This is a genomic window from Bifidobacterium choloepi, from assembly GCF_010667615.1.
Classification (GTDB): Bacteria; Actinomycetota; Actinomycetes; order Actinomycetales; family Bifidobacteriaceae; genus Bifidobacterium; species Bifidobacterium choloepi.
The window spans coordinates 917320-1032662 of record NZ_VYSG01000001.1 but is presented as its reverse complement, the minus strand read 5'-3'; the positions used below and the strand labels follow the sequence as shown (position 1 = coordinate 1032662).

At 66.0% G+C, this 115343-nt stretch carries 87 protein-coding genes, 4 tRNA genes and 1 pseudogene (1 of these 92 running past the window's edge); 45 read left to right on the top strand and 47 right to left on the bottom strand.

The window, feature by feature from the left end; translation table 11 throughout:
• From topA to treR, 4 genes are all read left to right on the top strand, one after another.
• A protein-coding gene (topA, locus tag F6S87_RS04235; RefSeq protein ID WP_163227351.1) for a type I DNA topoisomerase crosses the window boundary here: on the top strand, window positions 1-1125 show its final stretch. It extends 1839 nt beyond the left edge of the window; only the last 1125 of its 2964 coding nucleotides appear in the window; its start codon lies off the left edge, out of view; the stop codon is at window positions 1123-1125.
• Between the two features lie 148 nt (window positions 1126-1273).
• Entirely contained in the window at window positions 1274-1951 is a 678-nt protein-coding gene (gene tmk / locus F6S87_RS04230; protein WP_163227350.1) for a dTMP kinase, read from the top strand.
• Between the two features lie 98 nt (window positions 1952-2049).
• Window positions 2050-3204: a DNA polymerase III subunit delta' gene (locus F6S87_RS04225; protein ID WP_163227349.1), complete on the top strand. Its 1155-nt coding sequence runs from the start codon at window positions 2050-2052 to the stop codon at window positions 3202-3204.
• Between the two features lie 133 nt (window positions 3205-3337).
• Window positions 3338-4069 (top strand): trehalose operon repressor, encoded by a 732-nt coding sequence (gene treR, locus F6S87_RS04220; protein WP_163227348.1) that lies wholly within the window; start codon window positions 3338-3340, stop codon window positions 4067-4069.
• Between the two features lie 17 nt (window positions 4070-4086).
• On the opposite strand, the gene F6S87_RS04215 is transcribed toward treR, so the two are convergent.
• The gene (locus F6S87_RS04215; RefSeq protein ID WP_163227347.1) at window positions 4087-5154 is read right to left on the bottom strand and encodes a LacI family DNA-binding transcriptional regulator; all 1068 of its coding nucleotides are present in this window, start codon (window positions 5152-5154) and stop codon (window positions 4087-4089) included.
• A 173-nt stretch (window positions 5155-5327) separates the two neighbouring features.
• Entirely contained in the window at window positions 5328-5594 is a 267-nt protein-coding gene (locus F6S87_RS04210; RefSeq protein WP_163227346.1) for an HPr family phosphocarrier protein, read from the bottom strand.
• Between the two features lie 262 nt (window positions 5595-5856).
• Here F6S87_RS04210 and ptsP point away from each other — a divergent pair, with 262 nt between their 5' ends.
• The 4 genes from ptsP (at window position 5857) to F6S87_RS04190 (ending at window position 11714) form a co-directional block, all read left to right on the top strand.
• Complete coding sequence (ptsP, locus tag F6S87_RS04205) at window positions 5857-7530, top strand: phosphoenolpyruvate--protein phosphotransferase (protein ID WP_163227345.1); 1674 nt, start codon at window positions 5857-5859, stop codon at window positions 7528-7530.
• A 189-nt stretch (window positions 7531-7719) separates the two neighbouring features.
• A complete protein-coding gene (locus tag F6S87_RS04200; RefSeq protein WP_163227344.1) occupies window positions 7720-8274 on the top strand; it encodes a YbhB/YbcL family Raf kinase inhibitor-like protein in 555 nt (184 codons plus the stop codon).
• Window positions 8275-8459: 185 nt separating this feature from the next.
• Window positions 8460-10073, top strand: a complete 1614-nt coding sequence (locus F6S87_RS04195; protein ID WP_163227343.1) for a C69 family dipeptidase — start codon at window positions 8460-8462, stop codon at window positions 10071-10073.
• Between the two features lie 123 nt (window positions 10074-10196).
• Window positions 10197-11714, top strand: a complete 1518-nt coding sequence (locus F6S87_RS04190; protein WP_163227342.1) for a formate--tetrahydrofolate ligase — start codon at window positions 10197-10199, stop codon at window positions 11712-11714.
• Window positions 11715-11920: 206 nt separating this feature from the next.
• On the opposite strand, the gene F6S87_RS04185 is transcribed toward F6S87_RS04190, so the two are convergent.
• Window positions 11921-12265 (bottom strand): tautomerase family protein, encoded by a 345-nt coding sequence (locus F6S87_RS04185; RefSeq protein WP_163227341.1) that lies wholly within the window; start codon window positions 12263-12265, stop codon window positions 11921-11923.
• A 260-nt stretch (window positions 12266-12525) separates the two neighbouring features.
• On the opposite strand from F6S87_RS04185, the gene F6S87_RS04180 reads away from it, so the two are divergent.
• Window positions 12526-13083, top strand: a complete 558-nt coding sequence (locus F6S87_RS04180) for a GtrA family protein (RefSeq protein ID WP_163227340.1) — start codon at window positions 12526-12528, stop codon at window positions 13081-13083.
• 196 nt (window positions 13084-13279) lie between these two features.
• On the opposite strand, the gene F6S87_RS04175 is transcribed toward F6S87_RS04180, so the two are convergent.
• Entirely contained in the window at window positions 13280-14701 is a 1422-nt protein-coding gene (locus F6S87_RS04175) for an MFS transporter (protein WP_163227582.1), read from the bottom strand.
• Between the two features lie 326 nt (window positions 14702-15027).
• Here F6S87_RS04175 and F6S87_RS04170 point away from each other — a divergent pair, with 326 nt between their 5' ends.
• From F6S87_RS04170 to F6S87_RS04145, 6 genes are all read left to right on the top strand, one after another.
• Window positions 15028-15687: a histidine phosphatase family protein gene (locus F6S87_RS04170; protein ID WP_163227339.1), complete on the top strand. Its 660-nt coding sequence runs from the start codon at window positions 15028-15030 to the stop codon at window positions 15685-15687.
• 122 nt (window positions 15688-15809) lie between these two features.
• Complete coding sequence (locus tag F6S87_RS04165) at window positions 15810-16769, top strand: hypothetical protein (RefSeq protein WP_163227338.1); 960 nt, start codon at window positions 15810-15812, stop codon at window positions 16767-16769.
• A gap of 169 nt (window positions 16770-16938) precedes the next feature.
• A complete protein-coding gene (gltX, locus tag F6S87_RS04160; RefSeq protein WP_331270762.1) occupies window positions 16939-18456 on the top strand; it encodes a glutamate--tRNA ligase in 1518 nt (505 codons plus the stop codon).
• Between the two features lie 301 nt (window positions 18457-18757).
• A tRNA-Glu gene (locus F6S87_RS04155) sits at window positions 18758-18830 on the top strand.
• Window positions 18831-18879: 49 nt separating this feature from the next.
• A tRNA-Gln gene (locus F6S87_RS04150) sits at window positions 18880-18954 on the top strand.
• 134 nt (window positions 18955-19088) lie between these two features.
• Entirely contained in the window at window positions 19089-20399 is a 1311-nt protein-coding gene (locus F6S87_RS04145) for a metallophosphoesterase (RefSeq protein ID WP_163227336.1), read from the top strand.
• Between the two features lie 297 nt (window positions 20400-20696).
• Here the strand turns inward: F6S87_RS04145 and F6S87_RS04140 are convergent, their stop codons facing one another.
• On the bottom strand, window positions 20697-21440 hold the full coding sequence (locus F6S87_RS04140; RefSeq protein WP_196779121.1) for an IclR family transcriptional regulator: 744 nt from the start codon (window positions 21438-21440) through the stop codon (window positions 20697-20699).
• Window positions 21441-21771: 331 nt separating this feature from the next.
• On the opposite strand from F6S87_RS04140, the gene leuC reads away from it, so the two are divergent.
• Window positions 21772-23175 carry a 3-isopropylmalate dehydratase large subunit gene (gene leuC, locus F6S87_RS04135; protein WP_163227335.1) on the top strand — a complete coding sequence of 468 codons (1404 nt, stop codon included), beginning with the start codon at window positions 21772-21774 and terminating at the stop codon, window positions 23173-23175.
• Between the two features lie 65 nt (window positions 23176-23240).
• Window positions 23241-23921 (top strand): 3-isopropylmalate dehydratase small subunit, encoded by a 681-nt coding sequence (gene leuD / locus F6S87_RS04130; protein WP_163227334.1) that lies wholly within the window; start codon window positions 23241-23243, stop codon window positions 23919-23921.
• Between the two features lie 80 nt (window positions 23922-24001).
• On the opposite strand, the gene F6S87_RS04125 is transcribed toward leuD, so the two are convergent.
• Window positions 24002-25345, bottom strand: coding sequence for an NAD(P)/FAD-dependent oxidoreductase (locus tag F6S87_RS04125; protein WP_163227333.1), 1344 nt, complete (start codon window positions 25343-25345; stop codon window positions 24002-24004).
• A gap of 269 nt (window positions 25346-25614) precedes the next feature.
• On the opposite strand from F6S87_RS04125, the gene murA reads away from it, so the two are divergent.
• From murA to F6S87_RS04090, 7 genes are all read left to right on the top strand, one after another.
• The gene (murA, locus tag F6S87_RS04120; protein ID WP_163227332.1) at window positions 25615-26940 is read left to right on the top strand and encodes a UDP-N-acetylglucosamine 1-carboxyvinyltransferase; all 1326 of its coding nucleotides are present in this window, start codon (window positions 25615-25617) and stop codon (window positions 26938-26940) included.
• A 99-nt stretch (window positions 26941-27039) separates the two neighbouring features.
• Entirely contained in the window at window positions 27040-27960 is a 921-nt protein-coding gene (locus F6S87_RS04115; RefSeq protein ID WP_163227331.1) for a lysophospholipid acyltransferase family protein, read from the top strand.
• A gap of 173 nt (window positions 27961-28133) precedes the next feature.
• The gene (locus tag F6S87_RS04110; protein ID WP_163227330.1) at window positions 28134-29132 is read left to right on the top strand and encodes an NAD(P)H-dependent glycerol-3-phosphate dehydrogenase; all 999 of its coding nucleotides are present in this window, start codon (window positions 28134-28136) and stop codon (window positions 29130-29132) included.
• 135 nt (window positions 29133-29267) lie between these two features.
• Window positions 29268-30407, top strand: a complete 1140-nt coding sequence (locus tag F6S87_RS04105) for a D-alanine--D-alanine ligase family protein (protein ID WP_163227329.1) — start codon at window positions 29268-29270, stop codon at window positions 30405-30407.
• 147 nt (window positions 30408-30554) lie between these two features.
• On the top strand, window positions 30555-31556 hold the full coding sequence (locus tag F6S87_RS04100; RefSeq protein WP_163227328.1) for a DUF4190 domain-containing protein: 1002 nt from the start codon (window positions 30555-30557) through the stop codon (window positions 31554-31556).
• Between the two features lie 45 nt (window positions 31557-31601).
• The gene (locus F6S87_RS04095; protein WP_163227327.1) at window positions 31602-32642 is read left to right on the top strand and encodes a CPBP family intramembrane glutamic endopeptidase; all 1041 of its coding nucleotides are present in this window, start codon (window positions 31602-31604) and stop codon (window positions 32640-32642) included.
• A 162-nt stretch (window positions 32643-32804) separates the two neighbouring features.
• A complete protein-coding gene (locus F6S87_RS04090; protein WP_231129321.1) occupies window positions 32805-33668 on the top strand; it encodes a mechanosensitive ion channel family protein in 864 nt (287 codons plus the stop codon).
• Between the two features lie 141 nt (window positions 33669-33809).
• Here F6S87_RS04090 and F6S87_RS04085 read toward each other — a convergent pair whose 3' ends face one another.
• Window positions 33810-34481, bottom strand: coding sequence for a TetR/AcrR family transcriptional regulator (locus F6S87_RS04085; RefSeq protein ID WP_163227326.1), 672 nt, complete (start codon window positions 34479-34481; stop codon window positions 33810-33812).
• Between the two features lie 360 nt (window positions 34482-34841).
• Window positions 34842-36086 carry a DUF2974 domain-containing protein gene (locus F6S87_RS04080; protein WP_163227325.1) on the bottom strand — a complete coding sequence of 415 codons (1245 nt, stop codon included), beginning with the start codon at window positions 36084-36086 and terminating at the stop codon, window positions 34842-34844.
• A gap of 383 nt (window positions 36087-36469) precedes the next feature.
• Here F6S87_RS04080 and F6S87_RS04075 point away from each other — a divergent pair, with 383 nt between their 5' ends.
• On the top strand, window positions 36470-37660 hold the full coding sequence (locus F6S87_RS04075; RefSeq protein WP_163227324.1) for a pyridoxal phosphate-dependent aminotransferase: 1191 nt from the start codon (window positions 36470-36472) through the stop codon (window positions 37658-37660).
• A 97-nt stretch (window positions 37661-37757) separates the two neighbouring features.
• The gene (locus F6S87_RS04070; RefSeq protein ID WP_163227323.1) at window positions 37758-40559 is read left to right on the top strand and encodes a hypothetical protein; all 2802 of its coding nucleotides are present in this window, start codon (window positions 37758-37760) and stop codon (window positions 40557-40559) included.
• 310 nt (window positions 40560-40869) lie between these two features.
• Here the strand turns inward: F6S87_RS04070 and F6S87_RS04065 are convergent.
• Window positions 40870-41886, bottom strand: a pseudogene (locus F6S87_RS04065) (PfkB family carbohydrate kinase); the annotation flags it as partial.
• A gap of 389 nt (window positions 41887-42275) precedes the next feature.
• Here F6S87_RS04065 and rpmB point away from each other — a divergent pair.
• From rpmB to rsmD, 4 genes are all read left to right on the top strand, one after another.
• Window positions 42276-42470 carry a 50S ribosomal protein L28 gene (rpmB, locus tag F6S87_RS04060; protein WP_163227321.1) on the top strand — a complete coding sequence of 65 codons (195 nt, stop codon included), beginning with the start codon at window positions 42276-42278 and terminating at the stop codon, window positions 42468-42470.
• A gap of 101 nt (window positions 42471-42571) precedes the next feature.
• Complete coding sequence (locus F6S87_RS04055; RefSeq protein ID WP_231129319.1) at window positions 42572-45046, top strand: ATP-dependent DNA helicase RecG; 2475 nt, start codon at window positions 42572-42574, stop codon at window positions 45044-45046.
• Between the two features lie 194 nt (window positions 45047-45240).
• On the top strand, window positions 45241-46494 hold the full coding sequence (tnpB, locus tag F6S87_RS04050) for an IS607 family element RNA-guided endonuclease TnpB (protein WP_331270747.1): 1254 nt from the start codon (window positions 45241-45243) through the stop codon (window positions 46492-46494).
• Window positions 46495-46599: 105 nt separating this feature from the next.
• Window positions 46600-47178, top strand: a complete 579-nt coding sequence (rsmD, locus tag F6S87_RS04045; protein ID WP_163227318.1) for a 16S rRNA (guanine(966)-N(2))-methyltransferase RsmD — start codon at window positions 46600-46602, stop codon at window positions 47176-47178.
• 130 nt (window positions 47179-47308) lie between these two features.
• Here rsmD and trmD read toward each other — a convergent pair whose 3' ends face one another.
• The 8 genes from trmD to ffh all read right to left on the bottom strand — a co-directional run bounded on the left by trmD (window position 47309) and on the right by ffh (window position 55576).
• Complete coding sequence (trmD, locus tag F6S87_RS04040) at window positions 47309-48253, bottom strand: tRNA (guanosine(37)-N1)-methyltransferase TrmD (protein ID WP_163227317.1); 945 nt, start codon at window positions 48251-48253, stop codon at window positions 47309-47311.
• A 112-nt stretch (window positions 48254-48365) separates the two neighbouring features.
• Window positions 48366-48986, bottom strand: a complete 621-nt coding sequence (gene rimM / locus F6S87_RS04035) for a ribosome maturation factor RimM (RefSeq protein ID WP_163227316.1) — start codon at window positions 48984-48986, stop codon at window positions 48366-48368.
• Window positions 48987-49008: 22 nt separating this feature from the next.
• On the bottom strand, window positions 49009-49242 hold the full coding sequence (locus F6S87_RS04030) for an RNA-binding protein (RefSeq protein ID WP_163227579.1): 234 nt from the start codon (window positions 49240-49242) through the stop codon (window positions 49009-49011).
• Between the two features lie 2 nt (window positions 49243-49244).
• Entirely contained in the window at window positions 49245-49712 is a 468-nt protein-coding gene (gene rpsP / locus F6S87_RS04025) for a 30S ribosomal protein S16 (protein ID WP_163227315.1), read from the bottom strand.
• A gap of 159 nt (window positions 49713-49871) precedes the next feature.
• Window positions 49872-51254, bottom strand: a complete 1383-nt coding sequence (locus F6S87_RS04020) for an MFS transporter (protein ID WP_163227314.1) — start codon at window positions 51252-51254, stop codon at window positions 49872-49874.
• A 6-nt stretch (window positions 51255-51260) separates the two neighbouring features.
• Complete coding sequence (locus F6S87_RS04015; protein ID WP_163227313.1) at window positions 51261-52031, bottom strand: ArsR/SmtB family transcription factor; 771 nt, start codon at window positions 52029-52031, stop codon at window positions 51261-51263.
• Window positions 52032-52180: 149 nt separating this feature from the next.
• Window positions 52181-53677: an endonuclease/exonuclease/phosphatase family protein gene (locus tag F6S87_RS04010; protein WP_163227312.1), complete on the bottom strand. Its 1497-nt coding sequence runs from the start codon at window positions 53675-53677 to the stop codon at window positions 52181-52183.
• A 264-nt stretch (window positions 53678-53941) separates the two neighbouring features.
• Window positions 53942-55576, bottom strand: a complete 1635-nt coding sequence (ffh, locus tag F6S87_RS04005; RefSeq protein WP_163227311.1) for a signal recognition particle protein — start codon at window positions 55574-55576, stop codon at window positions 53942-53944.
• Window positions 55577-55774: 198 nt separating this feature from the next.
• On the opposite strand from ffh, the gene F6S87_RS04000 reads away from it, so the two are divergent.
• Complete coding sequence (locus F6S87_RS04000) at window positions 55775-56686, top strand: cation transporter (protein WP_163227310.1); 912 nt, start codon at window positions 55775-55777, stop codon at window positions 56684-56686.
• Window positions 56687-56691: 5 nt separating this feature from the next.
• Here the strand turns inward: F6S87_RS04000 and F6S87_RS03995 are convergent, their stop codons facing one another.
• The 17 genes from F6S87_RS03995 to coaD form a co-directional block, all read right to left on the bottom strand.
• Entirely contained in the window at window positions 56692-59112 is a 2421-nt protein-coding gene (locus tag F6S87_RS03995; protein ID WP_163227309.1) for a bifunctional lysylphosphatidylglycerol flippase/synthetase MprF, read from the bottom strand.
• Window positions 59109-60602 carry an alpha/beta hydrolase gene (locus tag F6S87_RS03990; RefSeq protein ID WP_163227308.1) on the bottom strand — a complete coding sequence of 498 codons (1494 nt, stop codon included), beginning with the start codon at window positions 60600-60602 and terminating at the stop codon, window positions 59109-59111. Before F6S87_RS03990 ends, F6S87_RS03995 begins: the two co-directional genes overlap by 4 nt.
• Before the next feature lie 175 nt (window positions 60603-60777).
• Window positions 60778-61338 carry a cysteine hydrolase family protein gene (locus F6S87_RS03985; RefSeq protein ID WP_163227307.1) on the bottom strand — a complete coding sequence of 187 codons (561 nt, stop codon included), beginning with the start codon at window positions 61336-61338 and terminating at the stop codon, window positions 60778-60780.
• A 77-nt stretch (window positions 61339-61415) separates the two neighbouring features.
• Window positions 61416-62924 (bottom strand): purine-cytosine permease family protein, encoded by a 1509-nt coding sequence (locus F6S87_RS03980; protein WP_163227306.1) that lies wholly within the window; start codon window positions 62922-62924, stop codon window positions 61416-61418.
• An 18-nt stretch (window positions 62925-62942) separates the two neighbouring features.
• Window positions 62943-63866 carry a PfkB family carbohydrate kinase gene (locus F6S87_RS03975; RefSeq protein WP_163227305.1) on the bottom strand — a complete coding sequence of 308 codons (924 nt, stop codon included), beginning with the start codon at window positions 63864-63866 and terminating at the stop codon, window positions 62943-62945.
• 121 nt (window positions 63867-63987) lie between these two features.
• Complete coding sequence (locus tag F6S87_RS03970) at window positions 63988-65058, bottom strand: ADP-ribosylglycohydrolase family protein (protein ID WP_163227304.1); 1071 nt, start codon at window positions 65056-65058, stop codon at window positions 63988-63990.
• A complete protein-coding gene (locus F6S87_RS03965) occupies window positions 65055-65765 on the bottom strand; it encodes a GntR family transcriptional regulator (protein ID WP_163227303.1) in 711 nt (236 codons plus the stop codon). Before F6S87_RS03965 ends, F6S87_RS03970 begins: the two co-directional genes overlap by 4 nt.
• Before the next feature lie 252 nt (window positions 65766-66017).
• Window positions 66018-68291: an ABC-F family ATP-binding cassette domain-containing protein gene (locus tag F6S87_RS03960; protein ID WP_163227302.1), complete on the bottom strand. Its 2274-nt coding sequence runs from the start codon at window positions 68289-68291 to the stop codon at window positions 66018-66020.
• Between the two features lie 61 nt (window positions 68292-68352).
• Window positions 68353-69081 (bottom strand): type 1 glutamine amidotransferase, encoded by a 729-nt coding sequence (locus tag F6S87_RS03955; RefSeq protein WP_163227301.1) that lies wholly within the window; start codon window positions 69079-69081, stop codon window positions 68353-68355.
• Between the two features lie 236 nt (window positions 69082-69317).
• Window positions 69318-70925: a cysteine--tRNA ligase gene (gene cysS / locus F6S87_RS03950; RefSeq protein ID WP_163227300.1), complete on the bottom strand. Its 1608-nt coding sequence runs from the start codon at window positions 70923-70925 to the stop codon at window positions 69318-69320.
• 271 nt (window positions 70926-71196) lie between these two features.
• Window positions 71197-71754 (bottom strand): acetolactate synthase small subunit, encoded by a 558-nt coding sequence (gene ilvN / locus F6S87_RS03945; protein WP_163227299.1) that lies wholly within the window; start codon window positions 71752-71754, stop codon window positions 71197-71199.
• A gap of 33 nt (window positions 71755-71787) precedes the next feature.
• Window positions 71788-73743 carry an acetolactate synthase large subunit gene (locus tag F6S87_RS03940; protein ID WP_163227298.1) on the bottom strand — a complete coding sequence of 652 codons (1956 nt, stop codon included), beginning with the start codon at window positions 73741-73743 and terminating at the stop codon, window positions 71788-71790.
• A gap of 296 nt (window positions 73744-74039) precedes the next feature.
• On the bottom strand, window positions 74040-74849 hold the full coding sequence (rnc, locus tag F6S87_RS03935) for a ribonuclease III (RefSeq protein ID WP_163227297.1): 810 nt from the start codon (window positions 74847-74849) through the stop codon (window positions 74040-74042).
• Between the two features lie 271 nt (window positions 74850-75120).
• The gene (gene rpmF / locus F6S87_RS03930) at window positions 75121-75315 is read right to left on the bottom strand and encodes a 50S ribosomal protein L32 (protein ID WP_163227296.1); all 195 of its coding nucleotides are present in this window, start codon (window positions 75313-75315) and stop codon (window positions 75121-75123) included.
• A 124-nt stretch (window positions 75316-75439) separates the two neighbouring features.
• Complete coding sequence (locus F6S87_RS03925; protein ID WP_163227295.1) at window positions 75440-76042, bottom strand: YceD family protein; 603 nt, start codon at window positions 76040-76042, stop codon at window positions 75440-75442.
• Between the two features lie 194 nt (window positions 76043-76236).
• Entirely contained in the window at window positions 76237-76929 is a 693-nt protein-coding gene (locus F6S87_RS03920; protein WP_231129378.1) for a cell division protein, read from the bottom strand.
• Window positions 76930-77188: 259 nt separating this feature from the next.
• On the bottom strand, window positions 77189-77668 hold the full coding sequence (coaD, locus tag F6S87_RS03915) for a pantetheine-phosphate adenylyltransferase (protein WP_163227293.1): 480 nt from the start codon (window positions 77666-77668) through the stop codon (window positions 77189-77191).
• 378 nt (window positions 77669-78046) lie between these two features.
• On the opposite strand from coaD, the gene F6S87_RS03910 reads away from it, so the two are divergent.
• Entirely contained in the window at window positions 78047-78310 is a 264-nt protein-coding gene (locus tag F6S87_RS03910; RefSeq protein WP_231129377.1) for a DUF3039 domain-containing protein, read from the top strand.
• 274 nt (window positions 78311-78584) lie between these two features.
• Here the strand turns inward: F6S87_RS03910 and F6S87_RS03905 are convergent, their stop codons facing one another.
• Together F6S87_RS03905 and F6S87_RS03900 are read right to left on the bottom strand one after the other, a co-directional pair.
• Window positions 78585-79595 carry an aldo/keto reductase gene (locus tag F6S87_RS03905; RefSeq protein WP_163227292.1) on the bottom strand — a complete coding sequence of 337 codons (1011 nt, stop codon included), beginning with the start codon at window positions 79593-79595 and terminating at the stop codon, window positions 78585-78587.
• A gap of 203 nt (window positions 79596-79798) precedes the next feature.
• On the bottom strand, window positions 79799-79966 hold the full coding sequence (locus F6S87_RS03900; protein WP_163227291.1) for a hypothetical protein: 168 nt from the start codon (window positions 79964-79966) through the stop codon (window positions 79799-79801).
• On the opposite strand from F6S87_RS03900, the gene F6S87_RS03895 reads away from it, so the two are divergent.
• The gene (locus F6S87_RS03895; protein WP_163227290.1) at window positions 79955-80323 is read left to right on the top strand and encodes a hypothetical protein; all 369 of its coding nucleotides are present in this window, start codon (window positions 79955-79957) and stop codon (window positions 80321-80323) included. The two genes, F6S87_RS03900 and F6S87_RS03895, sit on opposite strands and share 12 nt — an antisense overlap.
• A gap of 58 nt (window positions 80324-80381) precedes the next feature.
• Here F6S87_RS03895 and F6S87_RS03890 read toward each other — a convergent pair whose 3' ends face one another.
• From F6S87_RS03890 to F6S87_RS03875, 4 genes are all read right to left on the bottom strand, one after another.
• Complete coding sequence (locus tag F6S87_RS03890) at window positions 80382-81494, bottom strand: ADP-ribosylglycohydrolase family protein (RefSeq protein WP_163227577.1); 1113 nt, start codon at window positions 81492-81494, stop codon at window positions 80382-80384.
• 369 nt (window positions 81495-81863) lie between these two features.
• Complete coding sequence (gene rph, locus F6S87_RS03885) at window positions 81864-82625, bottom strand: ribonuclease PH (protein ID WP_163227289.1); 762 nt, start codon at window positions 82623-82625, stop codon at window positions 81864-81866.
• 94 nt (window positions 82626-82719) lie between these two features.
• Window positions 82720-83388, bottom strand: coding sequence for an RdgB/HAM1 family non-canonical purine NTP pyrophosphatase (gene rdgB / locus F6S87_RS03880; RefSeq protein ID WP_163227288.1), 669 nt, complete (start codon window positions 83386-83388; stop codon window positions 82720-82722).
• Window positions 83389-83411: 23 nt separating this feature from the next.
• A complete protein-coding gene (locus tag F6S87_RS03875; protein ID WP_163227287.1) occupies window positions 83412-84755 on the bottom strand; it encodes a nicotinate phosphoribosyltransferase in 1344 nt (447 codons plus the stop codon).
• A 440-nt stretch (window positions 84756-85195) separates the two neighbouring features.
• Between F6S87_RS03875 and F6S87_RS03870 the strand changes: the two genes are divergently transcribed.
• The 3 genes from F6S87_RS03870 (at window position 85196) to F6S87_RS03855 (ending at window position 90649) form a co-directional block, all read left to right on the top strand.
• Entirely contained in the window at window positions 85196-86965 is a 1770-nt protein-coding gene (locus F6S87_RS03870; protein WP_163227286.1) for a peptidoglycan bridge formation glycyltransferase FemA/FemB family protein, read from the top strand.
• Between the two features lie 539 nt (window positions 86966-87504).
• Window positions 87505-89184, top strand: a complete 1680-nt coding sequence (locus tag F6S87_RS08990; protein ID WP_231129318.1) for an aminoacyltransferase — start codon at window positions 87505-87507, stop codon at window positions 89182-89184.
• Window positions 89185-89383: 199 nt separating this feature from the next.
• The gene (locus F6S87_RS03855; protein ID WP_163227285.1) at window positions 89384-90649 is read left to right on the top strand and encodes an aminoacyltransferase; all 1266 of its coding nucleotides are present in this window, start codon (window positions 89384-89386) and stop codon (window positions 90647-90649) included.
• A 289-nt stretch (window positions 90650-90938) separates the two neighbouring features.
• On the opposite strand, the gene F6S87_RS03850 is transcribed toward F6S87_RS03855, so the two are convergent.
• The 3 genes from F6S87_RS03850 to F6S87_RS03840 all read right to left on the bottom strand — a co-directional run bounded on the left by F6S87_RS03850 (window position 90939) and on the right by F6S87_RS03840 (window position 92280).
• On the bottom strand, window positions 90939-91952 hold the full coding sequence (locus F6S87_RS03850) for an AEC family transporter (protein WP_163227284.1): 1014 nt from the start codon (window positions 91950-91952) through the stop codon (window positions 90939-90941).
• Between the two features lie 94 nt (window positions 91953-92046).
• Window positions 92047-92127 (bottom strand) — tRNA-Leu (locus tag F6S87_RS03845).
• 77 nt (window positions 92128-92204) lie between these two features.
• Window positions 92205-92280: transfer RNA gene (locus F6S87_RS03840), tRNA-Thr, on the bottom strand.
• A gap of 112 nt (window positions 92281-92392) precedes the next feature.
• Here F6S87_RS03840 and F6S87_RS03835 point away from each other — a divergent pair.
• The 3 genes from F6S87_RS03835 to rplS all read left to right on the top strand — a co-directional run bounded on the left by F6S87_RS03835 (window position 92393) and on the right by rplS (window position 96512).
• On the top strand, window positions 92393-93619 hold the full coding sequence (locus F6S87_RS03835; protein WP_163227283.1) for a mannose-1-phosphate guanylyltransferase: 1227 nt from the start codon (window positions 92393-92395) through the stop codon (window positions 93617-93619).
• Window positions 93620-93843: 224 nt separating this feature from the next.
• Window positions 93844-95541, top strand: a complete 1698-nt coding sequence (gene pgi, locus F6S87_RS03830) for a glucose-6-phosphate isomerase (RefSeq protein ID WP_163227282.1) — start codon at window positions 93844-93846, stop codon at window positions 95539-95541.
• Between the two features lie 605 nt (window positions 95542-96146).
• On the top strand, window positions 96147-96512 hold the full coding sequence (gene rplS / locus F6S87_RS03825; protein ID WP_163227281.1) for a 50S ribosomal protein L19: 366 nt from the start codon (window positions 96147-96149) through the stop codon (window positions 96510-96512).
• Window positions 96513-96576: 64 nt separating this feature from the next.
• On the opposite strand, the gene F6S87_RS03820 is transcribed toward rplS, so the two are convergent.
• Window positions 96577-97119 (bottom strand): MarR family winged helix-turn-helix transcriptional regulator, encoded by a 543-nt coding sequence (locus tag F6S87_RS03820; protein WP_163227280.1) that lies wholly within the window; start codon window positions 97117-97119, stop codon window positions 96577-96579.
• Between the two features lie 552 nt (window positions 97120-97671).
• On the opposite strand from F6S87_RS03820, the gene F6S87_RS03815 reads away from it, so the two are divergent.
• The 3 genes from F6S87_RS03815 (at window position 97672) to F6S87_RS03805 (ending at window position 101166) form a co-directional block, all read left to right on the top strand.
• Window positions 97672-99150, top strand: coding sequence for an MDR family MFS transporter (locus tag F6S87_RS03815; protein WP_163227279.1), 1479 nt, complete (start codon window positions 97672-97674; stop codon window positions 99148-99150).
• Window positions 99151-99324: 174 nt separating this feature from the next.
• Window positions 99325-100065, top strand: a complete 741-nt coding sequence (gene lepB / locus F6S87_RS03810) for a signal peptidase I (protein ID WP_163227278.1) — start codon at window positions 99325-99327, stop codon at window positions 100063-100065.
• Between the two features lie 162 nt (window positions 100066-100227).
• The gene (locus F6S87_RS03805) at window positions 100228-101166 is read left to right on the top strand and encodes a ribonuclease HII (protein WP_163227277.1); all 939 of its coding nucleotides are present in this window, start codon (window positions 100228-100230) and stop codon (window positions 101164-101166) included.
• Here F6S87_RS03805 and F6S87_RS03800 read toward each other — a convergent pair.
• Window positions 101163-102107 carry an AEC family transporter gene (locus tag F6S87_RS03800; protein WP_163227276.1) on the bottom strand — a complete coding sequence of 315 codons (945 nt, stop codon included), beginning with the start codon at window positions 102105-102107 and terminating at the stop codon, window positions 101163-101165. The genes F6S87_RS03805 and F6S87_RS03800 overlap by 4 nt on opposite strands.
• A gap of 323 nt (window positions 102108-102430) precedes the next feature.
• Here F6S87_RS03800 and dapE point away from each other — a divergent pair, with 323 nt between their 5' ends.
• The 3 genes from dapE (at window position 102431) to F6S87_RS03780 (ending at window position 114411) form a co-directional block, all read left to right on the top strand.
• A complete protein-coding gene (gene dapE / locus F6S87_RS08705; RefSeq protein ID WP_231129376.1) occupies window positions 102431-103747 on the top strand; it encodes a succinyl-diaminopimelate desuccinylase in 1317 nt (438 codons plus the stop codon).
• A 717-nt stretch (window positions 103748-104464) separates the two neighbouring features.
• Entirely contained in the window at window positions 104465-107710 is a 3246-nt protein-coding gene (locus F6S87_RS03785; protein ID WP_163227275.1) for an Rne/Rng family ribonuclease, read from the top strand.
• Between the two features lie 329 nt (window positions 107711-108039).
• On the top strand, window positions 108040-114411 hold the full coding sequence (locus F6S87_RS03780; protein ID WP_163227274.1) for a SpaA isopeptide-forming pilin-related protein: 6372 nt from the start codon (window positions 108040-108042) through the stop codon (window positions 114409-114411).
• 264 nt (window positions 114412-114675) lie between these two features.
• Here F6S87_RS03780 and F6S87_RS03775 read toward each other — a convergent pair whose 3' ends face one another.
• Together F6S87_RS03775 and F6S87_RS03770 are read right to left on the bottom strand one after the other, a co-directional pair.
• Window positions 114676-114957: a helix-turn-helix domain-containing protein gene (locus F6S87_RS03775; RefSeq protein ID WP_163227273.1), complete on the bottom strand. Its 282-nt coding sequence runs from the start codon at window positions 114955-114957 to the stop codon at window positions 114676-114678.
• On the bottom strand, window positions 114957-115325 hold the full coding sequence (locus F6S87_RS03770) for a type II toxin-antitoxin system RelE/ParE family toxin (protein ID WP_163227575.1): 369 nt from the start codon (window positions 115323-115325) through the stop codon (window positions 114957-114959). The genes F6S87_RS03775 and F6S87_RS03770 overlap by 1 nt, the downstream gene beginning before the upstream one ends.
• Window positions 115326-115343 lie beyond the last annotated feature (18 nt).

The window sequence follows — 115343 nt, the reverse complement described above, 5'->3', positions numbered from 1 at the left end:
ATCGACGCGCGCGCCATCAACACGATCGAGATCGGCGACGGCATCAACGTGCGCGTGGGGCGCTACGGCCCCTACATCGAGGACACGAAGGACCTGGACGCCGAAGGCAACCCGAAGCACGCGTCCATTCCCGACACGCTCGCTCCGGACGAGCTGACCGTCGACGAGGCGCGCAAGCTTGTCGCGACGAATTCGGGCGGCCCGCGGATCCTCGGCACCGATCCGGTCACCGGGGGCACCGTCGAGGTGCGTAACGGCCGCTTCGGGCCATATGTCGCGCTCGTGGCGTCAGACACGGCCGATGCGGACGCCCACACCTCGCACAGGGACGAGCAGAAGCCCAAGATGGCGTCGTTGTTCAAGTCGATGTCTCCCGACACCCTCACGCTCGACGAGGCGCTGAAGCTGCTGAGCCTGCCACGTGAAGTCGGATCGTACGACGAGGTGGATGCCAAGACCGGCGAGACGCAGACCGTCACCGTCACGGCCAACAACGGCCGCTATGGTCCGTACTTGACGAAGACCGGTGCCGACGGCAAGCAGGAGACGAGGTCGCTCGCCAGCGAGAACGACATCTTCGCCATCGACCTGGCCGGTGCGCAGGAACTGTTCGCGCAGCCCAAGTATGGTCGTCGCCGAGGCAGTGCCAAGCCGCCGCTACGCGAACTCGGCAACGATCCGGAGACGAACAAGCCCGTTGTCATCAAGGACGGCTTCTATGGTGCCTACGTCACCGATGGCACCACGAACCGGTCGCTGCCCAAGCAGACCGACCTCAAGACGATTACCGCCGAGGAATGCTTCCGGCTGCTTGCCGAGAAGCGCGCCGCCGGACCGGCCAAGCGCCGTGGTCGCGGCAAGGCCAGGAGCTCGTCGGCCAAGTCGTCGTCCACCGGCGGTCGCAAGAAGGCGACGACGCGCAAGACGGCGTCCGGGAAAACGTCCGCCGCGGACACGGCCCGTCAGGAACGCCGCGCCAAGGTGAAGGACCTGGCTTCGCAGGGCTGGGCCAACACCCGCATCGCCAAGGAAATCGGATCCACGCCGGCCACCGTGAAAAGCGACATCGAGTGGCTGGCCGCCAACGAGGGATTCGATCGTCCGCCGGTCGTGCCGGCCCGCTAGCGTCCGGCGTGACGTCTCGCCGGACGCTCCGGGGCGGACACTCGCCCCGGTTTGCGCCACCCATCGTCGATGGGTACGGTTGAACCATAGTCGTTGTTGTGTTCTGGTCCTGTGTAATCTGCAGTGATGCTCTGGAAAGCGGTGCGTTATGTCTACGTGCGGAATGTTCATTACGTTCGAAGGGGTGGATGGAGCCGGCAAGACCACCCAGGTCAACCGACTGGCCGAGTACTGGCGTGCGCAGGGCAGGGAAGTGGTGACTACTCGCGAACCCGGCGGCACGGAACTCGGCATCACGATCCGCAAGCTGCTGCTCGGTCATGACGATGCGGACGAGCCGATCGCCCCGCGTACCGAGGCCTTGCTGTTCGCCGCCGACCGTGCCCAGCACGTGGCGCAGATCGTGCGGCCGGCGTTGCGCAGGGGCGCCATTGTCATCTCCGACCGCTACTTCGACTCGTCGATCGCCTACCAGGCGGGAGGCCGCGAGCTCGGCTCCCAGGAAGTCCGCGAGCTGAGCATGTGGGCAACCGGAGGTCTCGTCCCGATGCGCACCTACCTGCTCGACATCGATCCGGCCGAATCGCACAAGCGCATGATTGCGCCCGAAGACCGCATGGAGTCGACCGGCGACGACTTCCAGCAGCGCACGCGCCGCGCATTCCTCGCCATGGCCGCCCAGGAGCCTGACAGGTTCCTCGTTGTCGACGCGACGGCATCCGAGGACGAGGTCGCCGAACAGATCCTGTCCGACAACCTCATGCTGTCCGCCTTCACCGGCGTCGCCGAAGTCCACGAATCGGTGGAAACCGAACCCGCTCGTTGACCTCCCGGCGCTTCTGTCCGCCCGATGGTTGCGAAACCGGCTGGTAGGCTGGATATTCGACAGTATTGACGACGCGGCCACACGGAGGGAACCGTCGAATGAGCGTATGGGACGAAATGGTGGGGCAGCGGCAGGTCGCGGAGCGGCTGAAGGCCGTTGCCGAAGGCGACCCGCGGGCCATTGCCCAGTCATGGCTGATCTGCGGTCCTCCGGGATCCGGCCGGTCCAACATGGCGCGGGCCTTCGCGGCCGCTCTCGAGAGTCCCGACCACGGCCTGGGCGACGAACCGACCAAGGTCACCAGGCAGGTGCTGGCTGGGGCGCACCCCGATGTCAACATTCTCGCCACCGACAAGGTGACGATCGGCATCGACGAAGTCCGCGCTTTGGTGGCGCAATCCGAGCAGATGCCGACGACGGCGCCGTGGCGCATCATCATCATCGAGGATGTCGACCGCATGCTCGAGCGCACGACGAACGTGCTGCTCAAGGAAATCGAGGAGCCCAGTCCTCGCACGATCTGGCTGCTGTGCGCGCCAAGCGCGCAGGATGTCCTGCCGACGATCCGCTCGCGCACCCGCATCGTCAATCTCGCCGTGCCGCAGGCGTCCGACGTGGCCTCCTACCTGCGTGCCACGCTCGGTGTCGACGACAATACGGCGGCGCGCGCCGCGCGCCTGTCGGAAGGCCACATCGGCATAGCCAAGCTCTATGCGTCCGACGAACAGGTCATGCGGGACCGCGACGATCTCGTTGTCGGCGTGCTCGACCTGCGCAAGACGTCGCAGGCCGTGCTGCTGGCGGCCACGCTCAACGACGCCGCCAAGCGCCAGGCCGAAGCCGACGTCGAGGCCCAGGCCGAACGCCGTTGCGCCGAATTCAGGCGCGTCAACGGCCTCGGCGCCGACGAGACGGTGCCGGCCAAGTTGCGCGGCGCGTACAACCAGCTGGCCAAGAAGGACGAACTCAAGCGACAGACCACGCGTCGCACGCGCGACGTCCTCGACCGGGCCCTGAACACCGTCGCCAGCATCTATCGGGACGTGGCGGTCCTGCAGAACGGTGCGGAAGACGAAGTGGGCCTCGTCAATGTCGAGAACCGCAGCGCCATTGCCGCCTTGTCCGTCAAGCTGACACGCCAGGACACGGTACGTCGCCTGGAGTCGGTTTCGACGGCCCGTCGCCGCCTGTCCGGCAATGGCAACATCCCGTTGCTGTTCGAGGCCCTGTTCAGCGAACTCATCGCCTACTGACCGACTGTCCGGCATCGTCGACGGAGACGGCCTGCCGACGGAAAATGTCGGTGCGATGAATCGGTGAATGCGTGACGATGCGGTGGCCACCGGCCAGGCGAAAAATGCGTAAGAGTGGAGGATACTCGGAATCATGCCGAAGGCGCGATTTGGCGAGATCTACAAGGATCTCAAGGACTTGATAGAGGCCGGTGAATATCCGGAAGGCGCGCTCTTGCCAAGCGAGAACGACCTGGCGACGCAGTACGACTGTTCGCGCAACACTGTCCGCCGCGCCCTGGCCCGTCTGGCGGCCGACGGATACGTGCAATCACAACAAGGCAAGGGCGTGCGCAGCATCTATGCGCCCGCTGACATGACCACGTGTGTCGCCGGTACCATCGAGTCGTTTCAGGAGCGTGCCGAGCGCAGCCACCGTGACACGCGCAGTGAAGTGCTCCTGTTCGAGGATATTGTCGCCGATGACGACCTGGCTTCGGAAACCGGGTTTCCACACGGTATCTCCCTTATCCACATCATCCGGGTGCGGTGCTTCGACGACGAGCCGCTTATCGTCGATCACAATTGGTTCCGTCGCGATGTCATGCCGTTGCTCACGCCGCAAATCGCCACCGGGTCCATCTATGACTATCTGGAAAACGATCTGGGGCTCGTCATCGCCACGAGCAAGCGAGTCATCACGGTCGAGCTCGCGGACGACATTGATCGACAATGCCTTGACTTGGGCGACTACAATTCCGTGGCGGTCGTTACCAGTCAGGTATTCAGTTCGGACGGCGTCCAGTTCGAGTACACTCGTTCGCGCCATCAACCGGATGTGTTCCGGTTCCAGGATGTCGCCACGCGCAGTCGGCTGATGCTGTGATATTCCAGGGCGACGTCCTACCGCGCCGTGATCTGGCGGGTGGTGGCGGTGCCAACGGTGGATTCGCGGACGATGAGCTGGGAGGTCAGCGAGACCTCGGACGGATAGTTCGGTCCCTGCGCGATGAGGCGCAGCGATTCCTCGGCGATCTGTTCGAACGGCGGACGCAGCGTCGTGATGGAGGGCGACGCCGTTTCGCACAGCGGCGCGTTGTTCTGGCCGACGAGCATGACGTCTTCCGGTGCCCGCAGGCCGAGGGAATGCAGGGCGACGATGACGCCGAGCGCCACCTTGTCGTCGCAGCAGATGACGGCGTCCGGCTTGTCCTGGGCGAAGATGCGCATCGCGCAGTCGTAGCCGCGCTGCACGGTCTGGTCGCCGAACTGGTTCCAGGCGGCCTTCGTTTCCAGGCCGAAGGAGCGTAACTGCGTATGCAGCATGGAAAATTGTTCGGCCGATTCGAAGGACACTTTCCGGCCGGCCATGTAGGCCACCGTCTTCGCGCCGAGTGATGCGAGATGGTCGACGATCTGCTCCATTGCGAGCAGCTCGTCCAGCGACACCTGCGAATAGTTGCGTGAACGCCGCCCGTTGCCGATCTGGACGATCGGGATGCGGCCCGCGTGGCGTTCGAGGATCGGCGTCAGGTCCGCGCCGGTAGCCGGCAGCACGATGAGTCCGTCGACGTTCCTGCTGATCAGCGATTCGACGCGGGCGGTCTGCAGGGCCTTGGTGCCACCGACGCCGAGCAGCACCTGGCTGTCGCGGTCGTCGGCGGCCGATTCCAGCGCGTCCAGTAGCTGGGCGGCGAATTCGTCAGTGGCGCTGGGGATGACCAGCCCGACGGTCCTGGTACCGGCGCCGCGCAGCGAGCTGGCGGCGACATTGACCGAATAGTTCAGCTGTTCGGCGGCCTGGCGGACGCGGCGGGCGATGTCGTCGTCCTTCTGTCGCTTGCCGGACAGCACGCGCGAGACGGTGGCGATCGACACGCTGGCCAGCGCGGCGACGTCGGTGATGGAATGGGCGGACGAGGATGAAGGCGACGTGGACGCCCGCGATGGGGCGTTGGCTTGGCGAACCATTTACTCCTCCAGTTCTTCCAGGTCGCATGGGGCCCGAACCTGTCTATCTGATCAGCCTATAGCGTAATGGGCTTCGAATCAAAAGGACCGCCCGCGTGGGCGGACGGTCCTTGTCGAGACGTTCGCCGTCGAGCCGTGCAGTGACGGCTCGACGGCCATTGCTCACCTGGTGCTCACTCGGCGGCGAGCAGGATGTTCAGCAGGTTGTCCGCGACGGCTTCGGCGTTGTCGCCCTCGACCGTCACCTCGACGGTGTCGCCCTGCTTCACGCCGAGACCCATGACGGCGAGAATCGAGTTGGCGGCCACCGGGGCGCCGCCTTCCTTGGCGATGGTCACGTTGGCGCCGGAGCCTGCGGCGGCCTGCGCGAACTGGGCGGCCGGACGGGCGTGGATGCCGACGGGATCGTTGATGACGGTGGTACGGGTTGCGGTTGCCATGTGGCACTCCTTTGCGCAAAAGAGATACAACTTGCGCCGTTCACGTGGATGTTGCCTTCCGCGTGTGCGGCATAGCAACACAGTATAACATGACACACGGTTTTTTAGAAAACGTTTACACGTTATAATTGGTAGGCTTTTGGAATAAATAATTCCGAGATTGAAAAACGGTTTACCGGTAAATCCTGAAAAACTGATACCCGCGGCAGCAACGTGGCGTTTGGTCCAGGGGGAAACGGTCCTGTGTGGATAAGGAGTTCACATGATTATCAAGGGTGTTGGCATTGGACGCGGTGTGGCCGTCGGGCCGGTGATGCGCATGGCGGATCCGCTTCCGGAGCCGAAGGACGAACCCCGTGACGCGAGCATCGACGCCGCAGTCGAGACCGAACGCGTCATGGCCGCGCTCAACACGGTGAACGCCGACCTCAACCGCCGCGCCGAGGAAGCCGCGAACAGCGATGACAAGAGTGTGCAGTCCGCCGCCCCGATCCTGCAGGCGATCGCGATGTTCGCGTCCGACCCGCAGCTGGCCGCCTCGATCAAGGACCTCATCGAGCAGGGCAAGACCGGCGAGCGCGCCGTGCTCGAGGGCTTTGGCGCCGTCGAGGACATGTTCCGCGCGATCGGTGGCTACCAGGGCGAGCGTGCGGCCGACCTGCACGATGTCGGCCAGCGCGTCATCGCCGACCTCATGGGTCTGCCGGCTCCGGGCGTGCCGGACAGCGACAAGCCGTTTGTCCTCGTTGCCAAGGACCTGTCCCCGGCGGACACCGCCGGCCTCGACCTCGACAAGACGCTGGCGATCGTGACCTCCGAAGGTGGCCCGACGTCGCACACCGCCATCCTGGCGCGTGCCCGCGGCATCGTCGCCGTCGTCTCCGCCGCCGGTGCCGTCGACCTCAAGGACGGCGAGGAAGTCATCGTCAATGCCGCGAAGGGCGAAGTGATCGCCGAGCCGACGAAGGAGCAGGTCGAGGAAGCGCACCAGGCCAAGTCCAAGGCCGACAAGGCCAAGGAGCTGCGAGGCCAGCCGGGTCAGCTGGCCGACGGCACCCGCATTCCGCTGCTCGCCAACGTCGGCAAGCCGTCCGATGCCAAGGCCGCCCACGAATACGGCGCCGAGGGCGTTGGCCTGTTCCGCACCGAATTCCTGTTCATCGGCAACAGCGAGCCGCCGACTGTCGAGGAGCAGACGAAGGCCTACGCCGAGCTGCTCGCCGAATTCCCGGGCAAGAAGGTCGTCATCCGCCTGCTGGATGCCGGTGCCGACAAGCCGCTGCCGTTCCTGACGCCGGAAGACGAGCCGAACCCGGCTCTCGGCCTGCGTGGCCTGCGCACGCTCGTCGCCCATCGCCAGGTGCTCGAGGACCAGCTCAAGGCCCTCGCCGCCGCCGACGCCCAGACCGATGCGAACCTGTGGGTGATGGCCCCGATGGTCGCCGACCAGTACGAGGCCGACTACTTCGTCAAGCTTGGCAAGAGCTACGGCCTGAAGTTCGTCGGCGCGATGGCCGAGGTGCCGTCTATCGCGCTGATGGCCGACAAGGTGGCCGACGTCGCCGACTTCGTCTCGATCGGCACGAACGACCTGACGCAGTACACGCTGGCCGCGGACCGCACGCTCGGTTCCGTCGCCAACTACCAGACCGCCTGGCATCCGGCGGTGCTGCGCAACATCAAGATGATCTGCGAGGCCGGCAACGCCAAGGGCATGCCGGTTGGCGTGTGCGGCGAAGCCGCCGCCGATCCGGATCTCGCCGTCGTGCTCGCGGGCCTCGGCGTCAACTCGCTGTCGATGTCGCCGGCCGCGCTCGACGATGTCCGCGCCGAGCTGGCCAACCACACGATGGCCGAGGCGCAGGAGCTGGCGAAGAAGGCGCTCAACGGCGACTTCTACAAGCCGATGGACTGGGATTCCGCCTACGCCGACTGAACGGTACGCTGACGGTCCGGACGCGGTCTTGCCGCGTCCGGACCTTTTCATGTTCGCAGCCGCGAGCGGAATCGGGCACGAAGTTGTGGAATGATGGCATGTGGATGGCGCCGCATAGTTGCCGGATCCCGCGGGATCATTGCGGACGCCGTCGGATTGTCGGAACCCGGAAAGGGGAACAATAGAGACATGATTATTTCAACCGACTTCACCGTCATTCCGGACGAGTACGCCAAGCAGGCGCCGCAACAGGACAGGGTCGATGGCGAACCTGCCATTTCGTTCCCGTTCTACCTCGACCGGCTGCGCCCGGACGTCCACTACCTGCACTGGCAGTTCCTCGACCCCGACTCGATTCCGGTCTGCGGCTTCGAGTGGATTCACTGGACCGTCGCCAACCTGCCCGTCGACGCGCTGATGTTCGACCCGAACGATTCGCACGCCCTGTCCATTCCGGCCGATTTCTCCCGCAAGCTGCCGGCCATGATCCCCGAGGCGGTGCAGGGCCGCAATTCCTCGGCCTCGCCGTTGCTCGGCCGCCCGCAGGAGCCTGCGCTGACGATGCGCTACAACGGGCCGGTGCCCCCGGACAAGGATCACCGGTACTTCCTCGAGGTCTGGGGCACGAGCAAGCCGCTGGCCGGACTCGAACAGGGATTCTGGATGAACGAGATGATCCGCGCGTTCGCGTCCTGCAACGACGTGCGCGACGAAGGCGCGATCTTCCTGACCGGTCGCGCCTGACGGCGCGCCCGTGGCAGCCGGCGCAACGACGCGCCGGCCCGGAAAGCACGCACGTCGGCGTATAGTCCCGGACGGTTCCACGAACGGCGCGGCACCGGAAAACCGGGTGCGGCGCCGGAGAACGATTTGTTGACGAAGCACTCCGGAACACCGTTCCGGAGCAACACAAAGGAGCATTGCAACCAATGGCATGTACGACCCTGCTGGTGGGCAAGGACGCGAGCTACGACGGCTCGACGATCATTGCCCGCAACGAGGACAGCGGCAACGGCGAATTCAGCCCGAAGAAACTGATTGTCGTCAGGCCCGACGACCAGCCCAAGACCTACACCAGCGTCATCGCCCACCTGACGATCGAACTGCCGGACAACCCGCTGCAGTATTCGTGCGTCCCGAACGCCGATCCGTCGGAGGGTGTCTGGGGCGAAGCCGGCGTCAACGAGGCGAACGTCGCGATGAGCGCCACCGAGACGATCACGACGAACGAGCGCGTCCTCGGCGCCGATCCGTTCGTCGAATACCAGCCGGCCGTCGGCCGCGAAGGCGAGGAAGGCTACCGCGCCGCGGTGCCCGGCGGCATCGGCGAGGAGGACCTGCTGACGATCGTGCTGCCGTACGTCAAGACGGCTCGCGAGGGCATCAAGCGCCTCGGCGCCCTGCTCGAGCAGTACGGCACCTACGAAATGAACGGCATTGCGTTCTCCGACGCCGACGAGATCTGGTGGCTCGAGACTGTCGGCGGTCACCACTGGATCGCCAAGCGCGTGCCGGACGAGGCCTACGTGACGATGCCGAACCAGCTGGGCATCGACGAATTCGACATCGCCGACGCCCTCGGCGACCAGGAAGACCACATGTGCTCCGCCGACCTGCGCGAATTCATCGAGCACAACCACCTCGACCTCGCCGTCGAGGGCTCCTCGATGTTCAACCCCCGCTATGCGTTCGGTTCCCACTCCGACTCCGACCACGTCTACAACACGCCGCGCGCCTGGTACATGCAGCGCACGCTCAACCCGTACGACGAGGTCTGGGACGGCCCGGACGCCGACTTCAAGCCGATGAGCGACGACATCCCGTGGTGCCGCCAGCCCGACAACAAGATCACGATCGAGGAAATCAAGTACGTCTTGAGCTCCCACTACCAGGGCACCGAATACGACCCGTACGGCCGTCTCGGCACCGACGTCACGCGCCACCTGTTCCGCCCGATCGGCATCAACCGCAACAACCAGCTGGCGATCATGCAGATCCGTCCGTACCGTCCGCAGGCCGACCGCACCATCCAGTGGATGTCGTTCGGCTCGAACCCGTTCAACGCGATCGTCCCGTTCTACCCGAACGTCGACACGATGCCCGACTACGTGGCCAACACCACGACGCACGTCACGACCGACAACCTGTACTGGGCCGACCGCATCATCGCGGCGCTCTCGGACGCGCAGTTCTCCGACACGGCGGCCGACGTCCAGTCCTATCAGGAGAAGGTCGGCGGCAAGGGCCACCGCATGATCAAGGACACCGACGCGCAGGTCGACGCGCTCGACGGCTCGCTGTCCCTCGACATCGCCGCCGCCGAGGAGGACTACTCCGAGGACGGCATCAACGAGGACGTCCAGCCGATGACGCCCGACGACGTCATCGCCGCCTGCCGCGACGAGAAGGTCCGCACCATCCTCGAGGCCGCCAACCAGCGCATGGCCGACGAAGTGCGCACCGAAACCGACGCGCTGCTCGGCAAGGTGCTCTATACCGCCTCGATGGGCATGAAGAACTCGTTCAGCATGTCCGACTTCTGATCGGCGCGGATCCCGCGTCCCGGACGCTGTCCGAAGATCAGACCCCATGACGGCCCGGCTCCCCATTTCGACTACGGTGGGGAACCGAGCCGTTTTTCCTGAACCAGAAAGGAACTCCCTCAAGTGACCGGTATTGAGGACTACACCCGCCAGTACGGCCTCGTCGACAAGATCGACGCCTTCGGCTATCTCGACTATCTCGCCGCCAACCCGGATGCGCCGCGCAAGCACGGCAAGGTGGTGCTCGTCACCGCCGACACCCCGCTCAAGGCATCCCGCGGCGAAGGCAAGACCACGACGACAATCGCGATGATCGACGCGCTGCGCGAACGCGGCATCGATGCGGCCGCCGTGCTGCGCCAGCCGAGCATGGGCATCACGGCCGCCGGCTCGAAGGGCGGTGCCTCCGGAGGCGGCAAGGCGTTGCTGACCCATCCGGAAATCGTCGACTGGGGGCTGTGTGGCGAAATGGGCGCCATCGAGGCCGCGCAGAACCTGCTCGTCTCGTTCGCGGAAAAGGCCATCGACGACGGGCTGCTGGATACCGTCCTCGTGCCCCGCGTCAGCGAGGTGCCGTCGCGCTCGCTGCGCCAGATCGCCGTCGACCGCGGCAAGGGCAACGTGCCCGAACGCGTGGTGCTGACGCCGACCTGCGAACTCATGCAGATCGTCGTGCTGTCGCGCTCGATGGACGAGATCGCCGAGCGCGTCTCGAAGATGGTCGCCGGCACGAAGGACGGCAAGGCCGTCACGTTCGGCGAGTTCATTGACCTGTGGCGCATCACCGGCATCCTGACCGACGCCGTCAAGCCGGCGAAGACCGAGACGGTCAACGGCTCGCCGGTCTACGTCCACGGCGGCCCGTTCGCCAACGTCTCGCTCGGCATCCCGACACTCGTCTCCGTCGACCTGGCCTGCGCGCTGCACGACGTCGTCATCGTCGAGGCCGGCTACGGAGCCGACGCCGGCGCCCAGAAGTGGCTCGACATCGCCTGCCGCGAATTCGGCGCCCAGTGGCCCGCGGCCGCGATCGTCGTCACGCGCGCCTCCACGTGGCGCGACGATCCGGCGCTGTCCTGGCGCTATCCGTTCCACGTCCAGCGCCTCGAGGGCCTCGGCATCCCGACGTTCCCGCTGATCAACCTCTGGGAAGGCGAGGACGACCAGGTGCCGGCGCTCGAGCAGACGGCCGCCGAGCTCGGCTTCCGCAAGCCTGTCATCGGCAACCTGTTCCGCGACGGCGGCGACGCGCTCGCCCCGCAGCTCGACGACTTCGTCGCGGCCGTCACCGGCGAGGAGGAGACCGACGTCCCGGCTTCCCACCGCGGAGAGCCGCTCGTCGACAACGTCAAGTGGGTCGCCTCGCACGCCTACGGCGTGCCGGCGGAGCGCGTGATCGAGAAGGCCGGCTTCGCCGAGTCGCTCGCCGACGCGCGGCGCCTGTGCGAATCGGCCGGCATTGCGCTCGACGACCTCGCGCTCGTCGCCGTTAAGTCGCCGGCGACGATGACCGACAACGATGCCGCCCCGGCCGACGACCGCACCGTCACGCTCAAGAAGGTCGAGGTCCATGCCGGCGCCGGCGTGGTCCATGTCAACCTGACGACCTCGCTGACGACGCCGATGCCGAAGATCGTCTGATCCGGGTCGGTACCGGATACCAGATGAGGGGCGGCTCCCGTTGTGGGAGCCGCCCCTCGATATGTTTTGTTGGACGCGGTGGTTCGGGTACGTCGCCTTCCAGCGCGCGCATGGCGCCCTAGGGGCGCCGTGCGGTCGACCCCTCGAGTCGACGTCGCGCTCGCGCGCCCGTCTCCTCGATCCCCTTCCAGGGGATTAGGACGCGTCTAGAAGTTGGAACCGTTCCAGCCCCAGTCCGGGGTGGCGGTGTAGCGGATGTAGGTGCGGTCCTTCGGGATGCCGGCTTCGGCCTCGAGGGCGTTCATGATGTCGGCGGTCAGCTTCTCCCACGAGTCACGCGGGACGTCGTTGCCGTAGACATTGACCTCGATGTAGGCGCTCGGCTTGCTGTCGTCGCCGCCGAAGTACATCGGGCTGTCATCGAAGATGCACATCAGCCAGCGCTCGGTCTTGCCCGGCACGTGGTGGATGGACTCGCCGTACGCCGTCTTCAGCGCCTCGCGGGTGCCCAGCTTGAGATGTTCGGACGTATGGGTGTGGATGACCGGCATGGAAGCCTCCTTGGAATGCTGGCGGCGCCGCGACCGGCGTCGCCGATGGTGTTGTGATGGTTTGGCGGTCGCTGCGCGGGCGGTTGCGCCGCCGTCCGGATATCGTCGGAACGGCGGAACGGGCCGCGCCTGCCTGTCGGTTTCCAGTGTAGGAAGCGGCGAATCGTCCGGTGGCAATTTGCGCCACAGGCTACAGAAAACGATGAAAGTCGGCGAGTGCCCATTGCCCGTGACTACGCCACGGTGTTAAATGGAACATCGTGAAAAAACTGATCGAGCAGATCCTGAAGTTCGGCGTCGTCGGCATCATCGCATTCTTCATCGACTGGGGCATCCTCAACCTCCTGGTCGGCCTCTTCCACATGCACAATGTCGTCGCCGCGACGATTTCGTTTACCATCTCGCTGATCTTCAACTATTGCGCGAGCATGAAGTATGTCTTCAAGCACCGGCCGGACATGGCTCGCTGGATGGAGGTCGTCATCTTCGTCATCTCGGCCGTCATCGGCCTGCTGATGAACGACTTCATCGTCTGGCTGTCGACGTACGGCATGAACCGCGACGCCTATGTCAGCCAGCACATCGAGTACCTGATCCGCACGAATGTCGGCAAGCTCATCGCGACGGCCATCGTCATGGTCTGGAACTTCATCATCCGCAAGTGGCTCCTCGACGACACGCACACGCCGCTGATGATGCAGTTCCGCCGCGCCGGCGCCGAGCTGACCGAGGAGGAAATCGAGCTCAAGTGGGAGGAAAGCTTCTCGCACAAGCTCGGCATGTGGTCGATCGAGCACACGCCGAAGGGCTGGCATTAAGCCTCCACTGCGAACTGTCTACCGTTCGCCCGTCTGTTTGAAGCGGCCTCTCCTTGATGTCATGAACCCGAGCTGACAGCTCGGATCGTGACATCAAGGAGAGGCCACTCGCGTAGGTGATCGTGCTTGAGCAGGTGAGGGCGCCCTGGTAACGGGACGGTCCGGCTGGAAGAGCCTGGCGGAAGAGCGGAACGATTCAGCCCAGTTCGGTCAGTACCGGCGTCTCGGTGCTGGTCTTGATCTGTTTCAGGCCGCAGAACGCAATCGCGAGCGAGACGAGCGCGAGGATCGTGACGACGGAAAAGCCGCCGTGCGAGCCGTAGCGGTCGATGAAGACGCCGGCGATCGCCGAGCCCGCCGAACCGCCGATCGAGTTCATCGCGCCCATCCACGCCATGCCCTCGGTGAAGCGCGTCTGCGGCACGAGGTGCAGCATGAGCTGGTTGCCGTTCACCCATGTCGGCGCCTGGCACACGCCGATGACCAGGTAGATGATCATGATGACCCACAGGTGCCTGGCGAACAGGAACGTGCCGATGCCGAGGTTGACGACGGCGAGGCAGAAATAGAAGCGCTTCCACAGCGGAATCGTCCAGTTCTTTGCGCCGTACAGCAGCGCGCCGGTCAGCGAGCTGATCGAGAAGCAGGCGAAGACGAAGCCGGTGTACGACTTCATGCCGGCCTCGGTGGCGAACGAGACGATCGAGATGCTGGCCGCCGACTGGAAGGCGCCGAGGCCGAACCAGGTCACGCACACGGCGACGAGGCCGGGACCCCAGATCGATTCCTTCTTGCCGGCCATCGCGCGATCGTAGGCCTCCTGCTCGGCCGCCTTCGTCGCCTCGGGGGAGGCGCCCTCGGCCGTCATGCGGCGGCGGGCGTCCAGCCTGGCCGTCTCGGCGCGCAGCTTCTTCGCCTTCTCGTCTTCCAGCCGGCGGAATTCGGCGCGCGAGACGCCGTCCATCTTCGCGAGCCGTGTCTGGCTCATCGGCTCGGTCGTCAGCTCGGTCAGGAACATCAGCGCGCCGATGATCACGCACATGCCGGTGAACGAGAACGCGAGGACGCCGGAAATGACGGCGAGGATGGACGCCAGCGGATTGCCGACCACCCACATCGCCTCGTCGAAGACGCCGCACAGGCTCATCGCGCGGTTGACATCGCCGCGGTTGTGCCTGAGCAGGTTTGTCCAGCGCTGGCGGCTCATCGCGCCCCACGGCGGCGTGGCCGCGAGGAACGGCACGATGCAGAACAGGATCCACGGCGCGACGTGCGCCTTGATGCACGTGATCATCGCCGTCGCCGCGACCATCCAGACGACGATCGTCGGAATCGAGACCTGACGCTGGCCGAACCGGTCGACGAGCGTGCCGAGCACCGGGCCGAGCGCCGCGCCGGCGATCGCCTGCACGGCCGTCAGGCCGCCCGCCAGCGAATAGTTGCCGTAGTAGAACTGGACGGCGATCGTGATCGTCATGCCCACCATCGGATACGGCATGCACGCGATGACCGCGCCGACGGTGAAACGGGCCGTATGGGGAATGCTCAACAATTCTGCGTAGCCGCCGAAAATACGGTGGCCAAGGTCCTTGATGCCGGAAACAACGCCATTGGTCATGGGCATGCCGCTCCTTTCTTCTCTCGGGGTCGGGGTTGGTGGCCGATCGGCCGTGATCGCATTGACGTGCGAGGGATACTTTACGAGCGGGTAGGGTGGCGACACGCGGTATTTTTCCAACGATTGGAAAAGTTGCCAACTTAAATTTTCACGATGTTGCTTAAGTTGTCGACGCAACATAGTTTATTCACAAAACTATTCGTCTGGGATGAACGATTCCCGCGTCCGGAGGAGGTCCGCAACCAGCCGGTTTTCCCGGGAAGAAATTCCGTCCGACTGGGTTGGGAGAATCGTTCCATTGAATTCCAGCGAAGGAGACTTGAACGATGACGGCGACGACGATCAACTTTGTGCGGCACGGCAAGGTCTACAACCCCGACCATCTGCTCTACGAGCGACTGCCCGACTTCCACCTGTCGGCGCGCGGCCGGCGCATGGCCGAGGCGACCGGCAAGTACATCGCCGAGAGCCCGCAGATGAACACGGCCGTCGCCGTCTACTCGTCGCCGCTCGACCGCACGCGCGAGACGGCCGACGCCATCCTGACGGCGCTCAACAGGGAACGCGCGTCGAAGGGCGAGGCGCCGCTCGACCTGATCACCGACGAGCGGATCATCGAGGCGGGCAACGAGTTCCGCGGCAAGAGGATCGGCCACGGCGAGGGCGCGCTGTGGCGCAACGGCAACTGGAAACTCGTCGCCAACCTCTGGAAGCCGAGCTGGGGCGAAACCTACCGGTCGATTGCCGAAAGGGTCGGCCAGTTCGTCGCCGAGAAGGTCGACGAGTACCCGGGCCAGCAGATCATCGTCGTCTCGCACGAGTCGCCGATCTGGTCGTTCCGCCACAAGCTCGAGACCGGCCATCCCGAACACAACATGCTGCTGCGCAAGACCGCGCTCGCCTCGATCACGTCGATCACGTTCGACAACGACACGAAGGAAGTGTTGTCAATCACCTACGTCGACCCGGCGAGGGACGTCAGGTAACCTGTGCGGACCCCGCCGGCGGGGATCGCTCGGAACGCTGTTCAACGATTGCCGACAGCGACGGTCGACAGCGGTACGATGGTGCGCAGAAACAACGCAACCGGCAAGCGGAAGGATGAACGATGACGTTTGAGGGCGAGCCGACGATCGAACGGGTGGCGGCACTGGCGAAGGTGCGCGAGGCCGGCGAGACGGCCTCGGAACTCGAGGCGCTCTGGCCACTGACCGACGCGGCGCAGATGGACAATGACGCGAAGTACGTCGAGAACCTGCAGGTACGGATCACGACGGCGCTCGCCGAGGCAATGACCGGCGAGGAAATCCGGCCGGCCGACGCCGAGTACGTCTACGAAGGCGCCGAGACGATCCCCGGCTGCGACCAGCGGATCGTCGACGCGCTGCTCGCCGCCAACGACGCCTACGACACGATCGACGAATTCAGCGAGACGAAGAACACCGACGTGCTATTCGAGGCCGCCAGCCTGCTCGGCGCCGGCTGGGACGACGCGACCGTCGACGCCGTCCGCGCGCACGTCGCCGACCTCGAGGCCTACATTGACGCCAGGATCGCCGCCGACGGCCACTTCCTGCTCGAAACCACGCCGGCCGCGCTCGCCGGCCGCTTCGCGATCGTCGTCGTCGCGATCGACGACTTGCTGCGCGTGCTGCTGCGCCAGCTGGGCTGCACGGCTCCCGCGCCGCAGATCGGCGGCGCGGGAGCCGCCCGCGTCTCCGAGGTCGGCAAGGCCGCCCTGCCGCTCGTGCCGTTCGCCAACGAGCTCGCCGAACAGCTGTCGGTGCCGCGCCTGTACGCGTCGGCCGGGCAGCTGCGCGGCCTCGTCGCGGCCTACGAGACACCGAACGGCGATTACTCGACGGCCGACGCGGCCGTCGTCCTCGGCGAGACGCTCGCGCCGATGGCCGCCGCCGAATGGCGCCGCCACCGCGAGGACGTGCTCTGGGACGCCGAGAAGGCCAAGGAGGAAGCCAAGGCCGAGGACGAACGCAAGAACAAGGAGGCGCTCGCCGCCAAGTTCGCCCACGTCAAGGACGATCCGAACAAGGAGACGGTCGAGCTGTAACTTCCACCGGCTCGAATTCGCCTCGCCGACTCCCTCTATGGAGGGAGTTTTGTCTATTTGCCGGTCCTTGTTTCGCGCCACAATGGAACCCATGAGTGAAGAACACACCGTTGATCCCATTGATTCCGCTTCCAATCCGGTCAAGGCGCAGGAGCAGGCGCTCGACCACGTGAAGCCCGAACTGCCCGAAAACGTCCGCGTGCGCTTCTGTCCGTCGCCGACCGGCACCCCGCACGTCGGCATGGTGCGCACCGCGCTGTTCAACTGGGCCGAAGCCCGCCACACCGGCGGCACGCTCGTGTTCCGCATCGAGGACACCGATGCCGTGCGCGACAGCGAGGAAAGCTATAACCAGATCATCGACGCCCTCAAGTGGCTCGGCATCGACTGGGACGAGGGCATCGAGGTCGGCGGTCCCGACGGTCCGTACCGCCAGTCCGAGCGCGGCGAGTTCTATAAGGAAGCCGCCCGCAAGCTGCTCGAGGCCGGCTACGCGTACGAATCGTTCTCCACTCCGGAAGAGACGGCGGCCCGCAACGTGGCGGCCGGCCGTCCCAAGGAGTTCGGCTACGACGGCTACGACCGCACGCTGACCGAGGAGCAGAAGGCCGCGTTCCGCGCCGAGGGCCGCAAGCCCGCCATCCGCATCAAGATGCCCGACGAGGACATTGTCTTCGACGACCTGATCCGCGGCCGCATCGAGTTCAAGGCCGGTTCGGTGCCGGACTACGTCATCGTCCGCCCGAACGGCGATCCGCTGTACACGCTGACCAACCCGGTCGATGACGCGATGATGAACATCAACGTCGTGCTGCGCGGCGAGGACCTGCTGCCGTCGACGCCGCGCCAGATCGTGCTGTACCAGTACCTGATCAAGCTCGGCATCGCCAGGCAGATGCCGCTGTTCGGCCACATGCCGTACGTCATGGGCGAGGGCAACAAGAAGCTCTCCAAGCGCGACCCCGAGTCCAACCTGTTCCTGCACCGCGAGAACGGCTTCATCAAGGAAGGCCTGCTCAACTACCTGGCGCTGCTCGGCTGGTCGATCAGCCCCGACAACGACATCTTCTCGATGGAGGAGATGGTCGAGGCGTTCGACGTGCGCGACGTCAAGGCCAATCCGGCCCACTTCGACCTCAAGAAGGCCATCTCGATCAACGCCGAACACATCCGCATGCTCGAGCCGCAGGACTTCCTGAACCGCTCGGTGCCGTACCTGTTCAAGGAAGGCCTCGTCTCCGCCGACAACTGGGACGCCCTGACCGAATGGGAGCAGGAAGTGCTGACGAAGGCCGCGCCGCTCGTCCAGTCCCGCGTGCGCCTGCTCGGCGAGGTTGGCGGCATGGTCGGCTCGCTGCTGTCCACCGAGGAATACATCGCCCCTGACAAGGACGCCGTCAAGCAGCTCAAGGATTCGTCCGCCGACGTGCTCGACGCCGCGATCGCCGCCTGCGAGAACATCTCCGATGACGGCTGGACGACCGACAACCTGCACGAGACGCTGACCGACGTCCTCGTCGAGAAGGGCGGCTACAAGCCGCGCCTGGCGTTCGGCCCGGTCCGCGTGGCCATGTCCGGCCGCCGCGTCTCGCCGCCGCTGTTCGAATCGATGGAGATCGTCGGCAAGGACATCTCCGTCGCCCGCCTCAAGGGCCTGCGCGAGCACCTCGCCGAGATCAGGGGCTGACAGGACTCGCTTTCCCCCGAGGAGCTGGCCGAGGCATGACCGAACCGGCGGAAGCTCTTGAACGGGCCGGAACGTTGTGTCGATCAATCGACGCGGCGCTCCGGCCCGTTTGCATGCTCCCGCCGGAAATCCTCCGGATTTTCGCCTCTCTCCGGGATTTCCGCCTCTCTTCGGAGAGGAGAGCGGACGTTGGGCGTGGGCGCAAAATCGTTGAAAAATGGCGCGACACGCCGAGACTTGCGCAGTCATGGGCATCCGTGTATATTTTCTTTTCGTTGCTTCACGGAGCAGCAAAGAACAGGCCCCCGTCGTCTAGCGGTCTAGGACTACGCCCTCTCACGGCGCCAACACCGGTTCAAATCCGGTCGGGGGTACGACGCAACAACTGAAGATGAATGTCGACAGTTGTCACGCCTGCCAAATTGGGATGTGGTGTAATTGGCAACACAGCTGATTCTGGTTCAGCCATTCTTGGTTCGAGTCCAGGCATCCCAGCCAATGACCCTCGCGAAACGCGAGGGTTTTTTGTTTTCCGGCACCGTTGCGCCAACGCCGTCCGGACAGTGCCGGCATCGCGGCGCCGGAAACGTTCCGGTGGTGAAACGCCATGCCGGTGGGCTATCGTAGAGCCTATGAGTGAACACGGCGCGCAGTTGCATCCCCGGACGGATGAGGGGGAGAATCGTCCGTTGTCCGTCTCGGCGCGGCTGGGACGGCTGCAGTTCCATCATTCCGGCAAGTTCCGCGTGCTGCAGTTCGCCGACATCCAGGACGGTCCGAACGTCTCGAAGGACACGATCCTGCTCATCAGGGCGGCGCTCGAGGCCGCCCGGCCCGACGTCGTCATCTTTACCGGCAACCAGATTGCCGGCTACGATGCCGCCTACGCCGCCACGTACCGCAAGCGTCGCTGGCAGACGCCGAATCCCCGCCCGAACAGTCCCGAAGCCAAGCGCCGGCAGGCCGATCTCGAGAAGACGAGAGAGACGGTCCGCGCGCAGATCGCGAAATTCGTCCAGCCGCTCATCGACGCCGGCGTGCCGTGGGCCGTCACGTACGGCAACCACGATTTCCAGTGCGGTCTTGACAACGCCGAGCTTGACGAGATCTACCGCGGCTTCGAGGGGTGCCTCAACGGCGACGCGTCGCTGTGCGGCGACGACCTGATGGAATTCGAGATGTCGAAGACGCTGCCCGACCAGTACGTCTACGCCTGCGAGCCCGGCACGTTCGCGCTGCCGGTGTCCGACGCCGAGCATCGGCACACCGTCATCGGCCTCGTCCTGCTCGATTCGGGCGACTATGCCCGCGCCGGCGGCTACGGCAGCCCGTCCGCCCGCGGCCTCGAGTTCCTGCGCAAGCTGCCGGCAAAGCTCGGCCACGACGTCGAATCGATTGTCTTCCAGCACACGGCGATGCCGCAGTACTACCAGCTGCTCAAGCCGGTCTCGCCGACGACGGCCCACGCCATCGAGGGCTACCGCATGTTCGCCGGCCAGTACTACGCGCTCGACGAGGATCGCGCCGACCCCGGCAGCTACGTCGGCGAGGGCGTCAGCTGCCCGGACAACGACGCCGGCGAATTCGCCGTCCTGCACGATACGCACGGCTACTTCGCCGTCGCCGCCGGCCACGATCACCGCAACGCGTTCTCGGGCCGCGTGGAAGGCGTCAAGCTGATCGAGACGCCGACGGCCGGCTTCGAGTCGTATGGTCCGGTGCCGGCGAAGCGCGCGGCCCGGCTCTTCGAGTTCGACATCCGCCATCCGTACGATCCTCGCACCCAGTTGCTCGAATACGGCGACATCGTCGGCAAGCCCAGCTCGAAGAAGGCCTATGTCTACGGCATGACGGCGGCCTCGAAGTCCGAAAGCGAAGGCGTCGACCTGCTGCACAGGCCCAGCTGGTTCGCCCGCGTCCTCGACCGCATCCTGCAGCGATAACGGCGGCGATGACATGCAAGGACCCCGGCACGGCTCGCAGGCTCCCGGAGGAGCGCGCGGGTGGATACCGTGCCGGGGTCGGTAGAAATTGACGTGATGACTGCCTGGGACCCTTCGGCCGGCCAAGGCGGATCAGTGTAGAGATCCACATTGGCCGCGAATGCGTCCGGTTCGCAGGCGGTCGTTTTCCAGCTTACCCGCCGGCGTCGTCGCGATGGGCGGCGTCGTTGGCGTCCGTAGTGGCCTGATCGATGGTTGGCGGACGTCGGCGGAAGCCGAATCGTACCGGGTTCGAGGTCAGCCGCGGCTGACGGACGCCTTGATCAGCGCGTCGGTCAGGTACTTGCCGGCGCCCATGACGAGCGGGGCGTAGCGGCGGCCCGGATTGGAGCCCATGCGGCCGGAGGGGCCGGAGATCGAGATCGCGGCGATGACCTGGCCGGACGCGTTGCGGATCGGCGCCGAGATCGAGCAGACGCCTTCGTCACGTTCGTTGATCGATTCGGCCCAACCGCGCTTGCGGACGGCGGCGAGCTTGGCGGCCGTGAACTTCGCGTGGCGCAGGCCCTGGTGCAGGCGCTCGGAATCTTCCCATGCCAGCAGGATCTGTGCAGCCGAACCGGCTTCCATCGACAGCATGGCGCCCACCGGGATCGAATCGCGCAGACCGGACGCGCGCTCGACGGACGCGATGCAGACGCGCTGCTCGCCCTGGCGACGATAGATCTGGGCCGATTCGCCGGTGCGGTCGAGCAGCGTCTGCAGGATCGGGCCGGCGGCGGCCAGCAGGCGGTCCTCGCCGGCGGCGGCCGCGAGCTCGGCGAATCGAGAACCGAGCACGAAGCGGCCATGCTGGTCGCGCAGCACGAAGCGGTGGCGTTCCAGCGCAATTGCCAGCCGATGAGCCGTCGGACGCGCCAGGCCCGTCGCGGAGACGAGCTGGCCAAGCGTGGCGGGACCGGACTCGAGCGCATCGAGGATCTTGACGGTCTTGTCCAGCACGCCGACGCCCGAGTGGATTTCGTTGTCGGTGGCGGGCAGGCGCGGGGCGCTGTCCTTCGATGGGCTGGTTGGATTGGCGGCGACGTCGTCTGGGACGCGCTTGGTGCTTTCGGCGTTGAGCGTAGAAGTTGTCATGGTCACGATTATTACATCTCAAATACTGAAACGCAAAACGACAATGAAGAGAAAATCGTTTATGGGCCCCTTGAAAACCGTTGGAAACTGGAACGATTGGCGTTTGTCAACATAATTTACTTACAAGAGGGATCACCATCAAATCTCCCCATCTCACCATTCGACACATTAATGTGAACACCCTTCTGGAAAATCTACGCTGGTCTGACGAAAAACGACGCAAGGAGGTTTCGTCATGGGCATGACGCTGGCCGAGAAAGTGTGGGCCGATCACTTGGTGCGCAAGGGCGACAACGGAGCGCCGGACCTGCTGTATATCGACCTGATGCTCATGCACGAGGTGACGAGCCCCCAGGCGTTCGACGGCCTGCGCCTTGCCGGCCGCACGCCGCGCCACGTCGACCAGCTCATCGCGACCGAGGACCACAACACCCCGACCGTCGACATCGACCGGCCGAACCCCGACGAGACGAGCGCGCTGCAGCTGACGACGCTCGAGAAGAACTGCAGGGAATTCGGCGTGCGCCTGCACCCGCTCGGCGACGCCGACCAGGGCATCGTCCACGCGTTCGCGCCGGTGCTCGGACTGACGCAGCCGGGCATGACGATTGTCTGCGGCGATTCGCACACCTCGACGCACGGCGCGTTCGGCGCGCTGGCGTTCGGCATCGGCACCTCCGAGGTCGAGCACGTCATGGCCACGCAGACGCTGAGCCTGAAGCCGTTCAAGACCATGGCGATCAACATCGACGGCGACCTGCCCGACGGCGTCACGGCCAAGGACATCATCCTCGCCATCATTGCCAGGATCGGCACCGGCGGCGGCCAGGGCTACGTGCTCGAATACCGCGGCAAGGCGATCGAACAGCTCAGCATGGACGCGCGCATGACCATCTGCAACATGTCGATCGAAGCCGGCGCCCGTGCCGGCATGATCGCGCCGGACGAGACGACATTCGCATACCTGAAGGGCCGTCCGCACGCGCCACAGGGCGAACTGTGGGACCAGGCCATCGAGTACTGGCGCACGCTGAAGACCGACGACGATGCCGTGTTCGACGCCGAAGTGACGCTCGACGCCGCCGACCTCGAGCCGTTCGTCACGTGGGGCACCAACCCCGGTCAGGGTGCGCCGATCTCGGCCAGCATTCCGGATCCGGCGACGATCGCCGACGCGACCGAGCGCACGGCCGCCGAACGCGCGATCGCCTACATGGGCCTGACGCCGGGCCAGAAGATCAAGGACATTCCGGTCGATACCGTGTTCATCGGCTCGTGCACGAACGGCCGCATCGAGGACCTGCGCACGGCAGCCGCAATCATGAAGGGCCACAGGAAGGCGGATTCGATCCACCGCGTCCTCGTCGTCCCGGCTTCCTCCCGCATCCGCCTGCAGGCGGAGGAGGAAGGCCTCGACCGGATCTTCAAGGACTTCGGCGCCGAATGGCGCAACGCCGGGTGCTCGATGTGCCTGGGCATGAATCCGGACAAGCTCGTCGAGCACGAACGCTCGATCTCGACGTCGAACCGCAACTTCGAGGGCCGCCAGGGCAAGGGCAGCCGCACGCACCTCGCGTCGCCGGCCGTCGCCGCCGCCACGGCCATCCGCGGCACGATCTCGTCGCCGGCCGACCTGTAGGCAGCCGGCCCGTGACGGACGAATCGTTCCCAATATTTCACTGAAGAACCGAAGGACTTCGCGACATGGAGAAACTCACCACGCTGACCGGCACCGGAGTGCCGCTTCGCCGATCCAACGTCGACACCGACCAGATCATCCCGGCCGTCTTCCTCAAGCGCGTCACGCGCAGCGGCTTCGACGACGCGCTGTTCTACGCGTGGCGCCGCGACCCCGACTTCGTGCTCAACCGCAAGGAGTACGCCGACGGACAGATCCTCGTCGCCGGACCCGAGTTCGGCATCGGCAGCTCCCGCGAGCACGCCGTCTGGGCGCTGCACGACTACGGTTTCCGCGTCGTCATCGCGCCGAGCTTCGCCGACATCTTCTACGGCAACACGGCGAAGAACGGCGTGCTGGCCGCGATCATGCCGCAGGAATCGGTCGAGTTGCTGTGGAAGCTGCTCGAGGAGGAGCCGGGCCTGCAGATGACCGTCGACCTCGGGGCCCGCACCGTCACGTGCGGCGACGTCACGTTGCCGTTCGAGGTCAACGACTACGTGCGCTGGCGCCTGATGAACGGTTACGACGACATCGACCTGACGCTGCAGCACGAGGACGACATCGTCGCCTACGAGAAGATGCGCGCCGAGCGCTTCCCGTTCAAGCCGAAGACCATTCCGGCCCTGAGCGAGCCGCCGGCGACGGTCGCCTCCGCCCGCGAACCCGAGCCGACCGAGTGGGCGGGGCCGCTCGGCGACCGCTGAATCAATGCCCGTCGATGTCGGAACCCCGAGCCGCAAGCTCGGGGTTCCGACATCGACGGGCATTCCTGGCAAAAGAAAGCCTACCGCTCTCCGGCAGCCTTCATCGCGACGGCGCCGACGTAGTAGACGGGCTGGTCGAAGTTCGGCTGGAACAGGAAGTCGACATTGGCGAGCTGGTCGATCGTGAAGCCGGCCTGGATGGCGACGGAGACGACGTTCGCGGCGCCGGAGATGTCGGCGGTGGAGCAGAACTGGCCACCGAGCACCTTGCGCGTCGCCGGATCCCACGTCAGGATGCAGGTCACCGGCGCCGTCGACAGCATGAACTGCGGACGGTACTCCTCGACGAGCTCGGTCGAGCGGGCGACGATGCCGCGGCGGCCGGCGCCGGCCTCGGTCAGGCCGGACGCGGCCAGCGACAGGTCGTACAGCTGCACGGCGCTCGTCGCCTGCGTGCCCATGTACTTGACGGTCGGCTTGTCAATATTGAGGCCGACGAGCAGGCCCTGGCGCACGGCGTTCGTGGCCAGCGGAATGTAGTCGTGCTTGCCGGTCGGGTTGTAGAACACCGTCGCGGCGTCGCCGGCGGCGTAGACGTCCGGCACCGACGCCTGCATGTAGTCGTCGACGACGATCGCGCCGTTGTCGAGCGTCTCGACCTGGTCGCGCACGAGGTCGGTGTTCGGCACGAAGCCCATCGCCAGCACGGCGAATTCGGCCGTGTACTCGCCCTGCCCGGTCGTGACGGTGACGGTGCCCGCCTCCTCGTCGGTCGAGAACGCGACGACCTTCTGGCCGAGCGCCAGATGCACGCCGTGCTCGGCGAACTTGTGCTCGACGAGGTCGGTGACCGGCCTGTCGAAGTTGTTCGCGAGCACGCGGTCGAGGCCGTCGATCAGCGTCGTGTCGATGCCGTTCAGGCTGAACTGCTCGGCGAGCTCGGCGCCGATGTATCCGGCGCCGATGACGATCGCCGACTTCGCGCCGTGCGAGCGCTCGCGGATCGAGACGGCGTCGTTCCAGTTCTTGCAGGTCGTGACCAGCGGCGAATCGATGCCGGGAATCGGCGGCACGACGGGCCGCGAGCCGGTCGTCACGACGAGCTTGTCGAACGGCAGCGCCGCCGTGTCACCGGTCTCGAGCGACTTGTAGACGAGGCTGTGACCGGCGACGTCGATGTCGGCGACGTCGGTCTCCATGTGCACGTGTGCGCCGGCTTCCTCGAGCGCGGCCGGCGACGAATAGAACATCTTCTTCGGGTCGGACACGTGGTTGCCGGCCCACAGCGCGATGCCGCAGGACAGGAACGAGACCGTCGCGTTGCGTTCGAACACGTGGACGTCCCAGTCGGGATGCTGCTGGAGGATGGAATTGGTGGCGAACACGCCGGCGTGCGTGCAGCCGACGACAGCGACAGTAGTCATGAATGCTCCTTTGCGGGGACGGTGCCGGAGCCTCCTGGTTCCGGACGATTCTTCCTTCCCAACCGTTACGCCAAAGTGTAGGGGGCCCGTCCCGGAAGACCCTCGATGTTCGCCGGCGGGGGAGGAATCTTCACCTCGATTTCCCGTCACGCCGGTCAATTGTGGATGAATCGTCATCATTGACGACGGTTTGGCAGCGTGTGAAATAGAATTGGATGTCGGATTGTTGCATCTGGGAGTTCCATTCCATCTGAAAGTAGGTTGTGACTGTGGTCGAGAACAAAGACGACGTTTTGCACGTTGAGGGCGGCAAGCCGCTCAACGGCACCATCAAGGTGCGCGGCGCCAAGAATTTCGTGAGCAAGGCAATGGTCGCCGCGCTGCTCGCGCCGGGCACGTCCGTCCTGAAGAATGTCCCCGAGATCCGCGACGTGCACGTCGTCTCCGATCTGCTGAGGCTGCATGGCGTCGACGTCGACGTCAACGGCGACGAGGGCATCGTGACGATCGACGCGACGAACGTGCAGCTGGCCGACGTCGCCGACGTCGACACGCTGTCCGGATCGTCCCGCATCCCGATCCTGTTCTCCGGACCGCTGCTGCACCGCCTTGGCGAGGCCTTCATTCCGGCGCTCGGCGGCTGCAACATCGGCGGACGGCCGATCGACTTCCATCTCGAGACGCTGCGCAAGCTCGGCGCGAACGTCGACAAGGAGCACGAGGACGGCATCCACATCACGGCCCCGAACGGCCTGCACGGCGCGAAGATCCACCTGCCGTACCCGTCCGTCGGCGCGACCGAGCAGACGCTGCTCGCCGCCGTCCTCGCCGAGGGCAAGACGGAACTGTCCGGCGCCGCGACCGAACCGGAAATCATGGACCTCGTCGCCGTCCTGCAGAAGATGGGCGCGATCATCTCCGTCGACGTCGACCGCACGTTCCGCATCGAGGGTGTCAAGGAGCTCAAGGGCTACACGCACACGTCGCTGACCGACCGCATCGAGGCCGCGAGCTGGGCGTCCGCCGCGCTCGCCACCCACGGCGACATCTTCGTCAAGGGTGCCACGCAGCCGGAAATGATGACGTTCCTCAACACGTTCCGCAAGATCGGCGGCGAGTTCGACATCACCGACAAGGGCATCCGCTTCTGGCATCCGGGCGGCGACCTCAAGCCGGTCGCGATCGAGACCGACGTGCACCCCGGCTTCATGACCGACTGGCAGCAGCCGCTCGTCGTCGCGCTGACGCAGGCCAACGGCCTGAGCATCGTCCACGAAACCGTCTACGAGAACCGCTTCGGCTTCACGAAGCCGCTCGTCCAGATGGGCGCGACGATCCAGCTGTACCGCGAGTGCCTCGGATCGCTGCCGTGCCGCTTCCAGCAGCGCAACTACAAGCATTCGGCCGTCATCTTCGGACCGACCCCGCTCGAGGGCCGCGACATCGACGTGCCGGACCTGCGCGGCGGCTTCTCGCACCTCATCGCGGCGCTCGCCGCGAAGGGCCCGTCGAACGTGCGCGGCATCAGCCTGATCGACCGCGGCTACGCCGACTTCCGCGGCAAGCTCGCCGCCCTCGGCGCCGACGTCGACTGATTGTCATTCTCATTCCCTCAGGCCTCCGCCCGTGGCGGGGGCCTTTCCATTGGCGAACGTGACGGAGGCTCGTACGGTTCTCGGGGCACAATAGGCAGCATGACTTCCAAAGGAAAACCATCGCCGCGCAAGGCCGTCAAACCGCTCAGTGACGAACAGGTCGCCCGTCTCGCGAAGGAACACGATCTCGTCGACCCGACCAGGCCGTTCCCGTGCGGCCCGCGACAGCCCAACGAACGCGAAATCAACGAACAGAATCCGAAGATCACCCGCCGCCTGCTCAACGGCTGCGCCCGCGTGCTGCGCGGATCGTGCAGGCTCAAGGCGTGGGGCCTCGAGCGCGTGCCCGAGGACGGTCCCTACATCGCGGCCTGCACGCACGTCACGCAGTTCGACGTGTTCGTGCCGATGTGCGCGCAGTTCCAGTGCGGTCGCCGCCCCCGCTACATGGCGAAGGCCGAGATGGGCAAGTGGCCGCTGATCGGCAAGTGGTTCCAGGCCGTCGGCATGCAGCCGGTGCCGCGCCGCAGCGGCAAGGCCCGCGCCATCGAGGAAACGTCGATCGACATCCTCACGTCCGGCCGTCCGCTCGACGTGTGGCCCGAGGGCACCGTCACGCGCGACCCGAAGAAGTGGCCGATGTCGATGAAGAACGGCCTCGGCTTCATCGCGCTGGAAGCCAGCCGCCGTCTCGGCCGCCAGATTCCGCTGTACTGCGTCGTCGTCTGGGGTGCCGCGTCGATTAACCACTTCTGGCCGTGGCCGCGCAAGAACGTCGTCATGTGCTTCGACGCGCGGCTCGACTACTCCGACCTGCTCGCCGACGCCGACACGTGGAACGGCGAGCCGCCGAAGGCCTACGCCGACGAACTCGTGCGCCGCGTGCGCCTGCGCATGAAGGAAGTCATGGCCGACATCCGTGGCGAACGGGAGCCGGACACGTTCTTCGACTTCAGGATCATGAAGGAAGTGCCGGAGACGCCCGACCCGTACGTCACGCCGGCCGAACGGGACGCGTGAAGATCCGGGGGCTCCCGCCGAAAACGCTTCGCGTTCTCGACTCCCTCTTCAGGGGGAGCCTGAAGGAAATGCGCGATTCTGGTTCTCGCGGGAGAGAGTTCGCGGGAGTCCAGCGAACTGCCAGCCCCTTTATTAGACTTACGAAACGAAACTAGACGACCAAGGAGTGAACAATGGCGAATGTGACGGTGCTGGGAGCCGGAGCGTGGGGAACGGCGTTCGGACAGGTGCTGGCCGATGCCGGCAACGACGTGACGATGTGGGCGATCGAGCCCGAGATCGTCGAGGCCATCGAGAAGACGCACACGAATCCGGTCCGGCTGCCGAGCGTCAAGCAGCTGCCCGCCAACATGACGGCGACCGGCGACCGCGCTGCGGCCGTCAGGGGCGCCGACGTCGTCGTCGTCGCGATCGCCGCGCAGCACGCCCGCGAGGCGCTCGTCGAGTTCAAGGACCTCATCCCGGAGACGGCGCTGATCGTCTCGCTGATGAAGGGCATCGAGCAGTCGACCGGCAAGCGCATGGACCAGGTCGTCTGCGAGGCACTCGGCCTCGAGGACGAGCGGTTCCTCGCCGTCTCCGGCCCGAACCTCTCCAAGCAGGTCGCCGCCCGCGAACCCGCCGCCACCGTCGTCGGCTGCACGAACATCGAGAACGCCTACGAAGTCGCGAAGCTGTGCACGACGAAGTACTTCCGGGCCTTCGTCACGTCCGACGTCATCGGCCTCGAGATGTGCGGGTCGCTGAAGAACGTCGTCGCGCTCGCCGTCGGCATGTCGCACGGCGCCGGCTACGGCGAGAACACCGCCGCGATGATCGAGACGCGCGGCCTGGCCGAGATCGCCGCCGTCGGCGAGGCGGCCGGCGCCATGCCGGAAACGTTCCGGGGCCTGGCCGGCGTGGGCGACCTGATCGCCACGTGCGGCTCGCCGCTGTCGCGCAACTACACGTTCGGCTACAACCTCGGCAAGGGCCTGAGCGTCGAGGAAGCGACGAAGGAAAGCAACGGCGTCGCCGAGGGCGTCGCCACCGCCTCCGCCGTTGTCGCGCTCGGCGAGCAGTACCACGTGCCCACGCCGCTCGCGCTCGCGATGACCCGCGTGCTCAACGACGGCATCTCCTGCGCCGAAATGCTCGGCGAAATGTTCCCGGAGGGCGTCACCGAGGAGTGAATCGCACGATTCTTCCATTTTTTGCGACGAAGGAAGCTCCCCTGTCGGGAGCTTCCTTCGTTGTTACGACTCTCTACTAGACTCGCTGGCTAGGAACCATCCGTATTTTCCGGGCAAGGAGCACTGAACAGGACTATGGCTAAGCAGCGCGTGGCGATCTTCTATGGCGGCAGGGCCGACGAGCACTCGATTTCCTGCATCTCGACGGCCGGCGTGCTGCGCGCGCTGGACATGGAACGATTCGAACCGGTCCTGATCGGCATCACGAAAGACGGCCAGTGGATCACCGATGGCGAGAACCCGCTCGACTGGGACCTGGCGAAGGGACTGCCGACCGTCGAGAAGACCGACGGCTCGCGCGACGTCGTCGTCGACTTCGCGCTCGGCGCCGAGGGCCTGCTCGCCCGCGACGACGACGGCACGCTCGCCAGCCTTGGCCACATCGACGCCGTGCTGCCGGTGCTGCACGGTCCGTACGGCGAGGACGGCACGATTCAGGGCGTCTTCGAGATGCTCGGCGTCCCGTACGTCGGCTGCGGCGTGCTCGCTTCGGCCGCCTGCATGGACAAGCACTACACGAAGGTGCTGCTGGCCGCCGCCGGCATCCCGGTCTCGCCGGGCATCACGCTCGACGCCCGCGAGTACGTAGCCGACCGCCACTTCGCCGAATACGGCGACGAATTCGTCGCGAAGGTCGAGGAAGCGGGCCTGCAGTATCCGCTGTTCGTCAAGCCGTCGCGTGCCGGCTCGAGCTTCGGCGTCACGAAGGTCGAGCACGTCGGCGACGCGGCCGAGCTGGCCGCCGCCGTCTGGGAAGCCTCGCGGCACGACTGGCGCATTCTCGTCGAGCAGGGCATCGACGCGCGCGAAATCGAATGCGCCGTGCTGTGCCCGAAGCCGACCGACAGCCCGCGGGCCAGCCTGCCCGGCGAGATCGTCCTCGACAAGCGCAACGAGGGCGACGACCAGTTCTACGACTTCGACAGCAAGTACATGGATTCGACCGCGTCCCACGTCGAGGTGCCGGCCAACATCGACGCCGCGCTGCTCGAGAAAGTCCGCGAGACGGCCGTCAAGGCCTTCCTCGCCGTCGACGGCGCCGGACTGAGCCGCGTGGACACGTTCGTCACGCCGGAGGGCGACGTGCTCGTCAACGAGATCAACACGATGCCTGGCTTCACGCCGATCTCGATGTACCCGAAGGCCTGGGAAGCGACCGGCCTGTCCTACGGCGACCTGATCACCACGCTGATCGACGGCGTCATCGCCGACTGAGTCGCCCGCATGCCCGCATGCCCGGAAAAAAGTCCCCTTTCAGGGGACTTTTTCGATGACATGACCGGAGCGGATATTGGAACGTGCCGCTAGACTTGCACTAACGAGGCGTGGGAGGGGCCATGCCGCCATTGGAGGTACAGAGTCATGACACAACCGAATTCGCAGCCCGACGGCACGAACGATTCGTCCGGCCAGCAGCAGTATCCGCAGTCGGACCCGTATGGCCAGCAGTATCGGGAGGACCAGCAGAGTAATCTGTATGCGCAGCAGACGTCCGGGCAGGGCTACGGACAGCAGGATTATCGGCAGGCCGGCTATCAGCAGCCCAATTACCAGCAGCCCAGCTATCAGGGTGGCTACCAGCAGGGTTACGGCCAGCCCGGCTACGGTCCGAACGGCTATGGCCAGCCCGGCTACCAGCCGCCGGTGCCGCAGTATCCGAACCGCTGGAACGGCATGGCCATCGCCGGCTTCATCTGCTCGTTCTTCTTCGCGATCGTCGGCCTCGTGCTGAGCATCGTTGGCCTCGTCCAGGTCAACAAGACCCGGGAGAGGGGTCGCGGCCTGGCGATCGCCGGCATCTGCATCTCGGCCGTCGAGATCGCGTTCGTCGTCATGTCGATGGGCAGCCTGTCCACCTACGTCGACGACGCCTTCGAGGAAACGTACGGCACGTCGACGAGCCAGACTGCCTCGCCGTCGGCCAGCGCGACGGACGATTCGTCCGCGGCATCGTCGGACGAATCGTCCGGCTCCGCCGACGGTTCCGTCATCCTGACGACGCTCGGCTTCGACGACACGAAACTTGCCGCCACCCACTCGACGAGCGTCGAGAACCTCGTCGACAGCGACGCGTTCCAGTCGCAGCTCGCGACGGTGCGCGACAGCCTGCCGAGCGGCCTCGACATCGACTTCGCGGCCAGCGGCGACGACCTGACCATCGACGTCACCGTGCCGGACAGCTACGCGACGACCGTCACGTCGTATCTCGACGGCGTCTCCGACAGCCAGCGGCAGGCGAACATGCAGGCGCTCGCCAACACGTTCGACGAGCTCGCCGGCAACAGTGGCCAAACATCCGTCACCCTCGACGTCACCACGGCCAGCGGCACGTCGCTGCTCGGCCAGACGGCCACGGCCGACTGACGGCGCCATGACCGCCCACCCGCCAGCAACGATTCCGGAGCGACGATGACCAGTCCGAATCCCCACATGTATGCTCCGCCGCAGCCGGTGCAGCCACCGACCTCCTGGCCCATGCACCTGCCGCGCGCCCGGCGTCCGCGCGCGCCGATTCCATACAACCGCCAGGCCGCCGCCACGGCGCGCCGCCGCTACGCGCGCGCCGGCGCCGCGCTGCTCGCGATGCTCGTCTGCTACGTCGGCTTCGCAATCGCGGCCCAGCAGATCATCGTCGACATCGCCGGTGGCCAGCACAACGCGTGGCTGGCCTACCTCGCCAACGACATCCCGCTGGTCTGCATCGGCGTGCCCGTCTTCTTCGGCATCATCTCGACGGTGCCGTCGCTCGCCAGCCGCCGCTTCGACCTGACCGGCGGCCAGTTCTTCCGCTACCTGCTCATGGCGTTCGCGATCACGTACGTCGGCAACCTCGTCGGCCTGACCGTCACGGCATTGCTGTCGGGCGGCACGTCGACGAACCCGATCGACGAGACGATCGGCGCCAATCCGTGGGCCGACCTCGTCTTCGCCGTGCTGATCGGGCCCGTCGTCGAGGAATGGGTCTTCCGCAAGCAGCTGCTCAGCCGCCTGCGGACGTACGGCGAGAAGGTCGCGATCCTGTTCTCGGCGCTCGCGTTCGCGCTGTTCCACGCGAACCTCTACCAGTTCTTCTACGCGTTCGGCCTCGGCCTGCTGCTCGGCTACCTGTTCGTGCGCACGAACCAGCTGAAATACACCATCGCCATTCACGTGCTCATCAACTTCAACGGCAGCGTGCTCTCGCTCACGGTACTGTCGCTCGGTTCGGACGATTCGTCCTCCGAGCTCACGTCCGGCGACCTCGTCATCATCGCCTACGCGCTGCTCGTCCTGGCCGCGGCGATTTCCGGCCTCGTGCTGCTGTGGAGGAATCGTTTCCGCTTCACGGCGTACCTGACGCCGCAACAGCTGCCGCAGGAATGGGGCGGCCACTTCGCCATCGCGAACGCGCCCATGATCGTCTTCATCGTGCTGACCGGTTTGCTGACGCTGCTCAGCCTGTACGGCTGATCGTCCTTCCGTCATGCCGTGTTCCAGGATGTTACAAACCCGGGCTGCAAGCCCGGGTTTGTAACATCCTGGGGGAGAGGAAGCCGCCCCGGACCGTCCGGTTCGGCCGCTTCGGTAGAATCGTCGGGAATACCCGTCCACTTCGAGAAGGAATGCACGCCGATGAACCTGCCGCTGCCATTCGCGACCGCCATGCTGGCCGACGACGCCGACGACGTGCCGACGCTGACCGAGGTCGCGCACACCGATGTCCTCGGCATCGTCGGCGATTTCTTCCGCGACAATCTCGGCAAGATCATCTGGCTCGTCGTCGTCGCCGTCTGCGCGGCGCTGCTGGCCAAGGTACTGACGAAGGTGCTGCGAAAGGCCCTCGCGAAGGCCGCCATTCCGAACGTCTCGCTGTTCGTCAACATCATGCGCGTGCTCGTCTGGACGCTGGCCGCCACGCTCGTGCTCAAGCCGGTGTTCGGCATCAGCCCGACGACGGTGTTCACGGCGCTCGGCATCGGCGGCCTGGCGCTGTCGCTGGGCCTCAAGGATTCGATCGCCAACGTCATCTCCGGCTTCGAGCTGATGTTCGGCAAGGTCGTCAAGCCCGGCGACGTCGTCACGATCTCCGGCGTCACCGGCGTCGTCGAGGACATCAGCTGGCGACAGACAATCGTCCGCGCGCGTGGCGGCAACGTCGTCATCGTGCCGAATTCGGTGCTGAGCACGACGGCCATCCAGAAGCTCAACCCGTCCAACGAGGCGCTCGTCAAGGTGCCGTTCACGGCCAAGTCCGGCGTGGACACGCACGAGCTGTCCCACGAGCTGACCGGCCTCGTCGAGTCGCACTGCAAGGACATCCTCAATGCCGAGCTGCCGCCGCTCGTCAAGTTCAGCGGCCTGACGCCGTACGGCATGAGCGGCGAGGTCTTCGCATACGCCAAGGACGGCGTGGCGCTGTCGTCGGTCGCCGACGCCGTCACCCGCGCGATCTCGAACTGCGACGAACTCGAGCAGCGCGCCGCCACCGGCGAATAGGGAAGGCCCCGCACCGTCCGGCGACGGCAACGAAAGGCAACGGAAAAACGAAACGAGAAGGGTGTCGCCATCCCGCGGACGAACTGCGGGATGGCGACACCCTTCTCGTTTTACTTATTTATTTTCAGGGTATTCGTGTCCTCACGAGACCGTCGAATGCTGCAGGGCGAACTTGTGGTGCATCGGACGGTCGGATTCGAAGATGCGGCGCCAGTAGGCCATCATGCTTTCCTTCGACATCGACAGGTAGATGCCCATCGCCAGCACGGCGATGTCCTCGCTCATCAGGTCCTCGACGGACAGCGACTCCTCGAGCGTCGGCCACTGCTGCAGCACCGACAGCAGGCCACCGATCGTGAAGTTGATCAGCAGGCTCGTCTTGACGTCGACATGCGCCGAATCGAGGTCGAGGATGCTCATCAGCGTCATGCGGACGAAATCGTGCAGCGATTCCTGCAGGTCGGGCGAGCTGTGCGGGCCGGCGAGCAGCGCCAGCCGGTCGAGTCGCTGCCGCTGGTCGGGATCGGCCAGCAGCGCCGAACAGTAGCGCATCCATTCCTCGTCGGGATCGAGGTCGGGCTGCGGCGGTGCTGGCGTCGGGATGTTCTGGACTTCGTGCAGGATCGCCGAGTCGGCAAGCTCCGGCAGTCCCGAGAAGTGGTAGTAGAAGGAGTTGCGGTTGACGTCGGCTTCGCGGACGACATCGGTCACGGTAATCCGATGGAATTCGCGGTCGGCCAGCAGCTCCCAAAAGGCGTTCTCCAGCCGGTCCTTGGCCGGAAGGATTTCCGAGTCACGGCGTGGTCTGGGCATTGGTGTTCTCCTCACAACGGTAGGTTCCGCCGGTACCGGCCTGACGGCCCTCGTCGGGTGGCCGGTGCCGGCGGAATGGGTGGCGCCGCCCGGTTCCCCTTCAGTTCCGCGCGGCTCCCGGAGACGTTCCCGCCGACCCGTGCATTCGGGAAGAAACGTTCCGATTCGATGGTTTTGTTCAGTTATGGTCGTCCCGGCCGGCGACGGTTGTCGACCGCCGGTCAGGACCGTCGTTTTTGTTGATTTTTCAAGCACTTGGATGCTCCGAATACCTTGTTGGTTTCAGTCTATCCATCCTCGTGCGCTATGCTGCCAGCGTGAAGGGTTGCGCCGGTGGCCTTCGATAGTGTCCTCGCCTCCTCACTGCGGTCCGGTCGGGCCATCGTCGGTATTCGATTCGTCCGTCTGGCTCGGCGAATGGTTGAAAGCCGCCGTGGCCAGCAGCCTCATCGCCTGGTTGATGTACTTGCGTTCCTCGCCGTTGAGGCCCACGTAGCTGCCGACCATGCCCGGCAGCACGCCGAGGCCGCCGCTCATCAGACCGGAGACGTTCGCTTGTCCAGACGATTCGAGGACGCGGAACAGCGCCTTGACGGCGTGCTCGCGCTGTCGCTGCGTCATGCCGGACAGCCACGCGTTGACGGCGGCGTTGAACGTCCTCGAGCTCTCGGCGACGTCCGGCACCGTGTTGAAACGGTCGCCGCGCATCTGCCACGTGAATCCCGAATGCTGCATGAGTCCGTCGACCGACGACGTGACGACAATGCGGTGCTCGTCCTTCGGCGCCTCGAGCAGCATGCCGATGATCGAGTATTCGGGCACGATCTTCGTGACGCGGTCGGCGACCGTCGAATACTCGTAGCTCGCGATGACGGGCTGCTGGAAGCCGGGACCGTCGAGCGAGTAGATTTGCTCGATCCTGTCCTTGACGTCGTCGCGCGCGTTCATCGCGGCGTAGATCGCGAGGTTACCGCCCTTCGAATGACCGGTCAGGACGATTCGTCCGGGCCAGAAGTCGGCCACGCGGTCGAGGTAGTCCGCCGCCTCGCGCTGGGCCGGCACCGGATACTGGAACGACATGTTGAAGTCCTCGCGCCAGCCGACGAGCGAGTCGTCGGTACCGCGAAACGCGATGACGAGCGTGTCCGTCGGCAGGCGAAACGTGACGGCGGCAAACTGTGTCTGCCTGTCCTCGTCGAACTGCTCGTCGGCCGCGTTCATCTCGCAGACGGCGAAGCGCGGGTTGCGCGACGTCGAGCGGTAGAAACTGTGCGCGATCCTCGGGTCGACGAGGCCCGGGTGCATGTCGTAGTCCGGATCGAGCGCCTCGTGCTCGGCCAGCTCCTCCTCGACATGGCGCAGCGTCACGCCGTCGTAGGGCACCGACCACAGCGAGCGGACGGACTTGAACGGGTGGCGCGGATTGAACGACTTGACGCGACGCCCCAGCGTGCCGTAGCGTTCCTCGAGACGCGCGAGGCGCGGAACCTGCCCGGGAATGCGGTCATAGGACAGCAGCGCAAACACGAGCGCGTCCGGCGCATGGAACGGGTACTCGGTGAAATCCCGGGTCTCGTCCTTCACATAGTCCATGACGGTATCCAACGTGCGTGTTCCCCTCCTGCATCCCGTTGCGGATACGCTCGTGCCAACGAAATAGTCATTTGTTTCGTCAATGTCTATACCATTATAGTGCGCGGCCAGTCAATGCAATCGCTTTTCGCTCCCGGAACCCGACGATCCCAACGATCCGACGACTCTCCGGAGGCGACCCCTTCGTGCCCATCGTAGGTGGCGGCGCCGAACCCGCGCAACTTCGCGACACATGATGGAATTTCCCGATGCCGCCATCCCGCGGCCGGACTCCCCGGATCGCGCCATGCCGGGAAGGGATACGGTCGGGGTCCGGTCTCGGCGACGGCGGCTAGAATCGTGAATCGTCATGGTCCTGACGACAGCCGACAGCAGCGAGACGAAGGGGAAACGCGATGATTAACGAAGTCTACCGCAACATGCTGGCCGAGAAATCGGTCATCCGCACGATCGCCGAGCAGGCGACGAAACGACGGGGCGAGATCGGCGCCGACAACGTCTTCGACTTCTCGATCGGCAACCCGAGCGTGCCGGCGCCGCGCACGTTCGACGACTCGATGATCGAGCTGTACCGCACCGCCGACCCGATGGCGCTGCACGGCTACTCGCCGTCGACCGGCAACGTCCGTTTCAAGGAGACGATCGCGGCCAGCCTCAACGAACGGTTCGGCTTCGACTACAAGCCGAACCACATCTATCCGACGTCCGGCGCGACGGCCGCGCTGTGCCACGCGCTGCGCGCCACCGTCTGTCCAGGCGACGAGGTCGTCACGTTCGCGCCGTACTTCCCCGAGTACCTGCCGTACGTCCAGGCCTGCGGCGCGAAGCTGACGGTGCTGCCGCCGGACACGACGGCGTTCCAGATCGACTTCGACGCGCTCGGGCAGGCGTTCAACCCGAACGTCGCCGCCGTGCTGATCAATACGCCGAACAACCCGTCCGGCGCCGTCTACAGCGAGGAGACGCTGACGAGACTCGGCGAGCTGATGCGCCGCAAGCAGCGCGAGTACGGTCACGACATCTTCCTGATTTCCGACGAGCCGTACCGCGAGATCGTCTTCGACGGCAAGACGCAGCCGTATCCGAGCAAGTTCTACGACAACACGCTGTCCTGCTACTCGTTCTCGAAGTCGCTGTCGCTGCCGGGCGAACGCATCGGCTACGTCGCGATCAACCCGCGCGCGACGGATGCCGACGAGCTCGGCCCGATCTTCACGCAGGTCAGCCGCTCGACCGGCCACAACTGCCCGACGTCGTCGATCCAGCTCGCCGTCGCCGACGTCGCCGGCGAGACCGCCGACCTCGCCGTCTACGAGACGAACATGAACATCATCTACGACACGCTTGTGCGGCTCGGCTTCGACGTCGTCCGCCCCGGCGGCACGTTCTACATCTTCCCGAAGGCGCTCGAGGAGGACGCCGTCGCCTTCTGCTCGAAGGCGATGAAGCACGACCTGTTCATGGTGCCGTCCGACAGCTTCGGCATGCCCGGCTACCTGCGCATGTCCTACTGCCTCGACACCGACAAGGTCCGCGCCGGCATGGGTCGCCTCGAGGAGTTCGTCCGCGAGGAGTACGGCAAGTAACAGGTGGAAACGCCCTTCCGGGGAGCTTGTTCGCGAGTCGTTTCGGGTGCCGGAATCGTGCTGGGCAACGGGGCCGGTTTGTGCCTAGGATGACGGCATGACCGGCGGTCGACGCCCGGGGTCGCAACGGCGCGGCACCGGCCGGCAGTGGCCAGGGGCGCCGGGCGCCGCCGACGGCGGACGGGAGGGACCGACGATGGACACGCAGGCAATGACGCTGCCGGGAACGGCGGTGACGGCGAAGCTCGCGCCGCTGCCCGGCCAGCGGGACGGCGAACGGTTCGCCGTCGTCACGAACGCCGAGCTGCCTGGCTTCCGCGGGCGCGACGTCGAGGGATACATCGTCGCGCTGCACGACCGGCGCGAAGTCGACGTGCTCGCCGTCGTCGGCGCCGACGGCCACGTGCGCCGCGCCGACGCCGACGGACTGCACGACGACCTGTGGCTCGTGCACTGGAACGGCGACGAGCACGCCGGCGCCATCCTCGTCGAGACCGAAACCGGCGACCGGCAGCGCACGATGGGGGAGTACCTGACGCGCGACGGGCTGTGCCGCGTGCTCGGCGTCGTCTCGCCCGAATCGTTCGGCCCCTACCGCGAGCGCTGGCTGTCGCCGCTGCCGTTCCTCGCCGTGCTGTGGCTGGCGCTGTGCCGCATTCCGCGCGAACAGGGGCGCAAGGTCGGCGCCGGCGGCGGAAGGATCGTCGAGCTGTTCGGCGACATGGCCGGCCAGTCGCTGCCGGACGCGCTGGACACGGTGATCTGGAAGGGCGCGACGGCGGCCGGCGACCGCACGGCGTTCGAGCGGTTCGCGGCGCGCCAGCTTGTCGAGGCCGGCGCCGCGCAGGTGCGCGGCATCGCCGCCGAGCACGACCTCGAGCTCGTGCGGCTGGCGACGACGGGCATGTTCTGGATCCGCTTCGACGACGACGCGCTCGAGGGCCTGCAGCGCGACGTCGTGCTCGCCGTCGAGGCCGCGCTCAACCGGCTCGCGTTCCTCGACGTCGTGGCCGGCGAGCATGACAACAAGCTCGGGCTGATGGCGACGATGGACGAATCGTCCTGCTATGCGGCCACCGAATCGTTCGCCCGCCGGTTCGCCGGCCACGCGAGGTTCGTCGACGAGCAGGCGCGCCTCGACAACCGGCTGCTGGGCGTCGAGGGCGCCAGCGGCGTGCGCGGCGGCAACTGGGACGCGATGACGCGCTTCGGCGCCGTCGCCGAGCGGATGGCGCTGCCATTCCGGCTCGACTACCGCTTCGACGTCGACACGGCGGCCGGCGTGGCGGCCGTGCGCTGCACGGTGCCGACGGCGATGATGTTTCCGGCGACCGGCACGGCCGGCGACGTGCGGCACCTGCGGCCGGCGGCGGCGTCGGCCTACGCGTTCCGGCTCGCCGCGCTGATGGCCCACGCGGCGTTCCGCTCGAGCCTCAACGTCACCGGCGTGCAGGTCGACTGCCACGCCGGTTCGCTCGCCGACGCGTGCGTGCTGTCGCTGCGGTTCCGCCGCACGCCGTTCCTGATGGAGGCGCTGCCGGCCATGCTCGACGGCCGGCTCGACAGCCCGCGCCTCGACGCCGATCCGCTGGCCATCTACCGGCTGCTCGGTCCGGCGAGATATTCGGCGAGGTTCGCCGCCGACCGCGGCCTGACGGCCGTCGAGCCGCTGCCGCTCGACAGCCGGCTTGCCGCGCGCCGGCTGCCGCTGTGGCGCGACGAACGCCCGCTGCCGGCGCCGCTGCGCACGTTGCTGCGGGCCGACCGCGCCTGCGAGCTCGACGTCATGCACGACGACGCCGTCGTCAGGGGCTCGGAAGTCACGGCGATCGTCAGGGAGAACGAGGACTCGCCGCTGACGGCGGCGATCGAGCTCGAGGCGACGCTGCTGCGCCTCGAGGACGAGCGGCGCGGGAACGGAGGACCGCCGGACGACGGCGGACACGATTCGCGCGGATCCGGCGGCGACGACGGGGACGCGGACCGCGATGGCCGCGCCGGCGGTGACATCGGCGCGTCCGACGACTTCGACGGGCTCTTCGACGACGACGGGCGCATCGTCAAGCCGCTGTATTGCGAACGGCCGCTGATGCGGCTCATGGTCGGCCTCGACGGCGAGCCCGGCGACGGCGACGCCGTGCGCTACCGCAAGGTGCCCGACGCGCTGTTCGACGCGACGCTGTTGCTGTCGCGGATCGACGCGCAGGCCGGCAACCATGCGCGCGCCGTCGAGAGGCAGCGGGCGTGCGCGGCGATGGCTCCGACGACGGCGCAGCCGCTGATCGACCTGTCGATGACGTTCGTCGAGCAGGGCGAGGCCGGCGGCGAACCGTTCGGCGGCCTCGGCGGCGACGATTCGCGCGGCGATGGCGCCGGCGAGCCGGCCGCCCGCGGCGGGGACGCGGCGGCGGCAATGGCGGATGAATCGTCCCCGTTCTCGAAGGCGGCCGCCACGCTGCGGCGGGCGCTCGCGATCGCCGTCATGCCGGTCGACATCGCGTTCATCTACTACCGTCTCGCGTTCGCGTACTGGCAGCTCGAGATGCCACAGGCCGCGCTGGCCTGCTACGGCAAGACGCTCGCGGTGCCCGGCACGCCGTTCTACGACCACGCCGTCGTCGAGGTCAGCGAGCTGCTCGCGCAGGCCGGCGGCGACCACGTGCCGACCGACGCCGAGGCGACGGCGACGCTGCGGCTGCTCGGCATTCCGGTCGCGCCGTCCGCGCGCGCAAGGAACCTGATCGCCGAGGCGACGATCGGTCTCGTCGACGCCGGCTTCCCGCGCGCCGCCGACGAGGGCGCATGGTTCCTCGGCCGTCTCGTCGACGGCGACGTCGTCTCCGCGATGAGTCCCAGCCTGCGCTGGGGCACCGGCGACCCGGTCGGACCGACGCAGTGAATTCCGACCGAAGTGCCGAAATGTCACGAGACCCGAGCTTTCAGCTCGGGTCTCGTGACATTTCGGGGCGGAAAGGCCAGGCGGGGCAGGACGGTCCGGAGGACAGGTCCGTCTGGCCTGCGGCCTACTCGGCGTCGTCGCCGGCGAGGTCGACGAACGTCGTGTCGACGGGACCGTCGTCGGGAGCGGAGGGACGGGCGTGGCCGCCAACGGGCGGCTCGTCGAGCTCGGCGTCGGTGTCCTTCAGCGCGGCCTTGAGCTTCTCGAACGTCGTCGAGCTGTCGTCCTCGCGCTCGATCGCGGTGGCGGCGAGCGCCGTCGCCTCCTCGAACGTCGGGCACAGCGGCACGCCGTGCTTGTTGCGCACGATCGCGATCGACGCGGCCGCGTTGGCGATCTGGACCGCGTCCTCGAGGTCCCAGCCCTCGGCGAGCAGCGCGCACAGCGCGCCGGTGTGCACCGGGCCGGCCGAGCGCGTATGCGTCGCCTTCGTCTCGAAGCCCTCGATGTGGACGAGGCGGCGGCCGTCGCGACTCACCCAGGCGCCACGGGAGCCGGCGCGCAGCACGATCGGCGCGCGCAGCGCGTCGGCGAGCGCTTCGGCGAGCATGCGCATCGACTCGTCGAAGCCGCCGTTGACAGTCATCGTGCGCGACTCGTCGATCTCGATGCCGAGCCTGCGCGACAGCGTGCGCGCCTCCTGGCGGTTGAGCGACCAGATCGGCTTGGCGAGCACCATGTGTTCGAGCAGCTGGTCGGAGACGAGCGACAGCGTGTTCGTCGGGTTGATGACGATGCGGAAGTTGCGGCGTTCGGGTGCGCATTCGGGCCGGCGGATGAACTCGTTGACCGAGATCGCCGTCTCGTTCATCAGCGCGTTGCCGGAAATGTAGACGACGTCGCCTTCCTCCGGGTGGACGCCGGCGAACGTGTCCGGCCGGCCCATCGCCTCGGCGCCGTAGGTCGCGACGAACGTCTTCTTCGCGCCGTCGTTGAGGACAATGCGGAAGCCGTTGTCGAGGTGGCTGTTCGTCGGGCCGGTGTGGACGATCTTCGAGCGGCGCAGGTGCTCGAGGATCATGTTGGCGCACGGGCCGGTGCCGATGATGCCGGCCGATTCGGTCAGCGCGCCCATCCGGCTCGCCGCCTGCAGGATCCGGTAGCTGCCGGACACCGCGCGGGAGACATGCGTCGTCGCGATGAACTCGCCCGGCTTGGGTACCTCGGCGACATCCATCATCACGTCGATCCACACCTGGCCGAGCGAAATGACCGTCGGCTCGTGGTCGTGCTGGATATGGAACCGGGCAATGAAATCGCTGAGCATCGTCGCACCCCTTCGTCGTCATGGCCGCGCCGGCCCTCCATCGGGCCGGACCGGCTGGCGGCCACTCGTCGCCCGCGGCCGCCGCACCCCCGTAATGCTCCATATTGTAGGGGACGATTCGCCCGCCGCGGGCCGTTGTCTTATTCTTTCCGCTGTTTTCTTTATAGTCACCTCCGCCACGCCCCGGGGCTCTCCGTCACGAAACCTATACAAAACTGCCGGTGTCCTCGGGAAATTGCGTTCAAGGAGGTGCGAAAACCGTTGCAAATACTGGCCTTGCTTGTGTTGTCAAGAGGGGTGCTGTATGCTTGTGAAGTTGTGTGTTCGACTGCGCCCTTGCGCGGCCGGATGCGCAGACTTGCAAGTCAATATTGTTAGAGGAGTCCATTATGGCAGCTCGTTGCGCAGTGTGCGGCAAGGGACCGCGGACCGGTTACTCGGTTTCCCACTCCCATATCCGCAATAAGCGCCTCTTCCGCCCGAACCTGCAGCCGGTTCGCACGACGATCGACGGCGAGAACGTCCGTATCCGCGTGTGCGCCAAGTGCCTCAAGGCCGGCAAGGTTTCCCGCGTCAAGGCGTGAACATGCTGAAGATGGAACCCCGGAGAGCCTAGCTCCCGGGGTTCTTGCGTATCCGGTGACGTAGGATGGGAGGATCAGGGCTAGGCAAGGAGACAACGCGGATGGTGGATCTCAACACGTCGATCGCGTCGCTGCTGACGAACAAGCGCAGGGCGGGCGCGCTCAAGTCGCTCGGCATCGTGACGGTCGGCGACGCGTTGACGTATTATCCGTTCCGCGTGACCGATCCGGTGCCGGTGCGTTCGCTGCGCGAGGCGACGTTCGGCGCGAAGATGGCCTGCGCCGTGCGCGTGCGCGGCGTGCGCTCGCACGCGATGCCCGGCCACGGCGGCTGGCGGCTCGAAGTCGCCGTCGACGACGACGAGTTCGCCGCGAGCCGCAGGCAACCCGGCGGCGTCGCGTCGCTCGTCTTCTTCTCGCGCCGCCGCTCGTACGTCGACTGGCTGTCCGGCCGCCTCGTCGCCGGCCAGTTCGTCGTCATCGCCGGCACCCCGAGCGTCTACAACGACCGCCTCCAGTTCACGCATCCGGAACTGCTCACCGTCGCACCGCCGGCGCCCTCGAATCCGGACGATTCCTCCGTGACATCGAGGGAAGACGGCCGGACCGCCGGAGGCGGCGGCCTCAGGTACGACGCCGCCACGCCGCTCGAGGCGCTCACGCGCGTGTGCCGTCCGCGACCCGTCTACCATGCCACGTCGCGCATCTCGAGCGAGCACATCCACGACACGATCCTCGGCTGCCTGCGGCTGCTCGCCGGATTGCCGATGGAGGAACCGGACCCGCAGGCCGCCCCGGCCCCGATGACCTCGCTGTACCGCACGTCGGCCGCGACGGCCGCCGCGCTGACGGCCACGATTCCCGACATCCTGCCCGAACGGATCCGCGAGTCGGGCCACTACCTGCACCGCGCCGACGCGTTCAGCGAACTGCACGACCCCGACTCGGTCGCCGCGTTCCGCTCCGCCCTCGACACGCTGCGCTACGAGGAGGCGTTCATCTGCCAGGCCGCGCTGTTGCAGTCCCGCGCGAACGCCGCCGACCATGCCGCCTGGGCCTGCGATGACGTCTCGCAGCGCGACGAATTCGTCGAATCGTTGCCGTTCAGGCTGACGGCCGGCCAGCGCGACGTCGTGAACGACATCGGCCGCGACATGGCCACCGACCATCCGATGCAGCGGCTGCTGCAGGGCGAAGTCGGCTCCGGCAAGACCGTCGTCGCGATCGCCGCCATGCTGCAGGCGACCGGTTCCGGCCACCAGGCCGTGCTCGTTGCGCCGACACTGGTGCTCGCCGAACAGCACTACGAGTCGATTTCCCGCCAGCTCGCCGCCATTCCGGCGCTCGCCGACCTGCCGGTGCTGCTGCTCACCGGCGGCATGAAACTCTCGCAGCGCCGCAAGGTGCTCGCGACGGCCGCCAGCGGCGACCCGTGCATCGTCATCGCCACGCACGCCGCGTTCTCGAAGACGTTCCAGGCGCCGAACCTCGCGCTCGCCGTCATCGACGAGCAGCACCGCTTCGGCGTCGAGCAGCGCGAGACATTGCGGGCGAAGGGGGAGAAGGAACCGCACCTGCTCGTCATGACGGCGACGCCGATCCCGCGCACCGCCGCGATGACGTGGTTCGGCGACCTCGACATCTCGTGGCTCACCGAGCTGCCCGGCGGCCGCAAGCCCATCCGCACGTTCGTCGTCAACGAATCCGACAACCGGCTGATGGCCTCGATGTTCGCGCACATCCGCGCCCGCATCGACGCCGGCGAGCGCGCCTACGTCATCTGTCCCCGCATCGAGGAGGACGACGCCGGGGAAGAGCCGGACGATTCCCGCGGCGGTTCGTCCGCGGCAGCCTCGCGCGCCGCCGCGAAGGCGAGGAAGACGGGCGGCGAATTCGAGGAAGGATCGTACTTCCTGAGCGACGAGGAGCTCGGCGAAGAGGACGGCGAGGGGGAGCCGCCGGCGCCGCTGCACTCCGTCGACGAGATCTTCGCGAGGCTGCAGAAGTTGCCGCAGTTCAGCGACGTCGCGTTCGCGCGGCTCACCGGCCGCGACGACGACGCGACGAAGAAGGCCGTCATGGACGATTTCTCGAGCGGCCGCACGCCGGTGCTCGTCGCGACGACCGTCGTCGAGGTCGGCGTCGACGTGCCGGAGGCGAGCTGCATCGTCATCTTCGATGCCGAACGCTACGGACTGTCGCAGCTGCACCAGCTGCGCGGCCGCGTAGGCCGCGGCGGCACCGAATCGTGGGCGTTCCTCGTCTCGCGCGCCCGGCCCGGCACGATCGCCGAGGAACGGCTCGCCGCGATCGAGGGCACGCTCGACGGAGCCGAGATCGCCGAGAAGGATCTCGAGCTGCGCGGCGCCGGCGACGTCCTCGGCGACTCGCAGTCCGGCGGCAACACGTCGCTCAAGCTGCTGCGCGTCGTCAAGGACGCCCCGCTGATCGAGGAAGCCCGCTCGCAGGCCGGCCTGCTGCTCGACGACGATCCCGGCCTCGCCGCCTATCCCGAACTCGCCGGTGCCGTCCTCGACTTCACCCGCGGCAACGAGGCGTTCCTGACCAGCAACTAGCTGTTCCTTCCCGGATGTCGCCGACCCGGGCCGCAGGTTCGGGATTGTGGCATCCGGGGTTGCGACCTGCTGATTTTTGTGTTTGTTTCCGCTTGTTTTCCTTCAGTCCCGTTTGCTTGCCGGCACCCCCGCACGGGAGGTACGATGACATGTAGAACATTTGTTCGACCATGAGTGTGCGAGGGAGGTGGACCGTGCTCAGGGGTGTCAGGGTGAAACTCGACCCGACTCCGCGTCAGGAGCGCATGTTGCGTTCCCATGCGGGCGCGGCACGGTTTGCCTACAACACCATGCTGGGCATGGTCAAGGACGCTCTTGACGGCAAGATCGAAGGGTTCGGCTGGTCGCGTGCCGAACTGCGCCGCATCTGGAACGCCTGCAAGGTTCGTGTCGCGCCGTGGTACGCGGACAACTCGAAGGAGGCATACTCGTATGGCGTCGAGTGCCTGGCCAGCGCGCTGAGGAACTGGTCGGACTCGAAGAAGGGCCGGCGCAAGGGCCGCAAGACCGGGTTCCCGAAGTTCAAGTCGCGTAACCGTCACATGAAGTTCGCGTACACCACCGGCAGCTTCGGCCTGGTCAGGGACGATCCGAAGGCGCTGAAGCTGCCGCGTATCGGACGGGTGCACTGTTTCGAGGACGTCGAGAAGCGGGTGGGGGTCGGCCGGGTAATCCGCATGACGGTTTCGTGCGTGGCGGGATGCTGGTATGCGTCCCTGTGCGTCGAATACCCCGACCCCGCAGGCCTGGGGAAAACCGGGGGCGGCACGGTCGGTATCGACTTGGGCGTCAAGACGCTGGCCACGCTCTCGGACGGCGCCGTGGTGGAGAATCCGAAACACTACCGGCGAAACGAGCGGAAACTCCGCAGGGCCGGCAAGCGGCTCTCCCGCCGCGTCAAGGGATCGAACCGCTGGAAGAGGGCGAAACTGGCGGTGCAGAAGCAGCATTCGCGTATCGCCAGCCAGCGTCGCGACACCATCGGCAAGGCCACGACCATGATCGCGCGTACCTACGGGCACGTGGTTATCGAGGACCTGAACGTGGAAGGCATGAAACACGATCACTGTCTTGCCAGGGCCGTGTCGGACGCCGCGTTCGGGGAGTTCCGCCGCCAGCTCGAATACAAGTGTTCGGACACCGGTACCGTGCTTACCGTGGCGGACCGGTGGTATCCATCCTCGAAGACATGCTCTCGGTGCGGGACGGTGAAAGCCAAGCTGTCCCTCGCGGAGCGCGTGTTCGTGTGCGACAATCCGGACTGCGAGTATGCCCGCGAGGGCGTGGATCGTGACTGGAACGCCGCGAAGAATCTTGAACACTACGTCGCCGGGAGTGCCCCGGGAGACGGTAAACGCGCGCCGAGGAGCCGTAAGACGACCAGCCCTCTTGAGGTTGGCAACGCGGGAACCGTTGAAACGCGAACCAAGCAGCCCGGAGGGGCGTGAGCCTTGGAGCCTTCCCGCCGCAAGGTGAGGGAGTACAACCGGCCTTGATATTCGTTGGACAAACGAAAACAAAGCCAGTTGCAACGGAAAGCTATGATGGTGACCATGCGCATTATTGCCGGACGATTCAAGGGACTGCCGCTCACCACGCCGAAATCGACGACGCGGCCGACGACCGACCGCACGAAGGAGGCGATCTTTTCGCGGCTCGACTCGTGGGGCGTGCTCGACGACGCGCGCGTGCTCGACCTGTTCGCCGGCACCGGCGCGCTCGGCTTCGAGGCGCTGAGCCGCGGTGCCCGCGAACTCGTGCTCGTCGAGGCGAACGCCGCGGCAGCGCAGCTCGTCGCGAAGACGGCGACGCTGATCCGCCGCCAGCGCGGCTGGGAGCCGGACATGGAAGTGCACGTCGTGAAGGCGAAGGCCGAACAGTATGTCCAGCGCATGGCCGGCCGGACCGAATCGTTCGACGTCGTGCTGATCGACCCGCCGTACGCCTTCCCGACCGACGACTGCAACGCCCTGCTCGCCGGACTCGTCGATGGCGGACTGGCTGGCGAGGATGCCGTCATCATGCTCGAGCGATCCACCCGCACCGAGCCGCCGACGCCGCCGGCCGGCTGGACCGAAACCGACCGCCGCGACTACGGCGAGACCGCCGTCTACTACTACGAGGCAGCCTGACCGGCATGAATCCGTTGGAAAGAATGGCGGCAAGTCGCGTTCCAGCGCGCACTCGTCGCTGACGCGACGTCGTGCGGCCGACTCTCGGCCTCGCTCCGCCTGGCAGCTCCCTTCCAGGGCGATTATGCTGTCACTTGCGCTTCGGATGGTCGCCGGAGACGTTCCAGCCGAGGTCGATCAGTGTCTTGCGGTCCTTCTTGTCGAGGGCGTGGCAGTCGAGCTTCTCGATGAGGTCGGGGCGCAGGCGGCTCGTCTTCGCGAGCGCCTCGTCGCGGCGGAACCGGTCGACCTTGCCGTGGTCGCCGCCAAGCAGCACCTTCGGCACCGACAGCCCGCGCCACGTGGCCGGCTTCGTGTACTGGTAGTGCTCGAGCAGCGCGTTGTCGCCGGTGTACGATTCCTCGACGATCGACTCGGCGTTGCCCATGAACCCGGGCAGCAGGCGCGTGATCGCCTCGAGCATGACCGAGACGGCGACTTCGCCGCCGTTGAGCACGTAGTCGCCGATCGAGTACTCGCGCACGTCGATGCCCTGCGCGCGGTAGTAGCGCGGAATGCGCGCGTCGTAGCCCTCGTAGCGGCCGCAGCCGAAGACGAGCCGCTGACGGCCGGCCAGCTCGGTCGCATCCTTCTGCGTGAACATCGGTGCCGACGGGTTCGGGAAGATCAGCACCGGTCCGAGCGGCTCGGCGTCGCCGGCATCGTAGTCGGACAGCGCGTATTCGCCTTCGGCGTCGAGTTGCGGGGACGATTCGTCCGCTGACGCGCCGTCATTCGCGACGGCATCGTTGCCGAACCGCGAGGCGACGGCGGTCTGGAAGTCGAGGGCGTCGACGGTTACCGGGTCGAGGCCGAGCAGGTCGTCGAGGCATTCGGCCCACACTTCCGGCTTCATGACCATGCCGGCGCCGCCGCCGACCGGGGTGTCGTCGACGGAGTGGTGGACGTCGTGCGTCCAGTCGCGCAGGTTGTGCGTGCGGACGGTGACGAGCCCCTTCTGCTGGGCCTTGCCGAGCAGGCTCAGGTTGAGCACGTCGAAATACTCGGGAAAAACGGAGACGATGTCGATATCCATGCGACTCATCGTAGTGGAAACGGGGAATGAGCCTCGCGCACAACGCAGGCGGGGTGTCGGTGGCCGGTTCATGGGAACCGGACGCCGACACCCCGCCTTGCAGGACAGGACCCTAGAGTCCCGGAATCAGGCCGCCGGGAGGATCCAGCGTCAGGTAGCCTTCGGCCGGGTCGATCTCGGGGACCAGCTCCTCGACGAACGGCACGAGCGCCGTCTTCTCGAGGACTTCGCCGCTTTCCGGATCGCGCACCGGCGTGGCCAGGCGGATCTTGAGCAGCCACTGCGGCCCCTCGATGACGTCGACGACCTTGCCGACGACGAGACCGGCCTCGTAGCCCTGTTCGTTGTCGGGATCGATGCGCGCCTCGAGGCCGACGAGATCCTTCGGATACCACAGGTCCTCGTCCATCATCTCGTCGAGACCGACGGCCGGCGTATACAGCTCCGTGCCGTTGAGCGCCTCGGCCGCGTCGCGGTCGTCGACGCCCTCGAACTTGAGGATCCAGCGGCCCTTGAACACGCGGGACCGTTCGACGACGAACATGTAGCCCTCGCCGCCGTCCGGCGTCTTCGCGAACAATTCAGCACCGGGAGCGAACCGGATCTCCGGTTCGTCCGTGAAGATGCGCACGGTGACTTCGCCCTTGAGTCCCTGCGCACGACCGATACGACAAACCCTCAGCAGCTCGGGGCGGTCACCCGTCCCGCCCTGCCGAGGGCTGTCATCAAGCATTGACGTCGTCAAGGTCGGCGACTCACTTGCGCACGTCCATGATGTCGACGCGCACCTTGTGGTCCGCCATGGCCTGGACCACCGTGCGCACGGCATTGGCGGTACGGCCAGAGCGGCCGATGACGCGGCCGATATCTTCCGGATTGACGCGCACGCGAATCAGTTCCCCGCGGGCGTTTTCATGGGACTTGACCGAGACGTCGTCGGGAAAATCAACGATGTTCTTAATCAGGTGTTCCACGGCTTGTGCGAGCATGATCACTCAGCTTCCTTCGCGGCTTCTTCGGCCTCGGCGATTTCGGTCTTCTCGTCGGCGGCCTTCAGGGCGGCTTCGGCCTCGGCCTTGGCCTTCGCGTCGGCTTCGGACTTGGCGGCCTTCAGCTTCTGCGCCTTGGATTCGGCTTCCTCGACGAGGACGGCGGCTTCCGGCTTCGGAGCGACGGTCTTGAGCTTGCCTTCGGCGCCGTCGAGACCCTTGAACTTCTGCCAGTCACCGGTGATCTTGAGCAGGTTCTTGACCTGATCGGACGGCTGGGCGCCGACACCGAGCCAGTACTGGGCGCGATCGGAGTTGATCTCGATGGTGGAAGGCTGGGTGTTCGGGTTGTACAGACCGATCTCCTCGATGGCCTCACCGTCGCGCTTCTTGCGCGAATCCATGACGACCACGCGGTAGACCGCGTAGAACTTCTTGCCCATGCGCTTCAGACGAATCTTGGTTGCCAAAATGGCTCTCCTTGGTAATTAGGGGTGTGTCTCTCGCCTGCTTAAGTGGGGCAAAAGCCGGCTCGATCCACGTGTTCCTTGTGCACCGCGGTGAGTAGAGGGCCCCGCGACCACAAATAACTTCCCAAGTATAGCTCACGGGGGTGGAAAAGAAAACGCCTAGTCCAGCGTCGTCCCGTCCCAGCGGTCGGCGGCGGGAATCGTGCGAAGGCGGCGGCTGGCGAGCATGATGATGGCGGCGGCGACAAGCGTCGCGGCGAACGTCGCGATCGACCAGCGGTAGCCGACGGCGGCGAGCAGCGAGCCGGCGGCCGCGCTGCAGAACATGCTCAGCATCGACGCCGGCACGCTGACCGTCGTCGCGAGCCGCCCCTGCATTGTCGTCGGCGCCTTCGCGAAGATGTAGCCGAGCAGCATCGCGTTGAACATCGGGAACGGCAGGCCCAGGAACATGTAGACGACGAGCGTCGGCCAGAACGCCGTGACGGCCGTCAGCGCGACGGCGAGCGCGGCGACCAGGACGGTGGCCGCGCAGACGGTCCGTCCGACGGGCAGCTTCCTGGCGAGCTTGCCGGCGAGGAAGGCGCCGACGAACATCGCCGCGGCGATCGAGCCGTCGAGCAGGCCGATCTTCGCGCTGCCGGTGCCGTCGGCGACCAGATGCAGCGTGATGGCATACGAAATCCCGTTGACGCCGAAATTGATCAGCGCGGCCGCCGCGATGACGACGATGATCAGCCGTCGGCGGACCGTCCACTTCCAGCCGCCGACGAAGTCGTGGATGAACGATTCGTCCGTCGACGGGTTGTCCCCGGACTGGCCGGCGTCGTCGGCCAGCGAATCGTTGACAAGGGGATCGGCAAGTGTCTCGAGGGCCGCATCGGTGGCGGAAGAATCGTTCAGATTCCGGCGTTTCTTCGGCAGCCGGATGAAGCAGGCAGCGGCGCCGGCGGCGGCATACGCGACGGCGGCGACGAGGAACGGCAGCCACGGGCCGACGGCGTACAGCACGCCGCCGAGCGGGCTGCCGCCCATGCCGATCGCGGCGTCGCGGCCCTCGTTGACGCTGCGGGCCGTCGGGTAGTCGGCGATGTCGATGATCGAGCGCAGCATCGCGTCCGACGCGCTGCCAAGGAAGCCGGCGATGCCCGACTCGACCGTCGCGATGGCGAGCAGCGTGACGAAACCGAGGTGGCCGAGGAAATCCAGCCCGGCGACGGCGCCCCACGCGAGCGCGCCGGCGACGCCGTTGACGATGATGAGCAGCCTGCGATCGTGCCGGTCGACGAACGTGCCGCCGAACAGCGCGAACACCTGCTGCGCGATCGATGCCGACGTGCCGAGCCAGCCGGCCAGCACCGTCGAGCCCGACAGCTTGTAGCCGATCAGCGAGATCGCGAGCCCGCGCAGCGACAGGCCGAGCGCGGCGGCGGTGTCAGCCGTGAACCACGGGATGTACGCCGGAGATGTCCAGAACGGGCGGCCGCTCTTGCCGGAAGTGCCGGAAGCGGCGGCGGTTGCCTTGGTCGATGTGCCGGTCATCGTCGGTCACGGAATCCAGCGGAACAGTTGCAGGATGACGGCGACCTTCTCGGTGTCGGCAGCAGAGTCGGCAGCGGTGTCGGCAGTGGCGTCGGTGCCGTCGCCGTCGGCGGTGTTGTCGGTGGCGGCGCCGTTGCCGGCGACAACACCGTCGGCCGTTCCGCCGCCCCCGGCGCGGCCGCTGGTCCTGCGTTGCCAGCGGTCGAGGACGCCGAGCAGCTCGGTGCCGAGCTCGGCCGCCTCGTCGACCGTCAGGTCGAGGACGAAGTCGCCGCTGAGGCCGGCGTCGCGCCACTCCTGTGGCAGGCCGCCTTCGTGGTCGAGATAACGCTCGTACGTCGTCTCGTACGTGAGCGCCGTCGACCGGCGATACTGGTTGAGCACGGTGTTGGCGACCGACGATTCGTCCGCCATCAGCACTGCCGAATCGTCGGCGTTGCGCTCGCGGTCCAGCTGCTCGGGGGAGCCGATGAGCATGCGCCGGTGCGTCGCCTTCCACCAGCTCTTGCGCTTGTCGCCGTCGCGAGGCGTCGTCTTCTCGACGAGTCCGGCGTCGGCGAGCTGGGCGAGGTGGTAGCTGACCGATCCGACCGCCTCGCCGAGCTTCGCGCTCAGCTCGCCGACCGTCTGCACGCCGTCGATGCGCAGCGCCCCGAGGATGCGCATGCGTACCGGATTGGCCATCGCCCGCAGCTGTTCCGCCACCGGCGTGACTCGCGCCTCGTCGATGGTGTTGGTGTCGATGTTGGTGTTGTCGTCATGGGTTGTCGTGTTCATGCCGTCAACTATACAAATAATTTGTACAAATTAATTGTGGAGTTTTCGAATAGTGAACGGGGCCGGGCGTGTGTGCTGGTGCTTTGATGTCGCAAACCCGAGCCGGCAGCTCGGGTTTGCGACATCAGCAAGAGAAGGGAGTGGAGAAATTACTTCCTCACGGTGCCGTTGCGGACGATCTCCGGAACGGTGGTGGTGGCGCTTCTCGGGCCGAGATGCAAGGTCGCGGCCAGGGCGAGATGGTCGCTGCCGTCGACGCGGAAGCTCTCGACGTCCTTCGGGGCGAGGCGGCCGGTGAAGAGGATATGGTCCAGCACGATGCGCGGCCACGGCAGCCAGGACGGGAACGTCGTCTGCGGGCCGGTCGCCTGGACGAGGACGGCGTCCTTGAAGCCGGACTGCAGGAGCTTGCGGAAGCTCGGGTGGACGATGCTCGAGTTGAGGTCGCCCATGACGACGGCGACGAGTTCGCGGGTCGGGCGATTGTCGGCCGTGCCGGCGGCGCGCCGGCGGTCCGCGTCGCGCTGCGCCAGCAGGTCGGAGAGCTTGACGTCGCTGGCCTTCGCGCCTTCGGCGACGTGGACGGCGTTTGCCTCGTCGAGCTCGACGGTGCTGCGCGAGCGGTCGCCGATTGCCGCCACGCGCACGTCGTCGGCGGCCGCGGGCTGCGTGCCGCCGGAAGAATCGTCCAGATCGCGAGAATCGTTCCCGGTCGCCTTGCCGGCTTCGCGGAACGACTGTCCGTCGACGCTGCCGGTCGCGAACGTCGGCTTGCCGGTGAACGTCGTCGCCGGCGTGACGTCGTCGATCCGCAGGTAGGCGCGGTTGTTCTTCTCCACCCTGTCGGCGAGCTCGCCGAGGCCGATGATGCCGGCCGACCAGTCGCGGCAGCCGCGCATTGGCGATTTCGGGTGCGCTGACGCGATGACGACGGCCTCGGTGTCGGTGACCGGCACGGTGACGGTCGGGACGTCGGCGGCCGGGATCGCGACGCCGGTCGGCGTCGAACTCTCCGGCTTCACGCGCAGGAACAGGCCGTTGAAGCCGCCGTTGTCCGACGGTGTCGCGTCGCCGAGCTGGCGGAACGGCAGCAGCTCGTCAATGCCGGCCGCGTCGAGCTCGTCGACGAGCTCCGGCGACATCTCCTGCAGCGCGAGCACGGCGACGTCGCGTTCGCGCACGGCGCGCACGATCTCGGTGGCGTTCGCGCGGCCGTAGCGGCAGTTCAGCGTCATGACGGCGAACTCGCCTTCCAGCCGGGTTGGCCGGGTGTCGCCGGCATGATTCGTCCCGCCGTTCGTGGCCTGTTCGGCACGCTGCGCCCGCTCGGCCTGTCGCCGCTCCCGTTCCTTCTTCGCCGCGATCCGGTTCGCGATCATCTGGGCCGTGTTCGGCGCCTGCATGTTGTTCATGAAGTAGAGCATGCCGCGCGCCAGCGTGGCCGCGAGCGCGAACGCGCTGACGAGCACGTACGTCCACTCGCCGAGGAAGACGCCGATGACGACGAGCACGAGCGCCGGAATCCACAGGAACGGCGTCAGCGCGAGCACGTACGGCAGCGGCGCGTGCCCGTCCCAGCCGGCCGGGATTTCGGTGAGGCAGACGAACAGGAACACGAGGAACACGAGAATCCAGAGAATGACCATGAGGCTCGATTCGGGAGAAAAAATGCGAAAAAGTAATCACTGGAGCTCCCTGGAAGGGAGCTGTCGAGCGGAGCGAGACTGAGGGTCGACCGCACGTCGTCGCGTCAGCGACGCGTGCGCGCCGGGACAGCCGGTTATGACGTGACTCAAGTTTCGTCAGCCACCTGCGTTCCAGCGCGCTCTCGCCGCCTTCGGCGGCATCGGCGGTCGACCCTCAGGCCGCTTCGCGGCCAGCTCCCTTCCAGGGCGCCTTGCAGTGCTGGCTCAGTGCAGCAGGCCGGAGAGGCCGCCGCCGAGGTTCGGCGGCACTTCGCCGCCGTTGGCGTCGAGCATGTCCTGCAGGCCGGCGGGCAGCGCCGGGTTCTGCTTCTTGAACGCCGAGCCGCCGTTGGAGCCCTTGTTGCCGCCGGCGAGCTTGGTGCGCAGCGCCTGCTCTTCCTGCGCGCGCTTCATCGGGTTGCCGGACTTCGAGGCGCCCTTGCGCTTCTTGCCCTTGCCCTTCTTGTTCTTCGACGAGCCGCCGCCCATGCCCGGGTAGCCGCCGATGCCGGCCTTGTTCGACATGCGCTTCATCATCTTGGCGGCCTGGTCGAACCGTTGCAGCAGCCCGTTGACGGCAGAGACGGTGACGCCGGAACCGTACGCGATGCGGGCGCGGCGGGAGCCGTCGATGATCTTCGGGTTGCGACGCTCCTCCGGCGTCATCGAGCGGATGATCGCCTCGGTGCGGTCGATCTCGCGCTCGTCGAACTGCTCGAGCTCCTTGCGGTGCTGCGCCATGCCCGGAATCATGCCGAGCAGCGACTTCATCGAGCCGAGCTTGCGCACCTGCTGCAGCTGGTCGAGGAAGTCGTCGAGGCCGAACGATCCTTCCGACAGCTTCTGTGCCGCCTTGAGGCTCTCTTCCTCGTCGAACTCGCGCTGCGCCTGCTCGATGAGGGTGAGGATGTCGCCCATGTCGAGGATGCGGGAGGCCATGCGGTCCGGGTGGAAGACCTCGAAGTCCTTGAGGCCCTCGCCGTTGGAGGCGAACAGGATCGGCTTGCCGGTGACGGACGCGACCGACAGCGCCGCGCCGCCGCGGGCGTCGCCGTCGAGCTTCGAGAGCACGACGCCGGTGAAGTCGACGCCCTCGTCGAACGCCTTGGCCGTGCGCACGGCGTCCTGGCCGATCATCGCGTCGATGACGAACAGGATCTCGTCGGGGTTGACGGCGTCGCGGATGTCGCGGGCCTGCTGCATCAGCTCCTCGTCGACGCCGAGACGGCCGGCCGTATCGATGATGACGGTGTCGTAGAGCTTCTGCCTGGCGAGCTCGACCGAGTCGCGGGCGACCTTGACGGGGTCGCCGGTCGTCTGGCCGGGGGAGACGACGGCGTCGCCGCCGTCGGACTGCACGCCCTTTTCCGGCGCGTAGACCGGCACGCCGGCGCGCTCGCCGACGACCTGGAGCTGCGTGACGGCGTTCGGACGCTGCAGGTCGGCCGCGACGAGCATCGGCGTGTGACCGGCGTCCTTGAGCCAGTAGCCGAGCTTGCCGGCGAGCGTCGTCTTGCCGGCGCCCTGCAGGCCGGCGAGCATGATGACGGTCGGCGGGTTCTTCGCGAAGTTGAGCGGCCGGTCCACGCCCTGGCCGAGGATGTCCGTCAGCTCGTCGTTGACGATCTTGACGACCTGCTGCGCGGGGTTGAGCGCCTCGGACACTTCGGCGCCGAGCGCGCGCTCGCGCACGCGCGCGGTGAACGAGCGCACGACCTCGAGCGAGACGTCGGCGTCCAGCAACGCACGCCGGATCTCGCGGATGGTGCCGTCGATGTCGGCTTCGGAAAGCTTGCCCTTGCTCTTCAGATGCTTGAACGCATTCGAGAGCCTGTCTGTCAAAGAACTAAATGCTGCCATAATGCCGCCATTCTACCGTTGCGTTTGGAATAAATGGAACTGGGCGAACGATTCTTCCGTTGCGGCTTTCCTTCCGGACAGCCGCAACCGGACGCGCGAATCGTTCACGACCAGCCAACCTTTTCCGGCAGTCCAAAGTTCGGTAAGCTGGAAATCGGCTGAATTTCGCAGACTTCGGGGAATAAAGGGGGCTGGTGGATGGACCAGAAGCACATCGAGAAGCAGGCGCTCGTCGTCGGCATCGTCGTCAACATCATCATGGTGATCGCCGGCTTCATCGTCTTCTTCATGACCGGCCTCAAGGCAATGTTCCTCGACGCGGCGTTCACGGTGATCTCCGTCGTCTCCGGCGGCGTCGCGGCGCTGCTGAGCGCGAAGACGGTGCGCACGACGAAGCGATTCCCGAACGGCATGTACGCCCTCGAGCCGATCTACGCGATCTGCAAGGCCATCTTCACGCTTGCGCTGCTGGCATTCTCGTTCCTCGACGTGCTGCAGGAAGCGATCGACTACTTCTTCTTCCACACCGGCGAGCCGAACGAGTTCGGCCCCGTCGTCTTCTACCAGATCGGCTCGGTGACGCTGTGCCTGCTGCTCGTCTGGTATTACCGCCGCCGCAACCGCTCGATCGGCAACGTCTCGACCATGCTCAAGGCCGAGGCGAACGGCACGTGGGTCGACGGCATGATCTCGCTCGGCATCGGCGTCATCGCCGTCATCGTCTGGATGCTGCCGGCGAACTCGCCGCTCGACTTCCTCCGGTACACCGGCGACTTCTTCATCACGACGATCATCGTCGCCGTCACGATCAAGGAACCCTGCGTCGTCCTGCGCGACGCGTTCGTTGAGCTGATCGGCGGCGTGCACGACGACGAGGAGACGGAAGCGTTCGTCGCCGCCACCGTCGAGCGGCACCTGCCCGCCAACACGACGTTCTACAAGGTGCACGTCTTCAAGACCGGCATGAATTTCGACGTCCAGGTCTTCCTGCACGGCAAGTCGGACGATTCCTCCGTCTCCGTCGCCGACCTCGTCGCCAGCCGCGAGGCGATGGAGAAGGCCCTCCACGAACGGCTCCACCTCGTCAACGTCGACTTCGTCTTCGAGTAGGACGGTCATGACAGCCGGTCTAGGCCCTTGCCGGACGTCTCGGCCTGCTCCGCCGTCGCGGTCTTCCCGGTTTTCTCGGTCTGCTCCGCCTTTTCCGTCTTCCCGGTCTTCTTCTCCGTCTTTTCGGCCTTTTCGGTCTTTTCCGTCTTCTCTTTCTTCGGCTTGAGGGTGGGGAGGAGGGCGAACAGCTGGGGGATGGTCAGCGTGGGCAGGTAGGAGCGCAGGACGGCGAGGCCGATGGCGGCGAGGGTGGCGGAGTCGGCGTAGCACAGGTAGACGGGCTCGGTGGACGGCTGGAACTTGCGCTTGAACCGGTACAGCGACTTGAAGCCGTACGCCGGCTCGAGCAGTTCGGCCATCGCCGCGAGCGCGTGCTGCAGCGCCCGGCCGTCCTCGTCGTCGGCGTCGTCGAGTCCCGACAGCGGGGCCGCCGACAGGCTGACGAACTCGACGGCGTGCTCCGGATCGCGCTCGCCGTCGTCGTGCATGCGCTGGGCCATGCGGGCGATGAGCAGCTCCATGATGCCGTTCGGCGCGTCGTCGCGGTGGCGCATGACGTCGAGCGTCCAGCCGACCACGCGGCCGTCGCGCCACGTCGGCAGCCAGCTCGTCACGCCGAGCACGGTGCCGTCGGCGTCGATCGCGTACAGGATCAGCACGCGCGAATCGTGCAGCTCGTCGAAGCCGCCGAGCGTGAACTTCATCTCCGGCAGCGGCTTGTCGCCCGACCACTGCTCGCAGATGTCGTGGATCTGCCGGCGCACGTCGTCGGACAGCTCGTCGAACCGGCACAGCACGTCGTCGATGCCGGTTTTCCTCGCCTTGTTGATGGCGGTGCGGATGTCCTGCCACTTCTTGCCGGTCGTCTTCCACGTGCGCGGATCGACGATCATCTCCTGGCCGACGAGCAGCGAATGCCAGCCGGCGGCGGCAAGCCGGTCGTGCGCCTGCCGGCCGACGGCGTAGAACGCCGGCGTCCAGCCGTTCGCGCTGCAGTACGCCGGGAACGCCGCGAGGTCGTCGGCCCACTCGTCCGGGTCGCCGAACGGTCCCGTCGTCGTCAGCGCCACGCCGTTGCGCACGCGGAACGCGACGGCCGACCGTCCCGTCGGCGACGTCCAGTAGCGGTTGCCGCTCCACGTCGTCATGAAGCTCATCGACGATCCGCCCGTCTCGACGAGATCGTCGACGGGAACGATTCCCGCCATCCTGCCGACCGCGAAACTGCGCCAGTTGACGACGATCGCGAGCATGAACGCGAGCGGCACGGCAACGCCGACGGCCGCGGCGAAGGGGCCGGGCGCCGGCAGCGCGACGGCGGAGCCGGGCGCCGGCGACTGTGCGAACGCGCGGACAAGCTCGATGCCGGCCATCAGGCCGTAGCAGGCGATGCCGGCGACGGCGGCGACGCGCCGGCCGAGAAACAGGCCGACCGCGATGACGGCCATGACCGCCGTCAGCGCCATCATGACGGCGAGCGCGCGGAGGGCGTTGCCAGCATTGGCGCCGGAGAAGCCGGCGACGCCGTGACCGGCGGCACCCAGGCTGGCTGCCTCGAGTCCGGCGCGGCAGGCGTCGGCGCGCAGCCCGACGCCCGTGCACAGCGCGAGACGCTCGCGCGTGCCGGTGCCCGGCGCCATCGTGATCGCCATCGCCATCAGCGGGCCGACGCGGCCGCGCGACGTCGCGGCCATGAACGGCGCGGCGGCGAGCACGAGGCCGACGGCGCCGACGAGCTTGCGGCGCTCGCAGTATGGCGGACGCTGCCGGCGCCAGACGGCGTTGACGCCGGGCCGGCCGGCGAGCAGGCGGCCGATCAACTGGCCGGCGACGGCGGCCATCAGCGTGCAGTAGTCGCCGGGATTGCCGCCGTAGAGCAGCACGACGAGGATGACCGAATAGCCGACGATGCGCACGCGCCGGCGCCACAGTTCGCCGTCGAACGCCGTCGCCGCCATCAGCGCGCCCACGACGAGCGTCACCGGCGTCAGCGTGAACGGCATGTCGACGGCGCCGGTCGCGCCGTCGAACAGCCGGGCGACGAGCATGCAGCTCGCCAGGCCCACGGCGGTGCCGACGACCGCGCTGGCGACGCCGACGAGCAGCGTGCGCAGGTTGCCGAGCTTCGGCGTGGCCATGCACAGCACGGCCGCGACGACCGGCAGGCCGACGACCAGCTGTGCCGGACCGTGCACGAGGACGAGCGACAGTGCCAGCCGGCCGGTGTCGAGGTGTGCGAGGTCGGTGGCCAGCAGCCCGAGCGGGCGGCCATGATGGCCGAGACCGCACCACAGGAACCAGCCGGTGTTGACGGCGAGCAGCAGCGCGACGACGACGAGCGGCACGGCGCGCCCGCGAGTCCAGTCGCGCAGGTCGTGCAGCAGCGGGGCGCCGCCGGCGACGGGGTTGGACGTATGCATGGTCATGGCCTGATCACCTCGATGCCGGTATTGTCGGCGAACCAGTGGTTCGTGGCGGCGCTCGCGGTGGAGGAGGCGGCCTGCCGGGCCGCGTCGCCGCCGAGGCCGAGCCGGTCGCACAGCCATGGGACCGCCGACGTGAACACGGCGTTCGCGGCCTTCCACGTGTGGGCGGTGCCGTAGGCCTTGAGCGCGACGACCTGCCAGCCGTGCGCCGCGGCCGCGTCGCCGATCGTGCCGATGTTGGCGAGCGAGTAGCGGTCCTCGGCGCCCGAGCCCATGACGAGCGTCTGCGTCGATGGCGCGTGCGCGGCGATCGCGTTGACCGGCACGAGTCGGTCGTAGGCGGACCGGTCGCCGTTGAATTCACGTGAAACCATCTCGTCGACGTTGCCGTCGGTCGGCTGCAGTTCGGCGCCGATCGACAGCACGGTGCCGAACAGGTCGGGATGGTTCGGGCCGAGCTCGACGGCGCACGTGCCGCCCTGCGAATAGCCGCCGATGACCCAGCTGTCCGGACTCGCCGCGACCGGCAGGTGGCGGCGGATCCAGTTCGGCACGTCGACGGTCAGGTAGGTCTCGGCGGCGCCGTGCGTCGTCGTGTTCGCGCACAGGCTGTTGACGGTGTTGTCGCCGTTCTGGTCCGGCGAGACGATGATCGGCGCCACGCCGCCGTGAGTCGCGGCGTATTTGGTCACGAGCTGCCGCACGTCGCTCGCGTCGAAGAACCGGCCGGGGGAGCCGGGCTGGCCGGCGAGCATGATGAAGACGGGCAGCTGCGCGGCCGGCTCGGCGAGCGCCGCCGGCGGCAGCCAGACGAGGGCCGGCCGCGCCTTGAAGCCGGAGACGGTCGCCGGGATCGTCGCCTCGACGAGCTTCGGCTCGGCCGGCACGCTCACGCGGCCGTCGGCGACCTGCTTCAGCCAGTCGTCCAGCGGGACGGCGCGGGACGTCGCGGCCGTGCCCTTGACGGAGGAATCGTGCAACGATTCGAACGATTCGTAGCTGCCATAGTCGAACAGCGAGCCGACGGTGCGGTACTGGCCGGTGACGGCGACGATGCGCAGCGCGAGCGACAGCAGCGCGAGCGGCACGAGCACGATCGCGACGACGCGACGCCAGCCGCGGTTGAGGACGGCGGTCGCGATCGCCCAGCCGACGACGGCAACGGTCACCGTGATCATCCAGATCATCGTCCAGCCCATGTAGATGCCGAAGACCATGTACTTGTTGCCGATGAGCCATGCGGCGACGGCGCCGACGCCGCCCGCGAGCGCCGCGACGAGCAGCTCGGCCAGCAGGCGCCCGACCTGGAGCCGCAGCAGCTGCGCGGCGACGAGCAGTCCGGCCGCCACCGCCGTCGCGACATATACGGTGGTCGGCAGCCAGCCGTCCATCAGGCCGACGCCCATGACGGCGTCGAGCGTCGACTTCCATGCCGCGCCGACGTCGACCGACGGCATGGCCGCGACGACTCCCCAGTGTTCCCCAATCATGCTTCCGAAGCTACCGGCTTCGGGGGCATGTCAGCATCGGTCTCGAGGATGAACGCGGCCCCGGCCTCATCCTTGCGGATGTCCGGGCATGTAAAAGGCATATGAAAAATGTCGCGAACCCGAGCCGTGAGCTCGGGTCCGCGACATCAGGGGGAAAGTTCCCTCCGGGATCAGGTTACTTGAGGATGCTGTCGGTGTCGGTGACGGTGATCAGCGGGGCGTAGAGGCTCATCAGGTCGCAGGCGAGCTTGGCGTTCTCCGGCGACGTGCCGGCGCTGGCGTCGGCGGCGACGCGCACCGAGATGCCGGCGTCGCAGGCGGCGAGCGCCGTCTGCAGCACGCAGAAGTCGGTGGCCACGCCGCACACGGTGATCTTCTTCGCGCCCCGGATCACGTCGGCGAGCTCCGGACCCCACTTGCTGAAGACCGTCTTCGTGACGACCGGGTGACCTTCCACGAGCGGCGCCGTGTCGTCGGTCCAGTCGAACATCGGATGGTCCTTCGGCACGATGAAGTCGGGCCAGTCGGCGAAGTAGTCGGCCCAGGCGTCCTCGGGCGGCTCGGGCGAGACGTACCTCGTGTACGCCACGCGGTCGCCGAACGCCTCGGCCAGCCGCCTGTAGTTTTCGGTCGTCGTGTCGTAGCTGTGGTCGGGCACCGCCCACGTCGACCAGTCGCTCTCGGCGAACACCTTCTGCCGGTCGATGACGACCAGCCATTCGTTGTCACGGATCATGCTGTCTCCTTTGATTCAGCCTGGCAATGGGCACGACTCCCGCGTGTCATTCGCGCGCGGGAATCGTGCAAAATTCCTCAGCGGACGTCGACGAGCGGCTCCGCGTCGGCGAGCGGTTCCGGGTCGATTTCCTCGGCGACCGGCTCCTCGTGGTTCGGGATCGCTTCCTGCTCGCGGATGTCCTTCGCCTGGAAGATCAGCGAGCCGAGCAGGCCGATGGCCAGCGCGACGATGACGCCGAGGTTGGCCGACGCCCACGTGCCGTCCTTGCCGCCGAACAGGCCGAGGAAGTAGCCCTGCCAGTTCAGCCAGCCGGCGGCCGTGTTGACGACGAGACCCCAGCCGACGATCGTGCCGATGCCCAGGATGACGAACGACTTGACGTTCCATGCGCCGTAGCGGCCCTTCGGGTTGTACAGGTCGACGGTGTCGTAGTCCTTCTTGCGCAGGATGACGTCGGCGACGAACATGCCGGCCCAGACGGCCATCGGCACGCCCAGCGTGATCAGGAAGCCCTGGAAGACGCCGATGAACGACTCCGAGAAGAAGCCCATGTAGACGACGCCGAGCACGGTCAGCACGGCGGTGATGGCGACGGCGACGGTGCGCGGCAGCTTGATGCCGAAGCTCAGCAGCGCCAGGCCGTTCGAGTAGTTGTCCATGATGGCGCCGGACATCAGGCCCAGCAGCGCGACGATGGTGAACGGGATGAGGTACCAGGCCGGCAGGATCGACGAGATGGCGCCGATCGGGTTGTCGCCGACGGCTTCCATGAGATCGGCGTTCGAGCCGGCGAGCAGCAGGCCGTAGCCGACGAGGAAGATGTTGGCGATCGACGCGCCGAACGTCGTCCAGAAGACGATGCCGGCGTTCGACGACTTGCGCGGCAGGTAGCGCGAGTAGTCGGCGGCGATATTCACCCAGCCGAGGCCGAAGCCCGTCATGATGAAGAAGCAGCAGCCGAGCATCGCCGGCAGCGAGCCGGACGGGATGTCGGCGATGGCCTGGAAGTCGATGTGGCTCCAGCCGAGCACGAAGAAACCGAGCGTGACGATGCCGGTCACGATCGTGATGACCTGCTGGCACTTCATGATCAGGTCGTAGCCGAACAGGCTCGCGAGGACCACGAGGCCGACGATGACGATGGTGGACAGGATGCTCGCCGGCACGGCGCTCATCCAGTTGAGCTCGACGAGCGCGCTCGAGAACGCGAGCACGGCCGTCGTCGTCAGCGAGATGCCCCAGCCCAGCGTCGCGATCCAGCTGAGCACGGCCGGGACCTTCGCGCCCTCGACGCCGTACGTGGCGCGCGTGATGACCATCGTCGGCGCGTTGCCGCGCTTGCCGGCGATCGAGATGATGCCGACGAGCAGGAACGAGACGACAAGGCCGATGACGCTGACGATGAACGCCTGCACCAGCGAAATGCCGAAGCCGAGCGCCCACGCGCCGTATGACATGCCGAAGACCGAGATGTTGGCGGCGAACCACGGCCAGAACAGGCTGCTCGGCTTGCCCTTGCGGTCCTTCTCGGCGATCGTGTCGATGCCGGTGTCCTCGATGAGGGAATCTTTTTCATCACTCATGGTGTTCTTCTCCTTCGCTCAGGCGGTTGCCTGGGTGATTTTCTCTTCCGCTTCCTGGCGGGTAGGGCATGCTGCGGGACCGTGCCGGGTGACGGCAATCGACGCGGCGGCGTTGGCCAGCCTTGTCGCGTCGACGAGCGACCGTCCCCGGACCAGTTCGGCGCAGCATACGCCGGTGTGACAGTCCCCGGCGCCGTTGGTGTCGACGGCGCGGGTTGGGAAGCCCTCCACGGCGACGGTCGTGCCGTCGGGTTGGGCCACGATGGCTCCGCCCTTGCCGATGCGGGCAATGACGGGAGCAAGCAGTCGTTGCGACAGCGCGGCGACGTCCGGCACGTCGAGCCGGTCGGCGAGCAGCCGCACTTCGCGTTCATTGAGCGACCAGATCGGCCGGTAGACGATCATCGTCGCGAGCGTCGCGTCGTCGAGGTCGGCGACGATGGGACCCGGATCGAAGACGGCGAGGAAGTCGCGCTGCATCGTCCGTTCGAGGAACGCCTTCAGTCCCGCGGCGACCGGATGCGTCAGCGTGTAGCCGCTGATGTGCACGACGTCGCCGGCCTGCGGCTCGATGCCGGCGAACGCCGTCGCGTCGCCGTGTGCCTCCGCGCCGCGGGTGGACACGAACGTGCGTTCGGCGCTCGCGTCGATCATCGCCACGCAGAAGCCGGTGTCTTCGTCGGGAACGATTCGCCCGACATGGTCGATGCCCGACCGCGCGATCTGCTCGCGCACCATCGTCGCCATCGGCCCGGTGCCGAGCTGGCCGCCCCACGCGGCGTCGACATCCATCTGCCGCACGGCCTGGAGCGTGTTGTAGCTGCCGCCCACGTAGAAATGGTGGTCCGTGGCGAACTCGTCCTGGCCGGGCGCCGGCACGTGGTCGACGTCCATCGCGATGTCGACGATGATCTGTCCCAGTGAAATGACGCGATTGCCCATGTTCGATGCAACTTCCTTGTTGGTGTCCCGTGGTGATTCGTGATGGCCGGCGATTCCGGACCGCCCTTCGCGGACCGGAATCGTGGCGTTTTCGTTGTCGGCGAAATTGATTGTACGTGTATCAGCACAGCGTGGCGAGCCGTATCTCGCCGAGCGCCTGCGCCGTGGCATCGAGGTCGAGGCCATTGTCGGCGAGCAGCTGGCCGGTGACCTGCGTGCGCATCGCCTCGTCGAAGGCTTCGGGGCCGTGCTGGGCGCCGAGCATCGCGCCGGCCATCGCGGCCATCGTGTCCGTGTCGCCGCCCAGCGACGCCGCGAAACACAATGCCTCGGTCGGATCGTTCCCGAACCTCGCGACGATCGCGAACGCCGCGGCGACCGACTCGCTCGACTCGACGCTCGTGCCGCAGTCGTACTGCAGCGCGTCGGCGAACCGTGCCGTCGTCACGCTCGCGCCGTCGCCCGCCGTCGCCCAGCGCAGCCACGTCCTCACGCGCCGCAGCACCGACGCCTTCGCCGACCAGTGCGCGCGGACATGCGACTGCTCGACGTACTCGACGGCATGCCGCAGCGGATCGTCGACGCCCTCGATGCCGAAGCTGACGGCGGCGGCGACGAGCATCGTCGCCTGGATGCCCTGCACGGTGTTGTGGGTGACGAGGCACGATTCGCGCGCCATCCGCGCCAGCAGCCGGTCGGGAGCCGATGGCGCGAACGCGATGCCGATCGGCGCGGCGCGCATCGCGCCGCCGTTCGTCGTGCCGAGCTTGCCGGTGTCCTCGATGGAGACACCCTCCTCGAGCGCATGCAGCGCCGCCATCGTCGACGGGCCGAGCAGGTCGAGCGAGCCCTTCGCCTTCATCTTCGCTTCCCAGTCCAGCAGGTCGCGGGCGTACTGCGCGTTGTCGAGGTCGCCATCGCCCTCGATGAGCCGGCGGGCCAGCACGAACGCCTGCTCGGTGTCGTCGGTCACGGCGCCGGCCTTCATCCCCGGCGCGATCGGCTGCTCCGGCACGGCGTCGAGCAGGCCGTGAATGGGACCGCCGTAATATTCGTCGATCTGCTCCGCCGACATGCTCTGCGTCGGCATGCCGAGCGCGTCGCCGAGCGCCAGGCCCGTCAGCGCGCCGCGGGCACCGCGCAGCACGCGCTCGCGGTACCCGGGATCGGCGGAAGGAAGATGGGTCGTCATGATTGGCCTCCATTGATCGTCACGTGGATGGAAAAGTGCCGCGGGTCCAGGAACGACTCGACGTACTCGACGAGGACGCCGTGCAGCCGGTAGTTGAACCGCCGGGAGAAGAGAAAGACGTCGGCGGGGGAGGCGTCCAGCTTGGCGGCGTCGTCGCCGATCGCCTTCGCGGAGACGTCGAGGTGGCCGGAGAGCGGCGCCATGCCGGCGGCGCTGACCGTGTGGTAGATCGAGCCGTCGATGAGGCCGCCGTGCGCCGAGATGATCTCGCGCAGCGCCGTCGTCGCCGGCAGGAACGACGTTTCGAGGGAGACGGGATGGTCCTGCAGCTTGCGGCGACGGCAGATGCGATAGAACTCGGCCTCGTCGCTCTTGCCGTCCAGCATGGCCGGACGGTTCACGAGTTCGAGGCTGATGAGTTCGGTCGTCGTCGGCGTGCCCGAGCGCACCGTCGCGTCGGTCCAGCTCGCCGCGTCGCCCATCGCGGCGCCTTCGAACGTCACGTAGCTGCCCGACCCGTTGCGCTTGTCGATGAGGTTGGCCTGGCGCAGCTGGTCGAGCGCGCGACGCACCGTGTTGCGCGAGACGTGATAGGCCTCGGCCAGACGCGATTCCGACTGCATCTTCTGTCCCGGCCGCAGCTCGCCGTTCGTTATTTGCCGCTTCAAGTCCTCGGCGACTTGTTCGGTATAGGTATAGGCTCCCATGCCAATCGTTTTCCCGTGTGCAAAAAGGTGGATACAGTTCCGGGACGAACAATCTCCACGCGGCCTCGCTGTCGTGGGAGTGAACAATCCCGATACAGGAAAGAATAGCTTGGTACAGGTTTTCCGTCAATCCGACTCGCCGTGCCTGTTTGCTCCCCGGGTGTCACGAACCCGGGCCGGCGACCCGGGTTCGTGACACCAAAAAGAGCTCCCGTCTAGGGACTTCTCCGGGAGAGGCTACTCCGGAAGGGGCTACTCCAGTTCCTCGCTCAGCGTCAGCCACTCTTCCTCGAGGGCGTTCGATTCGTTGTTCAGGGCCTGCAGTTCGCCGTTGAGGGCGTTGAGGTTTTCGTAGTCGCTCGGGTTCGCGGCGGCCATGCGCTCCTCGAGGGATTCGCGCTGTTCGCGCAGCTTGCCGAGCTTGCGCTCGATCGCCGAGATGCGCTTGCTGACCTTCGTGAACTCCTTGCCGCTGAGCTTCGGCTTTGCCGATTCGCCCGCCGAACCGCTGCTGGACGCCGCCGCGCCATTGGCTGCGGACGAGGACGAATCGTGCGAATCGTTCGAATTCGAATGATTCGTCGACGAAGCCGAACCGCCGGCCGAACCGAGCCCGAGCGGGTCGCCGCCGCGGGCGAGCTCGTCGACGATCTCGAGATACTCGTCGACGCCGCCGGGCAGGTGGCGGATCTGGCCGCCGATCAGCGCGAACTGCTGGTCGGTGACGCGCTCGAGCAGGTAGCGGTCGTGCGAGACGACGATCAGCGTGCCCGGCCACGTGTCCAGCAGGTCCTCCATGACGGCGAGCATGTCGGTGTCGAGATCGTTGCCCGGCTCGTCCATGATCAGGACGTTCGGCTCGTCGAGCAGGATGAGCAGCAGCTGCATGCGGCGCTTCTGGCCGCCGGAAAGGTCCCTGATCGGCGTCATCAGCTGCGCCGACTCGAAGCCGAGCCGCTCCATCAGCTGTCCCGGCGTCACTTCCTTGCCGTCGACGATGTAGCTCGGCTTGTAGCGGCTCAGCACTTCCTTGATCTTGTACTTGCCGAGCTTCTCGAGCTCGTCGAGCCGCTGCGACAGCACGGCGAACTTGACCGTCTTGCCGATCGTGACGTGGCCGGCCGTCGGCGTCAGCGTGCCGTCGAGGATCTTGAGCAGCGTCGACTTGCCGGCGCCGTTCGCCCCGACGATGCCGAACCGGTCGCCCGGTCCGATCAGCCATGTCTGGTTGTCGAGAATCTTGCGGCCGGTGACGGTGACGTCCTGCGCCGCCGTGACGTTCTGAAGATTGAACGATTCGTCCGCCTCGTCGCTGTCCGCGCCCTTCGCACTGGTCGCGGTGCCGGCCGTGGCGTTGGCGACCGAGCCGGGCGCCGAATTCATCCGGCCGGTGTGGTTCTCCTCGTTGCGCGGGTTCTCAATGCCGTGCGCGGAGAGCAGGCGCGGATCGTCCGGCGAGTCGACCGAGATCGTCACCGAGCCGTAGACGTGCGGCTCGGGGATGAGCGACGGGACGATGTCGACCGGCTGCGAGTTCTCGAGCGACGACTCGGCTTCCATCGCGGCCATGTCGGCGGCGACGTCGGGGTCGATGGCGGAGAGGCTGGCGCCGGCGTCGACGCCCTGTTCCTTCGCGAAGACCTGCGTGACGTCGACGAGGTCGATGACGGTCTTGCCGAGGCGCGACGTGGCCATCTGCTTGAGCACGAGCTCGTTGCGCATCGGCGGCACGTCGGCGATGAGCTCGCGGGCAGCTTTCACGTGGAACTTCTGCTTCGTCGAGCGGGCGCGGGCGCCGCGGGACAGCCACGCGAGTTCCTTGCGGGCGAGGTTGCGGCGCTTCGTCTCGCGCACGTCGGCCTGGCGGTCGCGCTCGACGCGCTGCAGCATGTACGCCGAATAGCCGCCCTCGAACGGCTCGATCTCGCCATCGTGCACTTCCCACATCGACTCGCAGACCTCGTCGAGGAACCAGCGGTCGTGCGTGACGAGCAGCAGCGCGCCGGTGCCCTTCGGCCAGCGGTTCTTCAGGTGCTCGGCGAGCCAGTGGATCGTGACGACGTCGAGGTGGTTGGTCGGCTCGTCGAGCGCGAGGATGTCCCAGTCGCGCAGCAGCAGGCGGGCGAGGTCGGCGCGGCGACGCTGGCCGCCGGAGAGCGAGCCGACCGTCGCGTCGAGGTTGATGCCGCCGAGCAGCGCCTCGACGATCTCGCGCGAGCGCGTCTCGGCCGCCCATTCGTAGTCGGCGCGGTTCTCGAGCGCGGCCTGCCGTACCGTCATCGCGTCGTCGAGTTCGTCGCGCTGGTCGAGCATGCCGAACGTCAGGCCGTTGCGCTTTGTCACGCGGCCGGAATCGGGGTCCTGCGTGCCGCGGAACAGGTGAAGCAGCGTCGACTTGCCGTCGCCGTTCTTGCCGACGATCCCGATCCGGTCGCCTTCGAAGACGCCTTGCGTCACGTCGGTGAAAATCGTCTTCGTCGCGAACTGAAGCGACACGTGTTCCAGACCAAGATCATAAGTAGGCATGGTCTTCACTGTAGTTGGAGCGCGGGAAAGGCGAGTCCGCCCGATGTCACGAACCCGGAGATCAGCCCTGCAGCGCCTTGGCGTACGTGTTGCAGCGGGCGGCAAAGCCGGAGAACGTCGATTCGGCGAGCGCCGAGATGTCGGCGTAGGAAGCGGCGAAGGCGTCGCGCAGGCCGCTCTTCGTGCCGCCGGCGGCCTTGAGCTGCTTGACCATCGACGGTTCGTCGAGCCACTCCTCGAGCAGCTGCGGCGTGACCTCGAGATGGAATTGCAGGCCGAGCGCGGAGCCGAAGCGGAACGCCTGCACCTTCGTGTCGGCGGATCGGGCGAGCAGCTCGGCGTGCTCGGGCAGCGTCACGCAGTCGGAGTGCCAGTTGAGCACCGGCGCCTGCTTGCCCCAGATGTCGAGGAAATCGTGCTTGCCGACGCGCTTGACGGGCCCGACGCCGATTTCGGTCACGGCGTTCTTCTTGAGCTTGGCGCCAAGCGCCGTGGCGACGAGCTGGTGGCCGAGGCAGACGCCGAGCACCGGCTTGCCGACGGCGACGGCCGCGCGGATCAGCTTGGATTCGGCCTTGAGACCGGGGTAGTGGTCGACATCGTCGGCCGACATCGGACCGCCCATGACGACGAGGCCGGCGACCTCGTCGAAGTCGGGCAGGTCGGGCTTCTTGCTGCCGGCAATGTCCAGGATCTGCGTCGGCATCTCGCATTCCTCGAGACAGTCGAGAATGCGGCCGGGGCGTTCCCACGGTACGTGCTGAAGGACAAGCACTTCCGGTTTCGTCATAATCCCCCGATGGTAGGTGGACAGGTTCCATTTGGAGCCTAGGCCAATCAATCGACCGGCGAAAGGGCACGGTGGGTAGAGTTGGTAAATCTCCGCGTCAACTCCCTCTTGAGAGGGAGTCGCTGAGCGGCAACGCCGCGAAGCGGTGGGAGTCCCGGACGCGGGCGTGCCGCCCGCGGACTCCCACCGAAACTCCTGCGGAGTTTCGACCCCCTCTGAAGAGGGGGTCTGCACCGTCAGGACAGCGACCAGGTGGGGCCCTGGGGAGTGTCCTCGATCACGATGCCGGCGGCGGTCAGTTCGTCGCGGATGGCGTCGGCCTTCGCGAAGTCCTTCGCCTTGCGCGCCTGCTGGCGGGCCTCGAGCTGCGCGGCAATCAGCCTGTCGAGCACGTCGTTGGCTTCGGACGATTCGTCCGCCGCCCACGGCTCCGCGAGCGGGTCGAGTCCGAGCGTGTCCAGCATCGCGCGCACCGCGAGCAGCGTCGAACGCACGTCGTCGGCCGGCTCGGCCGCGTCCAGCGCGGTGTTGCCGCGGCGGATGGCGGAGAAGATCGCGGCGAGGGCGCCGGAGACGTTGAAGTCGTCGTTCATCGCGTCGACGAAGTCGGCCGGCAGGTCGTCGGCGGCGACGGCCGCGACTTCCTCGCGCGCCGGCTGGCCGACGAGGTCGCCGGCGCGGTTGATGAAGTTCGTCACGCGCTCGTAGGCGGCGTTCGCCTCGGCGAGCGTCTGGTCGGACCATTCGAGCATCGAGCGGTACTGCACGCCGCCGAGCGCGTAGCGCACCACCCATGCCGGATGCTCGGCGAGGACGGCCGGCACGGACAGGCCGTTGCCGAGCGACTTGCTCATCTTCTCGCCCTTGGCCGTCACCCACGCCGAATGCATCCAGCGGGCGGCCGATTCGTAGCCGGCGGCCTTCGTCTGCGCCATTTCGTTCTCGTGGTGCGGGAATCGCAGGTCGAGTCCGCCGCCGTGGATGTCGAACTTGCCCTCGAGATAGCGGTGCGACATCGCCGAGCATTCGATGTGCCAGCCCGGGCGGCCGACGCCGAACGGCGACGGCCAGCGGGCCGACTGCGGATCGGTGTCCTTCGGCGCCTTCCACAGCGCGAAGTCGCGCACGTCGCGCTTGTCGTCGGACAGGTCGGCCGGATCGACCGGATTGTACTTGTCGCTGCCGGTCGCGTCGACCGACGGGCCCATCAGGTCGGCGATCTTCGCGGCCTCGTCCGGCTCGCCGGCGCCGACAGGGACGGAAGAATCGTTCGAATTTTCCTTCTGGTGAGTCAGCTCGCCGTAGTCCTGCCAGCTGGCGACGTCGAAGTAGACGTTGCCGGTCGGCTCGCCGTGCTCGTCGCGCACGACGTACGCGTGGCCGTTGTCGATGATCCGCTGGATCAGGGCGATCATGTCCATCATGTGCCCGGTCGCGCGCGGCTCGTAGGTCGGCGGCAGCACGCCGAGCTCGTTGTAGGCCTCGGTGAACTCGCGTTCGTACACATAGGCACGATTCCACCACTGCTGGCCGTTCGCGGCGGCCTTGTCGAGAATCTTGTCGTCGATGTCGGTGACGTTGCGGATGAACGTGACCCGGTAGCCGAGCTTCATGAACCAGCGACGGATGATGTCGAAGGCGACGGCCGCGCGGATGTGGCCGATGTGCGGCGAGCTCTGGACCGTCGCGCCACAGACATAGATGCCCACTTCGCCCGGATTGATCGGCGTGAACGCCGAGATGTCATGGGAAGCGGTGTCATAGACCCTCAGGCCGGCGGCGGCGTTGGCCAGCCCCGGCTCGACGGCGGCCTCGATGAGGTCTTGCTGCGGTGCGTTGTTCATACCCGTCAGCGTATTCAATATTTTCGACAAGCGGCAACGACTCTCCGGACAAGAGGAGCTCCCTGGAAGGGAGCTGTCGAGCGAAGCGAGACTGAGGGTCGACCGGCCGTCGCGCCGAAGGCGCGCGGACGCGCTGGAACGCAAGGGAGCCTCGTAGAACCGGTGTCCTACGAGGCTCCCTTGCGTTCCAGCGCGCGCTCGTCGCTTCGCGACGTCGCACGGTCGATCCTCAGGCCGCTTCGCGGCCAGCTCCCTTCCAGGGAGCTCCTCGCTACCGACCCTTGATCTCGCTGCCGATGACCTTTTCGCTCAGGGCCTTCGGGCCGCGGGTCATCGCGACGGTGCCGGAGCGGACGAGCTCGATGATGCCGTAGTGCCCCAGCAGGCCGAGCAGCGCGTCGAGCTTGCCGTTGGCGCCGGTGGCCTCGATCGTCAGCGACTCGGGATGGACGTCGACGACGTTGACGCGGAAGAGCCGCACGATTTCCAGCACGTCGGAGCGGTTCGACTCGTCGGCGGCGACCTTGATCAGCACGAGCTCGCGCTCGACGGTCGTCTCGGAGTCGAGGTCGACGATCTTCAGGACATGCAGCAGCTTGTTGAGCTGCTTGATGATCTGCTCGAGCGGGACTTCCTCGACGTCGGCCGTCACCGTGAGGCGGGAGATGTCGGGCCGTTCGGTCGGGGAGACCGACAGCGAGTTGATGTTGAACGCGCGGCGCGCGAACAGGCCGGCGATGCGGGCGAGGACGCCCGGCCGGTTCTCGACGAGCACCGACAGCGTGTGCCGGCGCGAACCCGGCTGCGAGGCGGGATAGTGCTGTGCCATGATCCTGCGGTCCTTTCCTGAATCGTCCATTCGTCAGCGCCGTTCGTCGGCGGTCGTGTCGCCGGCGGTGTCGGCCGCGTTGCCGGTGTCGGCCGCGCCGTCGGTGCCGGCTGCGCCGGCCGCCCGGTGCAGCGGATGCACGCCCGGCATGTAGGAGACGTCGTCGTTCGAGGCGCCGGCGGCGACCATTGGCATGACGAGCGCGTCCTTCCAGACACGGAACTCGACGAGCACTGGCCGGTCGTTGATCTCGTTCGCCCTGTTGATCGCCTCGATCGCCTCTTCCTGCGTGAACGCCCGCAGTCCCACGCATCCGTAGGCCTCGGCGAGCTTGACGAAATCGGGCACGCCGGCCATCGGCACGCCTTGCGGCTCGCCGTCGTCGAGGTTCGTCGCCGAGTAGTGCTGGCCGTAGAACAGCGTCTGCCACTGGCGGACCATGCCGTAGACGGAGTTGTTGAGCAGCGCGATCTTGATCGGCGTGCCTTCCTGGAACGCCGTGGCCAGTTCTTCCGAGGTCATCTGGAACGATCCGTCCCCGTCAACGAGCCACACGGGCTTCTCGCTGTGGAAGAATCGTTCCGACGCGATGCTGGCGCCGATCGCGGCCGGCAGGCCGAAGCCCATCGTGCCCAGGCCGCCGCTGGAAATCCAGTCGTGCGGCTGCTCGAAGTCGATGAGCTGGCTCGCCCACATCTGGTGCTGTCCGACGCCGGAGACCCAGATCGTGTCCGCCGGGTTGAGCTTGCTCAGCTGCTCGACGACCCACTGCGGCGCCAGCGACCCGTCGGTCGGTTCGGCGTAGGCGACCGGATAGTCGTCGCGCAGCTCGCCGACGATCTTCCACCACGTCTCGAGGTTCGGCTTGCCGAACTCGGCATGCTGCCGCTCGATCTTCGGCATCAGGTCATCGAGCACGGTCTTGGCGTCGCCGACGATCGGGATGTCGGGAACGCGATTCTTGCCGATCTCGGCCGGGTCGATGTCGATGTGGATGACGCGCGCGTTCGGCGCGAACGTTTCCAGGTTGCCGGTGACGCGGTCGTCGAAGCGGGCGCCGATCGCGACGAGCAGGTCCGACTTCTGCACGGCGCCGGTCGCGGCGATCGTGCCGTGCATGCCGAGCATGCCGAGGTTCTTCGGGTCGCTGTCCGGGATGATGCCGCGGGCCGGCAGCGTCGTGACGACCGGCGCGCCGGTGAGGTCGGCGAGCGCCTTGACCTCGGCGCCGGCGTCCGAGCGCACGGCGCCGCCGCCGACGTACAGCACCGGCCGGAAGCTGCGCTGGAACAGCCGGGCGGCCTCGTCGAGGACGCGACCGTGCGCCTTCGTCGTCGGATGGTAGCCGGGCAGGATCATCTCCTGCGGCCACGTGAACGTCGTCGTGCCGGTCTGCGCCGTCTTCGTCAGGTCGACGACGACGGGACCGGGGCGACCGGTGTTGGCGATGTGATACGCCTCGGTGAGCACGCGCGGGATGTCGTCGGCGTTCGTCACGAGGTAGGAATGCTTGGAGACCGGGTAGGTCGCGCCGACGATGTCGGCTTCCTGGAACGCGTCGGTGCCGATCGAGTTGACGCCGACCTGGCCGGTGATGACGACCATCGGGATGGAATCCATGTTGGCGTCGGCGATGGCGGTGATGATGTTCGTCGCGCCGGGGCCGGAGGTGACGATGCACACGCCGACCTCGCCGGTCGCGACGGCGTAGCCTTCCGCCGCGTGACCGGCCGCCTGCTCGTGGCGGCACAGGATGAAGCGGAACTTCGTCTCGTCGTCGATGGCGTCGTAGACGGGCAGGATGGCGCCTCCGGGAATGCCGAAGACGTCCTTGACGCCGAGGCACTCCAGCGAGCGGATCAGCGCCTTGGCTCCGGTCATCGTCTCGCCGGCCGCGTTGCCGTTGGCGGCGTCGGCAGTGCCGTTCGCGCCGGTCTTCGGGCCGACTTTCGCGACCCCGCTGAATGCCTGCAAAGGTGTGGGTGCCACTGTGCTCTCCTCCCCGAGTAGTCCCGTCGATTGCTTCCGATGAACGGGGCGCCGCGGCGCCCCAAGTGAAGCCCCATCCTAACGGAAGAGCGACGGGGAGAAAACGCCCATGACCACATGCTGGCGCCGTTTCTGAAACGATGCCGCCGGAGCCTGAGGGCAGAGGAGAAGACCGAAAATGGAAAAAAGCCCCCTGGAAGGGGGCTGGCCGCGAAGCGGCCTGAGGGTCGACGCGATCGCGTGGCGATCGCCGGCTGGCGAGTGGAGGCCGGAGGCCTCCGCGAGACAGCCGACAGTCAGTGCCTCCGCTCGGCCTCGCGTTCGTCGAGGACCTTCCACGCCTGCTCGGCGGCGGCCAGCTGGGCCTTGCGCTTCGACGATCCGGTGCCGATGCCGAAGATTTCGGACGAATCGCCCAGCAGCGCCTGCGCCATGAACTCCTGCGCATATTCGGGGCCGGACACCGACATGCGGTAGTGCGGCTCGCCGAGGCCCATGTCGTGCGCCTTGACGGTCAGCGACGTCTTCCAGTCGAGCGCCGGACCCTCGGTCGCGACTTCGACGAGCGTGTCGTCGACGAGCCGGTGGACGACCGCGCGGGCGCCGTCGATGCCGTACTCGACGAACGTCGCGCCGATCAGCGCCTCGACGATGTCGCACAGGATCGAGCTCTTGTCGGCGCCGCCCTGGTCGGACTCGCCGTGGCCGAGCAGGATGTACGGGCCGACATGCAGCTTCTCGCGGGCGATTTTCGACAGCGATTCTTCCGAGACGGCCTTCGCGCGCATCTTCGCGAGCTGGCCTTCCGTCATGTCGGGATGCGTCTTGAACAGCGTCTCGGTCGAGACGAGCTCGAGCACGGCGTCGCCGAGGAACTCGAGCCGTTCATAGTTCTTGACGCCGGGATGTTCGTGGGAGAAGGAACGGTGTGTCAGCGCCTCGACGAGCAGGTCGGGCTCGATCGTCGTGCCGAGGGCCTCGAACAGCTCGGTCGCCGCCGCGACGTCGTGCCCCGCGCTGTCGAGATGGTCGGCCTCGCCGCCGGTGAGTTCGGTGGCGGCCGCCTTGATCCGGTCGTCTTTGCCGGTGTGATTGTGCTTTGTCATCGGTTCTTCTTCGTCTAGATTGGCACGATCGGCCGGCCTGTCGCCTGCCGTCCGTCGTCCCGCGGTCGTGGACATCCCCTTCTAATTTGTACCAATCGTCCATTCTAGTACGATTCATGCCAATCACTCCGGCCCGTGATTTCGCGCCGCATTGGATGACATCCGGGAAGGAAGTCCGGGGAACGGAGAATGGCGGGAGAATCGTTCGAAAAAATGCGAAACCCCACCGCCCGTCGACGGTGGGGTTTCTCAAGCTACGCTAGCGGTCCGCTCACTTGGAGTAGGACGCGCGGACGGCCTCGCTGTAGGTGCGGCCGCGGTAGGCGCCGCAGGACGGGCAGGCGACGTGCGCCATCGTCGGGGCGCCGCAGTTCTTGCACTCGATGGTCGGGACGGCCTGGGCCTTCCAGTTGGAGCGGCGAGAATGCGTATTCGCGCGCGAGGTCTTGTACTTAGGCAGTGCCATTTTCGTTTCCTCTGTTTCGTTCGAACAAATATGAGCTTAAGCAATCGGCAAGTCTAACGCACCCCTTGTACAAACCGGCGCGGCCTGACTTTCCTTCTGTTTCAGCCGCAAGTCGGAAGAAAGATCACTTCTCCTGCTGCTCCAGCTGGGCCTTCAGCGCAGCGAGGGCGTCGAAGCGCGGGTCGACGACGTCGTGGACGTGGGCGGGTTCCTCGTTGAGATCGGCGCCGCACTGCGGGCACAGGCCCTTGCAGTCGGGGCGGCACAGCATCTGCAGCGGCAGCGCCGTGACGAACGTGTCGCGGATCAGCGGCTCGATGTCGGCGAACGATCCGTTGTCGAGCAGCGGATACAGGTCGCCGCTCTCCTCCTCGCCGGCGATGATCTCGGTCTCCTCGTCGTCCTTGCCGGCGGCGAGGTCCTCGCCCTTGTTCTCGTAGGGGAAGAACGCCGTGACCTGCTCGGCGAAGTCGCGCGACAGGTCGACGTCGCAGCGGGCGCAGACGGCGTCGACCGGCGCCGTCAGCGTGCCGGTGAAGATGAGGCCGTCGACGATCGAGTCGAACTGTCCGGCGACGTGCACCGGCGCGCCCGGCTTGACGCCGACGATCGTGTCGCCGATGCCTTCCGGCGCCGGAAACTCCTGGTCGATCTCCTTCGTCTGCCCGGGCCGGCTGCCGACCTGCGCAACCGGAATCGTCCAGTCGGTGAATTGGATACGTGCCATCGTGTTCTTCCTTTTGTGTCTGTCCTGGCTCCCGCTGGCGGGAGCCGTCGCCGAAGGCGACCGAAAGTGGGCTGAAAAGCGGGTGAAAAGTGGTCTGAAAGTGAGCCGGGGCGGGTTGGGCCGCGAGTCCGGAGAGCCCGCGTCGCATGGAACGATTCTGGGACGATTCGTCCGCGCCACCAGATCCCGGGGCCTCACCCCTGCGGGTAGTCGCCGGGCTGCAGGTGCGGCAGGTCCTCGGACGCTTCCTGCTGGCGGTCCTTGAGGACGGTGAGTCCCGACTGCACGTCGTGGCTGTACTTGCCGAGCTGGCCCTGCAGTTCCTCCATCATCGTGATGCAGTAGCGGTCGGCGCCGTGCGTCAGCTTGTCGGCCTTGGCCTGCGCCTCGTCGAGGATCTGCCGCGCCTTCTGCCGCGCGATCTCGGTGACGTGCTCGTGCCCGGCGAGGATCTGCGCCTGCTGCTGGGCCTCCTTGACCATGTCGGCCGAGCGGCTCTGCGCCGTCGTGATGATGACGTTGGCCTGCGACTGCGCCGTCTCGAGCCGGTGCTCGGCCTCGCGCATCAGCGCCGACGCGCGCTCGAGCTGCACCGGCAGCTTCGACTTGAGCGATTCGAGCTGCTCGGTGAACTCGTCGCGGTCGATCTTGACGACGCCGGGGGAGAAGACGGTGCCCTTGGCCTCCTCGAGCTTCTCCTCGAGCGCGTCGATGATGTCGTAGACGGTCGTGAATTCGGCGCGGTTGCGCGCGATCTCGTCGTCGCCGGCCTCGGCGAGGTCGTCGTCGGCGCGCCTGTTCTCGCGCAGGTCCGGCAGCTGCTGCATGCTGAACCGCTGGCCGGCGACATTGCCGGACGCGCCATAGTCGGCCGGATCGCCGGACATGCCCGCGGCGGACGAATCGTTCATTGCCGCCGTCTGGCCGCCCGGTCGCCTCGTCTCGTTCGTCACGTCGTCGGCGGAAGGATCGTCCCGCCAGTGCTTGCGTGGATTGACATCGCTCATCCGAACTCCTTCGCCGTCGTTTCCCACCAGCCTACGCCACTGCGCGACGATTTTCGAATTGTTCTGCCGCCCGCCGGCCCTCTTCCCGATGTCGCGAGGCCGGCCTCCGGGCCCGGCCTCGCGACATCGGGAGATGAATTTACAGCAGCAGCCGCGCCAGCATCGGCACGACTTCGTCCGGTACCATGCCGGTGACGTCGCCGCCGTGCCGCGCGACGTCCTTGACGACGGAGCTGGAGATGTGCTCGAGGATCGGGTCGGCCGGCAGAAACAGTGTCTCGACGCCGGCGAGCTTGCGGTTGACGAGCGCCATGCCGAGCTCCGCCTCGTAGTCGCCGTTCTGCCGCAGGCCCTTGACGATGACCTCGGCGCCGACCTGGCGGCAGTAGTCGGTGATCAGGCCGTCGGTCGACGCGACGGTGAAGTTCTCGATGCCGGCGTCTTCCAGCGCGCGGCGGATGATGGAGACCCGCTCCTCTTCGGTGAACAGCGGCGTCTTCGCGGCGTTGACGGCGACGACGACGTGCACCTCGCTGAACAGCTTCGCACAGCGCATGATGACGTCGAGATGGCCGTTCGTCACAGGGTCGAACGACCCGGGGCATACAGCAATAGTCATGCGGCCAAGCCTAGCCGTCCCACTGCCCGTTTCGCCAGTCGTTGCCAGTGGTTGCGCAAGTCGCGGGCAATTGCGAGGCAGGCGATGGCAACCGTGAACCAGTCGGCAGCGGCCGCGAAACGTCCGCCGGCGACCGTGCAACACTCGCCGGCGCCGCGGCCGCTGGCCGGCGGCGGCGAGCGGCTACAATTTTTCTAGTTATTCTCTAGTTGCGGAGGTTTCGTGGGTGGGCTCGGCGGCGGAGACGGACGGCTTTATAGTGGAACGAGCGAATAATTTAGAGGAGTAATGATGTTTGCCAGCGACTTGATTGGTGATGAAATTCTGAACGATGCGCCCGTCGGCACGACCATCCGCAACTTCGGCGGCGACGATCCGATGGATCCGTCCGCCAACCCGGATTCGTCGACCGGCACGGCCGTGCTCGAGCGTCCGAAGGAAGAGGAGCAGACCCGCCGGTCCGACAACGGCGACGCCGACCGCTTCGCCCACTACGTGTCCCGCGAGCGCATCGCCGAGTCCCGCATGACCGGCCGTCCGGTCGTCGCCCTCTGCGGCAAGGTCTGGGTCCCCAAGCACGACCCGAGCCAGTATCCCGTCTGCCCCGACTGCAAGCGCATCTACGAGGAGATGATGCGGTAACACTTTTCCGCAGGAACGCAACCCCACTCGGCTCCCTGGAAGGGAGCTGGCGAGCGCAGCGAGCCTGAGGGTCGACCGGCCGTCGCGCCGAAGGCGCGCGGACGCGCTGGAAGTTGAAAAGTCCCGTAGAACCAGAGTTCTACGGGACTTCTTGCGTTCCAGCGCGCACTCGTCGCTTCGCGACGTCGTGCGGTCGACCCTCAGCCTCGCTCCGCTCGGCAGCTCCCTTCCAGGGAGCCAGGGCGCCAGGGCGCCAGGGCGCTTCTACCGGGCCTCAGCGGCCGGCGATCTCGTCGATCTTCGCGAGCTCGTCGTCGGAGAACGTCGTGTTCTGGATGCCGCGCAGGTCGTCGAGGACCTGGGACGGCTTCGAGGCGCCAACGAGGACCGACGTGACTTCCTTGTGGGCGAGCAGCCACGCGACGGCCATCTCGGCGAGCGTCTGGCCGCGGTCGGCGGCGATCGCGTTGAGGTCGCGGATCTGCTGCAGGCGCGACTCGGTGAGGTCCGCCTTCGACAGGAAGCGCGGATCGTGCGCAATGCGGCTGTCGGCCGGAATGCCGTTGAGATAGCGGTCGGTCAGCAGGCCCTGCTCGAGCGGGGAGAACGTGACGAGTCCCTTGCCGAGCTGGCCGCACGCGTCCAGCAGGCCGTTGTGCTCGACGGTGCGGTCGAGGATGTTGTAGCGGTTCTGGTTGATGATGAACGGCACGTGCATCTCGTGGAGCATCTCGGCGGCCTTGGCCATCGTCGGGCCGTCGTAGTTCGACAGGCCGACGTAGAGCGCCTTGCCGGAGTGGACGGCCTGCGCGAGCGCGCCCATCGTCTCCTCGAGCGGCGTCGACGAATCCATGTGGTGATGGTAGAAGATGTCGACGTAGTCGAGACCGAGCCGCTGCAGGCTCTGGTCGAGGCCGGCGAGCAGGTGCTTGCGGGAACCGAGGTCGCCGTACGGGCCGAACCACATCTCGTAGCCGGCCTTCGACGAGATGACCATCTCGTCGCGGTGGCGCGCCATGTGGCGGTGCAGGATCTCGCCGAAGTTGCGTTCCGCCTGGCCCGGTTCCGGACCGTAGTTGTCGGCGATGTCGAAGTAGGTGATGCCGTTGTCGAACGCCGTGAAGATGATCGACTTCATCTGCGCCATCGGCGTCAGGTCGCCGAAGTTGTGCCACAGGCCGAAGCTGACCGGCGGCAGCTTGAGGCCGCTGTCGCCGCAGCGACGGTACTCGAGCTTGTCGTAGCGGTCTTCGGCGGCGACGTACGGGGGTTGCTGTTCCAGCATGGGTTGGGTTCTGCCTTTCCAAACAGGACGGTGCGGTTCGCGGCTCGTGGCGCCGCGTTCCGCACCGTCGGATAATTGACGAGTTAGACGATTCACATGACGTGAATGGCTACTCGGGGTCTTTGATTGGCGTGCGTGCCGTGCACGATTGGGTCGAATCGTGCGAGTCCGTTCGCATGATTCGCACGATTATTGTTGTCCGGTCAGACGCCGACACGGTAGCGGCGCGTCGCCTTCGCGAGCGCTGCCTTCCGGGCCGTGCGGCGCAGCAGCCTGGCGGTCCGGGCGGTCATTGCGGCGGCGGGCGCCCCCATGACCTGCTCGAGCGTACGGGTCGGCACCGCCCTGCGGCGGCTTACATGACGGTTCATCAGATCATCCTCTTCGTTGAGTTTTTCTTCCTTTTTGCGGCCGTCCGTCTCTCCGTTGATCAGATCGGCCGTCTCCCAATTATGCCCGTTTCCGCCGCGTTTGTCACAGGCGTTTCGTGCGTCTTTCCGGACGAACTGGAAGCAAGGTCATGTTCCGGAGGAGCCCGGCGTGACCTCCCTTCCAGTTTGCCGGACAAGCTGGAAGCAGGGTCATGTTTCAGGGGTCTCAAGCGTGACCTTCTTTCCAATTTTCCGGACGAACTGGAAGCCGGGACATGTTTCGGGGGTCTCGGGCGTGATCTTCCTTCCAGTTTGCCGGACAAGCTGGAAAGAAGGTCACGTTTTGAAGGGGTTTAGCGTGACCTTTCTTCCAGCTCGGCGGACAAGGTGGAAGGAGCATCCGGAGAGGGGCGCATCACTGCATCGTCGCCAGCCGCAGGCGGACCAGGCCGATGGCGGTGGAGTCGATGTCGAGCCGGTTGATGTCCTTGAGACGCGTGACGACGGGGACGCGCTTGTCCTCGCAGAAGGCGTCGGGGCCGTACTGGGCACCGAGAATCGCGCCGGTGATCGCCGCGATCGTGTCGGTGTCGCCGCCGAGCGACGCGGCGAAACACAGCGCGCGTGTCGGATTCGTCATGAATCGTGCCGCCGTCGCGAACGCCGCCGGGACGCTCTCGTTCGCCTCGACGCTGGTGCCGCAGTCGACGCGCAGCGCCGCCGCGAACTGGTCGTCGTCGAGCGCCGTCGCCGCGCTGGAACGGCTCCATTCGAGGAAGTAGCGGGTGCGCGCGAGCACGGAGGCCTTCGGACTCCAGTAGCCGCGGCCCGGCAGCCCAGCGACGTACTCGAGCGCGTGCGCCAGCGGATCGTCGTCGCCGCCCATGCCGAGGCTGACGGCGGCGGCGACGAGCGTCGTCGCCTCGATGCCCTGCGTCGTGTTGTGGGTGACGAGGCACGATTCCTGCGCCATCTTCGCGAGCAGCCGGTCGGGCGCCTTCATCGAGAACGCGATGCCGATCGGCGCGGCGCGCATGGCGCCGCCGTTCGTCGTGCCGTAGCGGCCGGTCTCGTCGATCGGGACGCCCTCGGTCAGCGCCTGCAGCGCGGCCTTCGTCGACGGGCCGAGCAGGTCGAGCGATCCGCGCGCCTTCATCGCGGCTTCCCAGACGAGCAGGTCCTTCGCGTAGCGGTCGTTGTCGAGGCGCGGGCGCGGCGGCATCGCGAGGCCGCCGGTGTCGATGACGGCGGCCGGCGCGTCGAGCCTGGCGTGGACGTCGGTTTCGTCGCTGATCAGCGTCTTGTTGTCATTGATGAGACGATTCGCGAGCACGAACGCCTGCTCGGTGTCGTCGGTCACCGATCCGGCCGGCATGTTCGGCGCGATCGGCTGCTCGGGCACCGCATCCATCAGCTTCGTGACGGGGCCACCATAATATTGGTCGATCTGCGCGGGGGACATGCTCTGTGTCGGCATGCCGAGCGCGTCGCCGAGCGCCAGACCCGTCAGCGCGCCGCGCGCCCGCATGATCAGGTTGTGCACGTGGGGGACGTCGTCCTCGACGATGTCGTCGTCAAAACTGGTGGTCATCATGCCTCCAATCGAGTCCGCGGACGGGGGTATCCGCGGCCGGTTCACGCAACTGCCACGTGTCCTGGACGTGCGATCCGGTCGCGCCCGTGCGACCAGCGATCCGACGCCCGACAACTCTCATTTTTTTCACGTGGCGCGGCGGCTCACAGGCCGCCGACTTGACCACACCAGTATAGGAGCACGTCCTTGTGACTCCGTCATTCCGGCGGTTCGGGGGTATGACTTGTCGGATTGTGGCATCCAAAGGAAAAGCCCCCTGGAAGGGGGCTTCTTGCCTTGTGCATGTTGTACATGCAAACGGGACTACTCGGCGAGCGCCGCCTGCTGCGCGGCCTGCAGTTCCCTGTTGCCCTTTTCGGCGAGGTCGAGCAGCGTGCCGAGTTCGGCGCGGCTGAACGGCCGGTGCTCGGCGGTGCCCTGGATCTCGATGAAGTCGCCGGAGCCGGTCATCGCGACGTTCATGTCGGTCATCGCGGCCGAATCCTCGATGTACGGCAGGTCGAGCATCGGCACGCCGTTGATGACGCCGACCGAGACGGCGGACACCGAGTCCTTGAGCACCCTCTTCGCCGAGCGGATGTGACGGTGCTTCTCCGCCCAGCGCAACGCGTCGACGAGCGCGACGTACGCGCCGGTGATCGATGCGGTGCGCGTGCCGCCGTCGGCCTGCAGCACGTCGCAGTCGATCTGGACCTGGTTCTCGCCGAGCGCCTTCATGTCGACGACTCCGCGCAGGCAGCGGCCGATCAGCCTCGAGATCTCGTGCGTGCGGCCGCCGATCTTGCCGCGGACCGATTCGCGGTCGGTGCGCTCGGCCGTCGCGCGCGGCAGCATCGCGTATTCGGCCGTCACCCAGCCGAGGCCGCTGTCCTTGCGCCAGCGCGGTACGCCCGCGGTGAACGTCGCCGTGCACATCACTTTCGTGTTGCCGCACTGGATCAGCACGGAGCCTTCCGGCACGTCGGTGAAGTTTCGCGTGATCGTGACCGGACGCAGCGCGTCGACGGCGCGCCCGTCGGCCCGCTTGACGTCGCGGTCGCCCAGCATGTCGGTAATTTGCACCATGATTCTTGCCTCTCGTCGTTGGTTGCGCTGGCTCGCCTGCCCAACATGCGCCCCAACCGCACGTCCCGGAGCCCGCGTCATTGCATTCTCCATCCTACCCGAGCAGCGACTCGACGGCTGGGGCGAGGGCGTGCAGGGCCTGGCCGCGGTGGGAGATCGCGTTCTTCTGCTCGGCGGTCAGCTCGGCGCTCGTCAGCGATGCTCCTTCGACCGGCTGCTCGTCGGGCTGGAAGATCGGGTCGTAGCCGAAGCCGTTGGCGCCGCGCGGCTCGCGCAGGATGACGCCGGGCATCTCGCCGACACAGACCGTCTCGTCGGCGATCGCATACGTGCCGTCGTCGCGCCGCTCGCCGGGCACGACGAGCGCGGCGGCGCAGCGGAAGCGCGCCGTGCGCTGCCCGTCGGGAATGTCGGCGAGCTGCGCGAGCAGCAGCCGGTTGTTCGCTGCGTCGTCGCCGTGCACGCCGCTCCACCGCGCCGACAGGATGCCCGGCGCGTTGCCCATGACGTCGACGATGAGCCCCGAATCGTCGGCGATCGCCGGCAGCCCGGTCAGCCCGGCGACGAAGCGGGCCTTGAGCAGCGCGTTCTCCTGGAACGTCACGCCGGTCTCCACCGGATCGGGCAGGCCGAGCGCGCCGGCGGAGACGAGCTCGAACGATCCTTCCGCCTCGAGCCCGTCCGCCTCCAGCCGCTCGGCGACGATCCGGTTGATTTCGCGAAGCTTGCCTTCGTTGTGCGTGGCCACGACGATCTGCTGCATTGGAGTTCCTTACTGTTGAAAAATCAGAGCACTGTGATGTCGGTGGGGATGGCCGGGTCGCCCTTCATCAGGGACTGGGCGGTGACCGGCAGCTCGGCGAGGCTGGCGGCGTGGTGGGCCTGGGCGTTGACGATCGCGTCGTGGCCCTGCCAGGACGAATCGTTCTCGCCGTGGCGAACGAACTCGACGAGCAGGTCGCGCCAGTTGTCGGGAGCGGTCGCCGGGAACGCGGCGAGCTTCTCTTCCGAGCCGGCGACGACGTGCTCGCCGTCGGCCAGCGCGACGGTACCGTCGCCGGCGCCGTCGAACGAACGATACGCGAGCTTGCGGCCCGGCACCGTCGCCTTGTCCTTCGACTTCTTGGCGACCGGCACCATCCGGCCGTCGTCGCCTTCGCGTTCGGCGAGCTTGTAGACCATCGCGCAGGTCGGCGCGCCGGAGCCGGTGACGAGCTTCGTGCCGACGCCGTACGAGTCGACCGGCGCCGTCTGCAGGCTTGCGAGCGCATACTCGTCGAGGTCGTTCGTCACCGTGATCTTCGTGCCGGTCGCGCCGAGCGCGTCGAGCTGGTTGCGCACGCGCTGCGCGAGCGACGCGAGGTCTCCGGAGTCGATGCGCACGCCGCCGAGATCCGGTCCGGCGACCTCGACGGCGGTGCGGACGGCTTCCTCGATGTTGTAGGTGTCGACGAGCAGCGTCGTGTCGCGGCCGAGCGCGGCGACCTGCGATTCGAACGCGTCGCGCTCCGAGTCGTGCAGCAACGTGAAACAGTGGGCGGCGGTGCCGATCGCCTTGAGGTCGTAGAGTTGCGCGGCCAGCAGGTTCGCGGTGCCCTGGAAGCCGCCGATGACGGCGGCGCGCGCGGCGGCGACGGCGGCCCATTCGTTCGTGCGGCGGCCGCCCATGTCGAAGCAGGGGCGACCGTTCGCGGCCGACGTCATGCGGCTCGCGGCCGACGCGACGGCGGAATCGTAGTTCAGGATCGACAGCAGCAGCGTCTCGAGCAGCGTGCATTCGCCGAACGTGCCCTCGACCTGCAGGATCGGCGAGTTCGGGAAGAAGCACTCGCCTTCGCGGTAGCCGCGAATGTTCCCCGTGAAACGGAAGTTCTCGAGCCAGCGCACCGTCTCCTTGCTGACGATGTGTCGGTCGGACAGGAACTTGAGGTCCTCGTCGGACAGGTGGAACTTCTCGAGTTCGTCGAGAATGCGGCCGGTGCCGGCGACGACGCCGTAGCGCCGTCCCTCCGGCAGGTGCCTGGTGAAGATCTCGAAGACGCACTTGCGGTTGGCCGTGCCGTCGCGCAGCGTCGCGTCGAGCATCGTGTATTCGTACATGTCGGTCATCAGCGCCGGTGAGTAATCCATGCCGTCCCTTTCAGCAAAGCCGTCTTGCGTGGCAAGCGTGCCGCCCGTTCGGCGGCATGCGGCTTTTTCAGCAAGCGTTTGGTCTCCAGCGTAGTCGGCTCCCCGCATCTTCGCCGGCAATGGTCGCCTTCCGGCGCGGGTTGCGTCCTCTTCCTGGTGTCACGATCCGGCGGTCCGGTCACGGGATTGGAACATGAAAAGAAGGAAGGCCGGATTGCTGGAGAACGACTCAAAAATTCGTGGCAAGTTGCTCAATGGTGGAGGGGTTCGCCGGCGGAGAACGGGGGCGATTTGGCGGGAGAATCGTTGCAATTGCAACGATTCATGGATTCTTTCCATTGGCTGAATATTGTCTGGATGTCCAGTTACCGCCGACGTCACCGTGTTATGTTGCCCCCTAACCACCCCCGTTTCCCTTCCGACCCCTTGAGAGGATTGTCATGCGCACGCTCAGCTTCGTTCCGTTGTCGGCCGACGAATTCGAGGAGTTCGCCGCCCGGCAAGCCGACGCCAACTTCCAGCAGACAGCGGCGATGGGCAAGCTGCGACGACGCAGCGGCACGAAGGTCGCCTACGTCGGCGTTCGTGCGCGCACCGTCCCCGGCTCTTCCGTCGCCGACGCGCTTCGCGCCGTCGCCGACGACGTCGAGGAGATGGACGATTCGCCCGTCGACGACGAGACGGCCGACGTCGAGCCGGTTGGCGACGTCGAGCCGGTTGGCGACGTCGAGCTGGACAATGACGCCGAGTCGGCCGATGACGCCGAGTCGGCCGATGACGCCGGGCTGGCCGACGGCGCCGAAACTGATGCCGGGCTGGCCGATGGCGCCCCCGAGGCGGCCAATGTCCCCGCCGAGCCGGCTGTCCGGGACGATCCGATCGTGGCGGCGGCGCTCGTGGAGATCCACGGGTCGGGGCTCGCGAAGTTCGCCGTCGTCCACGACGGGCCGCTGCTCGACTACCACGATGCGCCGCTGCTGGAATTCTTCATGCGCGCGCTGACCGGCTACGCCCGCAAGCGGGGCGCCGCACAGCTCGAGATCACGCCCGAGTCGCCGTACCTCGTCCGCGACTCCGAAGGCCGCAGGATCCGCCCCGACTCGACGCCGGTCACGTTCGCCGCCGGCAACGCGATGCCGCGCCGTGCGAAGAAAAGCGCTGGCAAGCGCTTCGGCGCCCGCGTGGCCGCCGCGGCCGATGTCGCGACTGATGCGACTGGCGCGCCGGCCGGCACGACTGGCGCTCCAGCCACCGGGGCGTCCGCGAAATCCGGAACGTCCGCAATTTCCGACCGGCCGGCCGCCGACTTCGCCGGCCTCGGCCCGCTGCGCCCCGACGGCGGTACCGTGCGCGCGCTCGAACGGCTCGGCTTCCGCCACGGCGGCTTCACGACGGGTTACACGGCGATCCCGCGCTGGCGGTATGTCAAGGACCTGCGCGGCATCGGCGACGAGGACGAGCTGCTGGCGTCGTATGCGAAGAACACGCGCCGCAACGTCAGGATCGCGAACGATTCCGGCGTGACAGTGCGGCGGATGGATCGTGCCGAACTCGGCACGTTCCACGACGTCTGCCAACTGAGCTGCGAGAAGCAGGGCTTCACGAACCGGCCGGTCCAGTATTTCCGCGACCTCCACGATGCGTTCGGCGACGACGCCGAGTTCCTCGCCGCCGAGATCGACTTCCGGCAGTACCTCGGGACCTGGCAGGCCAAGCGCGACCGGTTCGCCGCCGACGTGGCCCGGCTGGAGGAATCGCTGAAGACGGCGAAATATCCCGACACCGTCGAGCGCAAGCTCGCCGCGGCGAAGAAGACGCTCGCCGCCGCCGACCGCCGCGTCGGGCAGGCGGAGCAATACCTCGCCGACTTCGGCGACACCTTCGTCGCCGCCGTCGGGCTGTTCGTCTGGAACGGCCGCGAAGCCGTCTACCTGTTCTCGGGCGCCGACGAGCGATTCGCGAAGTTCTACGCGCCGACCGCGCTGCAGCATCAGGTCATGAGCGAGTGCGTGCGCCGCGGCGTCGACCGCTACAATTTCTACGGCATCGACGGCGTCTTCGACGATCCGTCCGACGCCGGCCGCGGCGTCCTCGAGTTCAAGCAGGGCTTCGACGGCTACGTCGAGGAACTCCCCGGCGAATTCGACATCGTCCTGCGCCCCGCCCGCTACACCCTCAAGCGACTCGCCCACAAACTGCTGCGCCGGTAGTCCCGCAGTCCCGGCAGGCTTCCTCTCCGACTCTCGGAGCCGTTACGAATCTTCCGTTTTTCTCCGGCCCGGACGATTCATAACGAAATTTGCCCACGAATCGTTACAAATCGTCCCTTTCCCGGCGGAAGGGGCGGATAGTAACGGAATCAGCGGTTGGAACGTTACTTTTCGCCCGTTTCCCGGCGGGACGGGCGAATAGTAACGAAATTGGCGGTTGGAACGTTACTTTTTGTCCGTTTTCCGGCGGAAGGGGCGAATAGTAACGAAATCGGCCACCAGATCGTTACAAATCGTCCGTTTCTTGGCGGAAGGGGCGAATAGTAACGAAATCGGCCGCTAGAACGTTCCTTTTCGCCCGTTTCCGGCGGGAACGGGCGGTTGGTAACGAAATCGGCCCCGATACTCGCCGGCGGGTTGATACCGGCACCGGTCTATTATGCAGAGATTGTTAGTGACACTTCTTGCATGGACGGCGCCGGCGGCCGAGGGCCGCGACGGCGCGACGGCGACGAGACGAGGGACACGAGGAAGCCGATATGCGTTCGTTTTCAATGATCACGCTGACGCCGAAGGAATTCGACGAGTTCTCGGCGGCGCATCCGCACGGCAATTTCCAGCAGACGTCGGCGATGGGCCGGCTGCGCGCGATCGAGGGCACCGAAATCGAGTATCTGGGCATCGCCGACGGGGAGAAGGTCGTCGGCGGGGAGAAGCTCGCCGATCGGGAGAAGCTTGCCGGCGGGGAGAAGCTTGCTGGCGGAGAGAAGCTTGCCAGTGGGGAGAAGTTCGCCGCCGACGGTGGTGAAAACGTTGGCGGGACGGGCGACAATGCAAACGTTGCGCAGGGAGACAGGAAGGTGCCGAACGTCGTCGCGGCGTGCGTCTTCGAGACGCATCGGTCGCGCATGAGCACGTTCTCGGCCGTCCACGACGGCCCGCTGATGGACTACGACGACGCCGAACTCGTCAGCTTCTTCCTCGCCGCGCTCAAGCAGCACGCGAAGGCGAAGGGCTCGGCGCAGCTCGAGATCACGCCGGAACAGCCCTACCGCGTGCGCGACACGAACGGCGCCGCGCTGGACGGCTTCGTCGCTTCGGTTTCCGGGAACGATTCGCACATGTCGGACGATTCGCGCATGTCGGACGATTCCCGCGGCTCGGACGATTCCCGCGGCGCGTCCCCGTCCGCGGCTTCCGCGAGCGCCGCCGATTCGTCGGCCTCCTCGAAGTCCGCCGCACCGAAGTCCGCCTCCTCGAAGTCCGCCTCCTCGAAGTCCGCCGCACCGAAGTCCGCGAGCGCCCCCGCGCTGCCCGCCACCATTCCGGCGGACTCCCAGCTCGTCCCGGACGACCGGATCGTCGACAACCTCTCGATGGTCGGCTTCCGGCATGGCGGCTTCACGACCGGTTACACGGCGGTGCCACGCTGGCGCTACGTCAAGGACCTGACCGGCATCGAGACGGCCGACGAGCTGCTCAAGTCGTTCACGAAGCGCACGCAGTGGAGCGTCAAGCGCGCCGCGTCGATGGGCGTGCACGTGCGCGAGCTCGGCGCCGACGAACTCGGCACGTTCGCGAGGATCGAGCAGGAGACGGCCGAGCGCCGCTCGTTCGGCTTCCGCGGCGAACAGTACTTCCGGGACTTCAAGGAAGCGTTCGGCGACCGCGCCCACTTCCTCGCCGCCGAGATCCACACGGATGAATACGTTCGCAGCATGGAGGAGAAGTGCGAACGTTTGCGCCAGTCGGTCGCCAAGCTGCAGGCCAAGTACGACGCGCACCCGACGACGAAGACGGAACGCCAGCTGGGGGAGGAGTCGCGCAACCTCGCCGCAGCCGAGAAGCGGCTCGCCGAGGCGAACGAATTCGCGAAGGAAGGCGACGTGCTGACCGCCGCCGTCTCGCTGTTCGTCGAGCATCCGCGCGAGACGATCTACCTGTTCTCCGGCTCCGACGACCGCTTCAACTCGTTCTACCCGTCGGCGCTCATCCAGTACGAGGCGATGCTGCGCTACTGCGTCGAGGCCGGCGTGCCGCGCTACAACTTCTACGGCATCGACGGCGTCTTCGACGATCCGCATTCGGAAGGCCGCGGCGTGCTCGAGTTCAAGCAGGGCTTCGACGGCTACGTCGAGGAGCTCGCCGGCGAATTCATGGTGCCGGTGCGCCCGCTCGTCTACCGCTTCAAGACGTGGGCGAAGCGCTTGATGAAGTAGAAGAAGCAGGCGAAGCAGGAGAGGCGGGAACGGCGGAGGCGCCCGCCGGAATCTCGCGGGCGGCAGGCCCGCGGGAATCGTTCCGGCAGGCGGCCGTCCAGCCGTCTCCAAAGAAGACAACCCTATAATTTCAATAATTTTGACGATTCTACCGACGGGACGACGTCCCGGAAACTGGCGAAAGGCTGCTGTGGTGCGGATGAGCGAAGCGTGGAGGACGCGCGAACTGACCGAGGAAGAACTGGACGAACTGTCGGCGACGAGTCCGGCCGGCGGCTTCCAGCAGACGTCGCGGTTCGTCGAGATGGAGAAGGCCAGCGGCACGCAGACCGAGATCGTCGGCCTCGTCGACGAGCACGACCGGCCGGTCGCCGGCACGCTCGTCGCGTACACGCCCGGCAAGATGGGCGTGCAGGGGTCGGTGTGGCTCGGCCCGCTCGTCGATGCCGACAATCCGGCGATGGTGACGGCGATGACCGGGGCGCTCCGGGCGTCGGCGAAGCGGCACGGCGCGATCAGTGTCGCCGCGTGGCCCGGCGACCTGTACCGCAAGTACACGTCGGACGGCGAGCCGGACGGCCAGCCGGAGGCGGCGCTGATGGAGAACTACGGCAACGCCGGCTGGCGGCACGAGGGCTTCACGCGCGGCTACGGCTCGATCATCAACAACTGGGTGTACGTCAAGGACCTCACCGGCCTGGACACGCCGGACGCCCTGCTCAAGACGTATTCGAAGAACACGCGCCGCAACGTGAAGATCGCGCGCAATTCCGCGGTCCAGGTGCGGCGGATGGATCGTGCCGAACTCGACGTCTTCCATGCGATCTGCGAGCTGAGCTCCGAAAAGCAGCATTTCCAGAACCGCGACCTCGCGTATTTCCAGCGGCTGTACGACGCGTTCGGCGACCATGCCGACTTCATGGTCGCCGAGATCCACCTCGACGACTACCTCGCCGGTTGGGAAGACAAGCTCGCGAAATTCTCGAGGGACGAGACACGGCTCGAGAAGTCGCTGCAGACGACGAAGTATCCCGAGGACGTCGAGCGCAAGCTGAAGACGGCGAAGCAGAACGTCGAGTCGGCGCACCGCAGGATCGCCGACGCGAAGCAGCGCATCGAGCGCGACGGCCACGTCGTGCCGGCCGCCGTCGGCCTGTTCATCTGGCACGAGCGCGAGCTCGTCTACTACTCGTCCGGCTCCGACGAACGCTACGCGAAGTTCTACGCGCCGACCGCGCTGCAGCACGAGATGATGAGCCGCGCGATCGCCCGCGGCCTCAATCGCTACAACTTCTACGGCATTTCCGGCATCTTCGACGATCCGTCCGATCCCGGCCGCGGCGTCCTCGAGTTCAAGCAGGGCTTCAACGGCTACGTCGAGGAGCTGCCCGGCCAGTTCACGCTGCCGGTCTCGAAGCTCCGCTTCGCCGCCCTGCAGGCCGCCCACAAGGTGCTGGGCCGCTAGCGGGAACGGTTGCTCGCCGGAGGGCTCCGCCCTCCACCTCGCAACCGGCGTTCGCTTCGCGAACGCGTCGACCCTCAGTCGGCTTCGCCGACAGCTCCCTTCCAGGGAGCTCTTTCCGTTGAGTCCCCCAGTGGTTCTTTCCGTTTCCTAATCCCCTGGAAGGGGATCGCTGAGGCGAAGCCGAAGCGAGGGGTCGACTTACGGAGCGTAAGTGGTTGCGTTCCGTAAGTCGACCCCCCCCCAGGCTCGCTTCGTTCGCCAGCCCCCCCTTCCAGGGGGCTTTTCTTTCCTAGGCGACCACCAGGTTGACGCAGGTCATCAGGACGAGGCTGATGACGGCGGTGAGGCTCAGCGTGAAGCCGGCGAGGCGGGCGTTGCCGATGACCTGGTCGGTGAACAGCGTCGAGAAGACGGGGATCGGCGCGAGGCAGCAGAGCATGACGACTTCGCGGGTGGCCGGGTCGAACGGCAGCAGGAACCACGCGGCGACGGCAAACAGGATGCCGAGCGGCAGCCGCCAGCCGAGCACGCGCAGCACGGCGACGACGTCGGCCTTCGACGACGGCAGCTCCATCAGCATGCCGACCATCAGCATCGCGAGGAACGCGTTGGCGTCCGACAGCGGCTCGATCGCCGTGACGATCGCCGCCGGCAGGTGCCAGCCGAACACCATGAACAGCACCATGACTACATAACAGTCGAACGGCACCGACGAGACGAAGCCGCGCACGACGTTCTTCAGCAGCGCCACCCGCTCGAGCCGCCGGGCGTCGCGGTCGTGCGGGCGCACCCGCGGCAATGTCGGCGCCTCCGGATCGGCGTGTTCCTCCTCGATCTGCTCGCCGAGCGTGCGGCCCGGCTTGATGTGCAGCATCGTCTGCGTCATGACGTTCGTGCCGCCGGCGACCATCAGGCTGTTGCCGATGTCGAACATCGCCGCCGGCACGATCGCGGCCGGCCCGAAGAACGCCTGCGCCACCGGAAACACGAAGCAGCCGATATTGAAGCCGCTGGCGTTGAGCATGAAGAACGCGCGGTTCGCGACCGGCATCCGCTTGCTCGCGAAATACTGGATCACCACCGGCAGGAACGCCGCGACGAAGCCGAACAGCGTGATCCACAGCAATGACAGGTCGTGCTCGCGCGTCGAGAACGAGTAGACGATGGCGCACGGCAGCACGAGGTTGAACAGTGCTTCCTGCACGATCCGGTAGTCGCGCGGGCCAAACTTCCCGCATCGCTTGAACAGGTAGCCAGCCACGATGACGGCCAGCAGGCCGATCGGCTGCACGATTGCGGACACGATGCTCCCTCGACTTTCTCGGCCCCGTTGCTCCGGCCACGTTGCGACGGCCACGCCGGGCCGGCCGCCACCGCTGACCCGGCTGTCCGGAAAGTGCGCGAGATGGGACTCGAACCCACACGACCGAAGTCACAGGAACCTAAATCCTGCGCGGCTACCATTACGCCACTCGCGCGTGCTAGTCATACTGTATGACGATTCTTCCGTCATGCGGTAAAACAAAAGCCCCGGTGTCCGTGGACATCAGGGCAGTGGAGCCGCCTGACAGAATCGAACTGTCGACCTGCTCATTACGAGTGAGCCGCTCTACCGACTGAGCTAAGGCGGCGCGCGTCAGGCAGCCATCCGGCCGCTATCAGTGCACAATCACGAGAGTTTAGGGGAACGGTCCGGCGAACGCAACTCGGCGTGTCGTGGCTGCAATTGCTACGATTGCCCCCATGAGTGTTTCGAATGGATTCGACGATTTCTACGCCATCATCCCGGCGGGCGGGACCGGCACGCGGCTGTGGCCGCTGAGCCGCGAGGATCGTCCGAAATTCCTCTACGACCTGCTCGGGCAGGGCCGCACGCTAATCCAGTCGACGTTCGACCGGCTTGCGTCGATCGCCGGCATCGACCACGTCAGCATCTCGACCGGCGAACGGCACGTCGCCGCCGTGCGCGAACAGCTGCCGGAGCTGACCGCCGACCATATCTTCGCCGAGCCGATGCCGCGCGACAGCACCGCCGCGATCGCGCTCGCCACTGCCGTGCTCGCGCGCCGCCACGGCGACGACATTGTCGTCGGATCGTTTGCCGCCGACCATGTCATCCGCGGCAAGGCGGCGTTCATCGAGGCCGTCCGGCAGGCCGTCGAGACGGCGCGCGCCGGCTACGTCGCGACGATCGGCATCGCCGCCAGCCGCCCGTCGACGGCATTCGGCTACATCCACGAGGGCGACTCGCTCGCCGCGAAGATTCCGGACGCCCCGGACGCCAGGATCGTCGAGCGATTCGTCGAGAAGCCGAACGCCGCGACGGCGCAGGCGTACCTGTCGACCGGCGAATACCGCTGGAATGCCGGCATGTTCGTCATGCGCGCCGACGTGCTGCTCGGACGGCTCGCCGAATACAAGCCGGCGCTCGCCGAGTCGATCGGCAAGATCGCCGACGCCATCGTCGAGGACGATCGCGACTACGAGCAGGCCGTCGCCGGCTACCGCGCCGCGAGGGCCGACGGCTCGGCCGTCTCCGACGCGCCCGACTACGCCGACTTCCATGCGCACCGTGACGCGGCGATGGCCGAGTACTGGCCGGGACTCGAGAAGGTGGCGTTCGACTACGCCGTCGCCGAGCCGCTGTCGGTGGCCGGCGGCGTGGCCGTCATCCCCGGCGACTTCGGCTGGGACGACATCGGCGACTTCAACTCGGTCGCCGCGCTGCTGCCGAGCGCGAACGAGAAGAACATCAAGATCCTCGGCGACGTCGACCAGGTCGTCTACGTCGACTCGGCCGGCGACGTCGTCGTTCCGGCCGCCGACCGCACGATCGCGCTGCTCGGCGTCAACGACATGGTCATCGTCGACACGCCAGACGCCCTCCTCGTCGCCCCGCGCGCCCGCAGCCAGGAAGTGAAGACGATGGTCCAGCACCTGCAGGACTGCGGCAACGAGGAAATCCTCTGACTGCGAACTCCCTCCCTGGAGGGAGGGAGTCAAGGTCTAGGCCGAATCGTTTTACCTACCCCCGTGAGAGTTTTTGTGCGATCTACCATCAAACGAACACCCCGCACTGTCTGCTTTTGTGAGTATCTTTTACGGTGAATGCAAACGGTTGCAGGAGACGTCGTCACATGCGCAGACGGTTTCCCGCGACGAGGCATCGCATGATGATGAAAGGAACCAATCCCATGGCTATCAATCCGCCAGTTGACGCCACTCAGACTCCGGCGTGGGCCGCGCTGCAGAAGCACTACGACGAGCTCCAGTCCGAGGGCATCAGCCTGAAGCAGTGGTTCGCCGATGACGAGGACCGCGTGGAGAAGCTGTCGTTCGACGCCGGCACGCTGCACTTCGACCTGTCCAAGAACCTGATCAAGCCGGAGACGCTGAAGCTGTTCGCCGACCTCGCCAAGGATGTCAAGCTCGAGGAGCGCACCAAGGCGATGTACGAGGGCGTGCACATCAACAACACCGAGGACCGCGCCGTCCTGCACACCGCGCTGCGCCGCCCGGCCGAGGACGAGGGCAAGTACATCGTCGACGGCCAGGACACCGTCAAGGATGTCCGCGAGACCCTCGAGCGCATCTACGCGTTCGCCGACAAGGTCCGCTCCGGCGAGTGGAAGGGCGTCTCCGGCAAGGAGATCAAGACCGTCGTCAACATCGGCATCGGCGGTTCCGACCTGGGTCCCGTCATGGCGTACGAGGCGCTGAAGCCGTACGCTGACGCCGGCATCGAGGCCCGCTTCATCTCGAACATCGATCCGAACGACCTGGCCGAGAAGACCAAGGGCCTGGATCCGGAGACCACGCTGTTCATCGTCGTTTCCAAGACGTTCACCACGCTGGAGACGCTGACGAACGCCCGCGAGGCCCGCACCTGGCTGCTCGAGGAGCTCAAGGCCAAGGGCGCCATCGACGGCTCCGACGAGCAGAACAAGGACGCCGTCCTCAAGCACTTCGTCGCCGTCTCCACCAACCTGGAGAAGGTCGCCGAGTTCGGCATCGACCCGCAGAACGCCTTCGGCTTCTGGAACTGGGTCGGTGGCCGCTACTCCGTCGATTCCGCCGTCGGCACGTCGCTCGCCGTCGTCTTCGGCCCGGCCCGCTTCGAGGAGTTCCTGTCCGGCTTCCACCAGATCGACGAGTACTTCGCCAACACGCCGTTCGAGAAGAACGTCGTCGTGCTGATGGGCATCCTGAACGTCTGGTACCGCAACTTCTTCAAGGTCGCCTCGCACGCCGTGCTGCCGTACGACCAGTACCTGCACCGCTTCCCGGCCTACCTGCAGCAGCTGACGATGGAATCCAACGGCAAGTCCGTGCGCTGGGACGGCACCCCGGTCACGACCGAGACCGGCGAGATCTTCTGGGGCGAGCCGGGCACCAACGGCCAGCACGCCTTCTACCAGCTCATCCACCAGGGCACCCAGCTCATCCCGGCCGACTTCATCGCGTTCGCCAACACGCCGAACCCGCTGAAGGACGGCGACCAGGACGTCCACGAGCTGCTGCTCGGCAACTACTTCGCGCAGACGAAGGCCCTCGCGTTCGGCAAGACCGCCGACGAGGTCCGCGCCGAAGGCACGCCGGAGGACATCGTCCCGGCCCGCGTCTTCGAGGGCAACCGCCCGACGACGTCGATCTTCGGCGTCCGCCTCGATCCGTTCGCGCTCGGCGAGCTCATCTCCCTCTACGAGATGATCACGTTCGTCGAGGGCACCGTCTGGGGCCTCGATTCCTACGACCAGTGGGGCGTCGAGCTCGGCAAGCAGCTCGCCAAGCAGATCACGCCGGCCATCTCGAAGGACGACGACGCGCTGCTCGCGCAGGACGCCTCCACCCGCAGCCTGATCAACTTCTACCGCAAGGTTCGCGAGTTCTGATCGCCGCTGCGAGCGCCTAAGACTTTCCGTCGGCGAACACGCACACATCCGTCGTCGGGAAACCAGTGAAGGAAAGTGAATGTCCCCGGCTCCGCAAGGAGTCGGGGACATTTGGCTTCTGGGAAAGAGCTCCCTGGAAGGGAGCTGCCGAGCGAAGCGAGGCTGAGGGTCGACCGGCCGTCGCGCCGAAGGCGCGCGGACGCGCTGGAACGCTCCGTTACGACGAAACCCGAGTCCCGTCCGTAACGGAACGTCCCAGCGCGCTCTCGCTGCCTTCGGCAGCATCGGCGGTCGACCCTCAGTCGGCTTCGCCGACAGCTCCCTTCCAGGGAGCTCTGTGTTGCAGGGCGCTTCTGCTTCTTGATTCGGTCCCGGTACACCCTTATAATCGACGCTTGTTGTGCCGGAATTTCGGTTGCCGCGTAGGCCGGAATTCCCGTGGGTCCAGCCGGGCGTCCGCGAGGATTGCCTCCCGGCGGATCGGCATCCTCCCGCCGGCAAACCGGCGGGTCGAGAATCGAACGGAAGAATCGTGCAAATAATCATGGAACGATTCCTCCGCTCCTACCCGTCATCGATGCGCGGCGGTGAGTAGAGGAAACATTATGGTGAACGCAATCGAAGCTTTTGACGCCAAGCACATGAAGCCGGCCGAGGAAATCCCGGATTTCCGTCCCGGCGACACCGTTGACGTCAACGTGAAGATCCAGGAAGGCAACAACAGCCGTATCCAGACCTTCACCGGCGTGGTCATCGCCCGCCAGGGCGCCGGCGTCCGCGAGACGTTCGTCGTCCGCAAGATCAGCTTCGGCACCGGCGTGGAGCGCCGCTTCCCGCTGCACTCCCCGGCCATCGACTCGATCAAGGTCGTTCGCCGCGGCCGCGTCCGTCGTGCGAAGCTGTACTACCTGCGCAACCTGCGCGGCAAGGCCGCCCGCATCGTCGAGCGTCGCGACAACAAGGCCAAGTGATCGGCCGACTCGCCAATACTGCAACGGCGGTTCCGGAATGCTCCGGAACCGCCGTTTTCGTATGTCACTCCATCGCCGCTGCGGAGACCGTGTCGCCGACGTCGGTGGTGCGGTCGGAGACGGCGAGGTTGGCGGTTTCCGACGTGTCGACCGGGGTGACGGCGTCGCGGGTCAGCGGGTGCTTGCGCATGATGTCGATCGTCTGCTCGGCGGTGCGCAGCATCCATTCGCGGTCGGGGTCGTCGAGCCCGGACAGATACTCCCAGACGGAATCGTGCATCGCCTTGAGGTAGCTGGCGATCTGCCTGCTGCCGGTCCCGGTCAGCTCGGCGACGACGACGCGGTGATTCTCCGGGCTGCGGCTGCAGGCTACGAGCCCGAGCGCCTTGAGGTGCTTGACAGCGCGCGACGTCTGCTCGGGCGCGCGCTCGAGCCGCTTGCTCAGCGCGCCCATGCTCTGCGGCCCGTTGAGCGACAGCGAGACGAGGACGTCGATCTGCGTCTTCGCCGTCACGCCGGCCGGCTTGCCGGCGGACATCGCGCGGGTGAACAGTCCCGCCCATCCCTGCGCGCCGAGCAGGATAATCCCGAGATCCTTGTCGTCCAAGTTTCGCTCCTGTGTTGGGTTGTTGCTGGCGAAGAAAAGTATTCATTGGAACGATTCGTCCACCCTGCGGTGCGTCACGCTCCGATAGTCGTGTTTCACGGTCCATCTGCCGTGTGTCGTGCCCGCCTTGCGGTGTATCACGCTCTCCGGTTGGTGTTTCACGGACGCATCGCGATGCTTCATGTTCGATTTTCGCCGTTTTGCGTCCGGTCTGCACCGTTTTGCGTCCGGCTTGCGCCGTTCCTCAATCCAGTTATAGTCCGCATTTGCCGCCTGCGCCCGGCGCGGACGACACGGAGTCTGTGATCTTCGCCACATTAGTTGACGATTGTCAAGTGTACTCGTTACGATTGACGATCGTCAAGTAAGAAACGTCACGGCACCGTTTCGGACGGCCATCAATCAGCCGCGAAACCGCGTGCCATCGCCGATTCGCCGCACCCAACCCCGGACGAATCGTTCGAACATAACAAGGGATCCCCAACCAATCACTTCCGGAGGCCAATTTTGAGTTCCCCAGCAACGCAGGCGGCTACCCAGCCGTCGCAGAAGATGACCAAGAAACAGGTTGTCATGGTCGTCATCCTCATGCTCGGCGCGGCGCTGTCCGTGCTGAACCAGACGTCAGTGTCCCCGATGCTGCCGTCGATCATGGAGCAGATGAACGTCAGCTCCGCCACCGCGCAGTGGCTCGTGTCCGGCTACACGCTGGTCATGGCCATCTTCGTGCCGGTCAGCGCCTACTTCATGGAGCGCTTCACCACCCGCAAGATCTTCTTCACCGCGATCATCATGTTCATCGTCGGCTCGGTGCTGTGCGCGATCGCGCCGAACTTCGCCATCCTGCTCATCGGCCGCTGCCTGCAGGGCGGCTCGGCCGGCATCCTGATGCCGCTCGCCACCGCCGTCATGCTGCTCGTCTTCCCGCTTGAGAAGCGCGGCACCGCGATGGGCCTGTACTCGCTCGTCAACATGCTGATGCCGGCGCTCGGCCCGTCGCTGACCGGCTTCCTGACCGACGCGATCGGCTGGCAGCGCGTCTACATCGGCATCGGCGCCATCGCGCTCGTGCTGGCGCTGCTCGCCATCCCGACGCTGTCCAACTACGGCGACACCGCCGACGTCAAGCTCGACATCCCGTCCGTCATCCTGTGCTCGCTCGGCCTGATCGGCGTGCTGTACGGCATCTCGGAGATCGGCAACAGCGGCATCGACGTCATCACCGTGCTCGCCGTCGTCGTCGGCGTGGTCATCCTCGGCTTCTTCTGCCGTCGCCAGTTCAAGCTCGAGCAGCCGCTGCTCGACCTCAACGTCTTCAAGTTCTTCCGCTTCACGATGGGCCTGTGCATCCTGATGGGCTTCCAGCTCGTCGTCAACGCGAACGCCGTCGTGCTGCCGCTGTTGATGCAGCAGGGCCTCGGCATGACCGCGTCCCAGTCCGGCCTGGTCTCGCTGCCGGGCTCGCTGATCGCCGCCGTCGGCGCCCTGTGCGCCGGCAAGCTCTTCGACAAGTACGGCGCCCGCATCATCGCGACGATCGGCGCCTGCGTGCTGCTCGTCGGCTACGTCGGCCTGACGTTCACCGGCATGGGTACAAGCCTGGGCATGCTGATGTTCTGGAACGTCTTCTGCTCCGCCGGCCTGATCTTCGCCACCACGCCGCTGAACACCTGGTGCCTCGGCTTCCTGCCCGACGAGCTGATCCCGCACGGCAACGCCGTCTCCAACACGATGCGCCAGGTCGCCGCCGCCGTCGGCACCGCCGTCCTGGTCTCCGTCATGAGCATGGTCGAGACCGGCCGCATCAATATCGGCGAGGCCGTCACGACCGCGACGATCGCCGGCGCCAAGACGATGTACATCATCGTCGACGTGTGCATCGTCGTCATCGCCCTCGCCATCGCGATCTTCGTCAAGGGCAAGGAGAAGACGTACGAGAAGGCCGCCGCGACGGTCCTCGAAGCCCGCGAGGACCTCGAGGAAATGGAGGAGGCTGATGCCGCAAAAAAATCGATGGAGATCGTCGAATGACTGACCTCGTCGACGACTGACTGATCCCGCATCATATGGAGCTCCCCGTTCGGGGAGCTCTTTCTTTGTGACATCTGTGCATGTGACTGCCGTTCGCGCGAATCGTTCTGTAAGATGGGAGCGTTTGGACGAAACGTCGCCGGCGTCGGCGGCCGGGCAGCGAAGGGAGCCGCGATGACGAGCAGTGACGGGCACGATTCCCGCGAGAACCGTACCGATTCCGCCGACGCCGACGACCTCAAGCCGTTCACGTGGCGCGACATCGTCGTCTGGTGCGCCATTCCGATCCTCATTGTCCTCGTGCTGCGCCTGTTCCTGTTCGGCATGTACGTCATCCCGACGAAGTCGATGGAAGACACGATCATGCCCGGCGACCGTGTCATCACGACGAAGCTCGCGCCGAAGCTCATCAAGCTGCAGCGCGGCGACATCATCGTGTTCAAGGACCCGGCGAACTGGCTCGCCGACGAGCAGGGCGCCGGCACCGAATACCTGATCAAGCGCGTCATCGGCCTGCCCGGCGACGTCGTCGCCTGCGAAGGCAACGGCGCGCCGATCACGATCAACGGCGTCGCGATCGACGAGTCGAGCTACCTGAAGCCCGGCGTGGAACCGAGCTCGTTCTACTTCAAGGTGACGGTGACCGCCGACCACGTCTTCGTCCTCGGCGACAACCGCGCGAACTCGTCCGACTCCCGCTTCCACCAGGACGACGGCGACAACGGCCTCGTCCCGATCGGCGACGTCGTCGGCCTCGCCTTCGCCCGCTACTGGCCGCTCAACCGCATCGGCTGGCTGAGCTCCCATCACGACGTCTTCGCCGACGTCCCCGATGGCACGGCGACGACTTCGTCGTCTTCGTCGTCTTCGTCGTCTTCATCTTCTTCATCCTCGTCTTCGTCCGCTTCGTCCTGATGTTTTTTGTTCGTGACATCCCGGGAAAGTCCCCTGGAAGGGGACCGGCGAGCGCGTAGCGCGAGCCGAGGGGTCGACGCGTTCGCGAAGCGAACGCCGGTTCTCGAGTGGAGGGCGTAGCCCTCCGCAAGAGAACCGATGGCAACCGCTATAGTTGACCTCATGGCAGTCACCGAAATCCCCACGCTCGCATTGGAAACGGCGCTCGCGACCGACGGCCCGCTCCCGCAATTCTCGAAGCATGCCGGCGAAACCGCTTCCACCGTCGTCGACGGCTACGATTCGCCCGACATCATCGTCGGCTTCGACGAAGTCGGCCGCGGGTCGCTCGCCGGCCCGGTCATGGTCGGCGCCGCCGCGATCCGCGCGGCCGACTTGCCGGTGCTGGATGTCCCGGCCGGTGTTGCCGACTCGAAGATGCTCACCGAAAAGCGCCGCGAATCGATCTACGACGAACTCGAGAACTGGGCCGCCGCCTACGCCGTCGGGTCGTCTACCTCCGCCGAAATCGACGAATGGGGCATCTCGCATGCGCTGGGCATCGCCGCCCTGCGCGCGCTGGCCGCCGTCGAGACGCTGTTGCTATGCCCGGACTTCGAGGGCATCGCGGTGCCGGCGGAGGCCGCCGTCGAAGACATCCTTGCCCGGCCGGTCATCGTGGCCGGCAGGGGAGCGGACGCCGCTTCCGACCGTCACGATCCCGTGATCGGATCCCGGGAGCGCGACACCCAACAAGAAACGGAAGAATCGTTCCATTCCCGCGACGAAAACCGTCCGCTGCGCATTCTCGGCATCCTCGACGGGCCGTCGGACTACATTTCGAAGGCCATTTACACGTTCGACGCGCCCGATCTCCCCGTCGTCCCGCGGATGACAACGCAGGTCAAGGGCGACCGCCACTGCGCGACGATCGCGACGGCGGCCGTCATCGCGAAGGTGACGAGGGACCGGCTGATGGAGCAGCTCGGCGACCTGCCGGCCTACGCGCCGTACCGCTGGCGCGACAACAAAGGCTACGGCTCGCAGGCCCACCGCGACGCCATCCGCGACCACGGCGTCACGCCGTTCCATCGCACGAGCTGGAAGCTGCTCAAGGACTAGCTCAGCAGGAACGCCACAAGCGCGATGACGATGGGGCTCGTGACGGTCGACAGCAGGATGCCGTCGCGCGCGAACGTCATGCCGACGTTGTAGCGGGCGGCGTAGTTGTAGACGTTCTGGCCGGTCGGCAGCGCCGCGAGCACGACGCACGCGTACAGCGTCGGGCCGCGGAAGCCCATGACGAAGAATGCCAGGATGAACGCCGCGATCGGCATGACGACGTTCTTGAGCACGGCGACGGTGATCGTCGCCGAGCGGCCGCGCTTGTCGGCCATCGGCTTCGTGCCGTACAGCGACATGCCGAACGCCATCAGGATCATCGGGACGGCCGAGTCGCCGATCATCGAGATCGGATCGTCGATGAAACTCGGGATGACGAAGTAGCCGACCTTCGACGAAATCAGCGAGACAATGATGCCGAGCAGCGTGCCGATCAGCAGCGGCTGGTGCAGCGGCTGCTTGAGAATGTCGCGCACGCGCACGCGGCCCTTCGTCGTCACGTCGAGGACGGTCAGGCCGACCGGCGTGAACACCGCCTGCTGCATCAGCAGGATCGGCGCGACGAGCGCCGGGTTGCCGAGAATGTACGTCGCGATCGGCAGGCCGATGTTGTTCGAGTTCAGGTACAGCGAGTTCAGGCAGCCGATCGTCGCGTCCGGCGCCTTGAGCTTGAAGAAGAAATGATTGAGGATCAGGAAGACGACGCCGACGGCCATCGCGGAGAAAAAGGCGACGATGATCGACGAGTCGAAGATGACGCCCAGCGATTCCTGCGACAGGATGTCGAACATCAGGCACGGGCTCGCGACGAAGAAGCTGAATCGGTTGAGCACATACTGGGCGTTCGGGCCGCCGATCCGCATCCGCGCCGCAATGTATCCGACGAGGATCACGATGCCGATGACGCAGAATCCTTCCATCGCGCTGATCAGCCCAGCCATACCACTTCCATCTCTCTCTCACGGTTTTGGGAACAGGCGAATGCCTCACCCAGTCTGTCACCATGGTTTGTCTTTTTTCGTTCCGGTTCCACACTGCGATTGTCGCTGGCCGTAGGCGGCCCAGACGGGGGCAAATGAGAACGGCCGACCGACAAGGACGGTTCTTGCCTACAATGAAACGGTTCCGGCGCTCGCGGACGCCGCGCCGCCCCACTCGTAGAAGGCTCACGATGACTGACATTCCAGCAAAGACTTCCGGCCCGCTGACGTTCGACCCGGCGGCCGGCCGCACCGCGGCGCTCGGCTCGCTGCTCGAGCAGATCATGGCGGTCGAGTCGGTTTCCGACGACGAGACGCTGCTCGCCGATCTCGTCGAGGATTTCCTGCGGCAATTCCCGCACCTCACCGTCCGTCGCCACGGCGACACTGTCGTCGCGCAGACGAATTTCGGGAACGATTCGCGCGTCATTCTCGCCGGCCACCTCGATACCGTCCCGATTGTCGGCGGCAACTTCCCGCCGAAGTGGCTCGAACCCGGCGATCCGCTGATCCGCGAGGACATCGCCGCCACCCACCCGGACGAGCGCGTCCTCTGGGGCCGTGGCGCCACCGACATGAAATCCAGCGACGCCGTCTTCCTCTACCTCGCCGCTACCTACGGCAATCCCCAGACCTCCTCTTCAGAGGGGGTCGGCGAGTCCGAAGCGTCTCATTCCCAGACCTCCTCTTCAGAGGGGGCCGTCGAGTCCGAAGCGTCTCATTCCCAGACCCCCTCTTCAGAGGGGGTCGGCGAGCGCGCAGCGCGAGCCGGGGGGAGTAACCAGCCATCTTCGGATCGCCCCAAGTACGACATCACCTACGTCTTCTACGACCACGAGGAAGTCTCCGCCGACCAGAATGGCCTGCGCAAGGTGGTGGAATCCCACCCGGACTGGATTCAGGGCGACTTCGCGATCATCGGCGAGCCGACGGACTGCGGCATCGAGGGCGGCTGCAACGGCACGATGCGCTTCGACGTCGTCACGCACGGCGTCGCCGCGCACTCGGCTCGCGCCTGGATGGGCGACAACGCCATCCACAAGGCGGCCGAAGTGCTCAATCGCCTGAACAATTACGAACCGCGGACCATCGAGGTCGACGGCCTCGAATACCGCGAGGGTCTCAATGCCACGCTGATTTCCGGCGGCAACGGCACGAACGTCATCCCCGAGGAGTGCCGTATCCACGTCAACTACCGGTTTGCCCCGGACAAGACGCTCGCGCAGGCGAAGGCCCTGATGATGGGGGAGAAGGGGAACGATTCATCCGCCGACTATCCGGAACTCGGCAACGGCGAGCACGTCGCGACCGGCGGCGTGTTCGAGGGATTCGGTATCGAGATGAAGGACGAGTCGCCGGCCGCGCGACCCGGCCTGACGAGCCCGCTGGCGGCCGACCTCGTTCGCCTGGTGAAGGAGGCGACCGGCCGCGACCCGCTGCCGAAGCTCGGCTGGACCGACGTCGCCCGATTCGCGCAGCTCGGCATCCCCGCCGTCAACCTCGGCGCCGGCAGCCCCCTCCTCGCCCACAAGCACGACGAGCAGCTCCCCGAATCCGACCTCCCGAAGCTCCTCGACCTCCTCGAGTCCTGGCTGTCGTAGTTCACTTGGCTTCTTGCCATTCTGATGTCATGAACCCGAGCGCTTGGCCCGAGTTCATGACATCAGAAAAGAGACTGAAACGTTTACAGTATTATGAAATACAGTATTACGATACTGTAATTTTTCTTCACATCATCTAACAATACTTAACATTTCGTGCGTCTGTGCAGCGACCTTCTTTGAACTTTCTGGGCTTTTCTCCCTACAAGGCACAATTCTGAGTTGAAATCTCAGGATTGTGTCATCCGAAGGTGGGCAGCAATCAAACCGGTCACCTCTGGTCACTGTCGTGCAAAAATTGTTCACTTGGCCTGTTTGTCGGTGGAAGTGTGCCATACTGGTGGACAGTGATACACTCGCCGGCGCTGCAACTCCGGCGACTGCATCCCGATGGCGTCGATCCCCTCGCGCCACGGATGATGAGCACGGGCGGCCGCACGGCGGGACAAGCCGGACAGGCCAGACAAGCCGGAGAGGCTTGCAGCCCGGTCTCGATCGCTCCAACGAACGGAGCGGCGGGACACGCGTCAGTCCGCGAGCCCGAGCGCCGGTGTCCGCCGTCGGTAACGAATGACTTTTGGAACAGACTTCCAGCGGGCGCGAATCGCGCGGTCACGGTGAGAGCGTGACGTGAGACCCTGGACCCGGACCAGCGGCCCGTTGCAGCGGCTCGCTAGGAGCATTGTGCCCAGAAAACTGAATGAGGATCCCGAAAACGTGAACGATTCCTCCGCCGAAGCCGCATCCGATTCCTCGGCGAATACTTCCGCTACTTCCGTTCATTCCGCCGACGCCGCTTCGTCGGATTCGTCGGCATTGTCGTCGACCACGACGACGCGCCGCCGCGGCCGCCGCGTGACGCGCGGCGCCGGTGCCGCCGGCGCGTCGGTCACGCTCAAGGTCGAGGGCGAGAAGGCCGCGCTGCCGTCCGGCGAATCGCGCCCTGCGCTGCCCGCGGGCTCCGCCGACAAGGCCGACGAAACTGACAAGGCCGACAAGGCTACCTCTTCGACCACGCGTCGCCGTCGCCGCTCGACGACCGCCGCGGCCGCCGAGGACACCGATGCCGAGTCGACCTCCACGACCACTCGCCGCCGCCGTCGCACGGCCGCGACGGAGGAGGAGATGACGGCGCCGCGTCCGGCTCGCCGCCGCTCGCGCCGCGCATCGGCCGACGACGACCTGTTCGACGATCGCGGCCATGACCGCCGCGACGACGACTATGACGACGATTACGAGGACCGCGGCGGCCGCGGCCGCTCCCGTTCGTCCCGTGACGACCGTGATGATCGCGACTACGACGACGAGGAGCCGCGTTCGTCCCGCGGCTCGCGTTCCCGCGGATCGTCGCGCACCGGCTCCCGCGGCTTGGCCTCGTCGTCCCGCCGCTCGAACCACAACGACGACTTCGACCGCGAGGACGGTGCTTCGTCGCGCACGCTCGACGCCATCGACGCGCTCGACGACTTCAACATGCCGCCGACTCCGCGCCGTGGCAGCCGCCCGATGACGTCGCTGCTGTTCCAGGAACCCGTCCTGCCGTCCGTCGGCAACCATGACGATCATGACGACCGCGATGACGAGGACGAGGACATGCCTGTCCCGGGCTCGCGTTCGCGCCGTCGTTCCCGTGGATCGTCCGCCGACGAGCGTGACGAGCGCGACGACAATCGGAACGATTCCCGCCGCAAGTCGAACCGCCGGCTGAACGCCGAGGAGCGCCGCGCGGCGGCCGAGGTCGAGCAGATTGAGGAAGACCTGCTGCTCGACGACATCACCTATTCGCCGATCGACGATCGCGACGCGGACCGTGCCGACCGCGACCGCAACGCCGATGACAACGATCGTAACGAAGACAACGTGCGCACCCGCACGCGCCACCGCCGTCGCGGCGCCGTCGCCGCCCGCGAGGCGGCCGATCGCGCCGACCACTCCGAGAACGGCACGCGCGGCCGCGAGGACAAGGAGCGCGAGGAAGAGGAAGAAGAAGCCTCGCAGACCCGCACGCGTCGTCGCCGTCGTCGCGGCAAGTCGTCCGAGTCGGACGAATCGTCCAACGAAAACGGCGGCTCCCGCAACGATAACGGCAAGGAGAACGGCAACGGCCGTCGCAACTCCGGCAAGAACGGCAACGGCAACGGCTCCGATAACGAGAACGGTGCCGACGACGACAACGAAGCCGGCCACAACCACGACGAGGATGGCACCGTCACCCGCCGCCGTCGCCGCCGCCGCGGCAAGGGCGGCTCCGACGACGAGGAGCAGCAGACCACCCGCCGCAGCCGCAAGCAGCAGTACATCGACGAAATCACCGACGTCGAGGGCTCCACGCGACTCGAGGCGAAGAAGCAGCGCCGCCGCGACAACCGCCGCGAACGCAGCCGCCAGAACCAGCTGCTCGAGCAGGACTTCCTCGCGCGCCGCGAGAAGGTCGACCGGCTCATGGTCGTGCGCGAGCAGGGCCGTCACACGCAGATCTCCGTCATCGAGGACAACATCCTCGTCGAGCACTACGTCTCCGACATTCAGGAAGTCGCGACGGTCGGCAACATCTACCTCGGCCGCGTGCAGAACGTGCTGCCGAGCATGGAGGCCGCGTTCGTCGACATCGGCCAGGCGCGCAACGGCGTGCTGTACGCCGGCGAGGTGAACTGGGATTCCACGCGCCTCGAGGGCCAGCCGCGCCGCATCGAGCTCGCGTTCCGTTCCGGTGACCCGGTGCTCGTCCAGGTCACGAAGGATCCGATCGGCCACAAGGGCGCCCGCCTGACGAGCCAGGTCACGCTCGCCGGCCGCTTCCTCGTGCTGGTGCCGTCCGGCGGCATGACCGGCGTCTCCCGCAAGCTGAGCGACCGCGAACGCAGCCGCCTCAAGACGATCGTCGGCAAGATCGCCCCGAAGGACATGGGCGTCATCATCCGCACGGCCGCCGAGGGCGCGTCCGAGGAAGCGATCACGAAGGATCTCGAGAACCTCGTGCGCCAGTGGGAGCGCATCGAGGCGAAGCGCGAGGAATTCAAGAACGGCAAGCGTCCGAAGCTGCTGCAGGGCGAGCCGGACGTCGCCATCCGCGTGGTGCGCGACATCTTCAACGACGACTTCCGCAAGTTGATCGTCGAGGGCGACGGCGTCTACGGCCGCATCGAGGAGTATCTCGACACGATGGCTCCCGACCTGCGTGACAAGCTCGAGAAGTGGGATCCGGCCGAGCATGACGGCAAGGATGTCTTCGACCGCTGGCAGATCGACTCGCAGCTGCGCAAGGGCATGGAGCGCCAGGTCTACCTGCCGAGCGGCGGCTCCATCGTCATCGACCGCACCGAGGCGATGACGACGATCGACGTGAACACCGGCCGCTTCATCGGCAAGGGCCGCTCGCTCGAGGAGACGGTCACCCGCTGCAACCTCGAGGCGTCGGAGGAAATCGCCCGCCAGCTGCGCCTGCGCGACATTGGCGGCATGGTGATGATCGACTACGTCGACATGGTCATGCCGGCGAACCGCGACCTCGTGCTGCGGCGCCTGGTAGAGTGCCTGGCCCGCGACCGCACGAAGCACCAGGTCGCCGAGGTCACCTCGCTCGGCCTCGTCCAGATGACGCGCAAGCGCATCGGCCAGGGGCTCGTCGAGGCATTCTCGGAAGAGTGCCCCGCCTGCAAGGGCCGCGGCTTCATCGTCCACGACAAGCCGACCGTCTCGGCCGACTTCGACGATCCGTACGCGCTGAAGGGCGGCGACCCGTTCATCAAGACGAACAAGCACGGCCACGGCACCGAGATCCACGCCCCGCAGGGCAGCTCGGCCGCCGTCAAGGCGAAGCTCGCGCAGATCGCCGCGGCCGCCGTCGCCGCGAACGAAGCCGCCGAGGAAGCGGAAGAAGCCGCCGAGGCCGACGCCGCCGCGGTAGCCGACGCCGCCAGCGTCGCCGGTACTGCCGGCGCCTCCGCCGACCAGCAGGAGTAATACCCGCCATCTCGCTATTCGAAATGCCCGCGGCATCCGTGCCGCGGGCATTTCGCGCATGCGCCCCCATTTCTTCACAATCTGCACAATTTTTGCTTTACATTACCTCGCATTTTCATTAGACTTGAAGGTAAGTTTTCGCCATCGGCTGAGCGACAGGATCGCAGACGAGGCGAGAAGGGGAAGTCAAGGAAACAACCGAAAATCCGGCGGCAGGGGACCATCGCGCCCAGCAGGAGCGGCCATTGGCCGTGGGCTGGCCATCCCGCCGTCGGAACGAAGAGCGAGGGGGCTTGCAGTTCTGCCCTCGCCGCCTCCGAGGAGTTCTTATGTGGGATGCAAGGGATAATTGGAACGATTCATTCGACCCGTCGCCCCCGGCATGGCAGCCGGCTGACGGCAGCGGCCACGAGCCGCACGACGATTCTTCACGCCGGACGCGCCACACGGTGCGCATCGGCGCTTTCGCGTATGCATTGCGCGCGCTGATGGCCTTCATCGTCGCCTTCTGCATGCTCGCGATGACCTGCGGCACCGCCACCGCCGTGGATATTGATAACGATTCCTCCGCCGATAGCCTGATCGAGGGGCTCAACGAGGAGGAGGAGCTCGAAGTCTCCGACGAGTATGCTGACGCCGACACGGATGCCGACGTCAATGCAGAAGCCGACGAAACCGAAGCAACCGACGAAGCGGACACCGAGGCTGTCGACGACGATGCCGAAGATGCCGATACCGCTACCGACGCGGACGCCTCGGATGATGCCGGCATCTCGCCGCTCGCCGACGATGACAGCGAGCTTGTCTGGAAGCGTTCGATCACGCCGTCCGTGCTGGCGAAGGGCTCCGCCATCGCCATTCTGGACACCACTGGCCAGTATGCCATGACGTGCTCCGAGGATGGCAAAGGTGGTCTGTTACCGGAAGCCGTGACACTTGCCAACTATGGTAGTCCGACGTCGGCGGAGGACACTGCTGCCCTGAACAACGTTGCCTATTGGAAACTTGTCCTGCAGAGCAACGGCTCGAACTTTATGCTGCAGTGCGTGGCCGAAGATGCGCAGAATTCCGGCAAGTACATTAAGGTTGCGGACAAAGCCGTTTCGATGGTTGACGAGGCCAATGCAAGCGGCATGCAGATTATTACTACTGGTAGCACTCCTAGCGGGCAGGGCATCATCCAGATGCTTTCGGAAAACAACTGGGAGCCGCTTTCCTATAATGTAAATAATTCGAACTACGGTTTCACGTCCAATGGCGATATGTGGGCATCCCCGAATACCAACCTGTACGTCAAGCAGGAGCCGACGACGTATACCGTCAAGACCGACACGGTCTCGCCGAACTCGGCCGTCATCAACCTGTTCGATTACTGGGAGCTCTCGGATGACGACGGTGGCCGATGGGGCTTGACGCCGAGCTGGAACGACCCTACTACTCCAACTACTCCTGTAAACCACCCCAGCACGGCAATCAATAGCGATGCTGACGCATCGAGTGGTCAGCGCGCACTGCAGTTTGTCCTGAATCCAAGTACTGATCAGGTTGTCTGGAGCGAAAGTGAAAACCGGAATGTCCAATATAGCTTAGGCTCGTTCAACCAGTACGTGGGCGACGGCAACCCTCCCGTAAGCGGGCTGGTGCAGAACACGCTGGTCAATCATTACCCGGTGTTGAGTGAAAATGCCAACTTCCTCGGCAATTCCGAACGTACTGCAAATACGGTGAATACCAAGGCGTCGCTGGACTACCTGTTCGATCCGACCATCGAACATGAAGGCAAGGTCTCGTACCGTAACGTCCAGGGCCTGCTATCGCTGGATGAGGACGGCTATTTTGGCTATGACAGTAGCAAGAACTATGCCTATTTCGACGAAAGCGGTTCGAACTCGTTTACTGTCTATGAGGATCCGATCGCTTGTGACAGCACGAGCTGGAGCGGCCAGTTCTTCCCGTTCAATGCACCTGAGGAAGTCGATGGACTCACGAGCTGCCAGGCCGGCGAGCTCAACCACTTCTTCGGCATGAGCATCACCACGCGCTTCAAGCAGGACAACGGTGGCTATACCAACGCCTCGAGGGACACGGCGACGACGTTCGAGTTCTCCGGTGACGATGACGTGTGGATCTTTATCGACGACGTGCTCGTCGCCGACCTCGGCGGCATCCACCAGCCGGCGTCGGTCACGATCAACTTTGCGACGGGCGAGGTCGATATCCCCGGCACCACGGCAAAGTCGTTGAGAGAAAGTTTTGAGGCCGCGAACGCCACCACGACCGTGGCATGGAACGAAACCGACACCACGTTCGCCGATGACACCACACACGTGCTGCGCTTCTTCTACCTCGAACGCGGCGCCGACGTCTCGAACATGAGCCTGCACTACAACCTCAACGAGGTGCCGGAAACGCGCATCTACAAGGTCGACCAGTACGGTCAGGCTCTGGAAGGCGCGACGTTCGCGACGTACAGGACGAACGGCGAGACGGACGAGGATGGCAACAAGCTGTACCTGGTCGATGGCACCGAGGACAAGTACATGGCATGGCCGTCCAACGCCTACGTCGACACGGCCACCGGCAACGTCTATGCGGACTCCAGCATGGGCACGCTGCTCTTCAGGGCAACCTACGTCTCCACCACCGACGCCGACGGCAGTATCCTGTTCGTTGACGAGGACGATGCGCTCCTGTCTCTCTCCGAATTGGAAGATATGCTGGGACCGACGTTCATCCTGAGGGAGATCGTCGTGCCCGGTGGCTACCACGTCGTGTCCGATGACTGCTTCCTGTACTTCCTCGAGGGCCAGCTACTGCTCAACGACGATCCGTACCACACCGGTATCTGGGCGAGCCCGACCATCATGTCGACGGCCACGGAGAATCTTTACGGTATTCAGTACGATCCCTCCGACCCCAACGGACATACGCATGTGGAAATCCCGTACTACTCGAAGTACGCATCCGGCGGCAACGTCCAAGGCACGCTGTTCGCCGTGCTGTTGAAGCGCAACGGATCGTCGCTGGACAACATCTACGACATGCGTAGCTGGACGCGAGTCTACGGCAACGACGACTACGGCTATACGCAGATCGACGTGAACGACGTGAACGAAGGCACGACGACAGCCATCCAGGCCGCGCTGTGCCAGACGGGCCAGGCGGACGGTGCTGCCGTGCCGACCAGCTGCACCAGGAACATGAAGTACGGCGACGCCGTCTTCCAGTACGTGTCTGGCGACATGCAGCTGTACCTCACCGACCTGCCGGGTGACCCGACTCAGTACTATTCGTTCATCGAGTCGGCCTATTTCAACGGCTCGTCCGAAACGCTGCTGAAGGCGATTGAGGAAAAGAACAACAACGTCACGCCCTGTGCCAATGACGCGGACTGCGTGCTGACCGAGGAACGTTCCGAGGCCCTCGACAACATGGAATACATGGTCGCCTATTTCTGGACTAGTGCGAAGGACTTGACCGAAGCCAAGGCGGACAACACCATGCGCGTGCACTCGCATAAGGGTTCCGTGCAGTATGAAGTGGGCCTTGAAGAGTATGAGGGCTTCGGCCTCGAGTACGGCGCGAAGATCCAGATTCCGAACATCGAGAATCGCCTGATCTTCCAGAACCACGTCTATTACAGCCATCCGACCGACACTGACGGCCAGGAATCGAACTTGCCGTACGTCGGCACCGGTTTCGCGCTGTACGACGTGGACGAATCGTCCACCAATAGTCAGCTGTATTACAAGGCCGATACCGGCGAGACGATCGTGCTCGATAAAGTTGCCGACGGTGTCACGGCTGACGGTGACGTCGACACGACGCCGAGCGAGGAAGCCGAGCAGGAAAGCGCCGTCGTCAAGGGCGACGCGTGGCTGTTCGACAGCGAAACCGAAACGGTGAAGGCGCGAGGATCCTACGTGATCAATGACGAAGTCGACCGCGACGAAAGCGCCAGTGCCGGCGTCATCACCGTGACGATCGGCAACACCTCCTACACGATCTCCCCGTCCGAAAACGCCGAAGGACGTCCGCAAATCAAGCCGACGCTCGACATCGACGACGAGGACAACTACATCGGCCGGCAGGGCTCGAACTACTTCAAGCGACTGCTGACCGGCAGGTATGCCCTGCGCCAGACGACGGCACCGTGCGTCGTGCGCGACCGCAACGTGCCGTACGGCGACGAAGGCTATCTCGTGGCCACCAGCGACGGCACCCGCCTGGCGTCGTGCTCCGACGTCGACAGCGGAGCGGTCATCCTGGGCGCGGGACAGTCGACGGAATATCTCGCCGCGAACAAGTCGGTCTCGCTTGTCGAGGTCGCTTCGGGAGCTGTCTACGGCAACGCCGGCACCGACAACGACGGCATCATCGTCGGCAACGGCGCAGGCTTCATCGCGACGACGATGAACGTCGTGGCGTCGCGCGGCACCATCGACGAGACGCTATCGTGGATCGCGACGATGCTGAAGACGAATTACTCGACGACGTTCAGCACCGTCGATGCGTGGCAGGCCGCGTCGGGATATGCGAGGGATACGTATTCCAGTAGTAGCGGCACCGCCGTCGGCATCGCCACCGAGCAGACGGGCTCGCTGAGCGACGCCATGGTGACGTATCTCGAGTACGATCCGGGTGCTGACGGCGTGATCTTCGACTACGCCCCGAATGCCAATCAGGACATGCGACAGCTCGAGATCAACGGTACGGTCACCAATGCCACCACGAAGGGCGAGGGCACGATGCGCCTGTTCACCGACGCTGGCTGGGCATCGCTGCAGATCTACCAGGATTACGGCTACGGTTGCGCCAACAGGGCCAAGACCACGCACTACGAGAACCTGATGGTGCTGGAAGACAACGGTATCGATATCGCCTGCGTGGTCACGGACGGCGATGACGGCATTGCCGCGCTGGCGGAAGCCGGCGAGGACGTAGACGACTCCGATTCGTCCGTGCTGCCGATCAGCCGTAGTGCCACGGAGATCACGTCACTGTTCTCGAACTCGACGTTCATCCGCGTCTATAACCACCCGAGCCAGACGATCACGATCGAGAAGGTCGAGGCCGGCACGGAGGAGTACAGCACCTATGTGGATGCCGACGGATCCACGTTCGAGGCGGTCAGCGACTACTCCGTCAAGGTCGCGGGAGCCACGTTCCAGCTGTACAAGTACGTGGCCTCCAGCCCCGCTTATGCTCCGGGTCTGGTCCTGTCCGACGAGGAGGACCTCAAGTCCACGTGGTCGCAGGACGGCACGGATTATTATCCGGCATACGCCAAGACTTGCGAGATAACTGACAGTGACGGCAAGGTGACCGGCACCCAGGCCGAGTGCCTGAAGCTGTATCTGGAACCGTCTACCGACGGCACTGTCATCGACACGGCCGCGGACCTGTGGACGTGGACCACGGACGGCACTTCCGATGCCACGCAGTTCACGTCGGACAAGGCCGGTACCGTCATCGAGCATCTGCAGTTCGACGAGGACGACGGATACTACTACGTCGAGGAGATCGCGGCGCCAACCGGCTACATCTCCGTCGTGGGCGGCCGCGTCGAGCTCGTCATCAAGGACAGTTCCATCGATGCCGGCCTGACCAGGTCCCTGGCCAACGACTCCGATGCATTCTTCGAGATCAAGGTGAGTGTCGACGGCATGACCCTGTGGATCGAGAACCAGACCTACAAGATCATCAAGACGATCGCTGGTTATGAGGAGCGCGATTCTCAGGACAACGTCACCGGCTACAGCCAGCAGGGCCTCGTCGCGGGTGCCGGCTTCCAGTTGTACCGATGCTCGTCAGGTACCGTGGACGACAACGATTGCGTTGCCGAATACCTCACGGTGGACTCGGACGGCACGATGATCTGGGGCACCACCCCCGGTCAGACGTTCACGTCCGATGACACCGGCGTGATCCTGAAGGCGGTTGCCCTTACCGACGGCACCTATTACCTCGTCGAGACGGTGACGCCGGACGGCTTCCGCTCGATGGAAGGCGCCACGGTCCAGATCGTGTTCGCGAACGGTTCCATGCAGTCGGCAACTGCCCTTGCCGACGAATCCGGCGACAAGCTGCTGACCGTCTATCTTGTCGACGAGTTCACGCTGTACATCGAGAACTCGTCCTATCCGACGATCGTCAAGGTCGCCGCGGGCACGGATGTTACCGATGAGTACGGTGCTGTCACTGGCTACCGTGTCCTGTTGTCGGATGCATCGTTCCTGCTGAAGACAACGGGAGCCGATAGTTCCACTGTCTATCTGAAGGCGGATGGTGACTACGAGAGCGGCTGGACCTGGACGACTGACGAGAAGCTCGCGACGACGCTCACGTCCGACGCGTTCGGCGTGGTCCTGCGCAGCAGTGTGCTGTCCGACGGCACGTTCACTATCGTCGAGACGGAAGCGCCGGAGGGCTACCTGTTCGTCAAGGACGGCGCGGTCACCGTCACGACCGCGAACGGCAAGATCACCGACTTCAGCAGCTCGTCGTTCACGACGAAAACGAGCGCCGACGGCCTGACGCTGTGGATCGAGAACGAACCGGCGTTCACGCTGCCGAAGACCGGTGGCAACGGATTCCCGTGGTACTGGGTGTTCCTCGGGCTGGTGCTCGTGCTGGTCGCCATCCGGCTGGCCAGGAAGATGGCCGACGAAGCCAGCGGCACCCCGGCGATGAGCCAGTAACCATCCTTTGGTTGGCATGAACCCGAGCTCCGGCTCGGGTTCATGCCAACCAAGCCCCATAATCCAATCCAATTATCCCGATCCAAAGGAGGAACGAGAGAAGAAGAGAAACCCCAACAATCCCACAATGGCGGCCCCGGACCTCCTCTCCGGAGCCGCCATTTGTCGCTGCGGTCCTTCCCTCCCAGACGTCATGAACCCGAGCCTGAGGCTCGGGTTCATGACAATAAGAAGAGGGGACTGGGCGGATGAATCGTTCAAACTTTATTCGTCGACGAACGAAATCTTCAGGCGCTTGCCAACGCTGTTGGCTATCTTTTCCAGCGAGCTTACGGACGCGTCGATCCGACCAGCTTCCAGCTGCCGAATGAACGACAGTGGCCGGTGCGACTGCCGTGCCAACTCACGCGCCGACAGGCCAGTCTCGTCCATCAGGTCCGTCATCGCCACGGAGATCTCAAGCTTGCGAGTTTCCTTGCGATAGGCCTTCTTGAACTGCGGATCCTCGGCCGCATACCGCGCCGCGAGTTCCTGAATCGCGCTCATTACTGCCGTCCTTTCCAAGCCGCCCGCACGGCCCGGGCGTGCGAGAGCTCTTTCTTCGGGGTCTTCTGCGTCTTCTTCATGAACGTGTGGGTGATCAGATACATATTGTCATAAGCGTGGAAATACAGGGAGCGGTACTGGTTTCCCTTGACGCGAATCCGAATTTCATACAGATCGTTCTCGAGCTTCTTTACCCACTCCTTGCGCATGGCAACCGACAATCCTAGCTCTTCGATTTGCTGGATCTTGGCGAGTGTTGCCGACCGGCTAGCGGGGTCCATTGTCAGTAGATAATCCTCGAATTCGCTGGTTCCATCCGGCCTCCTTACCCAATCGAACCGCACATGCGATGACCTTGATGATAGCATTCCGTCCCTCACTTTCTT

Excerpts from the sequence above, each read along its gene's own strand:
- tmk (WP_163227350.1), top strand. The coding sequence starts at position 1,274 with ATGTCTACGTGCGGAATGTTCATTACGTTCGAAGGGGTGGATGGAGCC.
- F6S87_RS04225 (WP_163227349.1), top strand. The coding sequence starts at position 2,050 with ATGAGCGTATGGGACGAAATGGTGGGGCAGCGGCAGGTCGCGGAGCGG.
- treR (WP_163227348.1), top strand. The coding sequence starts at position 3,338 with ATGCCGAAGGCGCGATTTGGCGAGATCTACAAGGATCTCAAGGACTTG.
- F6S87_RS04215 (WP_163227347.1), bottom strand. The coding sequence starts at position 5,154 with ATGGTTCGCCAAGCCAACGCCCCATCGCGGGCGTCCACGTCGCCTTCA.
- F6S87_RS04210 (WP_163227346.1), bottom strand. The coding sequence starts at position 5,594 with ATGGCAACCGCAACCCGTACCACCGTCATCAACGATCCCGTCGGCATC.
- ptsP (WP_163227345.1), top strand. The coding sequence starts at position 5,857 with ATGATTATCAAGGGTGTTGGCATTGGACGCGGTGTGGCCGTCGGGCCG.
- F6S87_RS04200 (WP_163227344.1), top strand. The coding sequence starts at position 7,720 with ATGATTATTTCAACCGACTTCACCGTCATTCCGGACGAGTACGCCAAG.
- F6S87_RS04195 (WP_163227343.1), top strand. The coding sequence starts at position 8,460 with ATGGCATGTACGACCCTGCTGGTGGGCAAGGACGCGAGCTACGACGGC.
- F6S87_RS04185 (WP_163227341.1), bottom strand. The coding sequence starts at position 12,265 with ATGCCGGTCATCCACACCCATACGTCCGAACATCTCAAGCTGGGCACC.
- F6S87_RS04175 (WP_163227582.1), bottom strand. The coding sequence starts at position 14,701 with ATGACCAATGGCGTTGTTTCCGGCATCAAGGACCTTGGCCACCGTATT.
- F6S87_RS04170 (WP_163227339.1), top strand. The coding sequence starts at position 15,028 with ATGACGGCGACGACGATCAACTTTGTGCGGCACGGCAAGGTCTACAAC.
- F6S87_RS04165 (WP_163227338.1), top strand. The coding sequence starts at position 15,810 with ATGACGTTTGAGGGCGAGCCGACGATCGAACGGGTGGCGGCACTGGCG.
- F6S87_RS04145 (WP_163227336.1), top strand. The coding sequence starts at position 19,089 with ATGAGTGAACACGGCGCGCAGTTGCATCCCCGGACGGATGAGGGGGAG.
- leuC (WP_163227335.1), top strand. The coding sequence starts at position 21,772 with ATGGGCATGACGCTGGCCGAGAAAGTGTGGGCCGATCACTTGGTGCGC.
- leuD (WP_163227334.1), top strand. The coding sequence starts at position 23,241 with ATGGAGAAACTCACCACGCTGACCGGCACCGGAGTGCCGCTTCGCCGA.
- F6S87_RS04125 (WP_163227333.1), bottom strand. The coding sequence starts at position 25,345 with ATGACTACTGTCGCTGTCGTCGGCTGCACGCACGCCGGCGTGTTCGCC.
- F6S87_RS04115 (WP_163227331.1), top strand. The coding sequence starts at position 27,040 with ATGACTTCCAAAGGAAAACCATCGCCGCGCAAGGCCGTCAAACCGCTC.
- F6S87_RS04110 (WP_163227330.1), top strand. The coding sequence starts at position 28,134 with ATGGCGAATGTGACGGTGCTGGGAGCCGGAGCGTGGGGAACGGCGTTC.
- F6S87_RS04105 (WP_163227329.1), top strand. The coding sequence starts at position 29,268 with ATGGCTAAGCAGCGCGTGGCGATCTTCTATGGCGGCAGGGCCGACGAG.
- F6S87_RS04100 (WP_163227328.1), top strand. The coding sequence starts at position 30,555 with ATGACACAACCGAATTCGCAGCCCGACGGCACGAACGATTCGTCCGGC.
- F6S87_RS04095 (WP_163227327.1), top strand. The coding sequence starts at position 31,602 with ATGACCAGTCCGAATCCCCACATGTATGCTCCGCCGCAGCCGGTGCAG.
- F6S87_RS04090 (WP_231129321.1), top strand. The coding sequence starts at position 32,805 with ATGAACCTGCCGCTGCCATTCGCGACCGCCATGCTGGCCGACGACGCC.
- F6S87_RS04085 (WP_163227326.1), bottom strand. The coding sequence starts at position 34,481 with ATGCCCAGACCACGCCGTGACTCGGAAATCCTTCCGGCCAAGGACCGG.
- F6S87_RS04075 (WP_163227324.1), top strand. The coding sequence starts at position 36,470 with ATGATTAACGAAGTCTACCGCAACATGCTGGCCGAGAAATCGGTCATC.
- F6S87_RS04070 (WP_163227323.1), top strand. The coding sequence starts at position 37,758 with ATGACCGGCGGTCGACGCCCGGGGTCGCAACGGCGCGGCACCGGCCGG.
- rpmB (WP_163227321.1), top strand. The coding sequence starts at position 42,276 with ATGGCAGCTCGTTGCGCAGTGTGCGGCAAGGGACCGCGGACCGGTTAC.
- F6S87_RS04055 (WP_231129319.1), top strand. The coding sequence starts at position 42,572 with ATGGTGGATCTCAACACGTCGATCGCGTCGCTGCTGACGAACAAGCGC.
- rsmD (WP_163227318.1), top strand. The coding sequence starts at position 46,600 with ATGCGCATTATTGCCGGACGATTCAAGGGACTGCCGCTCACCACGCCG.
- trmD (WP_163227317.1), bottom strand. The coding sequence starts at position 48,253 with ATGGATATCGACATCGTCTCCGTTTTTCCCGAGTATTTCGACGTGCTC.
- rimM (WP_163227316.1), bottom strand. The coding sequence starts at position 48,986 with ATGCTTGATGACAGCCCTCGGCAGGGCGGGACGGGTGACCGCCCCGAG.
- F6S87_RS04030 (WP_163227579.1), bottom strand. The coding sequence starts at position 49,242 with ATGCTCGCACAAGCCGTGGAACACCTGATTAAGAACATCGTTGATTTT.
- F6S87_RS04020 (WP_163227314.1), bottom strand. The coding sequence starts at position 51,254 with ATGACCGGCACATCGACCAAGGCAACCGCCGCCGCTTCCGGCACTTCC.
- F6S87_RS04015 (WP_163227313.1), bottom strand. The coding sequence starts at position 52,031 with ATGAACACGACAACCCATGACGACAACACCAACATCGACACCAACACC.
- F6S87_RS04010 (WP_163227312.1), bottom strand. The coding sequence starts at position 53,677 with ATGGTCATTCTCTGGATTCTCGTGTTCCTCGTGTTCCTGTTCGTCTGC.
- ffh (WP_163227311.1), bottom strand. The coding sequence starts at position 55,576 with ATGGCAGCATTTAGTTCTTTGACAGACAGGCTCTCGAATGCGTTCAAG.
- F6S87_RS04000 (WP_163227310.1), top strand. The coding sequence starts at position 55,775 with ATGGACCAGAAGCACATCGAGAAGCAGGCGCTCGTCGTCGGCATCGTC.
- F6S87_RS03995 (WP_163227309.1), bottom strand. The coding sequence starts at position 59,112 with ATGACCATGCATACGTCCAACCCCGTCGCCGGCGGCGCCCCGCTGCTG.
- F6S87_RS03990 (WP_163227308.1), bottom strand. The coding sequence starts at position 60,602 with ATGATTGGGGAACACTGGGGAGTCGTCGCGGCCATGCCGTCGGTCGAC.
- F6S87_RS03985 (WP_163227307.1), bottom strand. The coding sequence starts at position 61,338 with ATGATCCGTGACAACGAATGGCTGGTCGTCATCGACCGGCAGAAGGTG.
- F6S87_RS03980 (WP_163227306.1), bottom strand. The coding sequence starts at position 62,924 with ATGAGTGATGAAAAAGATTCCCTCATCGAGGACACCGGCATCGACACG.
- F6S87_RS03975 (WP_163227305.1), bottom strand. The coding sequence starts at position 63,866 with ATGGGCAATCGCGTCATTTCACTGGGACAGATCATCGTCGACATCGCG.
- F6S87_RS03970 (WP_163227304.1), bottom strand. The coding sequence starts at position 65,058 with ATGACGACCCATCTTCCTTCCGCCGATCCCGGGTACCGCGAGCGCGTG.
- F6S87_RS03965 (WP_163227303.1), bottom strand. The coding sequence starts at position 65,765 with ATGGGAGCCTATACCTATACCGAACAAGTCGCCGAGGACTTGAAGCGG.
- F6S87_RS03960 (WP_163227302.1), bottom strand. The coding sequence starts at position 68,291 with ATGCCTACTTATGATCTTGGTCTGGAACACGTGTCGCTTCAGTTCGCG.
- F6S87_RS03955 (WP_163227301.1), bottom strand. The coding sequence starts at position 69,081 with ATGACGAAACCGGAAGTGCTTGTCCTTCAGCACGTACCGTGGGAACGC.
- cysS (WP_163227300.1), bottom strand. The coding sequence starts at position 70,925 with ATGAACAACGCACCGCAGCAAGACCTCATCGAGGCCGCCGTCGAGCCG.
- ilvN (WP_163227299.1), bottom strand. The coding sequence starts at position 71,754 with ATGGCACAGCACTATCCCGCCTCGCAGCCGGGTTCGCGCCGGCACACG.
- rnc (WP_163227297.1), bottom strand. The coding sequence starts at position 74,849 with ATGACAAAGCACAATCACACCGGCAAAGACGACCGGATCAAGGCGGCC.
- rpmF (WP_163227296.1), bottom strand. The coding sequence starts at position 75,315 with ATGGCACTGCCTAAGTACAAGACCTCGCGCGCGAATACGCATTCTCGC.
- F6S87_RS03925 (WP_163227295.1), bottom strand. The coding sequence starts at position 76,042 with ATGGCACGTATCCAATTCACCGACTGGACGATTCCGGTTGCGCAGGTC.
- F6S87_RS03920 (WP_231129378.1), bottom strand. The coding sequence starts at position 76,929 with ATGTCCGGCGATCCGGCCGACTATGGCGCGTCCGGCAATGTCGCCGGC.
- coaD (WP_163227293.1), bottom strand. The coding sequence starts at position 77,668 with ATGACTATTGCTGTATGCCCCGGGTCGTTCGACCCTGTGACGAACGGC.
- F6S87_RS03910 (WP_231129377.1), top strand. The coding sequence starts at position 78,047 with ATGGATCCGTCCGCCAACCCGGATTCGTCGACCGGCACGGCCGTGCTC.
- F6S87_RS03905 (WP_163227292.1), bottom strand. The coding sequence starts at position 79,595 with ATGCTGGAACAGCAACCCCCGTACGTCGCCGCCGAAGACCGCTACGAC.
- F6S87_RS03895 (WP_163227290.1), top strand. The coding sequence starts at position 79,955 with ATGACGGTTCATCAGATCATCCTCTTCGTTGAGTTTTTCTTCCTTTTT.
- F6S87_RS03900 (WP_163227291.1), bottom strand. The coding sequence starts at position 79,966 with ATGAACCGTCATGTAAGCCGCCGCAGGGCGGTGCCGACCCGTACGCTC.
- F6S87_RS03890 (WP_163227577.1), bottom strand. The coding sequence starts at position 81,494 with ATGCGGGCGCGCGGCGCGCTGACGGGTCTGGCGCTCGGCGACGCGCTC.
- rph (WP_163227289.1), bottom strand. The coding sequence starts at position 82,625 with ATGGTGCAAATTACCGACATGCTGGGCGACCGCGACGTCAAGCGGGCC.
- rdgB (WP_163227288.1), bottom strand. The coding sequence starts at position 83,388 with ATGCAGCAGATCGTCGTGGCCACGCACAACGAAGGCAAGCTTCGCGAA.
- F6S87_RS03875 (WP_163227287.1), bottom strand. The coding sequence starts at position 84,755 with ATGGATTACTCACCGGCGCTGATGACCGACATGTACGAATACACGATG.
- F6S87_RS03870 (WP_163227286.1), top strand. The coding sequence starts at position 85,196 with ATGCGCACGCTCAGCTTCGTTCCGTTGTCGGCCGACGAATTCGAGGAG.
- F6S87_RS08990 (WP_231129318.1), top strand. The coding sequence starts at position 87,505 with ATGCGTTCGTTTTCAATGATCACGCTGACGCCGAAGGAATTCGACGAG.
- F6S87_RS03855 (WP_163227285.1), top strand. The coding sequence starts at position 89,384 with ATGAGCGAAGCGTGGAGGACGCGCGAACTGACCGAGGAAGAACTGGAC.
- F6S87_RS03835 (WP_163227283.1), top strand. The coding sequence starts at position 92,393 with ATGAGTGTTTCGAATGGATTCGACGATTTCTACGCCATCATCCCGGCG.
- pgi (WP_163227282.1), top strand. The coding sequence starts at position 93,844 with ATGGCTATCAATCCGCCAGTTGACGCCACTCAGACTCCGGCGTGGGCC.
- rplS (WP_163227281.1), top strand. The coding sequence starts at position 96,147 with ATGGTGAACGCAATCGAAGCTTTTGACGCCAAGCACATGAAGCCGGCC.
- F6S87_RS03815 (WP_163227279.1), top strand. The coding sequence starts at position 97,672 with ATGACCAAGAAACAGGTTGTCATGGTCGTCATCCTCATGCTCGGCGCG.
- lepB (WP_163227278.1), top strand. The coding sequence starts at position 99,325 with ATGACGAGCAGTGACGGGCACGATTCCCGCGAGAACCGTACCGATTCC.
- F6S87_RS03805 (WP_163227277.1), top strand. The coding sequence starts at position 100,228 with ATGGCAGTCACCGAAATCCCCACGCTCGCATTGGAAACGGCGCTCGCG.
- F6S87_RS03800 (WP_163227276.1), bottom strand. The coding sequence starts at position 102,107 with ATGGCTGGGCTGATCAGCGCGATGGAAGGATTCTGCGTCATCGGCATC.
- dapE (WP_231129376.1), top strand. The coding sequence starts at position 102,431 with ATGGCGGTCGAGTCGGTTTCCGACGACGAGACGCTGCTCGCCGATCTC.
- F6S87_RS03780 (WP_163227274.1), top strand. The coding sequence starts at position 108,040 with ATGTGGGATGCAAGGGATAATTGGAACGATTCATTCGACCCGTCGCCC.
- F6S87_RS03775 (WP_163227273.1), bottom strand. The coding sequence starts at position 114,957 with ATGAGCGCGATTCAGGAACTCGCGGCGCGGTATGCGGCCGAGGATCCG.
- F6S87_RS03770 (WP_163227575.1), bottom strand. The coding sequence starts at position 115,325 with ATGCTATCATCAAGGTCATCGCATGTGCGGTTCGATTGGGTAAGGAGG.